Source organism: Proteus sp. G2300, assembly GCF_009915965.1.
Classification (GTDB): Bacteria; Pseudomonadota; Gammaproteobacteria; order Enterobacterales; family Enterobacteriaceae; genus Proteus; species Proteus vulgaris.
This window is the reverse complement of the sequence record NZ_JAABNK010000003.1, coordinates 57,672-173,014: the sequence shown is the minus strand read 5'-3', so window position 1 is coordinate 173,014 and position 115,343 is coordinate 57,672. Positions and strand designations below refer to the sequence as shown.

The following is a 115,343-nucleotide window of genomic DNA, read 5'->3' as shown; positions in this document are numbered from 1 at the left end:
TCACCTTCCATTGAAAAAAGAGAGGTACTTTCATTCATTGGGAAGGTAAGTTGTAAATCAGTACGATAGAAATTACCTTCTAACTGATAAGGGTAAGGCCATGTCGTCTCTGTCCATAAGGCTTCTTTAATGGAGATAGGCACATTATCACAAGCCGCTCGATTTTTGACCTTTTTGCCACTGGCATCAGTATAAGTTAAGTAAGCTGAAAAGGGCACATTCATTTTTTTATCTTTAGAGCTAAATAAACAATAAGATTGGCCTCGGATTGTGGTTCTAGGTCCTTCAACCGCTGCGGTAATTCTATCAGCTTGGCGAAATGCACTGGTGGTAACGATATAGTCAAAAGTTAATGGTGGCTCTTTATCACCGACTTTTCCCTCTCTATGGGGATTATTGACTAATTCTTTAGAAATAATACTAATTCCATAATCACGAGGCTTGATAATTATTGTGTTAGAAGGGGTAAATTCATAAAACCCCGATTGAGGCACTGCCGTATTGGTAAAACTAAAGGTAAATAAATCTTGGCTCTTAGAAAGATCTACGTTGTTTTTAATTAATTTTTTGAAAAAACTTTTTGTGAAATGGACATAAACGCCCCCATTACCAGGGGTGATTAAATAAGAGGCAATTGTTGGTGAAGAGTAATAAAAGGTTCTTGATGTCGGTGTGGCTGAAAGAAGAATATCACTCGCTGTTGGTGTAAATGATAATGTCGCTGTATCTACTTTCATCGCTAGTCTCATGACATTTAAGCTTTCGCCATTTAGCTCATAATCAACCATCTTACAGACAACATTATTGCCTACAATTTCACAAAATTTAGAGCCTAAGCCTAATACGGCATTACCTTCACTATCGACAAAAATCTCTTGTAACGCATTGGTTGATTTCAGTTTTACATGTCCATTTTTGGTGATCGCAAAACTTTGTTCAGTCACTCTGCCGTTTACAGAGCGACATGTTTGGCCTAATGCAGGGTTGTAATCATTCTTGGTATAGCAGAAAAAATAACTAAAATTTTCTGTACTGCCAATAGGTAAGTGTTGCATATATTGATAAAAAGAATCAGAAAATATAGCTCTAGGAATACCTGCTTCACCACCATGCGTGTTCATATATGCACGATACATCCCATCGCTTAAGACTTGTTCAGGTCTTTGTATTCCATCGGATGGGCAATCTCTATATGTTCGCCAGCAACGGTTACCAATAAATGGCATTTTTATAGGTGAGTTTTCTAGCCAAATATCAAAATAATTGTAGAGAGGAACAGCACCTGTATACCCCATGTAGCCTAAGCTAAGTTGATTATTACTGTATTTAGTAAAAACGTTAGCACCACTAAAGCGAGGATCGGTTTTTTGTGGTGTAATAAAATATTCGTTATCAATATTATTTTCAATAAAAACAATATTATTGGTATAGGTTGCTGCATTACAAATGAATGTAGCAAAAAGGGTGAGTATTAATAATAGATAATGTTTAAACATTATATGCTTTCCTTTAATTCCGATTTACCAACGTCGTTTGCGGATCACAAATCACATCACCCACCCATAACACACCTCGTGCAGATGAAAGATCTAATTCAGCCTCACAAATCTGTTTATCATCTTGTTGTAACGAAATGACGGGATAGCGTTTATCAACATCCATTGCAAATTGGCCTTGGTGATCGGTTTGCGTGCGACCGATATGGTTACGTACTTGCGCACTGGCTAACAGTGTGCCATCAGGCGATTTCATTCGACCAAATACAGTGACCATCTGTTTTAACTCAGGTTGATGTACGGCAACGTTACCTGGATAAAGCACCACATTTTTCACACGACCCGAGGCGATATCAAAGCTATCTTCACTGTTTTTATCGTTCAGTAATTCGACTTTATATTCCGCATAAGGTGAAAGTGGAATAAAGTTATTGCTACCCGATAAGACAAAACGTTGACCATTGACGTTAGCCGCTATTTGACCTTCACCATCGATTCCAGTTTTGACAATCACCCCCGAGGTTTCTTGTTTACCACTGGCAGAGAAGTTCATATCACTATAAGCAAAGGAGCCTCGAGCGGTTAACGTAGTATTTAATCGGTCATCGTTAGGACGATTCATGGTTAATGTCCCCGTACTGTATTTCGTGTCGAACATACTGTAACCACTCACAGAGAAATCACTGTCAGTTCCGTCTTTATCATGAAGAAGGGTCGAAACGGATAACCCAGCACTGGTAATTGGGGCATTTTCAAAGTTTTTCGAGGCTGACAGCTCACCACGTAAGTTCCCGTTACTGGAAGACATCCCAGCACTGAGCCAGGTTGCCAGTGGTAATGAGAAGTCTAAGGTAATGTATTTTTCATTTGTGCTGTCTTGATTGTCGTAATGATAACGTTGAATACCCGTACGTAAACTCATACTGCCATAGCGACCCGTGTAGAGAGTTGTCGCGTATTCAAAGTTATTGGCGTTATTTTTATCGCGTAAATCTTTGGTGTAGGAATAGGTAAATGATCCCGCATATTCCCAAAATTGGGTAAAATTGAGTGTGGTGCCAAACGAGTAGTTATCAGAGTCATACATCGGGAAATCGTCTTTGATGTTGCCTTTTTCACGATTGACCCATAGTGATCCAAGGCCTTTAGGCAACGCGTAATTAGCGGTGAAAATATTACGGTTGCTACCCTCTTTAGCAATTAATGCTTGCCAACTGGTGGAGAGTGTGTCGGTTAATTGCAAATGGCTGTTGGTTTCTAAGACGGCAACGTTATCAAAAATATACGCAGAGCCTTGTAGGTTAAGACCTGAAAAAACACCTAAGGTAATGGCGCCCGCGCCTCCGACTAAGACCGTATTATCTCCGCGAGTAGTGCGGTATTCATTGTTGTTGTTTTTAATGCGTTTTTTGTAATCCACATAACCCGAATACAATTCCCAGCGCAGTTGGTTTAAGGTTGCCCCTTTCATATTGAAAGATTTATTGACGGTTTGACGTTGTTTAGAGCGAACTTTACCATCAATGACCACTTCGACATCCACTTCATAAATACCAAAAGGAAGTGGTGCCGTATCAACTTCAAAACTTCCCATTGGGAAATTTTGAATACTTAATAATTTACCGTCACGATACAGACGGACTTCCCCTGCACTGGGTAAGAAAACAGTGATTGGTGTTAATGAAAGCTGTGTATTACTGACTTTGGATGAGGAGTTATTGCCATAGGTGATACCGTAAACTTTACTGCTATTGAGTGCCGACATGGTTGCAATAGATTGTAAATTCCAGGTATTTAATAGACCAAAAGCAAACCGGCGCCCATTAAAATCCCGTTCAAACATGGCGCGATAGAAATCAAACGATTGCTCGGCGGTACCTAATCCATACGCCGTTGCACTCAGGTTTAAGTGGTTTTCTGCAAAACTCCAAATGCTATCAACAGAAAAATAACTGTTAGTGTTATCTTTCTGCTGTTTCACCTTATTGTTATAGACCCCTAAATTATAGGTTGTGACAGAGGAAATATTATTGACCGTTGATTTACCTAACATCTCTGAGCGTGCTTTGATTTGTGTGGCCAGACCCGCTTCATTGACATCTAACGACATAATAAAAGTGCTTAAATCAAAATTAAGCTTGGCATCAGGAGAGAGAATGATGGTGTTATTTTGATCAAAAGGTCTATCTTTCAGATCATTTAATGACTGAACAAGCTGTTCATTGATGGATGCTGTTTGTGTTTCACTTTCATCCAATGTAGGCGTAACGGAGTTAATGGTAATTTTATTGTCTTTTAACACCACCAGCGCATCCGCAATTTTATTACGACTTTGCTCTTCTAAAACCGATTGTTCAGATAGATCGTAACGTAAATAGACAGGGATCGTCATGCCTTCTTCTAATGCGGTAGCGAAGACACTAGGAATAATATAGTTACCTATCTTTAAATTGGCGGGTTGACTAAATGCACTTTCAGATAAAAGGCATAAGGCAATACCCAGAGCGACCCCTGATTTACGCACAATAGATCCTTATGAAATTAAAAATTAATTTACAATAATAAAATCATCGTTATGCCAAATGCCGACGGTAGCTTTTTTACTTTGAACATCGACTTGTTTTAGCTTGACACCAAGACCTGGCATAACGTAGTAGCGTTCACTACAGCGGTTATTTTCGTTTTTTGTGACGGCATCAGGCATACAATCGCCAGTGGCGACAGTGCGAAAGGATGTATTTCCCGTGTTAAACACCACACGCGCTTCTTTATCAAATTGGTAATCGAATCTTTCTTGACGAGGTGCAACTACTAAAATAGTGCTTATCATGGCAGAAGTGGTTGCCGTGGCGGCTTTTGCACTCTGGGTTGATCCTGTTTCTGTCACAGGATCGTCACGCCAGACTAAGCGGTAGTAACGTTCTTGATTATCACTAGGGCCTTTATAGAAAATTTTGAAACTTTCTTTGGTTTTGCCGGGTAAAATTAAGTTTGCAGGTGAAATCAAAATCTCGTTATTGACTAAAGGGAGCACTTTTCCATCATCCAATGGGGATGAAATGCGCTCAATAGATAATCCGACTAAACGAGCCTGATCGACATTATTTTCAATTTCTTTGGCAAGAATAGTTTGGTCGGATAGCAGGGTTTCGGTAATGGCACCGACATGAATGGCTGCTGCGAATTGGCTATAAAAAATCAAAGGACTCAAACAGGCTAATATTATTTTTTTCATCATGGATCCTTGAGGGATGAGCGAGAATTCGCTCGTCCCTTATTATTAAAAGACTATTTTATGGATCACAGCTTATGGTGTTGCAGTGAAGTCGCCTTCCCAAGTTGCAGTGAACTGGACTTTAACGTCGCCATCCCAGTAACCATCTGCTAAATCAGAGAATTTAGCATCAGCACCCGCAAGTTTTCCAGAAGCGATATTGAATGCGAATTGACCTTGACCGCTGACACGATCTTTACCGTTGAAAGCACCCTCTTGAGCTAAGAAATCAAGACCTGCTGTTGTGCCTGTAGCAACGTCAACCATAGGGGTTTCAGTAGTATCAGTTAATGCAGTACCATTCCATTTAACACCTACAGTCAATTCACTATCGTCAGCTGCACGAGTTAATTTGTCAGAGATGATTTTAGACGTCAGTTTAAAGTCAGTTGCCCCTTGTTGACCTTGGATAGTGATATCGAAAGCGCCATCTTGAGTATTAAAGGCTTTAACACCTTCAGCGTAGTTGAAGGTTAATGATTTTAATGGTGTAACTACTAACATACTTTTAGTGTCTTTGTATGCTTTAGCATCCCATGAAGCAACAGCTTGTGCTTTACGAGTATCAGCTTGAGCAAGAGTAGTTGCACCCATAATAGCTACAGCAAGAACTGCCAATGTCAGTTTTTTCATATTGAAATATCCTTTGTTGATTATTTTTCACAGCATAGTGTTTTTAAATAACAGTGCGTTTTTCAACTATATTCAGTTATTTATTTGTTAGTAAAATATTTATTTAAAATAAATTTTAAATATACTCATTTTAAATTAAATATATTTTCCTAATGGGAGGTGTTATTTAATTTTTTAAATTTCTATTTTCTTTGCGTCTTTTAATTAATATGCAAAAAAAACTATAAATCTAAAATCAGAATATTTATTCCTTTTTTGATTAATTGTTTTATTTGCAAAATTGATTTGAGGTCAATTTTACTAATAAAAATATTAATGAGGATAGGATTAATCTCATAGGGTTTTATGCTTAAAAAACAACTCATAAGAGTTTTTTAACTAAATCTGTGTATTTTTACTCTGAATGCGAGTTATTATTGAGTTATTAAATAAAAAGCTTTATGTGTTGATAACTAATTAACATTATAAGAAAAAATGTTTTTATCTTTTTTTTATTTTTTTATTCCGAGAAATTTCAATTTAAAAATATAATTCAATAAAATGGGTCTTTTTGTGATTTGTTTTGGTAGTTTGTATGAGGTATTGCATGATGGAAATAGAAAAATTAAATTTATTCCTGTTAAGTATCTAAAAAAGACTAGCCAATATTGATCTAGAATAATATATATAATAACGCCTATGAATAATTCCTATTTTAATAAAACTAGATTTAATGAAAATACTATTTTTTATCAAATGTCACAATCAAATAATGTAAAATAAAAGTTAAATAATGATTAATAATTTGTGTTTTTATTTAAGTGAGTATGAGTGTAAAGAAGGATTATAAAATAACTATCTAATCAAAGTGACCTATTATAAACGCTCTACACATGAGAGTGTTTATAATTAAGATAGAGCTCTTACTAAGAAAAGCGCGTATTTTTAGAATACAACTTTTTTAGTTATTTCTGATTTTTGGTGAAAATAAGCAGTAATAAGCAGGATGGCATAAAATGTTGCGCCTATCATCCATAGCAAGCCATCCCAATAAACGATGCTGTAATGATAAATAAAGGCAAAGCAGAGTGGGCCAATAATTCCGGAGATGTTGGTTAAGCTTACCAATGTACCTTGTAATTTCCCTTGCGCATTGCCATCAATAGATTTTGATAAATAACCTTGTAAAGCAGGTTGTCCCATACCGCCAGCTGCCAAGCAGATTAATGCAGGTAATATCACCCAAACTTGACTTACCCACGCTAATAATAAACAGCCCATCATATCAATAGATATGCTGAGTATAATGGTGGTTTTTTCGCCCCATTTTTGGGCTAATGTTCCAGCAACAACCGCTTGAAAGAAAATATGTAATACACCCAGGGCTGCCAAAGACATACCGACCGATGTCGTATTCCAATCAAAACGGTATTGTGTAAATAACACCCAAATTGTGGCAGGAATTTGACCGATTAATTGAATGATAAAATAGGCTATCAGCCAAAAATAGAGGCTTTTCTTAATACAGCCTGCGGTTGAATTTGATGCTATTTGAGTGCATGTATTTGTAACGCGTGTTTCTCTTTTTTGTGTTTCATAAAAAAATAGCAATGAGAGGAGCAATAATACCGAGTGTAAAATGGCGACGCATATAAATGGAGTGTGGGCACTTATTTCACCTAATAACCCTCCGAGTATTGGACCAATAATAAGACCAACACCAAAAGCACCACCTAAAAAGCCAAAATAGCGAGTTCGATTTTTAGCAGGAGTAATATCACTCATGGCTGATGCACATACAGCACCTGTTGCACCTGTGATGCCTGCAATAATACGCCCAATGTAGAGCATCCAAAGAGTGGTTGAGAATGCCATTAAAAGGTAATCGAGGGCTGCACCTAAAAGAGAAAACAGCAAAATAGGTTTTCTGCCATATTTGTCAGACAGTCTGCCTAAAATAGGTGCAAAAATAACCTGCATAGTAGCATAGAGCGCTAATAGCACACCGTAATGAGTTGCAAGTGAATTCTCACTGATAAATTCATTTAATAGCGTAGGGAGTACTGGCATGATAAGCCCAATGCCAATGGCATCTAATACGGTGATCAGCAGTATAATAATAATTGATTTATTCATCTAGATCCTAAAAATCTATCGGTGATAGAGTGGGCGTAAAATATCTCTATCAGTGATAGATTGTCAAGGATGTTTTATTTTGAGGTAGATAATGGCAAAGTTAGATAAAGAACAAGTGATTGATAATGCGTTAGTTTTACTTCATGAAGTGGGGATTGAAGGCCTAACGACGCGCAAATTAGCGCAAAAAATAGGGGTAGAGCAACCCACCTTGTATTGGCATGTGAAGAATAAACGTGCGTTGTTAGATGCATTAGCAGAAACGATTTTGCAAAAACATCATCATCATGTTTTGCCATTGCCTAATGAAACATGGCAGGATTTTTTGAGAAATAACGCGAAAAGCTTTCGCCAAGCATTATTAATGTATCGTGATGGTGGCAAAATTCATGCAGGAACTCGCCCGTCTGAAAGCCAATTTGAGACATCAGAACAGCAACTACAATTTTTATGTGATGCCGGATTTAGTTTGTCTCAAGCCGTATATGCGTTGAGTGCTATTGCGCATTTTACATTAGGATCAGTTCTTGAAACTCAAGAGCATCAAGAAAGCCAAAAAGAGCGTGAGAAAACAGAGCCCAATATTGTTCACTATCCGCCATTATTAACTCAAGCCGTTGCCATTATGGATAGTGATAATGGTGATGCTGCATTTTTGTTTGTCCTTGATGTAATGATTTCAGGACTTGAAACGGTGTTACGTAACACTCAATAAATCTAAATCCGCTGACGTCCTTTTTGGCTAATTAATTGCCCTTGTATATCAGCGATACCAATATGCGCTATACAGCCTGCATTAAACGGTAAATAGTCATCTTCGATGCCATCCGAAAAAATAACTCCATTTTCTGGCATCAAAGACTCTAATTGTAACGGTGAGTCAGGCTCAATAGTGCCAAAAGTCAGTGTGACACCTGTTGTTCTGCTAGGAAATGGCTCTCTGACACTAAATTGTAGCTTTCGATCACCCCAGTTAAACCCTTGTAACAGAGGGTGCGAAGCTTTTCCTGTTATTGCCATTGCGCCCGCAAGAATAGATTGAAACCACCCAGTTGATCCTAATCCCGTTGACACAATGATGCCTGATGAGGATTGTGCTTCTTGAGCACCATCCCATTGTAAAATATACTGCGCGGAAGTGTGACTTTTAGGGCCAATAAATAGGTCATTAACTGCTAATAATGATTGACCATCATTGGTTGTCGCTTGCGCGAAAGTGACCGTTTTAAATGGCATTTTTTGATTAATGGTATTAATCACCGTCTCTTTTAATTGCCCTATTTCAAAGGGTAATAATTTACCATCCCATCTTGATGGATCAGGGTTTATTGCAATGATAGGCTGCCCATTGAGATATTTCAGTGTATTAGCTACAAGCCCATCTTGACCAATCACCACCACAATATCGTGGGGTGAAAATTGATAGCTAGGTAATAAATTTCGTTCTAATAGCTGAAAGCGTCCTAGGGATTTTAAAATCAACTCGGCTTCTGTTAATTGTTTTTGATATAGATTGTGTTCGTTGAGGTAATCCTTTACCTCAACATTGTTGTGTTCTAAATAAAACTTGGCTTGTGACCAGGTATTAAAGCGCTCGATTAATTCTTGTAAACGGCTTTTTCTCATCACTAACACAAAGCGAAAATCGTTGTTACGTTGCATTATTTACCGCCTTTTTTCATAAATTGGCTAAATAAATCAGGGGTAATATTCAGTTCGCCGATTTTCCCTGAATTAAGCGCTAAGGTTTCAAATGCCATTGCCATTAATTGTTGTGAGTCCATTTTTGCTAGCGCCATGGCTTTTAAGTTTTCAACGGGCAATTCACGGTAAGCTCGCATGGTCGCTTCAATGGCGTAGGCATCAGCTTCTGATTGTGTTCGCTGATTTTCGGCACTTAATGCGACAAGTTCTTTGCGTTTTGCTTCAGCATTCACTTTGGCTTCAAGGCGTTCTTTTTCAATTTCTGCTTGTTCTCGTAATAATGTACGTTCATTTTCTAAACGTGCTTCTTCAATTTCTTGTCGTTTGCGTTGAACGGATAAGTCAGTTTCTAATTCTGCTTCTTTAATGGTGCGCTCTTGTTCAACTGAGAATTTACGACGCGCATAAATTGCATCATCGGCTTCTTTCAGTAAGGATTCTCTTGCCTCGGCTTCTAGCGCTTTTAAGGTTTCTGGTGATGGGGTAATTGCTGCAATAGAAACATCTAAAATTGCAATGCCTAATGCTTCTAATGATGAGTGTTCAATTAATTGTTCCATCACCAAAGTCACTAATGATTGGCTGAGTAATAATGCTTCTCTGAGGGGAGTACTTTGGATCTTTGCTTGAATTAAGGTTTGTGCAATACGCACAACACGATCACTGAGTTTGAGTGGATCTTCAGAGGCATATGACTTACCGTTTTTACTTAAGTTAAAGTTGAGCACTTCTGCCGCTTTTTCAGGGGTTTTGACCTGAAATGAAATTTGTCCTTGGATGCGTAAACTCTGAAAGTCTGCGGTTTGGAAGTTAAAAATAAATGGCGCTTCTTGTGCGTTTAAAGGTAATGCCGCAATGGAGGTTGTGGCTGAGTTATACCAAAAACTTAAGCCTTTACCTTGTTGGCGGATTTTACCATTAACGGATTTAATGATGAATGTTGATGAGTCAGCTTTAAAATAATTTAAGTTAAACATAGTATTTCCTTTTTTAAGTGTCCTTATGACAATAAGTGCATTGTGTCTTATAGACACTATTCTTGTCAACTGATTTAGTGTCTTTATGACAAAATTTGATTTTTTGCTGTTTAACCTTAAAATAGCCTTATCGTTTTCTAATTAAGCTTCCGCCATGAATGAACAAGATTTTTTAGCCAGTTATAATCGTCGTGATTTCCTATCCCCACTCATCACCGTTGATGCCGTGCTGTTTACTTATCATGAAGAGCAGTTAAAAGTGTTGTTAGTGAAAAGAGGGGAGCATCCTGAAAAAGGAAAATGGGGTTTACCCGGTGGATTTGTCGATGAAGTGCAAGATAAATGTCTTGAAGATACGGTGCTAAGAAAATTAAAAGAGAAAACGGGGGTCATCCCTCCTTATATTGAGCAACTCTGTTCAGTGGGGAACGATCAGCGTGATGCAAGAGGCTGGTCGGTAACAGTCTGTTATACCGCGTTAATGGCACATCAAGCGTGCGAAGCTCATATTGATACTGTGGATTCGGTAATGTGGTGCCCTATTGATGAGGTTACACAACAAAGCTTAGCGTTTGATCATCGAGAGTTAATTACACAAGCGAGAGAGCGTTTAAAGCAAAAATCACTCTATTCAATTGTTCCCGGATTTGCATTACCCGAAGTGTTTACCTTGCCTGAGTTACAGCATGTTCATGAAATTCTGATTGGGAAAGAAATCCAGAAAAAATCCTTTAGACGACGCATCGAACAAGCAGATTTATTGATTGATACAGGAGAAAAACGGGCAGAAAGAGGACGCCCTGCAAGTCTGTATCGACTTAAAGAGGCGTCCGCGGATTATCGGTTTATTCGAAATCTTGAGTTCTAGAAAAGCCAATTGTTTTACAAAGCCAGTTGTTTTACAAAATAGTGAGCGCCATCTCGAATGGCGTCATCTGCCACTTTCATCATACGTGAATAGTGTAAAAAAGCATGTAATGTGCCGGAATACATTTTATATTCACAAGGTAATTGATGCGCTTCTAAGGTTTTAAATAGCGTCACACTATCATCAATAAGTGGGTCGTATTGTGCGCTAGCGATAAAGCAAGGTGGAATATCTTGCGTTAAATCGTTATTAAATAAGCAATAATAAGGTGCGTCACGACTGCCAAGTGCGGTTAAATACGCATTGTCATACTCTTCTAAATCTTGTTGGCGCAACCCATCCCATTCACCACCATAAAGTCGACGGCTGGTAGAATCGCGTAAGCCATATAATCCATACCAAAGCAAAGTGGCACTCACTTTACCGCAGTTAATGTGTTTGTCACGTAACCATAATACTGTGGCAAGCGATAACATCGCACCTGCGGAGTCACCCGCAAAACCAATCTGTTGTGTATTAATATCGTAGTGTTTTGCATGTTGATGATAATACTGACAAACCTGTGCAGATTCATCAATGGCTTGAGGATAATGCGCTTCTGGTGACAGTGAATAGTCAATACCAATAACAGTACAACCAGTATAACTGGCAAGCAGTCGCATAATGCGATCGTGAGTATCTAAATTCCCTAAAATAAAACCGCCACCATGAAGATAATAAAGTGTTGCAGGTGTTTTTTCTTTGGGTTGATAAAGACGTGTTAATACATTCCCATAAGAAGTACTCACCGAAATATCTTGTATGTTAAACATCTCTGGTGCATCAGCATTCCAATAACGCCTATCTTGATTATAAGCAAGACGCATCGATGGATAGCCATCATTTTCTGGCGCAGGTTGCGGATTATCTGCATAAAATTGCATAACTTGTTTCATCTCTGGCGAAATAAGCTCTAGCACATTGATTTTATTTTTAGTTTTCATTCATGCCTCCAATTATCACTGTGGGGTATTGTAAATAATGAGGCTTAATAAACTGAGATCTTGATATCCAATATTGAATGTTAGCGCTGAATGGAAAGGGTGAGATGTGAAACTGTGATCTGACTTGGATTTAAATAAAATGACTAAAATAGGATTAATTGCACAGTTTTTCTTAACTAAATAACTAAATTGAGAATAAAAATAATTATGAGATGTGTTATTTTATTTTTATATTTAATCTTATTTTAGAAAAGAAAAATGAAAATAAAATTAGCTATTTTAAGTTTACTTTGTAGCACTATTTTACTAAATGGATGTGCGACTCAATCAATACAGCCGGATGCTCAATCTAATTTGTTATTGAAACCAAAATTAGCCGATGAACCAGAGAAAATGACTCAAAGTGAAATAAAAGAGTCAAATCTTACGGTTAAAAATTACCCTAAGAATTTATTACGTCCATTACCTAGTTATCCTGTAAAAGCTTGTTCTCAAGGCATTGAAGGTGAATTAAAGGCGAAATTTGATGTTGATGAAAATGGGCATGTACAAAATATTAGGATTTTAGACTCACCTTTAGTGGATGTTTTTGGTTTGTCACTTATTCACGCAATGGAACAATGGCGCTATGAAACAGGAAAACCAGCAAAAGATTTAAATTTGGTTATGGAATTTAAGCTTTGATCTCAATATTAAATTTAACATAATGAAAAAAGAGAATAACCGCGATAAATTAAACGGATTATTCTCTTACTTTATTAATTAGACACTAATTGCACCACAACAAGTCGCCCACCTTCTTCTGTCGATAACACAAATTGCAATCCATCGGTTAATGCAATTTTATCGCCAATCGCTATTTGCTTTTTCTCTGGCAATACCATTAATCCATCAATACGCTCATTAACAAGCCACCATGTTGAGTTGTGATAAACAAAATAGCCTACGCGCTTTTTCTGTTCATCTGTGGTGCGTTCATTAGGCGCAATAAGGCGATTAACATGCCAAGGAAACAGTGATTGATTACTCCAAACCATTAAGCGGTGATCGTCGGGTCTAAAGCTACCGGCTTTACGGGAAGAGTAGAGATTTAAAATCGGCAATTGCCCTTTATATGGGGTATGACAATAAGGACAAACTGGCTGTGTTTTTCCTGAAAAAACATACCATTGCTGTTCACAGTCTTTATTTTGACAAGGCTGAACTAAATCTACCGTTTTGACTAAAGCGGTTTCCCATTCATCTGCGGTAGGGCGTTGCGAAGGATCGTGTAACCCTGTAATAAAAGCTCTTTCAAAAAGAGGTGTTAGGTAAGGCCCCATAATAGTGTATGGGATTTTTTCAGGATCAGCCCAAGGTAGAGATGACGGTTTTACCTGATTCAATTTTACCGCATTGCTACGATCTGTTGGGTGTTCAATAAACAGCGCTTTTTCACCCATAGAGAGTGTTTCATCACGCATTTCATCGTCAAGATCATGAATTTTACCGCCCCGTAAAGGGTGGCGATAAAACAGATACATATAGATCAATACTGCAAGGGCATGTCTATCAGTGGTGATACTTGGCAAAATTCGGTTAGGATCTTCTTTCGGTAAATGGCTGGTTTTTACCACTTCAGGTGCAATAAAATCAGGTGTTCCAACAACATCAGGTGGGTATTTTCCAGGAACCACTAAACCGTCAATATCAATCACACAAGCATGACCTTGCTCAGGATCGATAAGGACGTTTTTATAGCTTAAATCGCTATGGCATAAGCCCGCGGCATGCATTCGGCGGACTGCACGAGAAAGCAATAAACAAACTTTCAAGTAATTTAATAAATTACCTCTTTCTCTAGGATCGAGAAATTTATTTTGGTTGTTGGCGCTTGCAAACCATTTACCTTCTTTTTCACGACCTTTTATGGCAAGAAAGTCATTGTTTTTAGAGCCATATTTAAAGAAAAAGTGGGGTTGATATGTCGGCACTACAATACCAATTTTGCCTTGATGTTCAACAACATCAGTTGGCCAGCAAAAAAGGTTTTTCCAGTATTCACCGCCACTTTGCTCAAAGATATTATGACGATAAGAGCCTGTTATCATATCGATTCTATCTTTGGCTTGTGCGTTTTGTTTTGTCTTATAAAAGGCAACAACATAGGTTCTGTCAGGGGAAAAATAGACATCTTTCATTGAGCCAGAGCCAATAATTTCATTGACGTACTGGACGGTTTTCCCACTTTGTGTTGTACAGGTAATGATATCTGCCATGAAACTCACCTATTTTCTCTTTGATGATCACCAAGCCACAACCAGCGTGCGGTCATCGTGATTGCCTGCTGAAAAGAAATTTAGCCATTCGGCCAGTGTTTTATCAGCGGTTTCCGGTGAAGCTAAACAAGGCGATATTTCATCAATAAGCGTTGCCCATTTATTGGGATCTTGTAAGCCGTTATCTGTTTCAAACTTCGGATCAGACACACCATCTGTCATTAATATCAGATGTGAAATTTCGCTCCATTTACCAATAATAATGCGTCGATTAAATTCAATATCATTCACCGCACTTTCATCAAGAAAACGGGTTTGTCCTGCATATTCACCGCTATCAGGAATACCTAAAACACGGACCTTTCCGGCGGGTCCATAAGCTGCAATTGCACCATCACCCATCCAAAATGCCGCTGCAAATAGCTCATCATCGATACGTAAAGCCACCGTTGCCAACAGTGTAGTGGAAAACGATTTTATGGGCTCATTAATGCGAATGGCTTCATTCTTTAGGTGATTAATCGCAAGCTGTGACGCATTATGAAATAGCTTAGAAAAAAAGTTGCCTACTTGCCTTTTCTCACTCTCATCATCCCATTGGTGAATGGTGTTGAGATAAGGTGCTAATATGGGATTTTTCTCAATGTTCAATTGTTCTTCAAGGTATTCACTGACAACTTTTGTGACAATGCGTGAACCTTCACGAGAGTAGCGAGCACTGCCGGCACCGTCAGCAACAATTAAAATATTCCATTGGCTTTGGTTATCGTGGTGAATGTAAAAATCGTCATCACGGAATGTACCTGCATGTTCATGAGAGCGACCGCGACGGCTGGCACCTGCAATACGAATATCTTCTTCAAGAATAAGTTTGCTATCAATATGTGCTTTAGGATAAGGGCTATCTGCGGGAGGTTCGTTAATTTGCCATAAGCTACGAGGATCTGGATTAATGATTAATAATACATCATTGTGGTAATGCGCTGAATTTACAGACCAGTTTATTGTTAGCGTGAAATTACCACTTTTTATTGGTGTGCCAACTAAGCAACAACTTTTGGCATCAAAGGTTATGCCGAGATCTTCAGGAAAATTCACTGACTTAATTTGTGCAGTATCAAGCGTATCTAATTCAATATTAATCGAAGAATTAAATTCGCTACCTACTTTAGCATTAGAAAGAGTAATTTTGGCCGTAGGGCGGTGAATAATCGGTTTTTCTATTGGCATTGGCGATGAGTGTGTTGGAATTTGCCCTGGTTTTAATGAGCTTTCTTTTGGTAATGATGCTTCGTCAGAGGCTAAATTGTGGGCTGGTGGCAATAACAGAAGAATAGGTTGTGCTTTGTCTTGCGTTGTTATTTTTTCTGCTGTTTTTGCTTTGATTCTATCAATAATAAAATCAATATGTTGAGCGATTTCCGCATCTTCATACAGCGCAATAACCAACTCTTCATGTACCGGAATACGCTGTTGTGTCAGTGTGTCATCAATAATCAGTTTTGTGAGTAGGGCTTTTTTATCCATTAGCCTTTACCTCGTGTGACATCAAAGTCAGATTGATTGCTGTTATCTCCAAAGGTGATGTTGTTATCACACCAAGGGCAAATAACGGTTTCAGGGCCATTTACACAGAGCAATTTGCCACATTGGCAAACGGCAAAAGCAGTCGCATTGCCACAATAAGGGCAACCTGGAGTGCCATGAAGTTCACTGGTATTAACTTGATATGCGGTGGCGCTGAGATCACTCCATGCAAAGTAATCTTCATTTAAGGTGTAGCAACCCGTTAAGTTAAAGCCATTAAGGTTAAGATTAAAATCCAACCCTGAAGCTTTCATGGGAGGACGTTCATATTTCATTAAATAAGGTGAGCGTGTGTGGCTACAACGGCCGACAAAAGTGACACAAGATTCATCATAGGCACGAGCCACATCGTCTTTGGCAAGACGAACAATATGCTCTGTTTGACTTAAAAGTGGTGGTGGCTCTTCGCCAACACTTCGGCTATGAGAAACCACTGACATCGTTATCCATTTAATAAAACGAGTAAAATCGCCTTCTTGTGTTTCGGTAAATAACAGTACATTTTCAGTTAATTGCGACAGCACATGTAAGTCTGCACTTAAGCCTAATCCAATCGCAATTAAGTTAACTTTGTTGGCGTAGTGATCTTTCCAGCGCTTGATCTCTTGTGCGTAATCATCGGTAGGCCTGCCATCTGTTAAAAGGTAAACGACAGGCTTCCAATCGCCTTTTTGCTCAAGCGTGGTTTTTCTTACTTGAGTGTCGATTTGGTGAGAAAGTTCTCGTAATGCACTGCCTAATGAAGTGCCTCCTCCTAATGGAAGTTGAGGTGGGTAAAAAGAGACGACTTCAGTGAGTGGAACAATCGTTTTTGCAACGCCAGCAAAGGCGATAATAGAAATATAAGCAGTTTCAAGGGCGTGTGGATCACGCCTTAGATCGCTAATAATAGTTGTCAGACCGTCATTCATCTTTTTTAGGTTTTCACCAATCATCGATTCTGAACAATCTAAAACAAAGAAAATGGGTAGCCTTCTCATTGTTGTACCTTATCACTTTATTGTGGCTGTTATGTATTGTGATGAATAAACCAAAGCCTGAATAAAATAAAAGCAAAGCCTTTTGAAGCGCTTTGCTTTTGTGGATCACAGTACCAACTGAATTTCAGGAGGTGGTGGCGGTAATGTGTCTTTATCGGTATTAACCCCAGCGCTTGAACTGCCAGAGGCAACACTGGCAGAGACCCATTTAAAGAAGCCAGAGAAGGCATTGGAATCGAGAGTTTCTAAGGCAACCACTTGCGAGGTGAGTTCTTTAAGGTGATCGTGTTTGGCTTTCGGGCCAACAGCACAAGCGATGATCGAACCAAATGAACGTTTTTTCACTTCTTTAATTGCTTCACCATAGGCGTAAGCATCAGAAGGTGTGCCATCGGTCATTAAAAAAACGAGAGGGCGCCAGTCACCTTTTTGGTCACCATCAGAGCGTTTAATATCACGATCAACGCACTTGATTAAGCATTCGAGAGCCGCACCTGTAAAGGTGCCACCAGAGCTAGGGACAGTGATATCCGTGAGCTGAAAATCTTCTAATGCCGTTAATGGAATAAATTCACGCGCTTCATTATCATAAGTGATAATTGAGATATGTACGCTTTCTAATGCGTAGGGATCTTGTCTCAATGCATTTAGCATTGTTTGTATTCCCACATTAACGGCGTGAATAGATTCACCTCTCATTGATCCTGAAGTATCAATTAGTAGGTAAACAGGAAGTCTTCTCATTAGGTAAAGTCCTTTAAGTAAGAAATAAAGCTATCTGAACTTGAAGGCTCACCAATGGCGTTAAGTTTCCAGCCATTCTCTTCTCTGACTAATTCAGCAAACAGCATTGAACGTTGGTTGTTGAAGGCTTCGCCTCCAGATAAATCAAAACGAGCCATTTCTATATTTTTTGCATCAACAGCGCGAATAAAGGCGTTTTGTACTTTACCGAAGTGTTGTTGTAGCTCTCGACCATTGTAAATCTGAACAATAAAGACAATTTTGGTAAATTTAGGGTCGAGGGTATTTAATTTTACGATGATCTGCTCATCATCTCCATCTCCTGCACCTGTACGATTATCTCCTGTTAACCAAATTTGCCCAGATTTATGTTTTAGGCTATTAAAGAAAATGATGTCACCATTAACAAGAGAAGGTTGCCCCCCTTCAATGTTACCCAGATCGTTGACTTTACCGTTTTCACCACATAAGAAAGCGATAACGTCTAAATCATATTCTTCACTTTTTTTACCAAAAAGCCCGCCCAAAAAACCTCGTTTCTCTTCGTTGATATCCCAACCTAAACCGATAGTGACAGAGGAAAGATCATATTCATTTTTCTTTAAACTAACACCTTGTCCTTTTTTTAAACTTACTGACATATTCATTCCTTTTTTATTTAAAGTACAACGTTAACCTCAGGAGGTGGTGGAGGTAATTCATCGAGATCACTAATATCTTTCTTGGTTAAATCGACTTTTTGACTACCAACAGAAACACTGGCTGAAACCCATTTAAAAAATGACTTTATCGTATTAGAATCTGTTGTATCCAGTCGTAATACAATTTCAGTGATATTTTTTAGTATATCCGTTTGTGCGGATTGTCCTGCTGCACACGCAATAACAACACCTGTGCGTGCTGCTCTAAATTTCTCAACGCCTTTCTTCCAATCATCAGTTGGTGTGCCATCAGTCATTACAAAAACTAGCGGACGCCAATCACCTTTGGTTTCGGCTGTTGTTTTTCGTACTTCGTTTTCAATACGATCAGAAACTAATGTCAGCGCTTCACCTAATGCAGTTGTTCCACTTGCCACGAAATCGGGTACGCTAAAATTGATTAAATCCGTGAGTGGAACAATTTGTTGTGCTGTTGAGTTAAAGGTAATGATAGAAATATAGGCGGTTTCTAATGCGTAAGGATCTTGACGTAATGTTGATAAGAGCATTTCAACACCATTTTTTACTGCTTCAATAGGTTCTCCATACATAGAACCCGATGTATCAAGTAAAAGGTAAACTGGCAATCTTCTCATGCATTTATCCTGTTAGTGAGATAGGAATAAGCGATTAATATACTAACTGACTGATGAACGTGTTCAATTGAGATTATGCTTAGTTTAATTAAATTAGGAAAAAAACGCAGTGATGATTGTCCGATATTATTAATCTGAACGAAGATCGCATAAAAAGTAAAATAAAAGAGGAATTAAGTCGTAGTTACTCTTATTTTGAGTGATTATCCAACATTTCTTATTAAGCGTGTTTTTTTATCGACTAATTCTGAACGGAATAGTGCAAAAAGAGTGGTAGATAAGGATTAAGTATAAATACTCTATTTTTATAAATCTAAAACCAAATAAAAATATAAATAAATTCAATTAATTACATTTTTAATTAATGGTAGGAGAAATATATGGTCAAATAAGTATTTAATTCAATAAATATATAAATTATATTATGTTGAATGATTTTTATATTTATTTTTCTTTATTATAAAAACAACTTGATACAGTAGTATCAAGTTGTTTTTTATTATATATGATTAACTCTCTTAATCTTGTTTTTTATTTTTTTCTTTCTCAGCTAGTGTTGATTGAATTAAATTTTCGACATAATGATCAACCAATAATTCAACAGCCTCACTGCGTGTAGAATTATTCAGATAAGATAATCTATCAATTTTGCGTAATGCAGACATTTTTAATGAAAGTGAAACCGATTTTTTCTTATCTTTATCGAGGTAAACTCGGCTTGCCATTCCATTATGGCGGAGATCTTCACTGGCTGATAATGCCTCACGCATACGGCGCAATGCTTTATTATCAAGCTGACCACGTTCGGTCATTTGATAAGCACGGGATGCTTTACTGTACTTTATTTCAGCGCCATAAGAATCTCTTATCTCTTTTAAAACGCGAGTTAACGTTGGCTCTGAGCATTCAAGAGCAGAAATAATCTTAATGGTTGGAACCTTTTTTCCCGAGCTTAAAAGGGTTGCCAGTGTAAAGACTCTGACCTGACGAGTGCTTAATTGCATGCTTAGTTACCACTTATTCTGTCATTCGTGTGTTAAAATATTTAGCTTTAACTTTTATTATTCTTGTTCTTACTTTTTATTTACAAGTATCAAAAGTAATACAAGTATAAATAAAATAAGCGTCCTATTAAATGTAGTATCAAATAATAATTGAAATAAAAAAATTACTTTTTTAAATAAAAAATTGGTTTTGTTTTTTATAAGTTCTAGTCAAAGATAACATATTTTAACTAGAAACTTATAAATCAAAATCAAGATAGGGCATTATTTTATCTTATTGAGCTCATCACCTGCTATAGAGTATTTTATGTTGCATTAAAACGTTGAGCATTATTTTGTTGGTTAGGAATAATGCCATAAATTTTAGCTCTCGTTAAAATACTTAATGCCCATCGGCGATGCGTTGCTGGCTCGCACATCGCACCTTGTGATTTAAATACCGCTTGAGTTGAATTTAAAATACGCAGGGCATCTGAGTGATCGGATTGAGATACCATAAGAGCTTGTTCAATCTTGTGAATTTGTTTTGGATGTATTGCTGTTTTACCCACAAGACCATTGGCGATATCAAGTGCAAGCTCTTTATCCATAATATGGTGATCATCGATATGCTCGCAAACAGGGGCAGTGAGTGCAAATTGACGAGCACCAAATACGGCAACCAGCATTTTTATGACGTAACCCATTGGACCATCATAAAGTGTTAACTGGCGATTACGTCTTAGTGAAATCACATTCATTAAGTCATTACCACCAATACGTAACGCGATAATTCTGTTATGGCAAGGGTGAGACAGGAGGTGGTTTGCAAGTGCTGTCATTTGAATAACATCAAACACTTCTTCTGTTTCAAGTGTTGGCATCATACATAAATGTGTATTTTCAATAATATCCCACCAAACAGGCAGAGAAGCTTGTGTAAATTTAGGTAACACAAGACCGTCAATAGCACTGACATCAAGATGTTCGGTGATCCATTGACCCATTTCTGGATGGCGAGGACGAATAAATAGCAGTGGCCAATGGCTACAATCGTGGTTCTTTTTATGCTTTGCTAATGTATTTAATAATGTAGCCAAATTTTCTAATGCGACGGGAATATCAGCATCACTAACCGCATCTTCTAAACAGATAATTAAAGAGCGTAGCCCTTCAATTTTTTGATCGATAATCGTTGTTGCAATATCGGTTCGAGTTGCAGGCATATAAAGTGTTGCACCTAAATTCCACGGAGATAATCGTTCAATCATTATTTCACCTTTTTAATGATAGTCACTGCACGATATTGACCAAGCGCTTGCCCTGCTTCAATAACAGCAATATTTTTTTCTTGTGCAAGATAAACCAGTAACGCCACATCAGGATCGGTTATTTCTCTCACAAGAACATGCTCGGGTACACGGCGTAAAACAGCACGTGTGGCTTCGGCAATACCGGGTTTTATACGATTGATATTTGAAATATCATATTTTTTTGCAAGTGAACTAACGACGTTTTCGCTCAGCTTTTTTAAGTCTGATTGTTGTTCTTTAAATGTGGCATGTGGAATGTCGTTATCAAGCAAGGAGTCAACGACTTTTCCTACTGTATCAACAAGGTAACGACTGCATTCATAGTGCTTTAAATGTTGGCAATCGACAAAACCATGGAAGCCTTTTTCCGTCCAAATTGAACGTGAAATTAACCCTGAAACGGGCGCCCCCATGATCCCAAAAGGGATAAGCCAATCTTCATCACTAGCACTTAGCCATGCACAACCACAAGGATCAGCAAGGACAACAAGACGTGGTTGTGAAGGATAACCTTCGCGTCCTGCTAATGAGCGAATTAACTCCCCTGTAATCGCGCCTTTTCCCGTCCAACCATCAACAAAAACAACACCTTCTGTACCATGATGTTGTTCAATCCATGAAAGTGCTTCGCTATCAATGCCTCTATCTCGAATAATGCTTATTCCATAGTGATAAGAGGTTTTTCCCATTTTACGCAAGGTTTGTTGCAACATTACACCTAAAGGAACACCTGCACGGACAAGGCTTGTCAGAATTATTGGGGTGTCACCAAAGCGTTCAATAAGGGATTTTGCCAACATAATCACTTCAGTTGCTAAGCGTGTCGCACCGGCTTCTAGCGCTTTTTCAAACAGATCTAGATGCCATGTTGTGGGTTCTGGCTCTTGGCTTAGCATGTCAGAATAGTGGCGTTTACCTGACTGTATCAGCTCTTCTTTTAACTCAACGGGTGTCATTTCAATATTGACGGGTTGAAGTAGAAAATCGACATCACCTGATACATAAGATCCTGAAAACGGTTTATGATCCATCATGTTTATTCTCCAAAAATTTTTGTGTTGATCGCATCAGCGAATTGGCTTTGGCGAGGAAGCCCATACCAACTGCATAATTTCATAAAACGATGATCACTCAGGCTATCGCCTAAACCAATGACAGGAAAAACGCCACGTTCTACTTTTAATTTATTAAGCAAATAGGTGACGGCTTTACCTTTTTCAATAGGTTCAGGTAACCAAGCAATATTGTTACTGTTGCGATGAATATAAAAACCTTCGGTTGAGAATGTTTTTTCTATCTCATCACCTATGGCGTATAGCTCTTCTAGTCGGGTGCTATCGTTATGCTTCATCACTAAATAAATAGGCAAATCATCATATTCATAGTTAATTCGCGCCCAACCATCAATATGTCGTTCGGCCATTAATTGCGTAATTGACTGTTGTAGAGTCAACAAACGCTGTGTATATGGCGCTAAGCTTTGAGTAATATAGTTTTGCCATTGTGTATCAGCCGTACCTTCAGGTGTTAATATCACCGCACCATGTGTGGTGATTGCCCATGAATGAAATGGAATAGTGACTCGGCTGATTTCTTCAGTGCCTCGTGCTGTGACGGGAATGACATCGGCATGTTCTAACATCCAATCAACAAGCATGGCTTGCTCTTGTGTCATAAAACTACGAGGCTTTAAGCTTCTATCAAGCGCACCCGTTCGATACGGTTCAAGTGCTAACTCATCCACCATTTTTCGACGTGTTTGAAATAAGGTGTCGTCCAGATCGGTTAAAATCACAGGCTTAGTCATAACTAATTACCTCAACAATAGGCGCAACTTTATTGAGAGCTTCAATTAATTGGCTATCAATACTTTCGGTTGGCGTTTCACAACATAGTAAAATACGATCAAATTGTTGATGTGCTACGTTATAGACAAAATTAGGAATACCTAAACCATAATTATCAGTAAAAGTAATGGCTGATTGAATGGCAAAATTGGTTGAAATAGGTGAACGGGTTGTAGCGCTATATTTTACAATAGCACCTTGTTTTTCAAGACGTTCAGCCAACAAGAACGGTTCCCAGACAAATTCCCCCGATCCTAAAACCAGAATTTTTTCATCTACGGATGCTTTGATGGCTAAACCCAGATCGTTTGCGGGCGCTGTCATACCTAATCGGCCCCAACTTTGTTTGCCTGTAATGGCAACTTGGCCTGAAGCTGTAATATTGACATTTGGCATAACAGGTAGAGGCGCATTAGGATCAGCATCCCATTGCCATTTTCCTTGCACTAAAGAGAGTGTTTTAATTGGTAATGGGGCGCGCTCAGCAATAGCGTTCCCACTCCAATCTGTCAATGTGACGGTAATAACCTGCTCAATATGTGCTAATCCACCTTCTTCACGTAAAGCCGAAAGTAGATTAATAAAGGTATTACCTGTTGTGGCTTCATCGTCAATTAATACCACTGTTTTAGCGTATTTTACCCATTGGCGCTGTTCTGCTGTTTTTGGTAAATAGAGTAAGTGATCAGTTGCATGGCTGTGATTTTCTTTAAATTCACACAGTAATTCACCGTTATCAATAGGGTGACGTGTTGAGGTTAAATAAATTGCTTGTTGATAATGATTTTTTACTTCATCAAAAACGCCAGCACCTAAACCCACGGCGGTTTCTGCCATACCAATAAACAAAATAGGGCCTTCAAGCGAGTCAGGAAATTGGCGGGCAAGTTTTTGATAGGTTTCACGCATTTTCTTTGGTGAAACAGGGATATGTCGCCCTAATACTTTACTGACAAATAAAAATGCACGCTTAGGATTGCGTCTTTCTGCAATATCAAATAATTCGTCAAGTAACTCAATAGGGCAATTTGGCGTCACACTTAATGTGCCACAAGAAAGAGGGCGACGATAAACGGATGAGTCACTCATACTATTCTTCATTATTAATTATTATCCGTATTTATGATGTTTGTTAACGTTGAATTGAAAACAATAGAATCGGTGATTGAACGTATTTTTGTTGGTACAAAATGGTTATTTTGCGCTTGAGCTTCTTCGATACTCATCAATCTCAATTGGCGTAAAGCAAAAATACCCGCGAGGTTAATACCACAATGCTGGGTGTAACCAATGCCTCCCGAAGGGCGCATATTAATTTCAAGCAATAAGGGGCGACCTTGATGATTATTTCGTGTTTGCACATTCACAAGACCATCTGCTTTCATGGCAGTGGCACACGCTTTGCCTAATTCATAAGCTTCACCTGAAATTTCGAGATGTTGTATTGCACCGTCTTTACGACGAGCGACGGCGGCAATGACATTACCTTGCTCGACAACCAGATCAACAGAGTATTCAGGGCCGGGTAAATAAGGCATGAGTACTAATGGTTCAAAGTGTTCAACCGCTTTTAATGCATCAATATATTGTTGTGGGTTAACCTGGCGGTTTTCTGGGTGATTGAAGAGTGCCATAGGAGAAACGTCACTATCGAAACGCCAAAAACCCATTCCGTAAATGCCTTTTACAGGCTTAATGCATAAAGAGATCTCACCAAAAGGTGGATTTTTTATTTGTTTTTCTAATTCATCGATTGAATCAATGTAAATAGACGGTACAACAGGAAGACCACACTGTTCCATGGTTTGTGCAAAAGCGACTTTATTATCAGCTAATTGAAGTTGTTCAAGCTGTGTCGCACCCGTGGTTAATTTTACCCCTAATGACTCAATTTCTTTGCGGTGTGATTCAAACCATGCGCTATTACGCCCAGTATGAATGACATTGACTTGATGCTGTTTTACAACATCAGCGATAAATTTTAAGCGCAATGTCTCTTCAAGAGGCTCATAAAAAGCGCCATCAGCAAGCGATAAAATCTCATTTCGAGTATGACGATGAGATGCGAGCACACAGATCTCTTGGTGCTGCTGTTTTGCAAAGTCTTTAACACTTTGAATTATATCGCGTTGTGATGATAAGCCTTCCATAAACCAAATTGTATTGTTCATTACGCTATATACCGTGAAATAAAAGTGTAGGGTTCAAGACCTATAATCATGAAGATTTCGAAGAACGGTGTCAATCATAATATGATTTATTTGATTTATGTTTAAATGAGACTAGTTAATCATGTTATTATGATGGCTGATTTGTATTTTTTGCATTTTATTTTTATATAAATATCAATTATATCAATTGGTTGACAAATCTTTAAATTTGATTGATAAAAATAGTCTTGCTCATGTACTTCATCATGATATGATGATTTTCACGATATGGATTTAATCACAAATGGCATTATTGTTTCACTCTACCTCTGAAGGAATTTAATTATGGTTTCATTAAGCAAGAATCAAACAGTTTCTCTCAGTAAACAAGCACCTACACTGAGCCATTTAATGTTTGGTTTGGGCTGGGATCCGATTAAGAAAAAAGGATTATTAGGTGGTCTTTTTGGTGGTGGTGGTTCTATTGATTTAGATGCAAGTTGCGTGTTACTTGACGCAAGTGGTAATCAAATCGATACCATTTGGTTTAGAAAATTAAAATCAAGTTGTCAGTCAGTGGTTCATTCTGGTGATAACTTAACCGGAGACGGTGACGGTGATGATGAAACCATTTTTGTTGATTTAGACCGTTTACCAACCAATGTTGAATACTTAGTCTTTACTGTAAACAGCTTCCGTGGACAAACATTTAATGAAGTTGAAAATGCATTTTGTCGTGTTGTTGATAAAAAAACAAACAAAGAGTTAGTGCGTTATACCTTAACAGAACAAGGTTCTCATACTGGTATCGTGATTGCTTCTATGCAACGCAACCATGGCCAATGGGATTTCACTGCATTTGGTGCGCCTTGTAAAGGTCGTGTTATTAACGACATGATGCCTGATATTGTAGCAACGGTGGTGCGATAATGAATATGACACCAGGTGGGAATTTACCCGTTCCTAATCAAACTCTAATCGTTCGAATTCAATCTGGGGCGCCTGTAGATGTTTCCGCCTTTAGACTGTATGCCTCAGGCAAAGTCAATGGTGATGCCGATATGGTGTTTTATGGGCAAACAGCAAGCGATGATCGCACGGTTATTTATGCAACAGCAGGAAATAGCACTTCTTTTACCGTAGATTTAACGCGTTTACGCCCAGATGTTGAAAAAATTGCGTTTACAGCGACCTGTGAAGGTCAACAAACTATTGCAAACTTGCAACGATTATCAATTCAAGTTGATGCTAATAATGAGGTTGTCGCGAACGGTAATGTTGATATTAATGGTCGTTCGGAAGCAGCATTAATTTTAGGTGAATTGTATCGTCGTAATGGTAGTTGGAAGTTCCGTTTTATCGCTCAAGGATTTAACGGTGGTTTAAAACCATTAGCTGAACATTTTGGTGTTGATATTGCTGACTCTGAACCCGCACCCGCACCGAAACCGGCACCAACGCCAGCGTCAAGTTCGGTGAACTTAAATAAGGTCTCTTTAACCAAAGAGAAACCGGCAATCAGCCTAACGAAGAAAGATGACTTCGGTAAAATTCGGATCAACCTTGATTGGCATCGTGAAAACAAGAGCAGTGGTTCTGGTTTATTAGGTGGGCTGTTTGGAGGAAATAAAGGTATCGACTTAGATATCGGTGCCTTTGTTGAACTTCAGCAAGGCCATAAATCCGTTATTCAGGCATTAGGAAACGGATTTGGTGATTTCAATCATATTCCTTATGTTGAGTTGCAAGGTGATGATCGTACGGGAGATGTCGCTGGTGGTGAATGGATTTTTGTCAATGGGCGTGAATGGAAAAATATTAAGCAAGTGCTGATTTTCGCGTTTATTTATGAAGGTGTGCCAAATTGGAGTAAGACTGATGGCGTGGTCACCATTCATATGCCAGATCAACCCCCTATCGAAACCCGTTTAACTGATGGTAATAATGGCCGTGGTATGTGTGCGATAGCACGGCTAGTTAATGAGAACGGTTCGATAAAAGTTGAACGTCTCAATGAGTTTTTTAAAGGCCACCGTGATATGGATAATGCCTATGGGTGGGGATTTCGCTGGACAGCGGGTTCTAAGTGATCAAGTTGATATAAGGAAAAATAACATGAGTTTTTTTAACAAATTAAAAGAAGGTTTTAATACGGGCCGTTCTGAGTTAGCAAAGCAAGTTGGTCGCTTTAAAAACAAAAAATTTATGCAAGGTACGGTGGCTGTTTGTGCGCGTATCGCCATCGCCAGCGACGGTGTGAGTTCTGAAGAAAAACAGAAGATGCTCGGTTTTTTAAAAGCATCGGATGAACTTAAAGTGTTTGATACCTCTGAGGTGATCGAATTCTTTAATAAGCTAATTACTAGTTTCGAATTCGATACCGAAGTCGGTAAAGGCGAAACGATGAAGTATATTCTGGCAATGAAAGATCAACCAGAAGCTGCACAATTAGCTATTCGTGTCGGTATTGCTGTTGCGAAAAGTGATGGTGATTTTGACAATGATGAAAAAGAAGCGGTGCGTGCTATTGCCATTGCATTAGGCTTTGAGCCCGCAGAATTTGGTTTGTAATTAATTTAATATAGGGAACCGTTCAGGAATTATTATGGTATCCACACATATTGGTTTTCCGACAGAAACTGTCATTGTCTTTGTAGTACTTGCGATTGGCGCTATTTTTGTCGACTTATTCATGCATCGTGCTGATAAGCCGATAACGTTAAAGAATGCCATATTTTGGTCTATATTCTGGGTTGCTATTGCTATGGCATTCGCAGGATTCCTTTATATTCACCATGGTGCAGAAGTTGCGAGCTTATTCGTAACAGGTTATGCGTTAGAAAAAGTGCTTTCTGTTGATAACTTGTTTGTCATGATGGCGATTTTTTCTTGGTTTGCCGTACCAGACCGCTTTCGTCACCGCGTTCTTTATTGGGGTATTATCGGTGCGATTGTATTCCGTGGGATCTTTGTTGCCATTGGTACAGGACTGTTAAGTTTAGGACCATATGTTGAGATAGTATTTGCCTTAATCGTTGCTTGGACGGCAGTTATGATGCTGAAAAGTGGTGATGATAGTGAAGAAATTGAAGACTATTCACAACATCTTGCTTATCGCTTAGTAAAACGATTTTTTCCTATATGGCCAAAAATCACTGGACACGCGTTCTTATTAACACAAAAAGAAGTGGATGTTGAATTAGCGAAACCTGAAAACAAAGATATCACTATCGGCCGTGGTACAAAAGCTGCGTTATATGCAACACCGCTTATGCTGTGTGTAGCAGTCGTGGAGCTTTCTGATGTGATGTTTGCTTTCGACTCGGTTCCCGCTATTATCGCAGTAAGCCGTGAACCCTTAATTGTCTATAGTGCAATGATGTTCGCAATTTTAGGCTTACGTACGCTTTACTTTGTGTTAGAAGCGTTAAAACAGTATCTCGTTTACCTTGAAAAAGCGGTTATTGTGCTGTTGTTCTTTATTGCTGCAAAATTGGGTTTAAATGCAACAGATCATATCTGGCAACATGGATATAGCATTTCCGCGACAACTAGCCTATTTGTTGTGCTGGGGGTTCTTGCTCTGGGTATTATTGCAAGCTTTGTATTTCCAGAGAAAAAAGATGATGAAGGTAAGACAAATTAATAAATATTCTTGAGAAATCAGAATATTAAAAACAAAACTAAAGAGGTTATAAAATGAGCGTTTCTCTTTCTAAAGGTGGTAATGTCTCTCTGAGCAAAGCAGCCCCAACGATGAAAAACGTCCTTGTCGGACTAGGTTGGGATGCCCGTTCTACAGATGGTCAAGATTTTGACTTAGATGCGTCTGTATTTCTGTTAGCTGCAAATGGAAAAGTGCGTAGCGATGCCGATTTCATTTTTTATAACAATTTAAGATCTGCTGATGGCTCAGTTGTGCATACTGGTGATAACCGCACAGGTGAAGGCGATGGTGATGATGAAGCGTTGAAAATCAAATTAGACATGATCCCGAACGATGTCGATAAGGTTATCTTCGTTGTCACTATCCATGATGCTCAAGCTCGTCGTCAGAGCTTTGGCCAAGTCTCAGGTGCATTTATTCGTTTAGTTAATGATGACAACCAAATTGAAGTTGCTCGTTATGACTTAACGGAAGATGCATCAACGGAAACTGCAATGCTATTTGGCGAGTTATATCGTCATGGTACAGAGTGGAAATTCCGTGCAGTAGGCCAAGGTTACGCGGGTGGTTTAGGCTCAGTTTGTGCTCAATACGGTATTAATGCCTCTTGATAGCTGATTTGTAAGATACTAACCACTGGCAATCATAAGAAGTGATTGCTAGTTTATTCAATAAAGTAGGAGCTTTGATATGGCAGTTTCCCTCGTTAAAGGTGGTAATGTTTCTCTGACTAAAGAAGCACCAACAATGTCGGTTGCTATGGTTGGTCTAGGATGGGATGCCCGCGTGACAGATGGCGCAGAATTTGATTTAGATGCGTCAGTATTCATGGTTGGTGAAGATGGAAAAGTACTTTCAGACGCCAGTTTTATCTTCTTTAATAACAAAGTGAGTCAATGTGGAAGCGTTGAACACCAAGGAGATAACCGTACTGGGGAAGGCGATGGTGATGATGAACAAGTCAAAATCACTTTATCAAAAGTCCCTGCTGAAGTGAAAAAACTGGTCTTTGCAGTCACTATTTATGATGCTGAAAATCGTAAACAAAACTTTGGTATGGTAAGCAACAGTTTTATGCGCGTTTATAACAACGACAATAATACTGAGATTGCACGCTTTGATCTTTCTGAAGATGCTTCTACAGAAACGGCAATGATCTTTGGTGAGTTATATCGTCATGGTTCAGAGTGGAAATTCAAAGCTGTTGGCCAAGGTTTTGCCGGTGGATTAGGTGCATTAGCGGCACAGCACGGCGTAAATATCTAAGACTTTATTTAGCCCTCGCATTAGCGGGGGCTTGTTGTTTGTATTGATAAGAGAACAGTCAGCGACTAAGATTCTTTTTTTACGGACACTTTAATTGGTGAGTTTTTAGATTTGCGACGACCGGTATGAAACTGGCGCCAATGAGGTGTTTGAGACGCGAGTAGCAATTCATAATCACCACGAGAGTCCCCCCAAGCTTTCATATGATATTGCGTTAAATCCCCGTAGACACCTTCTAATCGTTTAACTTTTTCACCACAGCGACAGTTATTCCCGATAATTTTGCCCGTCAATTTTCCATCAACAACTTCAAGTGTGGTGCCTATCAATTTAATCCCTAGTCTATCAGCAAAAGGCTGTAGCACCATTGCAGGTGATGCAGAGCAGATAGTGACTTGAGCATTACTTTTGATTTCTTCTGCGACTGCTAATAAGCCAGTAGGGCGCATTAACTTGGTCCAGTAAAGTTGACAAAACTCTTCTGCTTTCTCTTTTAGCCATTGCTCATCGATATTGGTTAAGAAGGTTTTAATAAGCACTTCTTTTAATTCATCACGAGTCAGTTTGCGTCTAAAGCAACGTAATGTAGGCAACACCATTTTAATTAAACGACGTGAGAATTTACGTCTTCCAAAGGCGAATTTTAGAAAAGGAATAAAACTGTCGCGATAGGTTAACGTGCCATCAAAGTCAAACACTGATAACGTTTTTACGGTATTTTTCGCGTTTTCAAATTGGGGTTGCATAGAGGGTAAGGCTCCGTAAATCATCAGAGTTCAAAAAAATATTTCACTTATTATATCATTGTTCTCAAAATGAGATAGTGTGTCTGTGACTTGTTGAAAATAAAGTATTTTTTCTTTTTTTTGATTGTGAATGAGTAAGGCATTATTTATATGGTGAATAAAAAATAAATTTTACCGTCCAATAGGAATACCCATGCTTTTGATAAAAAGCAGGCTTTTTATTATTAATAATATTGGTTGGAATATTTTATAAAGTAAAAATAAATGATTATTTATTTAAAGTAGAGTGATTGATTATTGATAGATTCATTTTTTGAAAATAAAAAACATTAACTTATAAATGCTTGTTTTAATTAAATAAAAAAACATCTTAGTCGATAAGAAAATAAATATTATCGATATATACATATAGGTGTTTTTATTATGAGTATTAAACGAACTGCTAAGATAGGTGCGTCTGTATTGTTCTTGGTTTTTATTATATCTTCTGCATTATCTTCATTCTTTATTTATAAAATGAAAAATAATTTTACTCAAGTGGAAACACTGCTAACACGTTATACGGACGTAATGATGGCGCGCTATGAATTAGCAATTATGCGTTCTAATGTAAATTTCTTGGCGCAAGATACCGCATTGGCAAATGAAAAATATATTGAAATTATTGAGAAAAATAAAAATATAGCCATAAGAGCCAAAAAAACAATGGGCGAGTGGGTAAAAGAGAAAAAAGTCAGTATAGAAGCACAGCAAAGCGTCGATGCTATCGCAAAATTATTTTATAATTTAGTTGATAGATTAATTGTTATATCAAACGATCCTGGGGCAATAAAAGTAAAGGATAAAGAATTTGACCAGGATTTTGAAAAATTAAATACTTTATTTGATAATTACGTTGCTATTAAAGCTAAGAATAGTGCTTCTCTTATTAATAACCAAAAAAATATGGTTGAATTTTCTCTTTACTCAACCATTATTTCATTACTAATTTTAGTGTTTATTTTATGTTTTGTTATTATTTGGGTAAATAAAATATTTATTTCTAATCTTCATTCGCTGTCTGATATTTTAAATAAAGTGGGTAAAGGTGAATTAGTTTTTACTTTACCTAAAATGAGAAAAGATGAGTTTGGTGAGCTATTTTTTCATGTTGGTAATATGCAAAAAGCATTAATCTCTACCATTCTTACGGTAAAAAGAGAAACTTTAGAGATAAAACGAGGTGCTTCGGAAATTGCATCAGGTAATCAAGAACTTTCTTCTCGTACTGAAGAACAAGCGAGCGCACTGCAGCAAACAGCTGCTAGTATGGAAGAAATTAAAACGGCAGTAGCTAATAACACCGAAAACACCCAAGAAGCGAATGTGATTATTAATCAATCCAATGACATCGTTAGAGATGGTGCTAGTGTGATGAAAGAAGCTATCTCGTCGATGAAAAAGATTGAGCAAGGTGCGTTAAAAGTGGGTGAGATTAATGACGTCATCAATAATCTCGCGAGTCAAACAAATATTTTAGCGTTAAATGCTGCAGTAGAGGCTGCAAGAGCAGGAGAACAAGGACGCGGTTTTACCGTAGTTGCTGCAGAGGTGCGAAATTTAGCCTCTAAAAGTGCAGATGCGGCAAAAGAAATAAGTCAGATATTAAAAGCATCTATAGAAGATGTGGCTGAAGGAACTTCGCTTGTTAATAAAACAGGGGAACACATGCAAGAAATTGTCGCTTCAATTGCAAAAGTAAACAATATTATGAAAGGGATAAGTCTTGCTTCAGAAGAGCAACGTGTTGGTATTGAACAAATTGCAGTGGCAATTAATCAGATGGATACCGTTGTACAGCAAAACGCTTCTTTAGTGGATCAAGGTGCATCTTCAACGATGATGTTAGACGAAAAAGCGCAGGTATTGATGGATAATGTGGCAGTGTTTCAAATAGAAGAGCAAGCATTATAATGATAAAAAACCACTCTGAATTAACTATCAGAGTGGTTTTTTATTCTATTCTGGTAAACGGAATAAGGGATTAATAATATTCAATCATAAAGGTCGTCGCACCATTGGCAGAACCTCTGCGGATAAGCGGTTATCAACACGAATATAACGTGCTCACATTGGGATACTGACCGTTCCTGCTTTTTCAGTAACCGGTTGTACAAAGGTAGTTGACATATTAAATTTAACAAAACCCTCGCCTACATCACCAAATGCAAGTTGGCTCCCTACACCTTTATGAGCTAATTCGTAAAATACTTAAAAAATATTAATCTATTCGTGATGTTTGTCATTTTGTGCGAAATACAAAAGAGTTATCTGCATGTCATTTCAATCAGAAGCGTTTTCCAGCCAGAGTAATTAATTAATAACACCAAAATATTATTTCATATTGGTATATCATCTAGATTAAGATGTAAAAATAAGCAGAAAAAACTAATTAACATCATTGATTGAGAATGTAGATAAAGCATTGTGTCGATAATTCTGATTAATAAGTAAATAAAATCTATTTCGTGCCGATAAATGAGTACATTTGTATTATTTAATTGCCGGGGTGGATTATTTCATGAGTATTGAAAGATCAGCTAAAGTAGGTTCCATTATACTGTTAGTCATTTTCTTATTATCATCAGTATTGTCGTCATTTTTTATTTATCGAATGCAAGGAAACTTTGCATCATTGGATTCCTTGAATACTAGATTGAATAATGTTCAAGAAGCGAGATATGAATTAGCCACTATTCGTTCTCACGTCAATTACCTGATGTTATTGAAAACAATGACGAATGAAGATAAGCAAGAAACGATTAAATCACTTGTTGTTGAAGCAAAAGAGTTGGCAACAAAATCAAAAGCAACTATCACGCATTGGGTAGAAGAAAAGAAAATAAGCCCTGATGCGCAACGTAACTCAGAACAACTTTCAGTCTTATTCTATTACCTTCTTGATGAGCTTATTGCACCTATTGATACATTAGCTTATACAGAAACCAATCTATCAAATGACTTTTCTAGACTTTCAGATCTTTTTGATGAATATCTAGTGATCACTAAAGGTGTAAATGATGATATTAAAGCACAACAAGCTTGGATGGTGCAGCTATCGATTTACACAACTATCATTGCGCTTGGCGTGATCCTTGTTCTTCTTTATATTGTCATTCGATGGGTAAATAAAACGTTTATCTTTAATCTGAATACATTATCTGCCATTTTGCAGAAAGTGGGAGAGGGGGATTTAAGTTTTACCTTACCGAAGAAACGAAATGATGAATTTGGAACTTTGTTTTCTAATGTAGGCAATATGCAAACTTCGCTAACATCTACTATTCAACTTGTTAAAGAAGAAGCATTAGAGATCAAAAAGAGCTCAGCAGAGATTGCTTCTGGCAACCAAGATCTCTCTTCTCGCACTGAGGAGCAAGCAAGTGCCCTACAACAAACAGCAGCCAGTATGGAAGAGATAAAAATTGCTGTTGTTAATAATACCGATAATGCGATTTTAGCAAACTCTATTACAGCGGAAACGCGTGATTTAGCGATTGATGGTTCTAATATCATGAATGATGCAATTAGCTCGATGAAAAAGATCGAAGTAGGAACATTAAAAGTTGCTGAAATCAATGATGTGGTTAATAACATTGCAAGCCAAACTAATATTCTTGCATTAAATGCTGCGGTTGAAGCAGCTCGTGCGGGTGAGCAAGGCCGTGGATTTACTGTTGTTGCAACAGAAGTGAGAAATTTAGCGGCAAGAAGTGCTGATGCTGCGCGTGAAATTAACCAAATCATCAGAGAGTCCGTAGCTGATGTGGCGCATGGTCGTGAATTAGTCAATAAAACAGGTGAACATATGCAAGACATCGTTTCTTCTATTACTAAAGTCAGCGATATTATGCAGGGTATTAGTATTGCATCAGAAGAACAAAAAGTGGGCATTGAGCAGATAGCCGTAGCCATTAACCAAATGGATTCTGTTGTGCAGCAAAATGCAGCTTTGGTTGAACAGGGGGCGACTTCGACAATGATTTTAGATGAGAAAGCACAAAATTTAACTGATAAAGTGTCCGTCTTTCAAATTAAAGAACAATACTAATAAATTTAACTAGTCATTAAATATCATATCTAAATCAGGCTCACTCTAAGTGAAAAACAAGAGTGAGCTTTATTATTGAGTGATTATTTAGCATACTTTTTTATTCTTTTTCTATTGTTATCTCATTAATAAAAAACATAGTAGAGAAATAAAACTGCACGTATTACTAATCTTACTTATATAAAAGAAAGTTTTTTATCTGATTAATTTTTAATTACAATAAAATAAATAATAATTTAATTAACTCATTTTAAATTTGAATTAGGATGAAAACGGGTTCTTACCTATAGGTGAGAACCCGAAAGATGAAGCTATGTTAGTCAATATAGAATGTGCAAATATGAGGCATTTATGGTTCAAGTTACTCGATGTTATTAATTACAATTCTGCTACTTCCATAACGGTACTTAGTACTGACCCCCAAGTAAATGAAGATGACGGTAGTACTGCGGATGCCTCTGCTAATTCATTGTTTATATTAGTCATGGATAACCCCATTACAAGGTGAGGTAAATTATCTATCTTTAATGGGTTATAACCTTTATATGGTTCATCAGATGAATGGGTTTCTTCTGGTGAATAATGAGGGTTTGGAATTGTTTCTTCAATAATATCACTACCTATTTTTGTGTAGATAGTAACAAGCTCTATTAATTGATTTGGAATATTTATATATGCAGAATATTCTTGTTCTTCAGTTAATACGGTTCTGAGTATGTCACTGACACGTTCTTTAATTTGATCATGATAATAATAGACGGTTTCAAGTGCAGAATAAAAATTATTTGTTGGTCTTATCTTATAAATATAAGATTTATTTTCGCTTGAGACATTGAGCAAATCTTTTGCAAATTTTTCACTTGATTTAAAACTTGATGTTGTCGGAATAAATGCAGAATCTTTACTTCCTCTTCTCCCTGAAACACCATTTACATGAGCATGAAAATTGATATTATTTCCCCAAGCGACAAATCCTTTTTCAAAAACCTCTTCTGGTGGTCTTGAATCCGCTCGATATACTTTACTGACAGGTCTAGCATATGATAGTTGTATATTAAATAAAATAAATAATATAATTAAAATTATTTTTTTCATTATAACCTCTTGTAGTTTTATAAAAATTTTATCGTGCTATATTATTTTCCTTTTTTATTTAGTTATAATTTCTTTTATTTTAGGATAATTAATGTTTTGATAACCCAATCATATATAAGCTATCCTTACCAGGAATTTTTTTTTCACTCCCAACGCATATGACTATATCTGCTTGTGTCAGAAATGAAACTTTAGCGATATCGTAAAGTGTAGAGGCATTGTACATAATACCATAATGATAGGCGTCACCAGTTTTAGGTGCAAATTTTATATTGGCTGTTAATACTGGTTTTTCCCCATCGTTATAACTATTAGTTACAACCATGAGACTGGAAATTTTGCCATTTTTTACACTTCCATTTAATTTTTTGCAATAGCCGTCAAAATCAATACCGGCATGTGAAAATGATGAAAAGGAAAGAAGACTAATAATAAGTAATTTTTTCATTTATAACCTCTATATATTATTTACCATATTTTTATTTGATTGTTGTTTATTCCATTAATTAAATAGTTGATATTTACTGTTAGGTTTAATCTTTATATCAAAATAATGGAAACGATCTAAATATACATAGGTGGTTTTTTTAAAAAAATGTTTTTTTTTAACATATTATTAATGGAAAAATAATACTTATAGAATGAAAGTATTACTTGAAGATTTATCTGGCTTAAATAAATAAAAAATAATATGTTGTGTTTTTTCTGGGGGAATATTTGGCGTTTAACAGATTTTAGTTTTCTATTAATAAAAGAACAAAGTTTAAAGAGTAGAAAAAAGAATTATATATTAATAATAGAAGTAGTTACATTACGTGGAATTGATGATCCACATTTTACGCGAGAGTATTTATTTTTCAAAGCGTTATAGAATTTTGAAACTAAAACTTCTTGTCTTTTATAAATTAAATATTTCTTATTTTAATTTATGGAGAATAGATTCATCAATTAAGCTCTGTTGCTATTTTGTCGCCACTGATCTATAAAAACAAAAAAGCCACTTTTCCCAAAGTGGCTTAATGTGCTGATTTAACAGCTAAAATTTGGTGGCCCCTACTGGACTTGAACCAGTGACCAATCGATTATGAGTCGACTGCTCTAACCAACTGAGCTAAGGGGCCTTAATGGAGTGTGATTATACGTGCCATTTGACACGAGGTCTAGCCTTTGAATGACTGTATGCGCAATTTATGTTCAATCTAAACAATAAAAAAATAAAATAGAGAATAACTGTGATATCAATAACCTAGTGTTGGAATGGAGAGATAAGCTTAGGCCGATGTGTAATATTATAAATAAAAAGGCTATTTTTTATAAATGTGCGTTGCAGAAAGAGGTTGTTGCAAAGCACTCAATAATAGTCGCTAAAATAGAGATAACTTTAGTGATTAGTGATAAAAAAACGCCAGTGATATCACTGGCGTTTGTTATAACGTTGATTGAGAGTAAGTTAATTACTCGTCAAGGAAGCTACGTAATACTTCAGAACGGCTTGGGTGGCGTAATTTACGCAGTGCCTTTGCTTCAATCTGACGAATACGTTCACGGGTAACATCAAACTGTTTACCTACTTCTTCCAAAGTATGGTCAGTATTCATATCGATACCAAAACGCATACGCAGGACTTTCGCTTCACGTAATGTTAAACCAGCTAATACTTCGTGCGTTGCCGAACGTAAGCTTTCTGATGTTGCAGAATCCAGTGGTAATTCGAGAGTCGTATCCTCAATAAAATCACCTAAATGTGAATCTTCATCGTCACCGATTGGGGTTTCCATGGAGATTGGTTCTTTAGCGATTTTCAGTACCTTACGGATTTTATCTTCAGGCATCAGCATGCGTTCAGCAAGCTCTTCTGGTGAAGGTTCACGTCCCATCTCTTGCAACATTTGACGAGAGATACGGTTCAGTTTATTAATCGTTTCGATCATGTGAACAGGAATACGGATTGTGCGTGCCTGATCAGCGATTGAACGAGTAATTGCTTGGCGGATCCACCATGTTGCGTAAGTTGAGAATTTATAACCACGACGATATTCAAATTTATCAACCGCTTTCATCAGACCGATATTCCCTTCTTGGATCAGGTCAAGGAACTGTAAGCCACGGTTGGTATATTTTTTCGCGATAGAGATAACTAAACGTAAGTTCGCTTCAACCATCTCTTTTTTCGCACGACGTGCTTTTGCTTCACCGATAGACATACGACGGTTAATATCTTTAACTTGTTCGATTGTCAGACCAGTTTCAACTTCAATTTGTTGTAGCTTTTGTAAGCTACGTTGTACTTCTTCTTCAATACCTGCCAGTTTTTCAGACCAAGGTTTATTCATTGCACGAGCGGCAGTGAACCACGTGTCATTGGTTTCGTTACCGGTAAACAGCGTAATGAAGTTTTTCTTAGGCATCTTAACTTGATCAACACAAAGACGCATGATGTGACGTTCTTGAGTTCGTACTCGGTCCATCATGTCACGCATGTTGTTAACCAGATAGTCAAACTGTTTCGGTACTAAACGGAACTGTTTGAAAATTTCAGATAACAATAAGATTTCAAGTTCGGTGTCTTTGTGGTTACGACCTTTAGCCTTGATAGTCTGGCGAGTTTTTTCATATTGTTCACGAAGCTCAGTAAATTTCTGGCGAGCTAACTCAGGATCGATGCTGTTATCATCATCGCTATCGCTGTCATTATCACCATCTTCATCTTCGTCTTCATCTTCGTCTTTAGCATCGTCAACGTCATCGTCACTTTTGCCTAAATTGACCACTTCATTTTCTGCCACTTCTTCGGCATTTGGGTCGATAAACGCAGTAATTAAGTCAGAAAGACGTGCTTCACCAGCTTCAACACGATCGTATTGTTCAAGAAGATAAGTAATTGCTTCTGGATATTCAGCAACAGAGCATTGAACTTGGTTAATACCATCTTCAATACGTTTTGCGATATCAATTTCACCTTCCCGGGTAAGCAATTCAACCGTACCCATTTCGCGCATATACATACGCACAGGATCAGTTGTACGGCCAATCTCAGATTCTACACTAGAAAGTACCTGAGCCGCGGCTTCTGCCGCATCATCATCAGTGTCATTTGAATTTTCTGCCAGCATCAGATCATCGGCGTCAGGTGCTTCTTCCATAACCTGAATGCCCATGTCGTTAATCATCTGGATGATGTCTTCGATTTGATCTGAATCGACGATATCTTCCGGCAGATGGTCATTGACCTCAGCATAGGTCAGGTAGCCTTGCTCCTTACCTTTAGTAACAAGTAGCTTCAGCTGTGACTGCGGGTTTTGCTCCATAAGACGGTATCCACACTTCAAAGTAATTTGGGTTGGTGTCGGTCGGCGATAACTGTTCAGCCAACAATAACTACGGAGGGGCATTTTCATTGTCGATTGCTACGGTCCCCTCAGCGTAGCAAATGTAGGTTTTTAGTACCTACCGATAGCGGCAATTAAGCCGTGTTTTTAATCTTAATTCTGTATTCTGTATTTACTTTTTAACGCGTGCCTGTATTATCAATTGGACTTCTTCGCGTTCATCTTGCGTTAGGCCTTCTGTTCTCTCTTTTGCAATAAGAGCGTTTAAACGTTCGTCCATTGCGGTTAGAAAAAGATGATCTAACGTGTCTGTAAAGGTTTTTTCTGCAATCTCATCTATATCTATATCGTTCCACATTGCCAACTTTTCAAGCTGTTTACCGAATTTATTCTCTCTGTAGAGTTCAATAATCTGCCCTGTATTAAGGCCTGGTTGTGCTTGGCAAACTGAAACAAGTTCAATAAAGAGTGACAAACCTGCAATTTTTTCTGTATTCAATCCCTCAAGAGGGGGTACTAATTTAGAGAATTCTGGGTTTTGTATCAATAGGGCAATTAATATACGCATGGGTGTTGGGCGTAATATTGTCGGTTGATACGATAGTTCGTGATTTACCGATGTTCTACCAAATAAACGATCCATTTGCTCAATGTCGGGATTTCCCGTTAAGCTTCCAAGCTCTCTTAATAAATATAGACGTAAAGTTTCACTTGGGATCTTATCTATTAATGGTCGAGCTAAACTGTATAACTTACCATTGCCTTCTTGAGTACTTAGATCCACTTGCGGAACGAGTGAATCAAACAGGAATTCTGATAATGAATGCGCTTGCTCCATACGTTTTTCAAAGGCGTCTTTACCTTCACGACGTACCAATGAATCTGGATCATCTCCTTCAGGTAAAAACATAAAACGTAAAGAACGGCCATCATTTAAAAAAGGAAGTGCAGTTTCTAATGCACGCCATGCGGCATCACGTCCTGCTCTATCTCCATCATAGCAACAAATAATGTTATCCGTTGTCCTAAAGAGCAACTGAATATGTTCTGCTGTTGTAGAGGTTCCTAATGAGGCAACGGCATAATCAATACCAAACTGCGCTAATGCCACAACATCCATATAGCCTTCAACAACTAATAGCTTTGTAACGTTATTATTAGATTGTTGTGCTTCGTAAAGGCCGTAAAGTTGACGGCCTTTATGGAATATCTCTGTTTCTGGTGAGTTCAAATATTTAGGTAAATCATCGCCTAAAACACGGCCACCAAAGGCAATAACACGACCACGTCTATCTCTAATGGGAAACATGACTCGCTGGCGAAAACGGTCATAAGTACGACCATTATCGTTAGTTATTACCATGCCTGCTTCAAGAAGTAGGGCTTTATTATCGGCATTTTGACCAAATCGCTTTAGGACATTATCCCAGCCACTTGGTACATATCCAATAGAAAAACGACTAATAATATCTTCACTAAGACCACGGTGCGTGAGGTAATTTCTAGCTTCCTGAGCATCGGGCTTATTGAGTGCGCTACTATAATACTGATTCAATTTCTCCATCACTTGATAGAGATTTTGTCTTATATGTCGTTCAATTGGGCTACTGCCAGTCCCTGATTCATAAGGAACTTCTAACCCATGCATTGCTGCTAACTCTTCAATGGTTTCGACAAAATCGAGCCTGTCGTAGTTCATTAAAAAATCAATAGCATTGCCATGCGCACCGCAACCAAAACAGTGATAAAATTGTTTGTCGCTATTTACTGTGAATGAGGGCGTTTTTTCGTTATGAAACGGACAACACGCTGAATGATTTTTGCCTTGTTTTTTTAACGGCACACGAGCGTCGATAAGATCGATGATATCGGTTCGAGCCAGCAAATCATTAATAAATGAACGTGGAATTCGTCCAGCCATAAGCCCTTTTACGCCTGTTGTTGAACGAGAATAAGCCGCGCTCTCATAAGAAAGCACGGCCTTTAACTGCGACTACAGTGTCTGCATATGTTGCGGTATAAGCCGCAAAATATTAATACAGACGAGTACGACGTGCGTTTTCGCGAGCTAATTTTTTAGCGTGACGTTTTACTGCTGATGCTTTAGCGCGTTTACGCTCAGTCGTTGGTTTTTCATAAAACTCACGACGACGAACTTCTGCTAATACGCCTGCTTTTTCACAAGAGCGTTTGAAACGACGAAGAGCAACGTCAAATGGCTCGTTTTCACGTACTTTGATTACCGGCATGTGCCTCTCACCTCAATAGAAATCGGTTTGCGCTGGCATTATTTAAGCCAGCCGACATTTAAAATGGTGCGGAATTTTACTTCAAAGCAGGGCACTTTGTAAAGAGATGCACAAAATTGAAACGCAAACTCTCACTTTTGTGTCTTTTTAGTGAGTACACAAAAAGCGAAAGTCGCTAACCACACATTTAAATCACTTAAAATAGGTGAATAATTATAGACCAGAAAAAGGAATTTGTCACATGCTGGTATGTAAAAGATGTTGCGAAGGCGTATAAAATCACCGAAATAATGGTACAATTGATTTATTACGCGTGTCTGCGAAGAAGAATTTGGAAGCGTTATGCGAGTTTTAGGTATTGAAACATCTTGTGATGAAACCGGTATTGCAATTTATGATGATAAGGCCGGTTTATTAGCGAATCAACTTTATAGTCAAATTAAACTGCACGCTGATTATGGTGGTGTGGTGCCTGAGCTTGCTTCGCGGGATCATATCCGTAAAACAGTGCCTCTTATCCAAGCTGCACTAAAAGAAGCAAATTTAACGGCAAAAGATATTGATGCGGTTGCTTACACAGCAGGCCCAGGTCTTGTTGGCGCATTACTTGTGGGGGCAACTATCGGGCGTTCATTAGCTTTTGCATGGGATGTTCCCGCTATTCCGGTTCATCATATGGAAGGCCATTTATTAGCACCAATGCTTGAAGAAAAAACGCCTGAATTTCCTTTTGTCGCGTTGTTAGTGTCAGGTGGTCACACACAATTAATTAGTGTGACAGGAATAGGTGAATACGCTTTATTAGGTGAGTCTATTGATGATGCCGCTGGAGAAGCTTTTGATAAAACAGCTAAATTACTGGGACTCGATTATCCCGGAGGCCCTGTATTATCGAAAATGGCACAACAAGGCACCGAAGGGCGATTTGTTTTCCCTCGCCCAATGACAGACCGACCTGGTCTTGATTTTAGCTTTTCAGGCTTAAAAACGTTTGCTGCTAATACCATTCGCCAAAATGATGACTCAGACCAAACTCGTGCTGATATTGCTCGTGCTTTTGAAGATGCTGTCGTTGATACTTTGGCGATAAAATGTCGTAGAGCTTTAGAGCAAACCGGCTTTAAGCGTTTAGTGATGGCAGGTGGCGTGAGTGCAAATCGTACATTGCGAGCTAAAATGGAAGCGGTGATGAAGCAATTAGGTGGGGAAGTTTTCTATGCTCGTCCTGAATTGTGTACCGATAATGGCGCCATGATCGCATTAGCAGGCATGATCCGTTTTAAAGGCGGTACTGAAGGCCCTCTAAGTGTGACGGTTAGGCCTCGTTGGCCATTAGCGCAATTGCCTGCACTGGAAAATAAATAGCGTATCAGTATAAAGAAAAGCCACTATTAAGTGGCTTTTTTGTGCAATTTATCTTTAGGTCTGAGTGAGATTAATCTTCTTTTTCTTGCTCTTTAGCTTCTTGAATAATCTCTTTTTCTGTTTTTTCTGTTTTCTTTTTTAACTTATGCCAGATCCGGCTTTCTTGGCCACGCCATAAACGTTGAATATTGTCGTGATGACGGTAAAGTACCAGACATGATAGTAAAGCAACGGGATAAGTGAATTCTGGCTTAAACCACCAAACATAAAAAGGGGCAAGCAATGCGCTGATAATAGCGCCAAGCGATGAATAGCCACTGAGTAATACGGTGAGTAACCAAGTTCCAGCAATAAGGCCACTTAAATCCCAACCAATGGCGGCAATAGCCCCAAAGGCCGTAGCAACCCCTTTTCCGCCTTTAAAGTGGAAGAAAACGGGGTAGATATGACCAAGACAAGCAGCGATGGCAACAATGCCGAGGTAAAAAGGAGGCACATTTAAATAATAGGCGAGCCAAACAGGGATCATCCCTTTTAGGACGTCACAGATAAGAACTGCCGCAGCGGCTGCTTTTCCACCAATACGTAGGACGTTGGTCGCTCCGGGATTGCCAGAGCCAAATTTTCTTGGATCAGGTAATCTTGCCAGTCGGCAAATCAATATCGCGCTGGAGATTGAGCCGCACAAGTAGGCGAAGATGATCATTCCAAGTGCGTTAGCACTCATTTGTATTCTCCAATGTTTATGTAAGTTCGTTAGGCATGTATGGATAATACGCATATTTCATCGGAAGTGGTATCCGATGAGCAGAAAAAATAAGAGATGACGTGATGGATATCGTATTTATTGAGCAATTATCAGTAATAACCACAATCGGTGTTTATGATTGGGAAAAAAACATAAAACAAAAATTAGTGTTCGATATCGAAATGGAATGGGATAACAAACGCGCATCCCAAACCGATGATGTTGCTCATTGTTTAGACTATGCCAGTGTAAGTAATGCAATCATTAATTATGTTGAGACACGATGTTTTGAGCTGGTTGAACGTGTTGCAGAAGAAGTGGCGCAGCTCTTGATAACTCAATTTTCTGTGCCTAGAGTAAAAATTAAATTAGCTAAACCTGGTGCAGTAGCTCAAGCGACAAGTGTGGGGGTAATTATTAAGCGTAAGGCTTAATTATTCGTTATCCTGATTAAGTCGCGATTTCCATTCTATAATCGCGACTTCTCGTTGTTTTGTTAACGCCTCTCGTATTGCACTGCCTTTTAATCCACTTTCAATTATTGGTTTTATATCTACGCTATTGGCTATTGCAAAAGCTTGGCAAAGAAACGTGCGCTGAGGATAAACGAGATTTTCTAATCCTTTGCGTCCTCTTGCATCAGCTTCACTCACCATCGCTAATTGCTCAACCCGTTCAGGTTTTCGCCATGCATCAATGGCATCAAATAAGCGGATTATTTTAGAAGGGCGCATTCTATCAATACGATGGATATGATCGTGAAATTTTGCTGTTAAGCGAGCCAGATCACGAATATGGTTTGGAATACGATAGCGTTGGCATAATGCTTCAACTAAAGGTACACCTGCTGGACCATGTCCATGATGATGAGGCCATTTTTCAGGTGGTGTTAATCCTTTTCCCAAATCATGACATAAAGCACTAAAGCGTACAGCAATATCATTTGTTAATTGGCTAGCGATATTAAGTACCATCATAGCGTGAAGGCCGGTATCAATTTCAGGATGCCATTTTTCAGGGGCAGGAATACCAAACAGGGCATCAATTTCAGGGAAAAGAATTTTTAAAGCACCACATTGGCGTAAAACTTCGAAGTAAACCTGAGGTGCAGGACTCTCAAGGGCCTTTTCAGTCTCTTTCCAAACGCGTTCTGCCGTTAATGCATTTAGTTCGCCACTTTGCGCCATTACTTTCATTAACTGCAGCGTTTCTGGTGCTACGCTAAAATCTAAAGGCGCAAATCGAGCCGCAAATCGTGCAACACGTAGAACTCTTAAGGGATCTTCTGAAAATGCGTCAGAGACATGGCGAAGTAATCTTGCATTGATGTCATCTATGCCGTGATAAGGGTCGACATATTCGCTATCGGCAGAATAAGCAATAGCGTTAATGGTGAGATCTCGACGGGCTAAATCATCTTCTAAGGTAACATCTGGTGCCGCGTAGCAGGTAAATCCCGTGTAGCCAGAGCCTGATTTTCTCTCCGTGCGCGCAAGGGCATATTCTTCGTGTGTATCAGGATGAAGAAAAACGGGAAAATCTTTCCCAACTTGTTGATAGCCTTGTTGTAACAGCTCTTCAGGTGTTGCGCCGACAACGACCCAATCTCTGTCTTTTACTGGCATCTGTAATAATTGGTCACGTACAGCGCCACCAACCAGATATATTTTCACGGGATCATGATTCCTTTTGGCTGAATGTTAGTTCATCCAACGATCGTTGCGTTTACGGCGACGAGGAATGATATGCGGAAGGATCAGACCAAAAATAAGACCTGCACCGGCAACACCTCCACCATACATAAACCACTGTAAGATGATGTCGCGTTGTCTGTCATCTAACTGTTGATTAGCAAAATCAAGTTTTTTCTCAGCAACAGCAAGTTTTGTTCTCATCTGCTCATTTTCTTTTTTCAATCCGTTGATAATGTCATCGCTGTTTGAAACTTTATTTTGCATATCTATAGTACGTTGATTCCAGCTTTGATCGATATTCGCCAGTTTATCGCGCAGTGTTTGGATCTCTTTTTCCATAGCAGGAATACGAGTACGCATGCTTGGTTGGGTACTCAGTTGGTTTTCTGGCAACCAAACAGTACGATCTTTATCGTCTTTAATTTGTACATAACCCGTTGCCGCATTACGAGAAAGTACAGTCACTGTTGAACCTGAATTTAAAGAGCCAACAATTCGATACTGATTTCCTGGTCCACTATGCACATAAGTGGATAATTCATCGGAAACATAGCGAGTTTCTGCGTGTGAGCTCAGAGAGATACCTAAGCCAAGTAAGGAAATAAAAAGTAAGGGTAATTTTCGCATTATGTTTTCAACTTTTTTATCTATACAAGAGAATATTTTTACTGATACTAAAGAGTAAAGTTTGCGTAAGCAAATAGTAAACCAGAATGAGAACAGTCTTAACTGGTAGAATATAGGGATAATCTGCCTTTTATTCATTATTGTTATTAGGCTATCACTTGCTAAATGAAAATGCGTCAAATATTTTACTAATCAATTGATTTACTTAAGGGAAATAGAATGAGCCAATTAGAAACTGAACTCAAAATGAGTGCCATACCTGCCGCTATTCCTCATATTATTCAGCGCATTCTGACTTTACCACATCAGCATTCTGCTCCTAAAAAGCTGACTAATCTTTACTTTGAGACTGCTGATAATCAAATTCGTCGTTGGGATATGGGATTACGTATTCGTGGTGTTGATGAAAGTTATGAGATGACGATTAAAACAGCAGGCAACGTCGTTGCTGGGTTACATCAACGTCCAGAATATAACGTTGAATTAGCACAACCTAAATTAGAATTAGCGCGTTTCCCTACTGAAATTTGGCCAGAAAAGACTGATATTGCTTTATTGGAATCTCGACTTAATGTGCTATTTCATACGGATTTTTATCGTGAAATCTGGCTTGTCGAGTACCAAAATAGCCAAATTGAGGTGGTTTTAGATAAAGGCACGATCCGTACCGAACAATATGAATTACCTATTGAAGAGTTTGAGCTAGAACTTAAAAAAGGCAATGTGTCAGATGTTATTGCATTAGCGACGTATTTAGGTGAAAAAGGCGGATTACGCCTTGCCTCCCGCAGTAAAGCTGCGAGAGGCTATTATCTAGCAAAAGATAAACCATCGTTATCGTTGAGTGTAGTAAACCTTTCTCCCAGTGATACAACAGCTCAACAACTCACTAAATGGCTAAGTGCAATACAGGCATTGGAAGAGGCCATTTTTGCTAATCCAATTCCACCAACAATTACTATGCCAGCAATGTTAGCGTTATTTTCTGACTGGTGTAAAAAACAGGCTGATTTGCCTGCTTCTATGCAACATTCACTCAATGCCATTTCGCCGTTAACATTTACAACTGCAACCGACTATTATCATGTTTTATGGTTGAACTTTAAGTTATCTTCTACGGCATGGTTATTGTCTATTGCTTAATTTCCTGACAACGTGAGAGTCTATTTATGTCTGTTATCAGTGTATTTCAATCATTGTGGGATAAAGCACAGTGTGGGTTTTCTGCTCAATTAAATGCGTTAGCGCCTTTTAGTGAATCAGAGCAACAGTTTTTTGCTTTTAGCCCGTTTGCAACAGAGCATTTACGCGTTAATCCTCAATGGTTGACTGATATCAGGAAAAATCCCCCCTCGGGTGTTGAATGGCAGAATTATGAAACTCAATTAACAGCTATGTTAGCCAATATTGATAATGAAGATGCTGTTATGCGGATATTGCGTCAATTTCGTCATCAACAATTAATACGAATAGCATGGTTACAATTTTTCCAATTAGTCGATATACCTTGTGCGCTAAAACACTTAAGCGTACTGGCTGAAACACTCATTTGTGTTGCAAGAGATACGCTTTATCAGCAATGTTGCCAACAATGGGGAACGCCTTGTGATAGTGAAGGTAAACCTCAACCATTGCTGATTTTAGGCATGGGGAAATTAGGCGGATTTGAACTTAACTTTTCTTCCGATATCGACTTAATTTTTGCTTATCCTGAAAATGGATTTACACAAGGTGGACGTCGAGAACTTGATAATGCCCAGTTTTTTACACGATTAGGCCAAAAGTTGATTAAAGTACTGGATCAACACACTATTGATGGCTTCGTCTATCGTGTTGATATGCGATTGCGTCCATTTGGAGAAAGTGGGCCTTTGGTAATGAGTTTTGCAGCGCTTGAAGATTATTACCAAGAGCAAGGGCGAGACTGGGAGCGCTATGCAATGATCAAAGCGCGCGTATTAGGGGCAGAAAAGAAAGCGTATTGCCAAGTTTTACGTCAAATGCTACGTCCTTTTGTTTATCGTCGCTATATTGATTTCAGTGTTATTCAATCGCTACGAAATATGAAATCCATGATAAGTCGTGAAGTACGTCGCCGTGGCATGATTGATAACATCAAACTCGGTGCAGGTGGAATTCGTGAAATCGAATTTATTACACAAGTTTTTCAGTTAATTCGCGGTGGCAGAGAGCCTGATTTACAGAGTAACTCACTATTAACAGTATTAAAGGCGATCACAACGCTTGAATTATTAACAGAAAAAGAAACCGCGCAATTAGCTGAAAGCTATCTCTTTCTTCGTCGATTAGAAAACTTATTACAATCCATTGACGATCAGCAAACGCAAACCTTACCAGATAGTGAAGAGGATAAAGCACGACTCACTTTTGCCATGGGATATGATAACTGGGAAATGCTTTATCAAGAAATTAACCACAAAATGCAAGCCGTTTCTGTTATTTTCACGCAATTAATTGGTGAAGAAGATGAAAATGAAGAAGAAGATACTTCTGAGTTTAAACGTCTTTGGTTACTTGGACGTTTGCCTGAAACTTCGACATTATTTCATCAATCACTCACCGTTGAGTCACTGAATGCGATTAATCAGACATTACAGATATTTCGCCAAGATATTGGTAAGCGAACGATAGGACCAAGAGGGCGAGATGTTCTTGATACATTAATGCCAAAATTATTGGCTAAGATTTGCCAGCAATCTCCAGCGTTAGTCATGTTACAACGAGTCACCCCGTTACTATTGAGCATTGTCAGTCGCACAACCTATTTAGAGTTGATGCAAGAGTCTGATGAAGTTCTCACTCATGTCATACGATTATGTGCAGCATCTCCAATGATTGCGGAACAGTTGGCACTTCATCCTTTACTGTTAGATGAATTGCTTGATCCTAACTCCCTCTACCAGCCACTACCTTTAGATGCGTATCGTGATGAGTTACGTCAATATTTATTACGTGTGCCAGAAGAAGATGAAGAGCAACGACTAGAAGCACTACGCCAATTTAAACAAGCGCAATTGTTGCGTATTGCAGCGGAAGATATTACAGGGGTATTACCTGTGATGAAAGTCAGCGATCACCTGACGTATCTAGCGGAAGCCATCATTCATGCTGTTGTTCATCAAGCTTGGTCGTATATGGTGAAACGCTATGGTGAGCCTGAACATTTAGCCAATCGTGATGGGCTGGGATTTGCCGTTATTGGGTATGGTAAATTAGGGGGATGGGAATTAGGGTATAGCTCTGATTTGGACTTGGTGTTTTTATTAGATTGTCCAATGAATATCGTGACAACGGGGGCAAAAAAGATTGATGCTCGTCAGTTTTACCTGCGCCTAGCTCAACGCATTATCCATTTATTTAGTACGCGAACTTCCTCTGGCGTATTGTATGAAGTCGATGCGCGTTTACGTCCATCTGGTGAATCAGGAATGCTAGTAAGTACGATCCAAGCTTTCGATGAATATCAGAAAAATGAAGCATGGACATGGGAACATCAAGCCTTAATTCGTGCAAGAATGATTTATGGGGATGACCAATTACAACAGATGTTTTCTCGTATTCGCCACGAAACATTGTGTCTTTCACGTGATGCCAATGTATTACAACATGAAGTCCGCGAAATGCGCCAAAAAATGGTGAAACATCTTGCACCAACACAAGCTGACAAGTTTGATTTAAAAAACTCATCAGGCGGTATTACAGATATTGAATTTATCGCACAATATTTGGTATTGCGTTTTTCTCATCAATATCCCGCATTAACACGGTGGTCTGATAATGTGCGTATTTTTGAGTTAATGGCAAAATACCAAGTCATGGATGAGGACGAAGCGCAAGCTTTAACACATGCTTATGTCACATTGCGTAATGAATTGCACCATCTTGCGCTACAAGCGTTACCTGCGATTGTGGATAATCATTGTTTTATTGTAGAGCGAGAACAGGTATTAAAAAGTAAACAAAAGTGGCTTGGTGAGCAAGAATAAGGGAGGGATAGCTGGAACGCTTATGAGTATCTCTTTTTGCTTAACAAGTTATGGTATTATTTCGGCTTATTTTAAAAATAAATGTGGAGTATGGGATGAAAGTAACGCTGCCGGATTTTAATAAGGCCAATGTACTGGTTGTCGGTGACGTCATGTTAGACCGCTATTGGTATGGCCCTACGAGCCGTATTTCACCAGAAGCCCCAGTACCAGTGGTCAAAGTGGATACCACTGAAGAGCGCCCGGGTGGTGCAGCAAACGTGGCAATGAATATTGCTTCACTCGGTGCTAATTCACGTTTAGTGGGGTTAACGGGAATTGATGAAGCCGCAAAAGCATTGAGTAATACATTAAATCAGGTCAATGTACGCTGTGATTTTGTCTCTGTTGCAACCCACCCAACTATTACAAAATTACGTGTACTTTCACGTAATCAACAATTAATCCGTCTTGATTTTGAAGAAGGGTTTAGCAATGTTGATCCTCAACCTATCTTTGAACGTATTCAACAAGCGTTACCTTCTATTGGCGCACTGATTTTATCAGATTACGCAAAAGGTGCGCTTTCCCATGTTCAAGAAATGATCCAACTTGCAAAGAAAGCCGGTGTTCCGGTATTAATCGACCCTAAAGGGTGTGATTTTGAGCGTTATCGTGGTGCAACGTTATTAACACCGAATATGTCAGAATTTGAACAAGTTGTCGGCGTTTGCAAAAACGATGATGAGCTGGTGGAAAAAGGTACGCAATTAGTTCGAGATTTAGAACTTGATGCTTTACTGATCACTCGTTCTGAACGTGGAATGAGTCTTATTCGTGCTAATGAAGCGCCGTTACATTTACCAACACAAGCTCAAGAAGTTTATGACGTTACTGGAGCGGGTGACACAGTTATTGGTGTATTAGCAACCTCTTTGGCCGCAGGCAAACCTTTAAGTGAAGCTTGTTTCCTAGCGAATGCTGCCGCTGGTGTTGTTGTTGGCAAATTAGGAACATCGACGGTCTCACCTATTGAACTGGAAAATGCCATTCGTGGTCGTGCCGATAACGGTTTTGGTATTATGGAAGAAGAGCAATTAAAACAAGCGGTTGAATTAGCACGCCAGCGCGGTGAGCGCATTGTGATGACTAATGGATGTTTTGATATTCTTCACGCAGGCCATGTTAGTTATTTAGCAAATGCACGTAAATTAGGTGATCGCCTTATTGTCGCTGTAAATAGTGATGCATCGACTAAACGATTAAAAGGTGAAACACGTCCTGTTAACCCATTAGAACAGCGTATGACAGTGCTCGGGGCCTTAGGTGCAGTAGACTGGGTTGTTGCGTTTGAGGAAGATACACCACAGCGCTTAATTGCCTCTGTTTTACCAGATATTTTAGTCAAGGGTGGGGATTATAAACCAGAAGATATCGCGGGTAGTAAAGAAGTTTGGGCTGCAGGCGGTGAAGTAAAAGTGCTAAATTTTGAGGACGGCATTTCTACAACGAACATTATTAATGCGATTAAAAAGAAGTAATGGCATAAATTAACGACGAAAAGCACTCTTTAGAGTGCTTTTTTTATAATAAAGGCTCCAATTATTATAAATTTTTAATGATACTTTTATTAATGATTATTGTTCTCTTTTTAAATGATACTCAACAATATAATCTTGAGTGTTTCTATACATAATTGAATAATTAATATAATCGCCCTGAGTGCTATATGATAATGTGCTGAGTCTTAATATTGGAATGTTAGTTTCTATTTTTAATAATTGACAAATATTGTTATCAGGCATAATAGGGTGAAAAGTTTCATAACTTCCTGATATTTTTATTTGGCAAATATTTTCAATAAAATCAAATTTAGAACCTTCTAAATGGGTTAAGGTTAAATTGCGAAAATATTTAACAGGCATGTAACTGTCTTCAACAATAAGCGGCTTATTATCGACGTAACGTATTCGCCTTGAATAAAAAATACGTTCATTTGAGTTGATGCGTAATTTACTGGCTATAGATAAAGGGCAGGGAATAACACGAAATTCTATGACTTCACTTTTTACATTGTGACCAGTATTTGCCATTAGTTCGACAAAGCCTTTTAGGCTAGCATTTTCATGATGAACATCTTTCTCTTTAATATAAGTGCCAGAACCATGTTTTCGTTCTAATAACCCTGCGGTCACTAATAAATCCACCGCTTTACGTATTGTCATTCTCGATACGTTGTATTGTTGTGCTAATGATTTTTCTGCTGGTAAAGGGTCACCAATTTGGTATCCAGCCGAATTTATTTGAATTCTTAGGCTTTTTGCAACGTCTTTATAGATCACTTTTATACTTCTTTTTATTCTTAAAATAGGCTCTCTCTATTTAATCTACCTGAATCTAATCTTTTGATATATAGCATAATCATTTATAGCTCTAAAATGTGAACGCTATCAAAAAATAAAAAGTGATCTGCTTTTTGACTAAAAATGAGATCACTTTGCTTGAAAGATTAGTATGAATCAGATCACGAATAACTCATTTTAGGTGAGAGAATAAAGAGAAAAGAACCTAATCTGAGTTTACAGAAGAAAAATGAATTAAATAGCATGTCGTTTCAGTAGCAGTAAATAAGAGGATATTTTTATGCTCAGTCAAATACAACGATTTGGTGGAGCCATGTTTACCCCTGTCCTGCTATTTCCATTTGCAGGTATTGTTGTAGGCATTGCCATTTTATTACAGAATCCATTATTTATTAGTGAAGATTTATTAAGACCCGATAGTTTATTTGCCCAAATTGTTCATATTATTGAAGAGGGGGGATGGACGGTTTTTCGTAATATGCCTCTTATTTTTGCAATTGGCTTACCAATCGGTTTAGCTAAAACTGCACAAGCAAGAGCTTGCCTTGCTGTAATGGTGAGTTTTCTCACTTGGAATTATTTTATTAATGCAATGGGAATCGTTTGGGGAAGTTATTTCGGCGTAGATTTTACAAATGAAATCGGCGGAAATAGTGGCTTAACAATGATAGCTGGAATTAAAACATTAGATACCAGTATTATTGGGGCGATTATTATTGCGGGTATAGTTACAGGTATTCATAATCGTTATTTTGATAAACAGCTTCCTGTCTTTTTAGGTATATTTCAAGGAACTTCGTATGTTGTATTAATTAGTTTCTTTGTTATGTTACCGTTAGCGTGGATAACATTATTTTTCTGGCCAAAAGTGCAAATTGGTATTCAATCTTTGCAAGTATTTATGGTTGAATCCGGCTCTTTAGGTGTTTGGATATATACCTTTCTTGAACGTATTTTAATTCCTACTGGCTTACATCACTTTATTTATGGTCCATTTATTTTTGGTCCCGCAGTCACTGAACATGGAATTCAAGTTGATTGGGCTCAGAACATGCAATATTTCAGTCAAAGCACTCAATCTTTAAAAGAACTTTTCCCAGAAGGTGGCTTTGCACTGCATGGTAATAGCAAAGTATTTGGTTCTATTGGTATAGCGCTTGCTCTTTACTTTACTGCGGCTCCTAAAAATAGAGCGAAAATTGCCGGTTTACTTATTCCTTCAGCATTAACGGCGGTATTTGTGGGAATAACAGAACCTTTAGAGTTTACGTTCTTATTTATCTCACCGTTATTATTTGCCATTCATGCCGTACTTGCAGCCACTCTTGCGACAACACTTTATCATTTTGGGGTTGTCGGAAATATGGGCGGAGGGATCATCGATAATTTCCTTCCTATGAATTGGATCCCCATGTTTCATAACCATTACGGAATGATTATAACGCAGATAGTCATAGGTCTTATTTTTACCATGATTTGGTTTGTGGTGTTTAGAACATTAATTATCAAACTTAATTTAAAAACACCAGGTCGTGAAGAGGATGATGAAGAGATCAAGCTCTATAGCAAACAAGATTATAAAAATAAAAAGTCACAGGTTTCAGATAGTTCAAAAACAGCAAAAGAAGACCGCAAACTGGCACTGCCTAAAGGTATTCTTGAAGGCTTAGGGGGCGGTGCAAATATCAAATCGTTAAATAACTGTGCAACACGTTTACGTATTGAAGTGATTGATAACGAAGTAATTGAAACAGATGCCTATTTTAAAGGGCTCGGTGTACATGGTGTGGTGCGTAAAGGTCATGCATTGCAAATCATTATCGGGCTACATGTTTCTCAAGTGAGAGACAAAATTGAACAACTGATGAAAGAAGATACACAAAAAATCACCTTGTCGGAGGCTATATAATGAAGAAGTTCTCAGTCGTAATTGCAGGTGGCGGTAGTACATTTACACCCGGTATTATTTTGATGCTACTAGAAAATTTAAAACGTTTTCCTTTAAGAGCCATCAAATTTTATGACAATGATGCCGAGCGGCAAGAAACCATTGCTAAAGCTTGTGAAATTATTCTTACTGAAAAAGCACCTGAAATTGAGTTTTGCTATACCACAGATCCTAAAATAGCTTTTACGGATGTTGATTTTGTTATGGCTCATATTCGTGTTGGTAAATACCCAATGCGCGAAAAAGATGAAAAAATACCTTTACGTCATGGCGTGTTAGGGCAAGAAACCTGTGGGCCTGGTGGTATTGCTTATGGTATGCGTTCTATTGGTGGCGTATTAGAATTGGTTGAGTATATGGAAAAATATTCACCAAACGCATGGATGTTAAACTATTCTAATCCAGCAGCCATTGTCGCGGAAGCGACTCGCCGCTTAAAACCGAATGCAAAAATCTTGAATATTTGTGATATGCCAATTGGTATTGAATCTCGTATGGCACAAATTGCAGGATTAAAATCACGCAAAGAGATGCGTGTCCGTTATTACGGTTTAAATCACTTTGGTTGGTGGACACAGGTTGAAGATTTACAAGGTAATGATTTACTGCCAGTTATTCGTAAACATGTTGCGGAACATGGGTATATTCCCAAAGTGGCAGGTGAGCCAGTTGAAGCGAGTTGGAATGATACATTCGGGAAAGCAAAAGATGTGTGGGCACTAGATCCATCAACGATGCCAAATACTTACTTGAAGTATTATTTGTTCCCTGATTATGTCGTTGCGCATTCTGATCCTCATCATACGCGTGCGAATGAAGTGATGGAACACAGAGAAAAGAATGTTTTCAATGCTTGTCGAGCCATTACAGCAGCAGGTAAATCATCAGCAGGCCATCTTGAGATAGATGAACACGCTTCTTACATTGTCGATCTTGCAACTGCGATCGCATTTAATACTCAAGAAAGAATGTTATTGATCGTTCCTAATAACGGATCGATTATTAACTTTGATCCTGAAGCAATGGTTGAGATCCCTTGTATTGTAGGAAGTCATGGACCAGAACCTTTAGTCATGGGAAAAATACCATTATTCCAAAAAGGGATGATGAGCCAGCAAGTTGCGGTTGAAAAATTAGTGGTAGAAGCGTGGATCGAAAAATCCTATTTGAAACTTTGGCAGGCCATTACGATGTCTAAAACAGTACCGAGTGCGACTGTCGCAAAAGCGATTTTAGATGATTTAATTGAAGCGAATAAAGATTATTGGCCAGAGTTAAAATAACGAGTAATTAATTACGAGTACATAAAAATAACCCTGTGTCTTAGTAAGATACAGGGTTTGGCTTTATTAATAAAGAAAAAACTAATAAAGTGAACAGGTTAGGCTTTATTTTCTGTTTGATTTTCTACTTTAATTTCAACTTCTTCAACTTGGAGAACTTCAGTTTGAGGTTTTGTAAGCAGACTCGCTTCTAGCTCATTTAAACGTTGTTCTAAACGATTAAGTTTTTCACGAGTACGTAATAAAACTTGAGTCTGTACATCAAACTCTTCGCGATTAACTAAATCCAACTTGTTTAATTGAGATTGCAGAACAGTGCGGATTTTTTTATCAATATCATCACCAAAATCTTTGATGCCTTGTGGCAGAACGTTTTGGATTTGGCGCGCTACTTGTTCAAGTTTTTTCGGGTCCAACATAGGAAATCCTCACAAATAAAATAGAAAGCTAGGGCTAAGTGTAATATGAGGGCTGAGGGAATAAAACCAGATATCAGGATTATTGTTACTTTTTTAGTATAAATAGTTAAATAATCGTATGTCATAAATTGATTATGTGATTAAACAAGTATTGTCGTGGATTGATGATTGCCTCTTATAATTTTAAAGCGTATAGTTTCCTCGTTAATCTCAGGGCGGGGTGAAAGTCCCCACCGGCGGTAGATACTTGAATATTCAAGTAAAGCCCGCGAGCGCTTTGTATTGCCATTGTAATACAAAGGTCAGCAGATCCAGTGTGATCCTGGAGCCGACAGTTAAAGTCTGGATGGGAGAGAATAAAATAGCATCAGTAGGATCATTGTATCCATTCCTGTTGTTTCTGCTTATTATTTTTATTAAGCAGAGATCCACTCCTAAGACTGCCCTGGTTCTGGTAACTTTCATTAATTATTGAGGTTTTTTTACCATGAATCAGACGCTACTTTCCGAATTCGGTAATCCATTTGAGCGTGTTGAACTTGCTCTTAAAGCCCTTCGTGCTGGTAAAGGCGTGATGGTGCTCGATGACGAGAACCGCGAAAATGAAGGCGATATGGTTTTTGTCGCAGAAACAATGACTACAGAACAAATGGCGATGTCTATTCGTCATGGTAGTGGCATTGTATGCTTATGTATTACAGAAGAACGTCGTCAACAACTTGATTTGCCTATGATGGTGGAAAATAACACCAGCCATTTCCATACGGCATTTACAGTAACGATTGAAGCGGCGCAAGGTGTAACAACAGGGGTTTCGGCATCAGACCGTTTAACTACGGTACGAGCAGCCGCTGCTGATAATGCAAAACCAAGTGATTTAAATCGTCCTGGTCATGTATTTCCATTACGTGCGCAACCGGGTGGTGTGTTAACACGGGGTGGACACACTGAAGCATCGATTGATTTAGCAACATTAGCTGGTTTTAAACCTGTTGCTGTGTTGTGCGAGCTGACGAACGATGATGGCACAATGGCAAGAGCACCTGAAGTGATTACTTTTGCTAAAAAGCACAATATGCCTGTGCTAACTATTGAAGATTTAGTGGCTTATCGTCTTCGTGAGGAGAAAAAAGCTGGCTGAAATTAACATGTTATAACTGACACTGAAAACACACACACTTATTCAAGCCACTTAAAAAAACTTAAGTGGCTTTTTCATATTTTTTGAATAACTATTTCATACTTCTTTGACTATATTTCAAGTAGGAAGGCGCTATGCTAACGCCATAAGATCACAAGCCATAAGAGGTGATTATGGACACAAAAATGATGCCAGCGCTGTTTATTGGGCACGGTAGCCCAATGAATGTATTAGAAGACAATACATATACTCGCCTCTGGTCAAAATTAGGGGAAACGCTTCCTCAACCTAAAGCGATTTTAGTCATTTCAGCCCATTGGTATACCGATGGAACTTACGTAACAGCAATGTCGCAACCAAAGACAATTCATGATTTTTATGGGTTTCCAGCTGAGTTATACGCAATAGAATACCCGGCACGAGGCTCGATAGGTTTAGCTGCATTGATAGAAGATCTGATTGATCCGATTAAATTAAAACTCGATATGGACCAATGGGGATTAGATCATGGAAGTTGGGGAATACTCGAAAAAATGTATCCCAACGCGAATATTCCTGTTGTTCAATTAAGTATTGATGCACACCAATCAGCGCAATGGCACTATGAGTTAGGGCAAAAGCTGGTTGAATTACGCAAAGAAGGTGTTTTGGTTATTGGTAGCGGTAATATCGTTCACAATTTAAGAATGATGGATTGGCAAAATAGCAATGCAACGCCTTATCCTTGGGCATTAGCCTTTAATGAGGCAATCGAAAACAGCTTACGAAGCGATAAAGTACCAGAAGTACTATTTACGATTTTATCAACAGAAGAAGGGCGATTGGCACATCCTACTCCCGATCATTTTTTACCTGCGTTGTATCTATTAGGTTTAAAACAAACGGGTGAAAAGGTAACAGTGCTGAATAATGATATTGTGAATAAATCACTAAGTATGATGACGTTTCAAATTGGATAAAATCACCCAATAAAACCTATTGATATAAGCAAAAGGCTAAATTCCTTTTATGGAATTTGGCCTTTTTTATTGATAACGAAACCTATTTTGAATAAAAAACACCTTACCGCTTATAAGCAATAAGGTGCTCAACATGATTTTAAGATTTCTATTAATCTAAAATAATATGTGGATAGAAGCGTGAGAGATCTTGCGTGATAAGCTCTTTATCTTCTCTAATGCAAATACCCGCAGATTGATCATTAACCAGCCAGCTACCAATTAAGGTATAGCTATCGCCAAATTTCGGCAGTGGGTGGAAATCTTGGACAATAAAGCCTTCTTCACCGTAGGGACCATCTGCGACAGCAATATCTTTACCATTTTCAACAATACGAATATTTGCACCTTCGCGTGAAAACAATGGCTTGATAACATAGCGTGATAATGACTCAGGCGCTTTGCCATCATAAAAATAAGCAGGTAGAAGATTAGGGTGTTTAGGGAACATTTCCCACAGCATTGGCAGTAATGCTTTATTGGAAATAATACTCTTCCAAGATGGTTCTAACCAACGAATACCTGCATCAGCTAATTTAGTTGAGAAGTCTTCGCGGAACATAAATTCCCATGGGTAAAGTTTAAACATATTGCTGATGATTTGATCTTGTAGATCGGTTAACTCACCACGTTCGCCTAAACCCAGATCTTCAATAAAGACAAAGTCAGTCGTGACTTGAGCTTCTTCAGCACAATCTTGTAAATATTGAACGGTACCGCGATCTTCGTCAGTGTCTTTGCAACAAGACATATGCAGATAACGCATTCCATATTGATCACGTAGCTCAGCAAAGCGATCAATTAACTTTTCTTGAATACTATTAAATTGATCAGCATTCTGCGGTAAACGGCCTGCGTTAACTTGATCTTCAAGCCAGATCCATTGAAAAAAAGCAGATTCATACAGTGAGGTTGGAGTATCTGCATTATTTTCTAACAGTTTTGCTGGACTTCTACCGTCATAGGCTAAATCAAGACGTGAATAGAGTGAAGGTTGAGATGATTTCCAAGAGTCACGCACAAAATCCCAACAGTGACGCGGGATTTGAAAACGTGTTAATAACTCTTCACTATTGGCGACTTTATCCGCGACTTGTAGGCACATCTGATGAAGCTCTTCCGTGGTTTCTTCTAACGTTTCCACCTCTTCCATTGAGAATTGATAATAAGCATCTTCAGACCAATAAGGTTCGCCATACATGGTATGAAAGTTAAAACCAAATTCAGTCGCCTTTTCACGCCAATCCGGGCGTTCAATAATATTTTCACGTTTCATGGCGTTAATTAACCACCTGAACGGTAAGAAGATGAGCCGGTTGAGCTACGGTTATTATTTGTTGCATTGGTACGTTGAGCTGCTGCTTGTCGTGATACGGTATTACCAAAGCCACCACGCGTAATGGTTGAAGTTGTTGAAGGTTTTGGGGTCATAGCTGTTTTGGGGACGTTCATCTGACGGCCACCCACAGCAGGACCATAGTTACGGCCTGTCGCATCCACAAATTTACCATTTGCAGGGCTTGTTGGATTACGTGAACTAAATAAAGGTTGCGCTGGTGCGCCACCGCCCATAAGGCGTCCCATCATATAGCCTGCCATTAATGGCATAAAGAAGCTACCACCTGAGTTAGCTTGTGCCATTTGCGAGCTATCTGGATTTAAATTATTTGCATTTTCAGTACTAACAGGTTGCCCATCAATTGAGGCTGTCTGCGTACATTGTGCATCACCAAACTCAGCGACACAGTCTTCTAATGTTGCGTATTTAGGTGCTGTACGCTGTGCTTCTTGCAATGCTGTACGATAAGAGTCTTCACACTGCGCTGCTTGTGAAGGATTGGCTTGAGCACATTCTTGTGCATTCATATACAGTGAAACTGTTTCATCACTCTCTTCACATCCTGAAAGCGCGAATACAGCAGTGATGGCGATTGCAACAGGCGCCAGACGATAAGGACGAAATGCTTTACGGAAAGCATCACGATTAATCGATTTGGTACGTTTCATTGGCATATTGATAAGATCCATAAAAGGTAAAACGTTCAAAATAAAAGCTAGGATAGGATAAATAGTCTAGAAAATAAATAAGAAACGCCTAATCATCAGGGATAACCAGAAATTTGTGATCTTTATAAGGTTAAGTGTTATGGAATTAGGTAAATCTTCTCTTTTTAACTTAATTGTGATTAAGGTATTGGGTAATACAAGAAGATAAATATTGTCGACAATTCAAATTAATACATAACTCAACATCTTATTGTAAAAATACAACATAAAAAAAACCGCTTATCAGTTTATCGCTGAAAGCGGTTTTTTAATATGACTAATTGATTAATTTAAAGCTTAAGGTCTCACGTTTAGCGTAGGATTTGTTAACGGGCGAATAATGCTATCTGGTGAAGTTGAAACTTCTTCCCCTAGTGCATTATTGAGCTGAATTAAGTCATTTTCGTTTAATGTGCCACGTGCATATTCAATATTTAATTGGTTAATTAAATAGTCATAACGTGCGTTTGATAATTTCTGTTTTGCATCGTAAAGCGTGGTAGTGGCATTTAACACATCAACGATAGTACGAGTTCCCACTTGGTAGCCAGCTTCGGTTGCATCTAATGAACTTTGCGCAGAAACAACGACTTGTTGATACGCTTTGATGCTACTGATTGATGCAGAAATATTGTTATAAGAAGAACGCGCAATTTGAACGATAGAACGGTAAACAGATTCTAATTGTTCACTTGCACTGGTAAATCCATATTGTGCTTGTTCAACTTGTGAGCTTGTTCTGCCACCGGTATATAGCGGAATGCTAACAGACAAACCAATACTATTTTGACCGCTGTAACTATTGCGACTATTACCTGCCGTTGCTGGAGGTAATGCGCTACCGTGACTATGGCTATTTGATACACCTGTTGATGCATTTAAATCGACAGTTGGTAAGTGGCCAGCTTGGGCTAATCGAATATTTTCGCGTGCTAAATCTTGGCCCAAACGTGCACTTAATAAACTTAAGTTACGTTCTTCCGCATCTTTTAGTAGTTTATCAATAGAGTCTGGTGATGTTGTTGAAAAACGACTGATGTTTAGAGATGCAAGATTTATGTAATAGATGCCACTGACTTGGCGTAGTTTTTCTAATGCATTATCTAATTGATTTCGGCCAGCGACCTCTTGTGCCAGTACGCTATCGTAATTTGCACGCGCATTTTGTACGTCAGTAATAGCCACTAACCCTACGTTAAAACGTTGTGTTGTTTGATCTAACTGGCGGTAGACTTGTTCTTTTTGCGCTTCGATAAATGATAATGAATCGATAGCACGCAAAACATCAAAATAAGCAGTAGCTGTATCTAAAATCAGTTTTTGCTGACTAGTTTGATAAGTGACATCGCTCATGCCCGCTGTTTTTTCTTGCAGGTTTAATTGGCGCCATAACGACATGTTAAACACGCTTTGAGTCAGCGTTAAGCTTGCCCCGATAGAATTAGATTCGGTATCTCTTGCATCACGGTAGCCACTTTTATAATCAGCAGATGCACCTAATCCTAACTGTGGTAATAATGAGCCACGAGCTTCATTAATTTTTTCAAAAGCTTGATTTCGTTCCGCTAATGACTTACGTAACTCAGGGTTACTGTCCTTTGCTTTTTGATAAACTTGAAGCAGATCCTCAGCCTGGCTTGCAGAGCTGAATCCTGCCAAACTCATCGTGATCAAAAGAGAGAGCAGTTTTTTCATTTTAATTCCTTGTTGCAACAGTTTCGCTGAGTTGCCTCTGTTAATCTTGATTGGGGATAATTCTAGCAGATTGTTTCCCTAAGTAGGGGTAGCCATTTGTGCCATATCCTTTTATTTTAGATTAACTTTACATGAATTGTTGGCAAATTTCTTTAAATCTGTATTAAACGTAAGCGATAAAAAAGACTCTTAAATATAACTTAAGGAACATTGTATGAAGAAAAGGGAAAATATACCATTTTTATACGGTCAGAATGCGGTGAAATTGTTAGGTAAACGAGATTTATACAAAAGCTTTTTCCGTATGACTGAATATCGCTTTAAGCATCGTTTGTTTGAAGGAGGGTGGAGTGAAGAAGTCAAACGTGAAGTATTTGAGCGAGGCAATGCGGGTGTTTTGTTAGCTTATGATCCTAAACGTGATGAAGTCGTATTAATTGAGCAAATTCGTATTCCTGCGTATGAAACTAGCGAGACACCTTGGTTACTTGAAGTGGTTGCAGGTATGGTTGAACAAGGCGAAAGCCCAGAAGATGTTGTTAGACGTGAAGCCCTAGAAGAAGCTGGTGTTGAAGTGGGGCGGTGTGAGCCCATTATCAGTTACCTCTCTAGCCCTGGAGGCACCAGTGAAAGAATGTATGTTTATGTAGGCGAAGTTGATGCAACTACCGCAAAAGGCATTCATGGATTAGCTTGTGAGAATGAAGATATTCGCGTTCATGTTGTCAGCAGAGAACAAGCTTATCTTTGGGTTGAAGAAGGCACTATTGACAATGCTGCATCCGTTATTGCGATTCAATGGTTACAACTTCATCATGTCGCGTTAAGGACGCGTTGGTTAGCCATTTAATGCATTAATCAATCATTAAGGGGTGTTTTTAATAATATTATCAAGTAGAGTAATTATCTCTAAGTATACGATATCAAATGAATTAAATTGTAAAATGAAGTGAAAAAAACGTGATTGAAAGCGAGAATATTTCTCACTAATCTTTTGAAATGTGTATTAGTTGGCAGATCTTTACTACGAAAATACGTTAACATAACGGCTAATGAGAGTGAAACAAGGAAACCTTTTGGAAAGCCAGTTTGAATTATCGGTGAAACACAAAAACACCGTAAGAATATTACAAATCACAGACACCCACCTCTTCGCTAATGTGGAAGATACTCTGCTGGGCATTAATACCTATCGTAGTTATCATGCTGTATTAAATGCAATTAGAGAACAGGGCCTTGAGGTTGACTTGATTGTTGCGACAGGTGATTTAGTCCAAGATCAAACCTTTGATGCTTATCAGCATTTTGCTGATGGCATTGCGACGCTAACACCGCCTTGTGTTTGGTTGCCAGGTAATCATGACTATCAGCCTGCGATGATTGATGCATTAAATCAAGCAGGTATTTTGTCGGCAAAACAAGTGTTGATTGGTGATAGTTGGCAAATGCTATTATTAGATAGCCAAATTCAAGGGGTTCCTCATGGGGAGTTATCGGATTGTCAGCTAGATTGGCTAACACGCTGTCTTGAAAGCCAAAAACACAGAGATACAATTATTTTGTTGCATCATCATCCTATGCCTTCTGGGTGTACATGGCTAGATCAACACAGTTTAAGAAACTCTCAAGAATTGGCGGAACGTTTAAAAGGTCACACTCAGGTGAAAATGATGCTTTGTGGTCATATTCATCAAGAAATGGATGAAATGTGGAATGGTATTCGTATGCTGGCAACACCGTCCACTTGTATCCAGTTTCGACCTCATTGTACGAATTTTACATTAGATACTGTTTCTCCAGGTTGGCGCTATTTAGAAATGTCGCTCTCATCGGATGAAAAAGGGAAAGTTGAGACGCAGGTCTATCGGTTAGCAGGTACTGAATTTTGCCCTGATCTTGATGCGGATGGCTATTAAGTTATGCCTCGTATTCTCTATTTACATGGCTTTAATAGCTCACCCAAATCGGCTAAAGCTCAAGCTTTTCGGCAATGGTTAGAAGTAGCACATCCTGAAATTGAACTATTAATACCTCAATTGCCGCCTTATCCCAAAGAAGCGGCTCAACTCATTGAAACACTAGTCAAAGAGAGTGTAGATGATAAGCTTGGGTTAATTGGTTCATCATTAGGTGGCTATTTATCTATTTGGTTATCTCAGCGTTTTAATTTACCTGCGGTTGTTATTAATCCCGCTATTCGTCCTTTTGAATTATTACAAAACTTCTTAGGTGAAAACGAAAATCCCTATACACATCAAAGGTATAGATTAGAACTTCATCATATGGATGAGTTACTTGCTTTGCGTATTCCTGCAATTACATCACCCGAACTTATTTGGTTGCTTCAACAAACTGGAGATGAAATACTTGATTATCGTCAAGCTGTCTCATATCTTGGCGCGTGTAGGCAAACCGTAGAATCGAATGGAAATCACGCATTTGTGGGTTTTGAACGTTTTTTTCCGAAAATTATTCAATTTTTAAAGATAATTTAGCCTTTCGGTCAATTAACCTGTAAAACGTAGGTTGATGCATTTACCCGAAAATTAATATCATATTGCCGCAAACACCTGTTATTATAAACAGCATTTTCTAACAGCGAACCGCAGATTAAAACAATGACTCAATCAAGTTATAACGCAAAGGATATTGAGGTTCTTAATGGTCTAGAACCAGTACGTCGCCGTCCTGGTATGTACACGGATACGACTCGGCCGAACCATTTGGCACAGGAAGTGATAGATAATAGCGTGGACGAGGCGCTTGCGGGACACGCGTCGAAGGTCGATGTCATTTTATATGAAGATCAATCTATCGAAGTTATCGATAATGGGCGAGGAATGCCTGTCGATATCCATCCTGAACTTAACGTCTCTGCTATCGAGTTGATCCTTGCTCACCTCCACGCCGGAGGAAAATTCTCTAATAAAAACTATCAATTTTCCGGTGGGTTACATGGTGTAGGGATCTCGGTTGTTAACGCACTTTCTAAGCGTATTGAAGTGACTGTTCGTCGGGATGGTAAGATTTATCAAATAGCCTTTGAAAATGGCGATAAAGTCGAAGAGTTGCACGAGATTGGCACCTGTGCAAAACGAGATACAGGAACGAGTGTACATTTTTGGCCTGATGGCTCTTACTTTGATGTTCCCCGTTTTTCGTCTAAAAGCTTATCTCATGTACTAAAAGCAAAAGCCGTATTATGCCCCGGAGTTAATGTCTCTTTTGTTGATAAAGTGAATAAAACACAAGAAAATTGGTGCTATGCTGATGGTTTAACCGATTATTTAAGTGAAGCTGTTGCTGAATTTATTCGCCTTCCTGAAGAGCCTTTTACTGGAAAATTTGAAGGGGATAATGAGGCTGTTGAATGGTCTATGTTATGGCTACCAGAAGGTGGCGATTTACTCACTGAAAGTTATGTTAACTTAATCCCGACTGTTCAGGGGGGGACACACGTTAATGGTTTACGCCAAGGTGTGTTAGATGCAATGCGTGAATTCTGTGAATTCCGTAATTTACTCCCAAGAGGCATTAAATTAACTGCTGACGATACATGGGAGCGTTGCGCTTATGTATTATCAGTCAAAATGCAAGATCCTCAATTTGCAGGGCAAACCAAAGAGCGACTCTCTTCAAGACAAACCAGTGCATTTGTTGCAAGTGCTGTAAAAAATGCTTTTAGCTTATGGTTAAATCAGAATGTTCAAGTTGGTGAATTACTCGCTGACATGGCCATTAGTAGTGCTCAGCGTCGTATGCGAGCGGCAAAAAAAGTGGTGAGAAAAAAACTCACCTCTGGACCTGCACTACCCGGAAAATTAGCAGATTGTACATCTCAAGATTTACGGTATACCGAACTCTTTTTAGTTGAAGGGGACTCTGCGGGAGGTTCTGCTAAGCAAGCGCGAGATCGTGAGTACCAAGCGATTATGCCACTGCGAGGTAAAATTCTAAATACATGGGAAGTCTCTTCTGATGAAGTGCTTGCTTCACAAGAGGTACATGATATTTCTGTAGCCATTGGCATGGATCCTGATAGTGATGATTTAAGCCAATTACGTTACGGTAAAGTGTGTATTCTTGCGGATGCGGACTCCGATGGTTTGCATATTGCAACACTATTATGTGCGTTATTTGTGCGTCATTTTCCTGCACTTGTTAAGGAAGGGCATGTTTATATGGCAATGCCACCACTTTATCGTATCGATTTAGGTAAAGAAGTTCATTATGCCCTTGATGAATCAGAGAAAAATGCCATTTTACAACGATTAAGTCGTAAAAAAGGAAAACCTAACGTACAGCGCTTTAAAGGATTGGGGGAGATGAACCCACTTCAATTGCGTGAGACAACGCTTGATCCTAATACGCGTCGTTTAGTGCAATTGGTGATTGATGATGAAAATTATCAAGAAACCTTAGGCATGATGGATATGTTGTTAGCGAAAAAACGCTCTGAAGATCGCCGAAATTGGTTACAAGAAAAAGGCGATGAAGTTGACATCGAAGTGTAATGGATACCACAAGAGTCTGAGGAAAATATTGAATGAGTGAATTGACTCATGATGGTGTAGAGCGTCAACCGCTCCACTTATTTACAGAGAATGCCTATCTCAACTATTCCATGTACGTCATTATGGATCGTGCATTACCTTTTATTGGAGATGGGCTAAAACCCGTGCAACGTCGTATTGTTTATGCGATGTCTGAGCTCGGTTTAAATAATAGTGCCAAATTTAAAAAATCAGCTCGTACTGTTGGTGACGTGCTAGGTAAATATCACCCACATGGTGATAGCGCATGTTATGAAGCAATGGTACTTATGGCTCAGCCTTTCTCTTATCGTTATCCGTTGATTGACGGGCAAGGTAACTGGGGGGCACCGGATGATCCAAAATCTTTCGCAGCCATGCGTTATACCGAATCACGCCTTTCTAAATATTCACAAACTTTATTGAGTGAATTAGGACACGGAACGGTAGATTGGATCCCTAACTTTGACGGCACAATGCAAGAGCCGAAAATGTTGCCAGCACGTTTACCCAATATCGTTCTTAACGGTACGACAGGTATTGCTGTTGGGATGGCAACAGATATTCCGCCGCATAATGCGCGCGAAATTGGGCAAGCCTTAGTGATGCTTTTAGATAATCCTGATGCAGGATTATCTGATGTAATGCAACATGTTCAAGGCCCTGACTATCCGACTGAAGCGGAAATTATTACGGCTCAAGACGATATCAAAAAGATTTATAAAACAGGGCGTGGCTCTGTCAGAATGCGAGCTATTTGGCAAAAAGAAGAAGGATGCGCGGTTATCACTGCGTTACCTCATCAAGTCTCTGGTGCCAAAGTGCTTGAGCAAATCGCATCACTGATGCGAGCAAAAAAATTACCTTTAGTTGAAGATTTACGTGATGAATCTGATCACGAAAATCCGACAAGACTTGTTATTGTACCTCGTAGTAATCGTGTTGATTTAGAACAAGTCATGTACTACTTGTTTGTGAATACTGATTTAGAAAAGAGTTATCGCGTTAACCTGAATATGATTGGGTTAGATAACCGACCGGCAGTAAAAGGATTACTGACTATTTTAAACGAATGGTTAGTTTATCGTCGCCAAACAGTCACAAATCGTCTGAATCATCGTTTAGAAAAAGTGTTACGTCGCTTAGAAATTCTTAAAGGCTTATTAATTGCTTATCTCAATATTGATGAAGTCATTGAGATTATTCGTCATGAAGATGAGCCAAAAGTAGAATTGATGCGTCGCTTCGAGCTATCTGATATTCAAGCAGAGGCTATTTTAGAGTTACGTTTGCGTCATTTAGCAAAACTTGAAGAGATGAAATTAAAAGGCGAAAGTGATGAACTTGAAAAAGAACGCGATAGTATCGAGAAATTACTAAGTTCACCACGTCGTTTAAATACGTTACTGAAAAAAGAGATTGAAGCAGACGCAAAAGAATTTGGTGATGATCGTCGTTCGCCAATTCGCCCTCAAGAAGAGGCGAAAGTAGTGAATGAACAAGATATGTTGCCATCAGAGCCAGTGACTATTGTGCTTTCTGAAATGGGGTGGGTACGTAACGCTAAAGGTCATGATATTGATCCTAGAGGTATGAGTTATCGTGCTGGGGATAGTTATCATAGTGCTGTACGTGGTATGAGTAATCAACCTGTTCTATTCCTTGATTCTACAGGAAGAAGCTACACGTTAAGTCCGAATGATATGCCTTCTGGGCGAAGTCAAGGCGAGCCATTAACAGGCAAATTAACCTTCCCACCAGAGGCTAGCGTGAAATACATGTTAGCTGGCAGTGCAGGGCAGGAATATTTACTGGCAACAAAAGAAGGCTACGGTTCTGTTCTCTCTTATGATGAGATGGAAACAAAAAATAAAACAGGTAAAGGGTTGCTGACCGTTTCGCAAGAAACAGAATTACTTGAGCCATTCTTAGTTGATCCACAGAAAAAGAATAACCGGTATTGGCTTATTATCATCACGGATAAAACACGTATTTTAGCCATTTCAGCAGAACAACTGAATGAAATGAACAAAAAAGGACGTGGGACTCGTTTAGTTGCGTTAGGCAAAGAGCAAGGTGATGTGGTTGAGCAAACACTGTTAGTACCTAAAGATGAAGCATTAATCTTTACTGTTGATGGTCAACAGGAAGTGCTTAAAGCAGAAGAAATCAACTATTTTAGCGGTAATGCGGGTGATGAACCTATTCCGTTAAAACATCTACATCCTGAAGCTGTTACAGTCATTATGTCTGAAAAAGGGCTTATTCGTTGCCAAAAAGGCCATAATATTGATGCTAAATCTGCTGGTTTTAAAGCTGGTGATGATTATTTTGATGCTGTAGAAGGCATGAGTAATCAACCTGTACACTTAATTGATACCTCAGGGCAAAGCTATACTGTTGATGTTGATGCCTTGCCTTCTGGTCGTAGCAAAGGTGATGCGTTAACTGAACGATTAAAAGTTCAGAAAGGTGCACAGCTACGTCATATTGTAATGGGCGAAAGTACTGATAAGATCTTAATGGCATCGGATGCGGGTTATGGTTTTATTTGTCAGATTGATGATTTAACTTCTAAAAATAAAGCAGGAAAATCACTACTGACTTTACCTGAAAATGCACTACCATTACCGCCACAACGCTTGAATGATGATCTTAGTGATCTCATTATGATCATTACTAAAGGCGGTAGGATGCTGATTTTTGAGGCTTCAGAATTACCGACGATGGTCAAAGGAAAAGGAAATCAGATGGTTTCAATTCCAGCTTCACAAGCTGCAAGTGGTGAGGATAATGTCGCTTGGTTACGTGTATTACCTGAAAATGCGTCAGTAACACTGCACTTTGGTAAACGTAAGCTGACTATGTCGATGGCTGAACTTGCTGGCTTCAAAGCAAAACGAGGGCGCCGAGGTACTTCTTTACCTCGTGGAGCTCAAGTTATTGATCATATTGATATTGAGTCGAATTAAATTTAATACTTAATAATATTGAGTGGGTCGGTTGACCCACTTCTATTTAGGACTTAGGACGCTAAAATTTATGTTAGCCATTATTCGAGGCATCATTGTCATTCTTTACACGATCCTAGTGGTGACTTTTGGAATGATTTATTGCATGTTTTCACCAAGAAATCCTAAACATGTTATGACATATGGTCGCCTATTCGGCAAATTGTCACATGTATTTGGCATTAAATTGGTTGAACGATTTCCAAAAGAAGCAAAAAGTTATGGCCCAAGTATTTATATTGGAAACCATCAAAATAATTTTGATATGGTGACAATGTCGAATGCGGTACAACCTAATACGGTAACAGTGGGGAAAAAAAGCTTAATTTTTATTCCTTTCTTTGGTCAGTTGTATTGGATCACCGGTAATATTTTGATTGATAGAGCAAATCGCTCTAAAGCTCATGGCACAATTTCACAAGTTGCCGATCAAATTAAAGCGAAGAAAATTTCAGTGTGGATGTTCCCTGAAGGAACGCGTAGCCGTGGTCGCGGATTATTACCGTTTAAGACAGGGGCTTTTCATGCAGCCATTCAAGCTGGCGTCCCTATTATCCCGGTTTGTGTCTCGACAACCCAAGGTAAAATAAAACTTAATCGCTGGAACAACGGCTACGTGATTGTTGAAATGTTGCCTCCGATTGATGTTTCAAAATACACTAAAGATCAAGTACGAGAATTAGCTGAAGATTGTCGCCAAATAATGAAAGCGAAAATTGAAGAGTTAGATAAAGAAGTTGAAGAAATGAATAAACGTGATTTCCCTGGTAAATTAAATTAACGCTTCTTATCTTTCTCTATTCTATGAATATAAGCCTGAAGACAGGCTTATATTGTTTCTAATTGATGAAAATACACTCTGTTATCAACTATTTTTAGGATTTATGTCACATCCGCGCTATTATGCTCCCATAATTTCATTTAAGTCCTTTTGTCTTTAAATCACAGCAGCTTTTTTCCTGTCCGTTTTTTTTAATTGTGTGATAGGAATATTTGTATTTTGTTGCGGAGAAAGTATGTCATTTAGTCGTCGCCAGTTTATTCAGGCTTCAGGCTTAGCGGTATGTCTGGGCTCAATATCTTCTTCTGTTCGTGCTGAATCAGTTAATGATAAAAAATTGCCAATACCGCCATTGCTCGAATCTCGCCATGGTCAGCCACTTTTTTTGACTTTGCAAAACGTGCATTGGGCGTTTAATGGTACGCAAAAAGTGCAGGTTTGGGGCATTAATGGCTCAACTCCAGGACCAACAATCAAAGTTAAAAGTGGCGATGATATAAAACTTATTTATAGTAACCGTCTTAATGAAGCTGTATCCATGACGGTAAGTGGTTTATTAGTTCCCGGCACACAAGTCGGAGGCGCAGCCAGATTAATGTCGCCAGGCGCTTATTGGTCGCCGGTATTACCTATTCGACAAAAAGCTGCAACGTGTTGGTATCACGCCAATACTCCCTTTAAAATGGCGCCTCACGTTTATAACGGGCTGGTGGGAATGTGGATTGTGGAAGATGACGAAAGTCGCTCCCTACCTTTACCCAAAGATTATGGTGTGAATGATTTTCCGCTGATAATTCAAGATAAACGAATTGATAATTTTGGTACACCGCAATATGACAAAGAAGCCGCAAGTGACGGTTTTTATGGTGATACGTTGCTAGTGAATGGGCGTGAAGATCCTTATATTGAAGTTTCTAGAGGTTGGATACGTTTACGTTTAGTGAATGCATCTAATGCTCGTCGTTATGAATTAACTGCAAATGATGGTCGATCACTTTACCTTATCGCCTCGGATCAAGGTTTATTAACATCTCCGGTTGAATTGAAATCCGTACCAATGGCTCCGGGTGAGCGGCGTGAAATATTGATTGATATGTCTGAAGGGGGCGAAGTCATCATTACAGCAGGGCAAAGTGCTGGTTTTATGGATAGACTTCGTGGTATTTTTGAACCTTCTGATTTACTACGTAATGCCAATGTACTCACTATTAAGCCGACCGGATTAATGTCATTAGTGACAGACAAGGCACCTGCGCAATTAGCAGTAGATGACACACAAATCACCACCTCTATTCAGCCTAGAACTATTCAACTGCATAACAGTCCTCCGGGAATAAATAATGCTCGTTGGGAGCTTTCAAGAATTGATTTAGTTGGCAAGCAGAATGGGTGGGAACGTTGGCTTGTCACCGTACCAACACCGCAACCTTTCCATATTGAAGGTGCCCGTTTTAAAGTAATTAACCATAATGGTCAGAAACCTGTACCTGCGGATTTTGGTTGGAAAGATACGGTTTGGATTGAAAGTCAGAGTGAGTTACTAGTGGAGTTAAAACAGCCTTCTTATTCCCACTTTCCTTTCTTGTATTACAGCCAGTTACTAGAAAATGCAGATAAAGGAATGGTAGGACAAATGGAAATCACGCCTGTAGAATAACAGCTTAGCAATAGCGCTAAATTAAATTAAAAGAAAAACAGTATTTTTAAAATAAAAGACTGTTTTTTTTATATCTAAATAATGCAGATTATATTTTTTCGACTAAAGTTAAATAGAGAATAATATTCTTATGTTTAATTTGTTAATTAATTTGGTGTGATTGTTTTTTTATCTACATTCTCTTTATTAAATTGATTTAAATATTGATATTAATAGAAATAATGTTGATTAAAATTAGTTTTAACTTTTTGTAATATAATGTATTGCGATCTAAATCTGTTTAATCTATCTGTTAATTTGTGATTGACTAGTCAATCTATCTATTTTTCTGGCATAAAATCATATTTTTGAGATGCCCTTCAAGTAATTATTTCTCTAGAAACAAGAGAATCTTTGCGTCTTTTGTTTTTGATCCTTAATAAACGTTATTAATTTTAATATAACTGAAGGTACAGAATGAACAAAGAAATAGCTTTAAGTCATCATCACAAAATGAATAAAAAAAATAGAATAAATAAAAATATATTTCAACTCTCCCTTGTTGCATCCGCGTTACTTTTTTCTGGATATTCCATTGCATATTCAGAAGCTGGACAATTAGGTGATACAAAAAGTTGGGAAAGCCAAGAATATCAAAAAGACTGGGGCTTGGCGGCTATGAATGCCTCTCATGCTTATGCACTTGGTTTTCATGGGCAAGGTGCCAAAATCGGTGTAATGGACTCTGGTGCATTATTATCACATCCCGAATTGAATGATGCTCGGTTTCATGCTGTGAAAGCCAAAGGCCAATATGGTTCAACTGGCATGCGTTATCCTCAGGAAATGGGGGGGCATTATGAAAAAGGTCAGGTCTTTGATGTTGATGGAGGTTGGATCAAAGGTGTGAATGATACACACGGAACACATGTTACAGGCACCGTAGGCGCAAGCCGTGACGGTAATGGTATGCATGGGGTTGCATGGGGTGCTGATGTTTATTTAGGAAATACAGGCGCAACAGATAGTAATAACTATGGGCCTTACCAAGATTACACCTATTTCTATACGGGCTGGAAAGCCATGGTCGATGCAGGGGCTCAGGTAATTAATAATAGCTGGGGAACCAACCCTCGTATTATTAATCAAGATAAAACGTTGGGCCCAGATGGTGGTAATACAACCGTTCATATGCCAGTAGATACGACTGCGCAAACGGAATATGAATATTTCTACTTTAAAAAAGTCTATGGCGATAAACCTTCCTTTGTTGATGCGGCTTATGACGCAGTAAAAGGCACTAACGTTGTACAAGTCTTTACAACCGGTAACCGTGACTTTGCTCAACCTTATTATCGCCCTCTTTATCCTTACTTTAATCCTGAAGCAGAAAAACATTGGATTGCGGTTGCGGGACTGAAACAGAATGCGGACAAATCGGGTTATGAATTAGAAAAAATCTTCAATGAAGCGGGTAATGCGAAATGGTGGACGGTTGTTGCACCAGGTCGTTACATTTATTCGTCAATTGTTGATGAAGAGGGAAATGCAGGTTGGGATACCTTTAGTGGTACATCAATGGCAGCGCCCCACGTGACAGGTGCTATGGGCGTATTGATGTCACGTTACGAGTCGATGAATGCGATGCAAATACGTGATGTGATGTTTACAACAGCCAATCACCGTAATCCAGATGGCTCTTTATATGATAGCTGGACGGCAGCAGAAGGGACGCCAGATATACGTTATGGTTGGGGTACACCGGATTTAGATAAAGGGATGTATGGTCCAGGCCAATTCTTAGGTAAATTTGAATATAACCTAAGCATGACTCCACTTGATGTTTGGACAAATGATATTTCACAGACCGCATTAGATTTACGTGAACAAGAAGATCTTGCATGGTTTAAGGAATATACAGATAAAGGCATTGCAGCTGGCGGGGATTACAATCTAGGTACGGATTTTGTTATCAACGATGGTAACCCAGATCCAACTTCCCATATTATTAGCAAAGAAGATGCTGAAAAATGGCGTAAAGAGTATTACCAAAAACGTGCTGATGCTATTCAGGCTAAAATTAACGCGGGTTTATATGATGGTTCTCTCGTTAAAAAAGGTGAAGGTACATTAGTGATGACTGGCGATAATACTTATCGCGGTGGTACAACAGTTGAGCAAGGGACTTTATATGGCTTTACGGAATCATTTGGTACAGAAGCAGTTAATGTTAATGGTGGCAAATTAAGTGTGATTGATCGTTACAACGATACCTTTACACAACAAGGCCAATTAGCATCAAACGAAAGCCACAAAGCCAATATTAATATCAACGATAAAGGCACGTACTTAGTGACTGTTGGGCATGATGTTAATGTCGGAGATATGGCCTTAAATAAAGGGGCAAGTTTAGATATTGGTGCTGATAGTGAAGGTCAATTAAAAGATATCTACCTTAATAACACTGTCGCGACAGGCACCGTTAATGCTGACAATTTAGTTGATAATCGCACTAAAACGAAAATGTTAGCGAATAACGAAGTGACTTCGAATAATGATTATGCGTTATTTGATAAAAATATTTCCGTAAAAGACAACACAATTACAGGTACATTAAGTAAGAAAGAAAATACCTCTTTAGCCACATTTGCGAATAATGAAAATGGGCGATCTATTGCTAATACGTTAGATAACACAGGCAGTGGCGATTTATTCAATGCTGTATTACCAATGAATGAAAAAGATCTGAATAAGACTTATGGATCATTGGGCAGTGATATGTACCTTAATGCTAACAGTGCAAGTGTAGTGAATGTGTTAGGTTTAACACGCACTGTGAAAGATCAAGCAATGGGGATTGGGCAAGGCCGTTATGCTAAATTGGATAATAGTAATGCACGTATTTGGATGACGGGTATTGGACAATGGGGCAATGCTGATTATGGTCATAGTAATATCGATGTTGATTTTTATGTCGGTTTATTAGGTGCAGAAATAGATGTGACCGAAAATACCAAAGCAGGCCTCTTCTTTGGTGCAGGTTCAACCAAATATAAAGGGAATGAACACGGTAAAATAGATAGCAACGATATCCATATTGGTGCTTATGGTGTGTCTAATCTACTTGATGTGGCTTCATTAAATTATGGTTTTACACATACTCACCAAGATAGAGATGCTAAAAGAACACTTTGGGTAGGACAAAATGCAGGTTATAACTCTACAAGTTATGATGCAAAAATTACTCAAATTTTCTTAGAAGGTGCTTATACTCAATTTAATACTAATCAGTACTCTATTGAGCCATATGCAGGATTCAGTTGGTTACGTGTATCAACCGATGATATCAATGAAAATGTTGGTAATATGAAATTTACCACTAAGACTGATTCACAAGATATTCAAGTAGGTACTATTGGTTTACGTGGTGGATATCCATTTATGGCTGGTAACGTTAATATGGCATTAAAAGGCGATATTTCTGCAAGTCATTTATTTGGTGATAACCGCCCTGAATCACGCCTCTTCTTATCTCATTCCGGAGATACAACTTTACGTGGTGGCAAACTGGATAATCTGTTTGGTGTTGGTGTAGGTGTTGATGCGCAATTAAGTAAATCAACGACTTTCGGGCTTTCTTACCAAGGCCAATATAATAGTGATGTAAGTTCAAGTGGTATTAATGCAACACTAAAAGTTAATTTCTAATTTTATTTAGGTTGTTTTCTATAAAAGGCCCTTAGTGATAAGGGTCTTTTTTTGTATGAAAAAGTAGGAAAATAAAGGATTGTTTGACTATGAAATAAGGAGTCATTATGAATGTGAAGTCTATTAGTTTTCAAGCTAACTCGATAAAAAATATCGATGTAATTCAAAAAGAAAAATATAAAATAAAAAATGAAATTAATAGTGTGTTAAACAGTTTTAGTTGTTTTTATGTAGGAATGGAAAATAAAAGCTTTTCATCTAAGATATCTTTTTTTATAAAGAAAATATTTAATTTAAAAACTGATTTAACTTTTTTGTTAGATAAACATCAACATGTTAAGGTAAATGATTTATTCACTCTTTTTGCTGGAGGTGAAAAGATAAAATATAAGAATTGTAGATTAATAAACTCTGATTTTATTAGTTTTAAGAGAGCATCATTAGATTCGTTTTTTTTAAGTTTAAATACGGCAATAAAAAATGATTGTCATGATAATGCTAAAAAACTAATACAAAATTATCTCTATGAAAAATCTAAAACGAAAGGAGACTTTATTACTATAATGAGCATCTCTCTGGATGTGATTAATAATTATCAAAGAGAAAAATTTGAACAGTTGAGTAGACATAGTTCAGAATGCGCTAGTATGCTAAATTATATTAACTTTAATTATAGGCAGTATATTGATACTGCAATAGATTATGCTTGTAAGGAGCTTGATGGAAAAAAATATAATAAAATAGATAATTCAATAATGTATTTAGTTAATACAATGCATGATATTTACTCGATGGAGATGGAGAAAAATTTTATTATCAATATAACTAAGTGTTTTATTGATAAAGCAGTCAAGTATAATGTTGGAAATTATAATAATAGTAGTTTTAGAAAATATATATTAAACCTGTTAACAAATAAATTGAAAAATAATGAATGCGTCAATAAATTTATAGATAATATGCTTAATTCGGGATTATTAGAATACGATAATATTGTTAAAGAGGAAGAAAAAACAGCAGGGGATGAATGTTTTATATCTGAGTATAATAGAAAGATGAAAAATTTATTTAGTAAGAATAAAAACAGTGATGAAATGAAAAATAATATTGCCAATATTATTAGAGATAATTATGAGGTAATTTTAAATAAAATGAAAAACAATTCTAATTATCTTGAGAATGAAAGGGTTTTATTGGATGTTATTGATTATTTAAAGAGTGATAATGATTGGAGTTTCAATTTTGTATAAATAGGTTATTCCTCTTTAATAAATATTATTAAAGAGGATTTTTTATTTAACTCAATGCCACTTTAATGCCTAATCCAATCAGTACCACACCCAGTACTTTATCAATGCTTTTTTGGACTCTGTTAAGCACTTTTCTTACTGGTGCGCTTTGAATTAATAAAACCAATAATGGCCAGTAAACGACGGCTAATCCCCAAATAATAAAGGCATACCACAACTTTTCGCCGATGCTGGAATCAACACTTAATACTTGAGTGAAAACGGCAAGAAAGAACAAGGTTGCTTTAGGATTAAGCAAATTACAGAGAAAACCTTGCATAAAGGCTTTCTTAAAACTGACTTGTGAATGTTTATCAGTTTTTTCATTAATCGAATGATTAGATTTTGAGAGTAAGCTCTGAAAACCAATCCATAGTAAGTAGATGGCACCTGCATATTTCAAAATAGAAAAGAGCCAAGGTGTTGTTGTAATCAGAACAGCAATACCTGCAACACAATATGACATATGTACAAGCAATGCCGCCACAATGCCCATTGCTGTCATCATTGCTGCAGATCGTTGATAACGTGCCGCATTTTTTACAACGAGAAAAAAGTCAGGACCTGGTGAGATCATGCCAAGTAAAGCTATTGTAAAAACGACTAAAGAAGTTTCAAGCATAATAGCGCCTTGTATATAACAATATTATAATGATTGAATCTTATATGATTAAGTTAACACTTCGAGTATAAAGCAATTATTTATTATCAAGGAAGCATAATTTGTATCGACTCAGGTTTTAGCTTTACGTATAGTGTGAGCAGTTTTTTTCCCATCTTTACCCGTAGGTGTGTAAATGAATATTAGTTTAATCGCAGCATTAGCGATGGATCGCATTATTGGTATGGAAAAGGCAATGCCTTGGACATTACCAGGTGACCTCGCATGGTTTAAAAAGAATACGTTAAATAAACCCGTTATTATGGGCCGGGTGACTTATGAATCTATTGGACGTCCTCTACCAAATCGTCTTAATATTGTTTTAAGTAGCCAACCAGGAACAGATAGTGACGTTGTTTGGGTTAAGTCTGTAGACGAAGCTTTACAAGCTGCTGAAAATTATGATGAAATTATGGTAATCGGTGGTGGTAAAGTGTATGAGCAATTTTTACCTATGGCTAATACACTTTATCTAACACACATCGATGCTGAAGTAATTGGTGATACAACATTCCCTGATTATGAGCCTGATGAATGGGATTCTACCTTTATGGAATATCATGAAGCAGATGAAAACAATTCTCATAACTACTGCTTCGAAATATTAAAAAGAAGAAAATAACAAGAATTAAATAAAAAGGGAGATTAAATATCTCCCTTTTTATTATTCCTATCTTATTAATATAAGAATTATAAGAAATAAGATTTATTATTCTAACTAAGAATTTTATTTATAAAAAAACATTATTTAAAGGTAATCATTATTTATATTTTAATAAACTCATTTTATAAGGATAATATATGAGATATTAATCAATATAGAGATTTTTTATTCTTAATATTGTAATTTTTCCTACTTATTTATTGTCGAAAAAAAATAATTTATTGATTAATAAGGTTTTATTCTTGTCTTTTTTTGTGTTGTTCGTTTTTGTATGAAAAATGTTCTCTTTAGTATCAAAAAAAGTAAATTAGGTAAAAAGAAATAAAGCAGAATGGCAAAGCGCAAAAATAGAGCATTTATTTCTTGCGCTTGAAATGAAGATAATGAAAAGGGTTACTTAGGTGCAGATAGACTAGCTTGAGTGAAATATTGTTTATCTTCCCAGCGCAAGCAAGTGAGGTTTCCTCCCCAGCAACACCCTGTATCGAGAGCATATACATTATCAGGGGTGCCTTTTCCTTCAAGAGAGGCCCAATGGCCAAAAATAATGCTATAACCTTCAGGAAGCTGACTCGGTAAATCAAACCAAGGTTTTAATGGTGCAGGGGCTTCTAATGGTTTGTCTTTACAAATCATATCCAACTGACCATTAGGAAAACAGTAGCGCATTCGAGTGAATGCATTGGTACTAAAGCGTAGTCGTGCTAAACCTGTGAGTTCTGATGACCAATTATTGGGGAGATCGCCATACATTGAGTTAATGAATAAAGGATAACTATCACTGCTTAAAATGGCTTCCACTTCACGGGCACACATCTTAGCGGTTTCTAAATCCCACTGCGGTGTGATCCCAGCATGCGCCATAATCATTTTCTTTTCTTCATCGACTTGTAGTATTGGTTGGCGTCTTAACCAATTAATTAATTCATCGGCATCTGGGGCACTGAGTAATTCATTAAGTTTATCTCTTGGTTTATTTCGACTTATTTTTGCAAATACACCTAGAAGATGAAGATCATGATTACCTAAAACAAGCTTTAAAGACGAGCCTAAGCTTTTTACAAAACGTAGCACTTCAAGTGAATGAGGGCCTCGAGCAACAAGATCACCCGTTAACCACAATGTGTCTTTTGTAGGATCAAAACTCACTTTATCCAGAAGGTGGCGCAGTTCATAGTAACACCCGTGAATATCACCAATTAAATAAGTTGCCATAATTAATTTATCAATGTTGGAAGTGCAAGGCGGAAAACAGGGATCTCGATTTGAAATAATCGCCCGTCAGTATCAATCATTTCATAATGGCCTTCCATTGTTCCCATCGGTGTTTCAAGAACAGCACCACTGGTATAACGGTAGTGAGTACCTGGTTCAATTAATGGTTGCTCACCGACAACACCTTCACCTCGAACCTCCGTCGTATTACCTAGTGCATTAGTAATTAACCAGTAACGGCGCAGGAGGCGAATTGCACATTTATTCAAATTATGAATTGATACAGTATAAGCAAATACATAGCGTTCATCTTCGGGAGATGATTGGCTTTCAATGTAAACACTTTGTACTTGTATCGCCACTTTTGATGAGGTGAACATAATGCCTCCTGTCTCTGGCTTTATCTTATGCTTGTGTCTCTTGCTTTTGCGATAACCAGTTTGCTACTTTACAATATTGCTCAACAGAAATATTTTCTGCGCGAGCAGTCGGGTCGATACCTAGTGCCACCATATCTTCCGCTGTTAGCAATCCACCTAAACTGTTACGTAATGTTTTTCGACGTTGGTTGAAGGCTTGTGAAGTAATACGGCTTAGCATCGCAATATCCGTAACTGGATAAGGTTTTTCTTTATAAGGGATCAAGCGAACAACCGCTGAATCAACTTTGGGGGCCGGTTTAAATGAAGTTGGTGGAACTTCAAGTACAGGAATGATTTGGCAATAATATTGCGCCATTACACTTAAGCGACCGTAAGTTTTGCTACCATGACCTGCAACAAGGCGATTAACTACTTCTTTTTGCAACATAAAGGTCATATCAGAAATTGCGTCGGCAAAACTGAAAAGATGGAACATAAGTGGTGTCGAAATATTATAAGGCAAGTTACCAAAGACACGCAGAGGCTGCTGACGTTCTTTTGCTAATTGTGCAAAATCAATCGTCATTGCATCTTGCTGAATGATGGTCAGCTTGTCTTTTAATGTAGGATGAACTTCTAAACGAGCAGCTAAATCACGGTCGATTTCAACGACTGTCATTTTATCCATTCTGGCGCCAACGGGTTCTGTGATAGCACCTAAACCGGGGCCAATTTCAACAATAGCCTCGCCGGGTTGTGGATAAATAGATTCAACAATACTTTCAATAATATAGCTGTCTGTTAAAAAGTTCTGCCCGAAGCGTTTACGGGCAAAGTGCCCCTGATGGACTCTATTATTCATTACAATTTTGTATCATATTAATGGCTAAATTTAATGCGGTGCAAAAACTGCCAGCATCTGCGCTTTTCGTACCTGCAAGCTCAAGGGCGGTGCCATGATCAACAGAAGTACGGATAAAAGGAAGGCCAAGAGTGATATTCACGGCACGACCAAAACCTTCATATTTTAGCACAGGTAATCCCTGATCGTGATACATCGCTAATACAGCATCAGCATGTGTTAAATATTTAGGCTGAAAAAGGGTATCAGCAGGATAAGGCCCATGGAGACAAATACCTTGCTGACGTAATTGTGTTAACGCAGGCTCAATAATGTCAATTTCCTCACGTCCCATATGACCGCTTTCTCCTGCATGAGGATTAAGACCACAAACGTAAATTTGAGGTTCTGCTATACCAAATTTTGTTTTTAAATCGTGGTTTAAAATGGTGATAATTTCATGCAGTAGCTCACCTGTAATTGCATCCGCCACATCACGTAAAGGCAAATGTGTCGTTGCAAGTGCGACTCTTAAAGTATCTGTTGCCAGCATCATGACAACACGTTCGCAGTGGCTCCGATCAGCAAAAAATTCGGTGTGTCCTGTAAAATGCACACCTGCATCATTGATAATACCTTTATGAACCGGTCCCGTCACGAGTGCTGAAAATTCACCGTTTAGGCAACCATCACAAGCACGAGCTAATGTGTCTACAACGTATAATCCATTGCGCGTATCTAATGTACTTGGAATGACATTAGAGTGAAGTGCGATAGGGAGTACACAAATTTGACTAGGTGTGTGTGCTTGAGGTGGCTTGTCTGGATTGTATTCAACTAATGAAAGAGGCAGATTTAATAATTCTGCTCTTGTTTTAAGTAACTGAGGATCAGCACAAACAACCCAAGGTAAATCCCAACTCATTTGTGCTAATGAGATAATCAGATCAGGACCAACCCCGGCTGGTTCGCCGGGGGTGATAACAAGTGGTTTTATTTGCTTAGTTTGCATTATTCTCGTTCATTATTTTCACATAAGCCCCTACACGTAGCTCTTGCATCCAATTTTGCACTTCTTCATTAAACTTACGATTGAAGAGTAAACGGTATGCTTGTTCTTTATTTGCAGCATCAGTTTTATCAACACTACGCGTGTCTTCTAATTCAATTAAATGCCAGCCAAAGTTTGAGCGAACAGGTTGGCTTAATTCATTTTTATTTAAGCGCATTAACGCATCACGGAATGCGGGATCGTAAACATCAGGCATTGACCATCCTAACTCACCGCCACGTAGTGCTGAACCTGGATCTTCAGAGTACTCTTTTGCTGCATCAGCAAAGCTTATTTTTCCACTACGAATATCGGCAGAGATCTGCTGTAGTTTGGCATAGGCTTGCTCATCATTCATGATTGGAGAGCTTTTTAGCAGAATATGACGACTTTTAACTTCGGTAACAGAGAGTGTATTTGATGCGCCTCGAATATCGTTTACCTTGATAATGTGTAAACCGACACCAGAGTGTAGAGGTCCTACGATTTGACCTTTTTGTGCATTTGCTAATTCTTTAGCAAATAGTGTTGGTAATTCATCAATAGATGCCCAACCCATATTACCGCCATTTAATGCTTGTGGATCAGCAGAATAAGTTGCAGCTAACTTACCAAAATCAGCACCATTTTTTAGTTGATTCATAATCCGAGCGATCACTTGCTTCGCTTTTTCTATTTCTGAGGGCGCTGGATTTTCAGATAATGGAATTAAGATATGGCTCAGATTCAGGTCAATACTTTGGCTTGCTTGATCTTCAATTTGCTTAGCAAGAGAATCAACTTCTTGAGGCAAGATAGTAATACGGCGACGAACTTCATTGTTGCGTACTTCTGCTAGCATCATTTCTTTACGAATATCTTGGCGATAATCGTTGTAAGAAATACCATCAGCAGCGAGACGCTTTTTCAGTTGATCAAGTGAAATTTTATTTTCAGCAGCAATACCTTGAATAGTAGATTCCACTGCTGCATCAGGAATATCAATTTGCATTTGTTGTGCCATTTGCAAAATGATGTTATCCATTACCAAACGCTCTAGAATTTGTTGGCGAAGAACTTGCTCATCAGGCATTTCCTGTCCGGCATTTTTTGCGTTCATTTTGACAGTCTGTAGCATTCTATTGACGTCACTTTCTAGAACGACACCGTTATTGACGATAGCCGATACACGGTTTAATTCTTGTGCAGCAAACGTTGTTGAGCTGGTAGCTGCACCGACCGTGATCATTAAGCCGATAAACAGCGTTTTCCAATTTTTCATAAGTTTCCCATTATGTATTTTCCGCATCTTATTGCGGGTTGACATATTTATTCAGCCAATTCCGTAGTCTGATTAAATCAGAATGCTCTTTGATAAGGTAAGATACCGCGTTCAAGCATTTTCTGGCTACCCAAACTATGATTGTTACTTAGGCCTCTGAGTTCCACATTGATAGACCATTTATTATCAATATCGCTGTGGTCAACTTTCCAGCCAACAATTTTTCGTTCATAACCTACATTTACCGCCCAACAACAGGTGTTATATTGTAAACCAACCATCTGGCTAACAGGTTCGGACTCTTTAGTATCAAAGTAATAGGCACCCACAAGGCCCCAACGTTCTGCTAATGGCCAACTGCCTACAACACCCACTTGTGAAATACCTTTTTGGTATTCAGGTAGAGGGTTCATTTTTCCATCATAAGGGCGAACACGTGTTGCTTGGATATAATCACGATCAACATAACGATAGCTCAACTGTAGTAGATGATCACTATCGGCGCGATATTCCATAATTGCATCACCCATCGATACGCTACCTAAACGACGGTCATATTGTAAACCACCACGCATACCCACGGTATCAGTGATCCGCCAGTAGGCATCACCAGCCCATACCATTGAACCTGTTTCATCTTTGCTATTGATGATTTCGTTTGATGAACCTGTTTTCGGACGTTCAAAGAAGTAGATTTGACCCACAGAAACGTTAAAACGTTCAACTAATTCGCTATCATAAAAACGCGAAGTTATACCGGTTGTTAATTGGTTTGCAGACGCAATACGGTCTAAGCCACCATACATTCTGTCGCGGAAAAGTCCGCCATAGTTTGACTGTAATAACGCGGAGTCAAAGTTATTGATATTAGACTGATCTTTATAAGGAACATAAAGATATTGCACTCGTGGCTCAAGGGTTTGAGTAATATCTTTGGTTTGATATTGACGCTCAAAGACCACTTTCATATCAGATTTAAACTGTGGCAATACACGATTAACACTGTCATCTAATTTTTGATTATTGGGTTTGGCTTTATAACCATCTGGAATGTCTTGATCATAATGAGTTGCCATGATTTTCAACTCATTATTAAAGCTTGCCCATCCTGTAGAGGCTGGGAGTGAAATTGTTGGCTCAATATGGAAACGATTCGCTTCGGGGGTATTCTCCCCCACACTAGTAAAACGCACAAATTGAGCGTAAGTCCGAAAATCAAATGGTCCTACATCATTCTTATAATAATTGAGATCAAGCTGTGGCTCTGCACGATAAGCTCTTGCATCTTTATTATCAGAGAAGATTTGGAACTGCTTAGTGGTTAAGGTCGCATTCCAATTTTGTTGTGCATAACCTGTACTAAATTTCTGAGTAGCATAACCATCAGTGGTATTACCATATTGTGAGGTAAAGTCAGTGAAATACTTATTGTCACTGACTTTGGTGTAATCGATATTAAATCGCCACACATTGTTCATCACACCACTATGACCCCAATAGAATAACCAACGTGTAGCGGTATCACGAGGAAGATAGCCAGCTTTATTTTCTGCTTTATCTTTATTGTATTGGCTATCGTGATTAATCCAATCTACAGCGATGGTACCGCGCCCCGGCGTTGTTAAATAACGAAATTCGTTATCTAATTTTAAACCACGACGGCTGATATAGTTGGTTGTAATAGTGGCATCATAATTAGGAGCGATATTCCAATAGTAAGGGAGTTGGAAATCAAAACCTGAACTACGGGAATAGCTCCCGTTTGGTATTAAGAAACCAGAACGACGTTTATCACCGATAGGCAATTGAAGGTAAGGGCTGTAGAAAATAGGGACATTAGCGACGCGAAAGCGTGCATTCCAAATTTCAGCAACTTGTTCTTCACGGTCTAAAATAACCTCAGAACCGACAACGCTCCAGCTATCATCGCCAGGTAAACATGAGGTGAACATCCCTTTATCCATAATGGTATAGCGGTTCTCGCCACGCATTTGCATCTTATCGGCGTAACCACGGCCTTGGCGACCAACCATCTGGTAATCACCTTGTTCAATATCCGTATCTTTATTATTAAGATTAGACCAAGCACGAGGGCCTTTTAAGATGATTTGAGGATCATCATAAGAGACATTGCCCGTAGCTGTCACCATTCTTAATGGTGTTTCTCCCTCAGTTTGTGTCAGTTCAACACTGTCTGCACTTAAGGTTTGGTTCCCCTGTTTAATATCAACATCACCTTTATATTTGATCATGCGAGGATATTCACCTTGCATATCATTTGCAGTGATAGTGACGGGCAAGCTATTAGGATCGCCTTGTACTAATGGTTTGTTATAAACGGGAACTCCCAGTAAACATTGGGAGGCAAGGTCAGCATAGGCGGGCTGACCGTATATTGTGGCCCAAACTAAGGTGGCCAGCAGTGTGGGATAACTTTTTTTCATAAGTATTTATGTGCTTCCGTCATCAGTGGCTTCATGCTGATAAACAGCCAGAAACTAACGCAGGGAGTTATGCGACACCAGCCCAACGTTCTGAACATTGTTCTAACGGTAACCGAAAAACAGGCATAAGCCTCATTTTTTCGATGTTTCTGTGTTGAAATAGGGTTATAGCCTTATTAGAAACAAAAAAACACCGCGCTGATGCGGTATTTCGTGCTGTATAACAACGCTAAAGTTATTCGTTTGGTCACTCATTTTACTTTAACACAATTTAAACGAAAACAGCATTACCTCAGTCCAAAGAGAAACAGTAAATCTCTTCATTTTAAGAAAAAGTCTATTTAGACGTCGCTTGGTGTTAGGTGTGTAAGCAAATGAATAGTATGATAATGCAAAATTGCAGGCAGAGCATTGAAGATTTGAGGAGTCTATGCGCTATTGGGGAAAATTATTAGGCCTTATCATCGGGAGTTTTGCGGGGGTAGGCTTCTGGGGCATTGTTATTGGTGTTTTTCTTGGGCATCTCTATGACATGCAACGAGGTAAATTAGGAAGTGGTGGGCGCTATACACGTGATAGACAAGCGTTTTTCTTTGCTGCAACCTTTCAAGTTTTAGGACACCTGACAAAATCAAAAGGGCGAGTCACTCAAACAGATATTTCGCTTGCAACTGAATTGATGGATCGGATGAATTTGCATGGAGTTGGACGTCAAGCTGCTCAACAAGCTTTCAGAGAAGGTAAATCACCCGATTTTCCCTTAAGAGCGACTTTACAACGTGTTCGACAAATTTGTGCGGGGCGTAGAGACTTGCTTCAGATGTTTCTGGAAATTCAGTTACAAGCTGCTTTTGCCGATGGTCAATTGCATCCGAATGAAAGAAAAATGCTGTTTATCATTATTGATGAGTTGGGTTTTTCGCGGGCACATTTTGAACATATATTAGCAATGATGCAGGCTGGCCAAAATTTTCATTATCAAAATAGGCAGGGCTATCAGCCTCAACCTCAAGGCCCAACACTCTCTGACGCATGTAAGGTACTTGGTGTTAATGAGAGCGATGATGTTAAAACCATAAAAAGAGCTTATAGAAAATTAATGGGAGAACATCATCCAGATAAACTTGTTGCAAAAGGTTTACCACCGGAAATGATGGAAATTGCAAAACAAAAAGCACAGTCTATACAAGTTGCTTATGATTTGATTAAGAAAGAAAAAGGATTTCGTTAACATCTTGTAAATAAAGATGAGAAAAGAGAGAATTATTTCGTGATAGAGATAACTTAGGTTGAGTTGAGTTTATTATTTATCACGGTAAAATATAAGTGAAATTAATTATTTCATTCTCTCTTCTCTTAAAAAAGGAACTATATCCATGTCAAACGTCCGTGTTCTTGTTGGGGTTATGGGATTAGCGCTTTGCCTGCTCCTTGCTTCATTGAGTTCAGTGACTGTTTTAGTGTCATAAGACATTAAAAATCGGCAAGGCATTCAAAATGTATCGGGGATCGAAAAGCAGGATGCGTAATAAATAATTCCTGAGCATGTAACTGCAGGCGAGGTGCCATCGCTTTTGCCTGCGGATATGCATAAAAGCGATCCCCTAAAATAGGATGCCCCAACGCTAACATGTGTACCCGCAATTGATGTGAACGCCCCGTAATTGGCGAGAGTTTTACTCTTGTTGCATTCTCTTCATACTCCAGTACTTCATAAAAAGTTTGTGCTGCTTTCCCTGTTTCATGACAGACTTTTTGTTTTGGTCGATTGGGCCAATCACAAATCAAAGGTAAATCAACTAATCCTTCTTCTTTTTCGAGGTGTCCCCATACGCGAGCAATATAGGTTTTTTTCGGTTCACGCTCACGAAACTGACGTTTTAGTTCACGTTCTGCCTCTTTGTTTAACGCAACAACAATGACCCCACTGGTTGCCATATCTAAACGATGCACACATTCGGCATTAGGAAACTCTGTCTTAATGCGCGACATAATACTGTCGTTATGCTCTGGTGCTTTACCTGGTACTGACAGTAATCCGCTGGGTTTATTGACAGCAATAATATGCTCATCTTGATATAAAACATGTAACCAAGGATCGGTTGGCGGGTTATACACTTCCATCATAGTGGATATCTCATCAAAACAACGGGGAGTAAAATACCCCCCGCTTTAACATTGATTATTGGTGGGTAACAACAATTAAACGAATTGAATCTAAACGCCAGTTTGCTTCATCTAAATGATTAAGAATATGGGTGCGTTCATTTTCAATTGCTTCAACTTCATCATCACGAATGTTCGGGTTTACAGCGCGTAAAGCCTCTAGGCGTGATAATTCATGTGTTAATACGCGATCAGCTTCTTCTTTCGCTTTTTGAATAAGCCCTTTCGCTTCGACTTCCATTAACGGTTCAGAGGCTTTGAGTACATGGTGTACTTCGCTTTGTACCGCATTGACCAGTTTGCTAGAAGTATGGCGGTTAACCGCATTTAATTGGCGGTTAAAACTTTCAAACTCAACTTGAGAGGCTAAGTTATTACCTTTTAGATCAAGTAATAAGCGCACTGGTGTTGCCGGTAAGAAACGACTTAAATGCAGATGTTTAGGCGCTTGAGCTTCTACGACATAAATCAGTTCAACTAACAGTGTTCCCACTGGCAATGCTTTATTTTTTAATAAAGACACTGCACAGCTACCAGTATCGCCGGACAGGATCAAATCTAGACCATTACGGATAATGGGGTGTTCCCAGCTAATAAATTGGGTATCTTCACGAGATAGCGCTTGCTCTCTATCAAATGTGATAGTGCAACCATCTTGTGGTAATCCTGGGAAATCAGGGACTAACATATGGTCAGATGGTGTTAAAATAATTAAGCTATCACTGCGATCTTCTTGATTAATACCGACGATATCAAATAAGTTCAGTGCAAAATTCACTAATTCAGGATCGTTATCTTGTGCTGCAATTTCACCCGCTAATTCAACGCCCACTTCGCCACCATTAGAGTGCATTTCTAATAGGCGGTCACGGCCTTGCTCAAGTTTAAGTTTCATTTCATCATGCTGTTGACGACATGTAGCAATAAACTCGTCAAAGTCAGCTAATTCATTAGGTTGAGCAAGATAATTAACTAATGCATTATATTTACTGTCGTAAATAGTACGGCCAGTAGGGCAAGTATGTTCAAAGGCGTCTAATCCTTCGTGATACCAACGCAACAAGACTGATTGAGCTGTGCCTTCAAGATAAGGAACACTGATATCGATGTCACGATTTTGACCAATACGATCAAGACGACCAATACGTTGTTCTAATAAATCAGGGTTAAATGGTAGATCAAACATAACCAGTTGGTTCGCAAACTGGAAGTTACGTCCTTCAGAGCCGATTTCAGAACATAATAGAACTTGTGCACCTTCTTCTTCAGATGCGAAATAAGCTGCAGCACGATCGCGTTCAAGTAAAGACATTCCTTCATGGAATACGGCAGCTCGAATAGCTTCACGCTCGCGTAAAACTTGCTCTAATTGCAAGGCTGTTGCCGCCTGAGCACAAATAACTAGTACTTTTTCATTACGATTTGCAGTTAAGAAGTTGAGCAACCATTCAACACGAGGGTCAAAGTTCCACCATGTTGCGTTTTCACCTTCGAATTCTTGGTAAATACGTTCAGGATAGAGCATCTCTTTAGCACGAACTTCGAGACTCTTTTTCGCAGCCATAATTTCAGCAACTTTAATCGCTGTTTGATATTGTGTTGGCAGAGGCATTTTAATCGCATGAAGTAAGCGATTAGGGAAACCTTTAACACCAGAGCGAGTATTACGGAATAACAGACGGCCCGTTCCGTGTCTGTCCATTAACATATGAATAAGCTCTTGGCGTGATTTAGTGCGTTCTTCGCCTTGTGTATTTGCCGCTTTTAGTAATGGCTCAACATCTTGCTCACTAATCATTTCGCTAATGATATTTTGTTGTTCAGTATTTAAATCATCTTCTGAGAGTAAAATAGTAACGGCGTCGGCAACAGGGCGATATTTTTGTTGCTCATTAATAAATTCGTTGTAGTCATGGAAACGACTTGGATCAAGCAGACGTAAACGGGCGAAGTGACTCTCTTGACCTAACTGTTCTGGGGTTGCGGTTAATAGCAATACAGAAGGAATAGATTCGGCTAATTCTTCGATTACTTGGTATTCACGACTTGGAGCATCTTCGCTCCACACAAGGTGATGCGCCTCATCGACAACCAGCATATCCCATGTTGCTTCAACGAGGTGTTCAAAACGTTGTTTGTTTTTACGCACAAAATCTAAAGAGCAGATAATCATCTGTTCAGTTTCAAATGGGTTATCGCTATCTAATAAGGATTCGCTATAACGGCTATCATCAAATAGTGAAAAACGCAGATTGAAACGGCGTAACATTTCAACTAACCATTGATGTTGTAAGCTTTCAGGCACGATAATTAACACACGTTCTGCACGACCATCCATTAGTTGCTGGTGGATAATCATCCCTGCCTCAATAGTTTTACCCAGGCCCACTTCATCCGCTAATAAAACGCGAGGATTATGGCGCTTACCGACTTCATTGGCGATATAAAGCTGATGAGGAATAAGGCTTGCGCGAATACCACGTAAACCGCTTTGCGCTTGCTTAAACTGTTCGCTTAAGAATTTACGTGCGCGGTAGCGCAATGCAAAGCGATCCATACGATCTATTTGGCCTGCAAAGAGGCGATCTTGCGGTTTATTAAAAGTGAGTTTGTTATCTAAGAACACTTCACGTAATTGTGCTGGTTCTTCGGTGTCTAGACGGACACCATGGTAGATAAGAAGGCCATTATCTTCTACAACGTTATCGATGGCGAGTTTCCAACCTTCGTGACTGGTGACAGTGTCTCCTGCATTGAACATCACCCGTGTTATTGGTGCATCATGACGGGAGTAAAGGCGGTTTTCGCCACAGGCAGGAAAAAGTAAGGTGACCATGCGGGCATCAACGGCCACAACAGTACCCAGTCCAAGCTCGCTTTCTGTATCGCTAATCCAACGTTGACCAAGAGTAAAAGGCATATATATAAACTCAGCTCTCAAATATATAATTTAGGAATTATTAATGAATGCAGTATTGCGGTGTTGTCATTAAAATTTGTGGGATAAAAAGTGTCTGTTCTCTAAAAAAGAAAAGTTAATTATCACCAAAGGGGCGTTATGTTAATAGATGCAAAGCAAACCGTCACCTGCAAAATGACACATCTTAAAATGAGAGTGTCATTTGTCCATTTAACAAGGTTGAGAAATCATCTTGTATAAAAGGCAGGATAGCATCTGCAATCGGCATTAACTGCTTATTGATATAGTGTTCGTAATCAGGTGCAGCGGTCATGTGCTCTAATGGTTCAGGTCCCAGGAGAGTAATTATATAACTAATCCAACCGCCTTGCTGATATTGTTGAGGTCTATTTTTGGATAAATTATATTCATCAGCTTTACGCGCTGCTTTGACATGAGGAGGGACGTGTTGCTGATATTCTGATAATTTTCGACGTAACCGTTTACGATAGACTAATCTATCATCATATTTTCCCGCAAGCGTATCTGCGACATAATCACGAATAAACTGCTGGTACGGTTGTTGATGAAAAATCCGCGTATAAAGTTCTTGTTGAAATTTTTGGGCGAGGGGAGTCCAATCTGTTCTAACGGTTTCTAATCCTTTAAATATCATTTTATCATTGCTTAACCCCGCATAACGTTTTTTACTTCCCGTTTCCATACCTCGAACGGTTGGCATTAAAAAACGACGATAATGTGTTTCATATTCAAGCTCTAATTTGCAATCAAGTTGGTAAGTTTCAAAAAGGTGTGTTTTCCACCATTGGTTAACGTCTTGTACTAGCTGATGCCCAATTTGTTGTGCTTGTTGTTCAGTGTGTGGCGATTTAAGCCAAACAAAAGTAGAGTCTGTATCACCATAAATAACTTGATAGCCTTTAGCTTCAATTAACTCCCGAGTTTTTTTCATAATTTCATGACCGCGTAAGGTAATTGAAGAAGCTAAACGAGGATCAAAAAAACGACATCCCACCGAGCCTAAAACACCATAGAAAGCATTCATAATAATTTTGAGAGCTTGAGAAAGTGGGGCATTTTTATGTAACTTTGCGTTATCTCTTTCGTGCCAAATTTGCGACACAATAGCAGGTAAACAGTGTTGCTCCCGTGAAAACCACGCTTGGCGAAACCCGGGGATAGCCCGTTTTTCATCGGGTTGATGTGTTCCTTCAATCATTCCTACTGGATCAATTAAAAAGGTACGAATAATGGAGGGGTAAAGGCTTTTGTAATCAAGTACAACAACTGAATCATATAAACCGGGAGCAGAGTCCATAACAAAGCCTCCAGGGCTATGCTCTTCTGGTTTTTCACCTTGATTAGGCGCGACATATCCAATGCGATGCATAGAAGGGAGGTAAAGGTGTGTAAACGCGGCCACAGAGCCACCACTTCTATCAACAGAAAGCCCCGTGACACAAGCTCTTTCTAATAAGAATGCCATAAGAGATGTGGCATCAAAGATACGGTTAACTAAGACACAATCTTGCCAGTTATAGTAGGCTAATGCGGGCTTATCTTCTTTAAAACGGCGATTAATTTCATCCATTCTGGCATAAGGTGTGTCAATGGCTTTACCTTCACCCAACAGTGTTTGCGCGACTGATTCTAGGCTGAATGAGGGAAAATTCCATGTGGCCATTTTCAGTGCCTCAATACCATCAATAATTAAACGGCCTTGTGCAGAGGCAAAAAAATGTCCTTTTTTAAATCCATGCTCTCGCCACTCTAGTGGGCTGTTTTGACGGCCAAGTAACAGGCTTGCACCATAGCGTTGAGCATGGGTATGTAAAATACGTAAATCGAATTGAATTAAATTCCAGCCAATAATAGCATCGGGATCGTAATGCTGTATCCACTCATTAAGTTTGTCAATTAAACGTAATCGACTACTGACATAACATAATCGATAATCTTTGAATTGCTGGCTTTCATGCCCTATAGGTAAATCATCGGTCAGCATAAATACGACATTATCGCCACAACCCGCAAGGCCAATAGAGTAAAGTTCACCATATTCACTGGTTTCAATATCTAAAGATACCGTTCGCAGTGTAGGACGATAATCTGGTGCAGGTTTTAATGTCACGGTATTGTTTTGTTGGTAACGAAACCAAATTGGTGCGGTGATAAAACGCTCCATCATGTAACGTTCATGAGGGCGTATATCGGCTTCATAAAGGCGAATCTGGTGCTCTTTAAGTTGTTGTTCAAGTTGAGCGAGTTGTCGGTATTGTTTGCAGTAGACACCAAAAACAGGCTGTCTTTCAAAGTCTTTTAAATCAAGAGGACGAATTTCAATATCAGGATTTTTATTAATGAGAGAACGTAAAATGGTTTCATGTTGGCGAGCAACAAAACCAATAGCGTGTTGTATAGGAACAGTGACTTTACGAGGACCATTATCCGTTGCAAGCCAATAGGAGACGACAATACCTTTTGGGGTGTCGCTCCAATGGCGGGTAAGAATAAAGCCTTGTTCGGTATGACCCATCATGAACACCTAATAAACACAAAAAATTCGCTAAAGATGCATTTATTATAGTCAAATAGTGGTTTTTTATACAGTTAATTTAAGTCAGGTTTAATTGAAGGGAATGCCTAAAATAAGTGATTGATCCACTTCACCATTTATCAAAGACAGTGTATTCCCATCATACACAATTGTTCCGTTATCAATCACAATCGCTCTTGATGCAATCTTAACAGCATCTTCTAAGCTATGTGACACCATCAGTAAGGTCAGGTTTTTTTCATCACAAAGTTGTTCTAGTAAGGCCAGCATTTCAATACGCAAAGCAGGATCGAGTGCAGAAAAAGGCTCATCGAGCAATAAGATAGGTTGTTCTCGTACAAGGCAACGTGCAATGGCAACACGTTGACGCTGACCGCCTGATAATTGTGAAGGTAAACGGTCAAGATAGTCATTTAAAGAAACTTGCTTGGCTCGGTTTTCTAACAGGTTTTTTTGTGTATCTGAGAGTTTTAAACCGGGATCTAACCCCAAGCCAATGTTTTGCCTAACGGTCAAATGAGGGAATAAATTATTATCTTGAAATAACATGGAAATAGGGCGTTTGGCGGGGACGGTTTTAGTGTGTTCGCGACCATTAAGAAAAAGGGTTCCTTTTTCAGAAGGCAAAAAACCAGCAATTAAACTGAGTAAGGTGCTTTTCCCTGCGCCACTGGGGCCTAATATGGCGATGCGTTCACCTGCGTTTACGGTTAAGTTAAACATAAGGTGTTGATGTTCATAGGTATAAGCCAGGTGCTCTAATTTAATCATGAGATTTTCCTGCCAATCGTTCTATTAGGCTAAAAAGAGAGAAGCAAAGTAGTAATAAGATCATGGCTGTGACAGCACCATCTTGTGTGTGATAAGCCCCAATTTGCTGATAAAGATAGAAGGGTAATGTTCTAAATGTTTCATTACCAAATAGAGCAACAATCCCAAAATCACCAATAGAAATAACACAAGCAAAAGCAAGCGCTTGTGAAATCGGTTTTTTTAATGCCCGTAACTCTATCCAACGTAGTCGATTGAGACCCTGAATATTAAGTGATTGGCATAAAAGACCATAACGTGAAGCAATATCATTCATTGGATTTTCGAGCACTTTTAAGGCATACGGAATGGCAATTAATGCGTTGGTTAAAATGACTAATACATACGGTGATTCAGGGAGGCCAGTTGTATTGTTTAATAACAAGAAAAAGCCGGTTGCTAACACAATGCCGGGCATCGCCAGAATGATCAAACCACTCATTTCCATGGCTTGCCCTGCTTTTTTAAAATGGCGTAGGCGAAGCTCTCGGCTACTCCATAGCAACATCATCGTTAGTACAACGCAGACAATACCTGCACCGACGGCAATAATGAGAGACGTTGTAAAGGCTTGCCAAAGTATGGGTTGTTGTATGACTCGTATTAATTCGCTGTTAAGACCATCAGTTACTACCGCTAAAATGGGGGGCACTAAAAAGAGGATTGCGAGCGTAATAATTAGAGTATCTGTGATTTTGCTAAAGAGAGGGTCGTATGGATCACGCCAATGTTGTTTGTGGCTATTCCCGACAAAGAGTGAGCCTTTTAACTTTTGGCTAATCAGCACTAAACCTAAACAGCAAAAAAGCTGAATAAGGGCTAAAAGAGCTGCTCTATGTAAGTCGTAGTCATAACTTAATGCTTGATAAATCGCGAGTTCAACCGTTGTTGCCGCAGGGCCACCACCTAATGCCAGTACCGTGGCAAAGCTTGCAAAACAGAGCATAAAAATTAGTGATGCAGTGGGGAGTATTTGTCGCCATAAATAGGGAAACTCAAGAAAGCGGAAACGTTGCCAGCCATTCATACCTAATTGTGAGGCTAATTGGCGTTGCTCTGGTGAGATACTTTCGAGTGCTTGCAATAGCATTCGGGTTGCTAATGGCATATTAAAAAATATGTGTGCCAATAAAATGCCTTGTAAACCATAAGGGGTAAATTGGTAATGAATCCCTAACCACTCACAAATTTGAGCAATCCACCCCACTCTGCCATAAACTGTTAAAATCCCAAAAAGTGCCACTAAAACGGGTAATACAAGGCTCATGGCACATAAACGTAAGAAGAGGGTTCTTCCTCTAAATTGACGTCGATAAAGTGCTTTTGCGAGCCAAATGGCGGGTAATATTGAAAACAGGGCAGATAAAAAGGCTTGCCAGAAAGTAAAACGGACAACATGCCATAAATAATCATCAGCAAAAATAGAGGACAGCTCGTCACTTGGCGCATTAAACCACAGTGCGCCAAATGACAACAATGCCACAATAAGCAGTAAACCCGAAGCACATAGCCCCGGGATAAGCCATCTTCCCATTAGCGACTAACCGCTGATTGCCAGTTACGAGTCCAGGTTTGGCGCTCTTTTGCAACAATTTCAGCATCAAATTGTAGTGATTTTTCTGGTTTAGGCATCGCAGAGTAGACTTCAGGTAATGGCATATCTATTACGGGATACATCCAATTGGTGGTAGGGATAGTTTCTTGGAAAGCTGGGGTTAGCATAAATTGCATAAATTGCTGAGCTAACTCAGGTTGTTTGCTTGATTTGAGTTTTGCTGCAACTTCTACTTGTAAATAATGCCCGTCAGAGAAAATAGCAGCTGCATAGTTATCTTTTTTATCCGCTAAAATGTGATAACCCGGAGATGAGGTATAACTGAGTACAAAATCACCTTCCCCTTTTAAGAATAGGCCATAAGATTCACTCCAACCTTTTGTCACTGTAAGGGTTTTCTCGGACAGTTTCTTCCATTGTGTCGCGGTATTTTCAGGATAAAGGGATTGCATCCATAACATTAAACCTAAGCCTGGTGTACTAGTGCGAGGATCTTGATACAGTATTTTCCATTTTTCTTGACTGTTTAGCAGTTCAGCCATGCTTTTGGGCGGGTTAGCAATGCGGTTTTTATCATAAATAAACGCAAAGTAACCGTAGTCATAAGGCACAAAGGTATCGTCAGTCCATTTTTCAGGTAAGGCGAGTTTCGATGTATCGATATTACTAGGTGCAAAAAGCCCCGTTTCTTTGGCTGCGTGGATCAGATTGTTATCTAACCCTAAAATAATATCGGCCTTACTTTTATTACCTTCCATACGTAAGCGATTAAGCAAAGAAACACCATCAGAAAGTGCGACAAGCTTTAATTCACAATCACATTGCTGTTCAAATGCTTTTTTAATAGCAGGTCCTGGGCCCCAATCTGCGGTAAATGAATCATAAGTATATATCGTGAGTGTCGGTTTTTGGGGGGCAGCTTGCGCTGAAAAAGAGCTTATTATACCCAGTGCACCCAGTAAGAAAGTAAAGCGAAGTGATGTAGTTAACACATTTAATTCCTCAGTAAAAAGTCAGGTAGGATCTGAGGAGTGAGGATGGCAAATCAATAAATATTGCAACATCCTGACTCAAATCCCTACGCCAGTATTATCTGGATCAGGTTCCACGGGTTTTTCTCAGCCTAAAAAGGCACCCCGTTGAGACTTTCCCATTGTAGATAAATCCACGCGTTGTGCAAAGTCTGTTGATAGAGGTTTACCGTCTGTGAGTAGTATGAAACAATGAGTTATCTTTCAAATTTGGTTATTGAGGTAGTCTAGTGATCGATGATGATGGCTACCGCCCGAATGTAGGGATTGTAATTTGTAATCGGCAAGGGCAAGTGCTTTGGGCTCGTCGCTATGGGCAACATTCATGGCAGTTTCCTCAAGGAGGAATTAACCCTGGAGAATCGCCAGAGCAGGCAATGTACCGAGAGTTGTTCGAAGAAGTTGGGTTAAGTCGCAAGGATGTTAAAATTCTTGCTTCCACGCGTAACTGGTTACGTTACAAGTTACCTAAGCGTTTGGTGCGTTGGGACACAAAACCTGTTTGTATTGGACAAAAACAGCGTTGGTTCCTTTTGCAGTTAACAAGTAATGATAAGGACATTAACGTTCAACAAAGCAAAACGCCAGAATTTGATGGTTGGCGTTGGGTGAGCTATTGGTATCCCGTTCGACAAGTCGTCTCTTTTAAACGTGATGTCTATCGTCGTGTAATGAAAGAGTTCGCACCAGTAGTCATGCCATTGCAAGAACAAGTGTCTTTACCTCGTCCATCGTATGGATATCGGCGTAAAAGGTATTAGATAACACTATGCTGACACGTTTGCGAGAAATTGTAGAAAAAGTGGCTATGGCAGCCGGGCTTCCAGAAGCACTTGAACTCTTAGTCAAGGAAACGTGTCAGGCAATGCACACGGATGTGTGTTCTATTTATCTTGCCGATAAGCAACGTCGTTGTTTTTATCTAATGGCCACAAAAGGGCTTAAAAAACCCAGAGGGCGGGCTGTTAGCCTTTCATTTGATGAAGGTGTTGTTGGTGAAGTTGGACGCCTTTCTGAGCTTATTAATCTCGCAGATATTCGTGAGCATCCTAGTTTTAAATATCTCCCTCAAGTTAAAGAAGATGACCTCCGCGCTTTCCTTGGAGTGCCCATTGTTTATCGTCGCCAACTCCTAGGTATTTTAGTGGTTCAACAAAAAGAGCGTCGCTTATTTAACGAAAGCGAAGAGTCTTTTATGGTGACGCTGGCAACACAGCTTGGTGCCACATTGTCACAAGTACAAACTAAAGGGCTTTTTGGACAATATCGTCAAAGTCGTATTAAAGCTCTTTCGGTATCCACTGGCGTAGTCATGGCCTATGGTTGGCAAGAAGTCTCTCAACCTATCCTTGAAAATGTCTTTAAAGCCAGTGCCCTTGATATAAAAGCAGAATTAAATCGACTTACAGTGGCTTTAGAAGAGGCTACTGCTGAATGTCGCCGTTTTAGTAAACGTTTTATGGCGAATGCTCAAAAAGAGAGTGCTGCCATTTTTGATCTCTACTCGCATTTACTCAACGATCCCCAGCTTAAACACAAAATGACAGCGATTATCACTCAAGGATATGTTGCGGAGTGGGCTGTAAAAGTGGTTGTTGAGAAAGTTTCGGCACAGTTTTCTAGTTTGAAAGATGGCTATATGCGAGAAAGAGCCTCTGATCTTAAAGCATTAGGACGGCGTTTATTATTTCATTTAGATGATGAAGTAAGCTCAACTAATATTTGGCCTGAGCGCTTTATTTTAGTGGCAGATGAACTGAGTGCGAGTTTATTGGCAGAATTACCCGAACAACAACTCGCAGGTGTTATTGTGCGAGATGGTGCGACACACTCACATTCTGCCATTCTTGTTAGAGCAATGGGGATCCCCGCGATTATGGGGGCGGATATCCAACCTGAGCTTTTACATAATCGAATGCTTATTCTTGATGGTTATCGTGGTGAGATTTTTATTGAACCAGAGCCTTTTATTACTCAAGAGTACAAACAAATTATTGATGAAGAGAGTGTATTAAGTCAGATTGCAGAAGATCAGCTAGAACAGCAGGCAGTTTTAAAAAATGGTGAAGCGGTTAGCGTTCAATTGAACGCGGGTTTGAATATTAAATATGAGCAACGTATTAGTCTCGGAATAGACGGTGTTGGCTTATATCGAACAGAAATTCCATTTATGTTACAAAGCGGTTTTCCATCAGAAGATGAACAAAAAAATCGCTATCGTGAAATACTCTCTTTCTTCCCCGATAAACCCGTTGTGTTACGAGCTTTAGATATTGGCGCAGATAAACAACTTCCTTACATGCCCATTAATGAGGAAAACCCTTGCTTAGGTTGGCGAGGAATAAGAATATTACTCGATCAACCTGAAATTTTCCTTATTCAGCTCCGTGCTATGCTAAAAGCAAACCTCGAATTTAAAAATTTGAAAATATTGTTGCCGATGGTGACAAGTATTGATGAAATTGACGAAGCGAGAACATTGTTATTACGCGCATGTGATGAAGTGAGTCGAGAATTAAAATGTGAATGTGCTTTGCCACCGTTAGGTATTATGCTTGAAGTCCCTTCGTTGGTGTTTATGCTGTCACAATTAGTTCATCGGGTTGATTTTATCTCTATTGGAACAAACGATTTAACTCAATATTTGCTTGCTGTCGATCGTAATAATACCCATGTTGCATCACTCTATGATAATTTGCATCCTGCGTTATTACGTTCACTGAGTTTGATTGCGACACAATGCCAATATTACCAGTTACCCATCAGTGTTTGTGGTGAAATGGCAGGAACACCTATCGGGGCATTGCTGTTAATAGGGCTTGGTTTTAGGCAGTTAAGCATGAGTGGACGTAGTTTACCTAGGGTAAAATACTTATTACGCCATCTTGATCCTGTGGTGTTACAGCCTTTTATGCAACAAGTGTTGCAAGCTGAAACAGCAACAGAAATCAAAAAATTGTCTTCTGAATTTATGGAAAGGCAGGGATTAGGTGGATTAATTCGCGGAGGCATCTGACATGCCTTTGTATAAGCCTTTTCTGTGTTAGTGATAAAGAGCAAACACAGAAATTATTAATTAAGTGAAGTAGGGAATAATGAGTATAAGCTACCTTAAATTTCCAGAGATTGATCCCGTTATGTTTTCTATCGGGCCGGTGTCATTACACTGGTACGGTATGATGTATTTAGTTGGATTTGTTTTTGCCTTATGGCTTGCAAACCGACGAGCGGCAAAACCGAATAGTGGTTGGAATAAAAATGAAGTTGAAACATTACTTTATGTCGGTTTTGTGGGGGTGTTTATCGGAGGGCGCTTAGGTTATGTTTTATTCTATAATCTGCCTGTCTTTTTAAATGATCCTCTTTACCTCTTTAAAGTTTGGGATGGCGGTATGTCGTTCCATGGTGGCTTAATTGGGGTAATTTGTGCCATGATTTGGTTTGCAAAACGCACTCAACGTAGATTTTTTCAAGTGGCTGATTTTGTTGCGCCTTTAATTCCATTTGGTTTAGGTTTAGGCCGAATTGGTAACTTTATTAATGGCGAATTATGGGGACGCGTCACATTAGATACGCCTTGGGCCTTCTTATTTCCAAACTCTCGTTCAGAAGATCTTCAGCTTGTTGCTCAAGATCCATCAACGCTATTGCCTATTATTCAAGAGTATGGGGTTTTACCTCGCCACCCATCACAGCTCTATGAAATGCTGTTAGAAGGTGTGGTGCTATTTATTATCCTTAATATTTTTGTACGCAAAAATCGCCCTGTAGGCAGTGTATCGGGTCTATTCCTGATAGGTTATGGTGCATTCCGTATTATTGTTGAATTCTTCCGTCAACCTGATGCGCAATTAGGGTTATTTAGTGGTGTGAGTATGGGGCAATTACTTTCAATTCCAATGATTTTGTTGGGTATTATTTTTATGGTATGGGCTTATCGTCAAGATAAAAGAGCACCACAAAACTCAACATCTGCTCACAAATAGTGTGAGATGAATTTTTTATTATTAGCTAATTAATGAGAGAGACAACATGAAGCAGTATCTGGCATTGTGTCAACGCATTATCGATGAAGGACAATGGATTGATAATAAACGGACAGGAACCCGTTGTTTAACGGTGATTAATGCCGATCTGGAATATGATGTTGCGAATAACCAATTTCCGCTGATAACGACACGAAAAAGTTTTTATAAAGCCGCAATAGCAGAACTGTTAGGGTATTTGCGTGGCTATGATAATGCTGCACAATTTCGTGAAATTGGTTGTAATACATGGAATGCCAATGCGAATGAAAATAGTGCATGGTTAAATAACCCTTATCGCAAAGGTGAAGACGATATGGGGCGTGTTTATGGCGTTCAAGGACGCCAATGGCAACGTCCTGATGGTTCTCATTTTGATCAACTGCGTAAAGTGGTAGATAACTTGGCTAAAGGTATTGATGATCGTGGTGAAATCATCACGTTTTACAATCCGGGTGAAACTGAACTAGGGTGTTTACGTCCTTGTATGCATACGCATACTTTTTCACTTGTCGGTGATACGCTTTATTTAACCTCTTATCAGCGCAGCTGTGATGTGCCATTAGGTTTAAATTTTAACCAAATTCAGTGCTTTGTTTTATTAGCGCTAGTGGCTCAAATCACAGGACATAAACCAGGTAAGGCATTTCATAAGATAATCAACGCACATATCTATGAAAATCAATTACCTCTAATGCGCGATGTACAGTTAAAAAGGGAGCCATTACCGTTACCAACGTTGCATATCAATCCCAAAATCAAAACATTGGAAGATATCGAAACGTGGGTAACAACGGATGATTTTACTGTTGAAGGCTATCAATGTCATGAAGCGATAAAATACCCATTTACAGTATAATTCCTCCTATTGCTTTTAAAGCCCTTGTTTAGTCATAAGCAAGGGCTTTTTATTTTAAAATTAAAGTGTTGTCACTATTTATTAATTATAAATACGTTTATTTTGTATTTTCTCTGAAAATATTATTATTGCGTAGCTGTTCGAGAAAAACGTTTATCTTTGTTTACCTTTAAGCTTGTCATCTGCATGCTCATCGCAGGCTAAAAGGAGAAACAAATGAACAACAACAGGGAAATAAGCCTAAATAAAGCGCTTCAGAAAGAAAGTGAGCAAGGTGTTAGCTTACTTGAAATACTTATCGTGATGTTGATAGTGTCTATTTTAAGTTATCTATCAATCTCTTCTTATCAACATGTTATCAAACAACGCCATTTAATACAGAATGTGCGAGAAACCATCGCTTTTCTTTCTTATCAGCGACAGCAAGCGTTACTGTTTAATGTCAAAATTAAAATAGTATTTTGGCTATCGCCTCATAATAAAATAATGGCGACACCTCTTCATTATTTGCCTGTGCAACAAGAAATTTTCTCTTTAGCTCCAGGCATTCAACTTAAGCAATCAACAATCTCAAATGTTACGTTTGGTGGAATTCGTCAAACGTTAAGACCCATGAGTTTTGTACTTCAAAGTGAAGAGGGGGAAGTAAAAATTATTATTTCATCGTTAGGACGGATAAGAGCATGTAGTCAGAAAATAAAGGTATTTGCATCATGTTAAAGCGCTCTGTATTTTCTTTTTCATCAGGAATGATGTTGATGGAATGCCTCTTCGCTATCGCGATAAGTGGCATATTATTCCTTTGTATTAGTCGAGCTTATCCTCAAATAATGAATACATTGTTCTATTCCTATCAACAATATCAATTAGATGTTTTTTTAAGAGAACGATTATTGGTACTTGAAACGCAGTTAAGGCGTACAGGATATTGTTATGGTGACTGTGTTAATGGGTTGAAGTCAAATCAGTTGCAGGTATCACCTCTAAAGTTAGGGCAATATCCTCATCAAGAAAAAAATTCCTGCATTATTTTTGCTTACGACATCAACAGTAATGGTCGATGGGAGCCACCTTCGTCAAAAGAGAGTGATTATTTTGGGTATCGCCTTAAAAAGGGTCAATTAGAGCAATTAAGAGGCGTAAAAGATTGTGATTCTTCAGGCTGGCAACAATTTTTCGAAAATAATGAGATTGAGGTAACAGAGTTTATCTTACAGCCCTATACAAAAATTTATTCTGTGAAAGCAAATCCGTATTTTTATCTTTCTGTTTCTTTAAAATTTCATTTAAAACAAAAGCCTGAAATAAAATCACATTATCAAAATACCATCCGTTTAAGGAATGTGACTGCACTATGAATATTTATTTCACTCACAGGAGCAATGAACAGGGCTTAGCGGGTATATTTGTCGTGATAGGTTTTATTGGCATGAGTTTATCTATGCTTGGAAATTTTTCTTACCATTACAGGCAATCTGAACAAATAGTGATGCAAGAGTTACAAGCAAGACAGGCCTTTTTATTTGCTGAATCTGCACTGAAATGGGGAATAACACAGGATTGGGATCTTTCATCAATACAATTAAACAAATGGCAATGCCGTCATTTTTATGCCGATCCCAAAATAAAGAGCTGCTTATTTTTAATCTCTACAGATAAGGCTTTACTTCAAGGACAAGCAGAAAGCTTATTAGGTTATAAAATATATCATTATCAATGGGTTAGTTTTAAAAAGGAAAAAAATAAAGTGATTGTTACTGAACCAAATGGGTGGTTAGATTATTGCCCATTTGTGCATAAGGAGTGTGTATCATAAAAAAAGGTCAAAATAGATCAGAAAAGGGGTCCATCTTACTTAATACAATGTTTGTATTACTATTTTTTAATATTAGTTTTGTCGCTATTATAGGGTATAGTCAATCATTAAAAGCTGATTTTCAGCGGTTAATTCAATTACAGCAAACAGGGCAAGGGATTTTTGTTTTATTTGAAATATTGCCTGATAAATCACCTTATTATTTTGCTTATAACCAGAAAATAATGACACGTTCTCTTTCATATTCTGAAGGTTGTCAGCAAATAGAAGGTTATGTTGGTAATAATGTTTTACCTGCGATAAGCCTATACTACTGGTCATGCAATCCATAAGATGAGGGTCTGATGTTTCATATATATCATTCAAATCAGTTGTCATTATTAAAGTCACTTATGGTGCACTTTATGCAGACCAGGCCACTCTCTTCTCCCTTTGAACAAGAAGTGATCTTAGTACAAAGCCCTGGAATGTCCCAGTGGTTGCAAATTCAGCTTGCTGAAAGTTTAGGAATTGCAGCAAATATTCGCTATCCATTACCTGCAACATTTATTTGGGAAATGTTTACGCGAGTACTATCAGGTATACCTAAAGAAAGTGCTTTTTCTAAAGATGCCATGACATGGAAATTAATGGCATTACTACCTGAATATTTAGTCCATGAAGCATTTAAGCCACTACTTCATTATCTTGATGATGATGAAGATAAACGTAAATTACACCAATTAGCGGGACGTGTTGCTGACTTATTTGACCAATATTTAGTGTATCGGTCAGATTGGTTGGCCGCATGGGAAAACGATGAATTGATAGAAGGGTTGAGTGAAAATCAGCACTGGCAAAAAATATTGTGGGTAGCATTACAGCAATACACCAAAGATCTCAATCAGCCTCAATGGCATCGTTCTAATCTTTATCAACAATTTATTTCGACATTAAATGGTGCAAAAGAAGGAGAACTTCAGCACTGTTTTCCACCTCGTATCTTTATTTGTGGAATTTCTGCATTACCTCAAGTCTATTTGCAGGCACTGCAAGCAATTGGGCGTCATACAGAGATCTATTTACTTTTTACAAACCCTTGCCGTTACTATTGGGGAGATATTCAAGATCCTAAATTTCTTGCTCGTCTTAATAGTCGAAAACCTCGTCATTATCAGCAATTACATGAATCGCCTTGGTTTAAAGATGAAAAAAATGCCTCTTTATTATTTAATGAAGAGGGAGAGCAAAATATCGGTAATCCGCTATTAGCCTCATGGGGAAAGCTGGGTAAAGATAACCTCTATTTTCTTTCTGAGCTTGAATATACTGATGTGTTGGATGCTTTTGTTGATATTCCAAGAGATTGCTTACTTCATCAATTACAAGCAGATATCCTTGATTTAGACGATTTTTCACAATTAGGCACAACTCTTAAAACTTATGAATGTAGTGAGAAAAAACGTGTTATTTCGCCTGATGATCACTCTCTGACCTTTCATGCAAGTCATAGCCCACAACGTGAAGTGGAAGTATTGCAAGATCAATTATTGCATTTGCTAGAGCAAGATCCTGAATTACTACCACGAGATATTATTGTGATGGTTGCAGATATAGATAGTTATACGCCTTATATTCAGGCTGTTTTTGGTAATGCACCTGCTGAACGCTATCTTCCTTTTGCGATTTCTGATAGAAAAGCACGTCAAGCACACCCTGTATTACAAGCCTTTATTACACTATTAGAACTTCCTCAAAGTCGTTTTACCGCAGAACAAGTATTAGCTTTACTTGAAGTGCCTGCATTAGCAGGACATTTTTCTATTTTTGAAAGTGAATTAAAATTACTACGCCGATGGGTCGATGAATCAGGTATACGTTGGGGATTGGATGATGAAAACGTAGCTTCATTTTTACTCCCTATCACTGGTAAAAATACCTGGGAATTTGGTTTATTGCGTATGTTGCTTGGTTACGCAATGGAAAGCGAAAATGGCCCTTGGAAAGGTGTACTTCCTTATGATGAATCCAGCGGTCTAGTTGCAGAACTTGCAGGGCATCTTGCTGATTTTCTTTACACATTAAGTGAATGGCGTACACGTTTAAGTGAAACACGTTCCTTAGAAGCGTGGTTAGAAATTGGACAACAATTGGTTGATGCCTTTTTTGAAGCTGATGGAGAGACCGAGTTAGTTTTAGCGTTGATAACACAACAGTGGCAAAAAGTGATTGAGAACGGATTAAAAGCACGATATCAAAATGAAATTCCATTAGTGCTTATTCGCGATGAATTAACAGTACGGTTTGATGATGAAAAGATTAGCCAGCGTTTTTTGGCAGGAAGCTTGAACTTTTGTACGTTAATGCCTATGCGCTCAATTCCTTTTAAAGCAGTGTGTTTATTAGGAATGAACGATGGTGTTTATCCTCGTAATATACAGCCGTTAGGTTTTGATTTAATGGCAGAAAAGCGCCGTCGTGGTGACAGAAAACGCCGTGATGATGACCGTTATTTATTCCTTGAGGCGCTTAGTTCGGCCGAAAAATACCTTTATATCAGCTACATCGGTAAATCAATCCGTGACGATCGTGAGTGTAACCCGTCCGTCTTAATCAAAGAGCTACAAGATTATATTGGCCAAAATTTCCGCCTACCTGATGATGGAAAACTTAATGTTGATGACAGTGCAACTCGCATTAACCAGCATTTATTAACACAGCATAGCAGGGTTCCTTTTGCTCAAGAAAACTTCCACATTGAGGCATCTTCTCGTTCTTATGCCTCAGAATGGTTACCAGCAGCCCGTGGACAAGGGGCTGCTCATCAAGGTTTTACGGAATCACTAGATGATGATGCATCAATAGATAAAGTCTCCGTTGATGCACTTTCTCGTTTTTATCGCCATCCTATCCGCGCTTTCTTCCAACAAAGATTAAAAACCAACTTTGTTATTGAAGAAACAGAATTGCCCGAAGAAGAGCCTTTTGTGATAAATGCACTTCAACGTTATTTATTAAATCAATGGCTATTGAAAGCTTTGATTGATCAAACGTCAACGGAATCGTTATTTGAGCGTATTAAAGCAGCAGGGCAACTTCCAGCAAGTGCATTTGGTCAAATTTATTGGGAACAACAAATAGAAGAGCTACTTCCTTTAGCGGAAAAGGTGAGAAGTGAACGATTAGCTACGCATTCTGTCACACTAGAGCAACGCTTTAGTGCGATGCCGTTGATTGGACGTTTAAATGAAGTGCAAGCAGATGGCTTACTACGTTGGCGACCTGCGAGCTTAACGGCTAATGACTTATTGCAACTGTGGATCGAACATCTGGTTTATTGTTTGAAAGAGGGGACTGGCGAAAGTCGGTTTTATGGCAGAAAAGAGACGCAATGGTGTTTATTACCGGTTGAGCCTGAATTTGCCTATTCAACTTTAGATAATTTAATTCACGATTATAAACAAGGGCTAAATAGCCCATTAGCATTGTTTGCAAAAAGTGGCTGGGCTTGGCTACAAGCTTGCTATGATAAAAAAACACAAGAATTTTTACTGGATGATGAAGAGACTCTCGCAAAAGCGGAGTTAGTGCTGCTACAACATTTAACGGATAGCTATAATCGAGATGGTGAAATGAGCGATATGTATGTTCAGCGTGCTTTTTCTCAATTAGACGAGCATTTTTTACAAACAGTAAAAAAGACGGCATTAACGATATTTAAACCAATAATTCCATTTTTAAAAAAATAAGGGAGCTCATATCAGATGAGAAAATACTTATCGCAACTATGGATCATGTTGCTATTGATGCTAGTGAGTATCAACAGCTTTGCTGCTGATCCTCTTTGGCAAGTATTGCCAGATAGTATTGAAAAAAGTGAAAGTGATCCACGGCAATATCAAGCGATTAAATTGCCTAATGATATGACTGTATTACTGGTTTCTGACGAAAAAGCAGTTAAATCATTAACGGCAGTTGCGTTACCTGTTGGCGCATTAGAAGATCCTGATAGTCAGCAAGGGCTGGCGCACTATTTGGAACATATGGTGCTAATGGGATCGGTGAAATATCCTCAATCTGGCAGTATGTCAGAGTTCTTACAAAAGAATGGGGGATCTCATAATGCGAGTACTACAACGTATCGTACTGCTTTTTATTTAGAAGTGGAAAATAGTGCCATTAATGAAGCCGTTGATCGTCTTGCTGATGCCTTAGCTGAACCTTTACTTGATCCTAAAAATGCAGATCGCGAACGTAATGCGGTTAATGCTGAATTAACCATGGCGCGTGCACGTGATGGTATGCGTTTTTGGCAGGTTAGAGCAGAAACCTTAAACCCAGCACATCCAAGTTCTCGTTTTATGGGCGGAAATTTAGAAACGCTGAGTGACAAGCCAAATAGTAAACTTCAAGATGAATTAATTAAATTCTATCAAACGCACTATTCTGGCAACTTAATGAATGGGGTGATTTATAGTAATAAATCACTTGATGAATTATCTAAATTAGCCGCAGAAACCTTTGCTCGTATTCCAAATAAAAAAGCAGATATCCCTGTAACCACGGTGCCTGCGATGACGGATAAAGAAAAAGGGTTAATGATCCATCTGGTGCCCGCTTTACCACAAAAAACCTTACAAATTGAATTTAATATTGATAATAATGTTGCCGAATTTCGCAGTAAATCTGATGCGTATATTGGTTATTTAATCAGTAATCGTAGTTCAGGAACACTTGCAACATGGTTACAAGATCAAGGTTTAGCTGAAAGTATCAGCGCATTTTCAGAGCCTTATATCGATCGTAATCAAGGCTCATTTACAATTTATGTTGCGCTAACAGATAAAGGTTTAGCGCAAAAAGATAAAGTCATTGCAGCTATTTTCTCATACCTTCGATTAATAGAGTCGCAAGGTATTAGTCAGCGTTATTTTAATGAAATTGCGAATGTTTTAGATCTCTCATTCCGTTATGGTTCGATTGTTAGAGATATGAATTATATAGAAAGCATTTCAGATATGATGTTGCGTTATCCAATCAAAAATATCTTGAATGCAGATTATATTGCCGATAATTATGAGCCTTCAGCAATTCTTTCTCGTCTAGAATCACTTACGCCAGAGAAAGCGCGTATTTGGGTGATAAGTCCTAATGAACCGTCTAACAAGCAAGCCTATTTTGTTAATGCACCTTATCAAGTTGATAAAATCACAGCTAAACAATTAGAAACATGGCAGATATTGTCGGATGATATTTCATTATCTTTACCAACACTTAATCCCTATATCCCCAATAATCTGTCGTTGATTGATGCAGATAGTAAAATCACCAAACCACAATTATTGTGGCAAGATAAAAGTGCTCGCTTGTTCTATATGCCATCACACTATTTTTCTGATGAGCCAAAAGCCAGTGTGACATTAAGTTTGGTAAATAAGAAATCAGACATTACGGTTAAACAGCAAGTTACACAAGCTCTAACAGATTATCTCGCGGGCTTAGCGCTCAGTGAATTATCTTACCAGGCCTCTGTTGCAGGTATGAACATCTCATCCTCATCAGGACAAGGTATTGATTTTTCAATGAATGGTTATACTCAACATTTACCTGAGTTAGTGAATGCGACATTAAAAAGCTATATGAGTTTTGAATCGACTCAAGAAGAGCTAGATCAGGCTAAATCTTGGTATCGCGAACAACTTGAAGTTACTCATAACCTAAAAGCATTTGAAGCAGCAATGTTGCCCGCTCGCCAATTAAATACGATCCCGTATTATGAAGAAGCTGACAAACTCAAAGCATTAGAGTCAATTACACTGCAAGATATTATTGATAATCGTCGTGAAGTGATTAAAAACGCCGCACTTCAAGCGTTGATTGTTGGTAATTTAACGCCAGAGCAAAGCCGTGATATTGTGAAATCTGCGCATGAGTTATTAGGTAATCAAGGGACAGAATACTGGATTGGTGAAACATTAGTTTTCAATAAATTTGATGCAGTTGAATTTCAAAATAAATCGAACAGTACGGATAATGCCTTAGGCGAGCTTTATATTCCTACAGGGTATAGTCGCCTTGAAGGTCAGGCTATTTCTTCTGTATTAGCTTCGGTTATTAAGCCTTGGTTTTATGATCAATTAAGAACAGAAGAACAACTCGGTTATGCTGTATTTGCTTATCAAGGCACAATGGGTGAACAGTCTGGCTTAGGTTTCTTATTGCAAAGTAATGCTAAACCGCCAGTTTACTTAAATGAACGTTATAACGCATTTTATCAGCAAGCCTACGAACGTTTGAAAAAAATGAGTGAGGCTGATTTTAATCAGTATAAGCAAGCAATTATTACTGAAGTTAAACAACCACCTCAAACTTTCTATGAAGAAGTCTCTCTTTATCGAAATGATTTCCATCGTAATAATTTAAAATATGATGGACGAGAGAAATTCTTAGCTGAGCTTAATAAAGTGACGTTAAAACAAGCTATTGAGTTTTATGAAAAAGCAGTAATAAAACCAAATGGTTTTGTGTTTGTTTCTCAAATAATTGGCAAAGATGGTAAAGATGCTGATTATGCGCAAAATAAAAAATGGAAACGTTATACAACCGTCAGTGAATTACAAAAAACGTTACCAATTGAGGAAATTAAAGAGTGAGTGAAGTGATACAGGCACAGCCATTAAATCCTTATACACTTCCTTTATATCAAAGGCGCCTTATTGAGGCTTCTGCAGGTACAGGTAAGACCTATACCATCGGACTACTGTATTTGCGATTACTTCTTGGCTTAGGGGGAGATTCTGCGTTTTATCGTCCTCTCAGCGTTGAAGAGATTTTGGTTGTGACATTTACAGATGCGGCCACTGATGAATTACGTGCACGTATTCGTAAAAATATCCATGAACTAAGGCTTGCCTGTATCCGCCATGATGTTGATAGTGGTGACAAAACATACCAAGAGTTACTCAAACAAATTCCGAATAAAGAGTTAGCCGCGCAGTGGTTATTAGAAGCTGAGCGTCAAATGGATGAAGCAGCTATTTACACTATTCATGGATTTTGCCAGCGTATGCTGGCAAACAATGCATTTGAGTCAGGTGTATTGTTTGAACAAGTTTTGATCCAAGATGAATATGAGCTGAAAAAACGTGTTTGTGCTGATTTTTGGCGTCGCCACTGTTATCCCCTTTCTTATGATGTTGCTAATGCGGTTAGCCAGATTTGGTCTGGTCCAGAGCAACTGCTTTATGAAATACAACCTTATTTACAAGGTGAAATGCCAGAAATTGAAGGTGTGGCATTAGACAGTGAAAATGAATCAGTAAAAGAGCGTCATCAGGCTGTTATTGAAGCCATTAACAAGGTGAAAGCGCGCTGGAATGAACATCATCATGAAGTTGAAGCGTGGATAACGGCCTCAGGCGTGGATAAACGAAGTTATAGTAGCCGTTTTTTACCTAAATGGATTGAAGAAATCACGCTGTGGGCAGCAACATTTGAAACGAAAAGCTATCAACTACCTGATTGCTTGGTTCGTTTTTCTCAAGAAACCTTAAATGAAAAAGCCACCAAAGGCCCAGCTCCAGAACATATTCTTTTTGTTGAAATTGAGCATTTAACAAAACAAAGCTTAACACTGCGTGATGTTATTTTAGTAAACGCTATTCCTGAAATACGCCAAGGTATTGAAAATGAAAAAATGCGTCGGGGTGAAATGGGGTTTGATGATCTCTTAACACGTTTAGACAGAGCATTAAAACGCGAAGGTGCAGACGCGTTATCGCAGGCTATACGTGAGCGTTATCCCGTTGCAATGATTGATGAGTTTCAAGATACCGATCCTCAACAATACCGTATTTTTGATGCTATTTATGGTGAGCATGAAAACAGTGGATTACTTTTTATCGGTGATCCTAAACAGGCAATTTATGCTTTCCGTGGTGCTGATATTTTTACTTATATTCAAGCACGAAAACAAACAACACACCATTACACTTTAAACACTAACTGGCGCTCTGCTCCAGGGATGGTGAATGCAGTTAATAAACTTTTTATGCGCTCCAGTGCTCCGTTTTTATTTGAGCATATTCCTTTTATTGAGGTGAGTTCTGCTGAAAAAAACCAAGACATGGCTTTTATTTATCATGGTAAATCGATCTCACCTTTTAACTTTTGGCTTGCTGAAGGTGAAAGTCTATCAGCGGGAAATTATGAGCAAATGATGGCAACGCAATGTGCAGCTCAAATTCGTGATTGGTTATCAGCAGGCGATCAACAGCAAGCATGGCTCCTAGAGCAAGGTGAAAAAAAATCACTGACATCGGCCGATATCATGGTGCTGGTTCGTAGTCGTAGAGAAGCATTACTTATTCGTGATGCACTAAATTTACTCTCTATACAATCTGTATTTTTATCAAACCGTGAAAGTGTATTTGAAACGAATGAAGCTAAAGATTTGCTTTGGTTACTGCAAGCAGTTGTAACGCCAGAGAAAGAGCGCGTTTTACGAGCCTCTTTAGCTAGTCGGTTATTTGGTTTTAGTGCAAGAGAAATTGATAGCTTAAATCATGATGAGCAGCGCTGGAATAGTTATGTAGAGCAATTTGCTGATTATTATGTTTTATGGCAAAAACGTGGCGTTTTACCGATGTTGCGTAAAATTATGATGGATCATCATATTGCCGAGGATCTACTTGCCAGTATCGAGGGGGAACGAAGGCTCACTGATATTATGCATCTTGGTGAATTATTACAAGAAACCTCATTACAACTTGATAGTGAACATGCGCTTATACGTTGGTTAGCACAACAAATTTCTCATCCTGATGCACAATCAGAAAGTCAACAAATGCGCTTGGAAAGTGATCGAAATCTTGTGCGAATTTGTACTATTCATAAATCCAAAGGTCTTGAATATCCTATTGTTTGCCTGCCTTTTGCTTGTAATTATCAAGAGCAAAAAGGGGCGCTTTATCATGACAGAGAAAAATTTTACGCTAAGTTAGATATTTTTAGTCGACCGGAAAGCATGCGTTTAGCGGATGAAGAGCGTTTAGCTGAAGATTTACGCCTACTTTATGTGGCATTAACACGTTCTAAATTTTGTTGCTATGTCGGTGTTGCACCGTTGGTGAAAGGGAATAAACGTAAATCGGGGAACACCGATCTCCATAAAAATGCTTTAGGGTATTTATTACAGCAAGGTGAAGAAGGAAATAGTGAATTATTACATCAATCCATCCATGCATTACTCGATGAAAATATTAGTGTGAGCACGCTTAATGGTGTTTCAGCACATCGTTACCAACCTCAGTTAGTCAGTGACGAAAAATTAGAGGCTGCGGTATTTAAACGTAAAATTCATGATAATTGGCGCATAACCAGCTATTCAGGATTAACGTATCAACATTCAAATCGCGGATATCATTTTGATGTTGGCGATATTGAGGATTTGGTGCAGTCTATTGCACCAGGACTGGATACTGATGCCAAAGGTGAGAAACAACGAGAAGAAGTTGGAGCCCATTCGATTCATCATTTCCCTCGAGGTGCAGTTGCAGGAACATTCTTACATGGTTTGCTTGAAGTTTTGGATTTTTCTCAACCCATTGATGAACAATGGATGCAAGAGCAATTAATGGCTCAAGGCTTTGATGAAAAGTGGGCACCATTATTAGTAACCTGGATGGAAACCCTGTTTCATACCCCTCTTAATGCTGATGGGTTATGCCTTGCTGATATCCCTAATACACAACAACTTGATGAATTGCAATTCTATTTACCGATTGAACAAGCAGTCTCATCATCTCAGTTGACTCAATTAATAAGTCAGTTTGATCCCTTATCAAAGCGTTGTGCACCTTTACAATTTCAGCAAGTAGAAGGCATGTTAAAAGGCTTTATTGACTTAGTTTTTTGTTGGGAAGGGAAATATTATGTGGTGGATTATAAATCGAATTGGCTAGGTGAATCGAGTGAGGACTATACTCAAGAAGCGATGGTTAATGCAATGATAGATCACCGTTACGATTTGCAGTACCAACTCTATACGTTAGCGTTACATCGTTTTTTACAGCAACGTATTCCAGATTATGATTACAAAAAACATTTTGGGGGAATTTATTACCTTTTTTTACGTGGTATAGATAAAGCACACCCTGGAAATGGAGTTTATGCCTATTTACCTGATGAAGCGTTTGTTTTAGCGCTAGATGCACTATTTACAGGAAAAAGTATGAAAAGTAGTACTTCTGATGTAGTCGATGAGAAATCAAAATGATCAAACTATTAGAACAAGCGATTACACAAAATGTATTACGCCCGTTAGATCTTCGATTTGCACAAATGCTGGTGGAAGATGAAAATCCGATTTTACTGTTTATATTTGCCTATTTAAGTGCTCAAACAGGGGCGGGGCATGTTTGTTTACCATTAAATATTATCAAAGAAAATCAATTGTTTGATGGTAGACAAGAAGAGCTTTCCCGTGAAATTTGGCAAAGAATGGGGGAGCCTTCGACTCATCAAATAATAGAAGCGTTAATGCATAGTCATTGTGTGACACAAGGTGACGATAATTCTCCGTCACCTATCATTTTAGATAATGGGCTTCTCTATCTACAAAGAATGTGGAGCTACGAAGAAAAAGTGGCTCAATTTTTTAGGCGAGAACACCCCATTGTCGATAATGATGAAAAGGCATTAATTGTAGCCCTCAATCAGCTTTTTCCAACAGTAAAAGAAAATCAAGAAACCAATTGGCAGAAAGTAGCTGCCAGTGTTGCTATAACGAGTCCTATCGCTATTATTTCAGGAGGGCCAGGAACAGGGAAAACCACAACCGTGGCTAAAATTTTAGCTGCTTTTGTGATGCTTACTTCAAATGAGAAACCCATTATTCAACTAGCCGCACCAACTGGAAAAGCAGCAGCTCGATTAACAGAATCTTTAGGTAAAGCACTTGCACAACTTGCTTTAAGCGAAGAAGAAAATAAATGGATGCCAAAACAGGCACAAACTATTCATCGTTTGTTAGGGGCTCAGCCCGAAAGTCAACAAGTGCGTTACCATAAAGATAACCCATTACAGCTTGATATCTTAGTTATTGATGAAGCATCAATGGTTGATTTACCTATGATGGCTCGCTTAATTGATGCACTTCCAACGCAATGCCATGTTATTTTTTTGGGTGATAAAGATCAGTTAGCTTCTGTTGAAGCTGGGGCTGTGTTAGGGGATATTTGTCGTTTTGCGGATGATGGTTTAAGCCAAAAGCGATTTGAAAAAATTGATTATTTAACACAAGGTGAGTTATCAAAATCAGCAAATGCAATTTCTGTTTCTAACACACCGGTTTCAGTTGTCAGTGATTCGCTTTGCTTATTACGAAAAAGTTATCGATTTGGCTCCAGTTCAGGCATTGGCCAACTTGCTTTTGCTGTAAACCAAGGACAGACCAAAACAGCCCTAACACTGTTAAAGAAAGCAAAAATTACACCTCAACAAATTGAAATGGCACTAGATACTCAAGATGTGAGTTTTATTCCATTAGAGAGTGATGAAAACTATTTACTGATGATACAAGATGCGGCACAAGCCTATCGTCAGTATCTCTCATTGATAGCAGAAAAAGCCTCTCCTGATGCTATTCTTAACGCATTTAACCAATATCGTTTATTGTGCGCATTAAGAGAAGGGCCTTTTGGTGTCAGCGGATTAAACGAGCGAATTGAAATGCTATTGCATCGCCAACGATTAATTCGTCGCCCCACAAATAGCTATCAGAGTGACTATATTGGGCGCCCAATTATGATCCAGCGAAATGACAGTACTCTTGGGCTGTTTAATGGTGATATCGGCATTATGCTCAATAATGATGAAGGCGAAATGAAAGCCTTTTTCCAATTACCAGATGGTACCTTGAAAGCTATTCAACCTAGCCGATTACCTCAACACGAAACGGCGTATGTCATGACAGTACATAAATCGCAGGGGTCTGAATTTACACACACCGCATTGGTATTACCTGAAAAATTTTCGCCCGTAGTCAGCCGTGAATTGTTGTACACTGCTTTAACGCGCGCTAAACAAAAGCTTTCTCTTTACGCTTGCGAGTATATGGTGAAAATGGCTATTCAAACACGTATTCAGCGTCGAAGTGGGTTAGTCGATAAATTACGTTATTAATATTTACCTAATAAGATAAAAA

General features: G+C 38.6%; 91 protein-coding genes, 1 tRNA gene, 1 pseudogene and 2 riboswitches (1 of these 95 only partly in view). Of the genes and pseudogenes, 44 read left to right on the top strand and 49 right to left on the bottom strand.

Going from position 1 to position 115,343, the window contains the following annotated elements; all coding sequences use genetic code 11:
- From GWI97_RS01090 to tet(H-J), 5 genes are all read right to left on the bottom strand, one after another.
- On the bottom strand, positions 1 to 1,496 hold the 5' portion of the coding sequence (locus GWI97_RS01090) for a hypothetical protein (protein WP_036934243.1). Its footprint begins 76 nt before the window's first position; only the first 1,496 of its 1,572 coding nucleotides appear in the window; it begins with the start codon at positions 1,494 to 1,496; the stop codon falls past the left edge of the window.
- Positions 1,497 to 1,509: 13 nt separating this feature from the next.
- Positions 1,510 to 4,020 carry a CS1-pili formation C-terminal domain-containing protein gene (locus tag GWI97_RS01085; protein WP_036934241.1) on the bottom strand — a complete coding sequence of 837 codons (2,511 nt, stop codon included), beginning with the start codon at positions 4,018 to 4,020 and terminating at the stop codon, positions 1,510 to 1,512.
- 24 nt (positions 4,021 to 4,044) lie between these two features.
- Positions 4,045 to 4,731 carry a hypothetical protein gene (locus GWI97_RS01080; protein ID WP_036934238.1) on the bottom strand — a complete coding sequence of 229 codons (687 nt, stop codon included), beginning with the start codon at positions 4,729 to 4,731 and terminating at the stop codon, positions 4,045 to 4,047.
- Between the two features lie 72 nt (positions 4,732 to 4,803).
- A complete protein-coding gene (gene ecpA / locus GWI97_RS01075; RefSeq protein ID WP_161751805.1) occupies positions 4,804 to 5,403 on the bottom strand; it encodes a common pilus major fimbrillin subunit EcpA in 600 nt (199 codons plus the stop codon).
- Positions 5,404 to 6,327: 924 nt separating this feature from the next.
- Complete coding sequence (gene tet(H-J) / locus GWI97_RS01070; protein ID WP_087803391.1) at positions 6,328 to 7,518, bottom strand: Tet(H)/Tet(J) family tetracycline efflux MFS transporter; 1,191 nt, start codon at positions 7,516 to 7,518, stop codon at positions 6,328 to 6,330.
- Positions 7,519 to 7,609: 91 nt separating this feature from the next.
- On the opposite strand from tet(H-J), the gene tetR(H) reads away from it, so the two are divergent.
- Positions 7,610 to 8,233 (top strand): tetracycline resistance transcriptional repressor TetR(H), encoded by a 624-nt coding sequence (gene tetR(H), locus GWI97_RS01065; protein ID WP_087803393.1) that lies wholly within the window; start codon positions 7,610 to 7,612, stop codon positions 8,231 to 8,233.
- A gap of 2 nt (positions 8,234 to 8,235) precedes the next feature.
- On the opposite strand, the gene GWI97_RS01060 is transcribed toward tetR(H), so the two are convergent.
- The gene (locus tag GWI97_RS01060) at positions 8,236 to 9,180 is read right to left on the bottom strand and encodes a sugar kinase (protein WP_036934228.1); all 945 of its coding nucleotides are present in this window, start codon (positions 9,178 to 9,180) and stop codon (positions 8,236 to 8,238) included.
- On the bottom strand, positions 9,180 to 10,199 hold the full coding sequence (locus GWI97_RS01055) for an SPFH domain-containing protein (protein ID WP_036934226.1): 1,020 nt from the start codon (positions 10,197 to 10,199) through the stop codon (positions 9,180 to 9,182). Before GWI97_RS01055 ends, GWI97_RS01060 begins: the two co-directional genes overlap by 1 nt.
- A gap of 154 nt (positions 10,200 to 10,353) precedes the next feature.
- Here GWI97_RS01055 and GWI97_RS01050 point away from each other — a divergent pair, with 154 nt between their 5' ends.
- The gene (locus GWI97_RS01050) at positions 10,354 to 11,067 is read left to right on the top strand and encodes an NUDIX hydrolase (protein ID WP_036934225.1); all 714 of its coding nucleotides are present in this window, start codon (positions 10,354 to 10,356) and stop codon (positions 11,065 to 11,067) included.
- Between the two features lie 14 nt (positions 11,068 to 11,081).
- Here the strand turns inward: GWI97_RS01050 and aes are convergent, their stop codons facing one another.
- Positions 11,082 to 12,050 (bottom strand): acetyl esterase, encoded by a 969-nt coding sequence (aes, locus tag GWI97_RS01045; RefSeq protein ID WP_036934223.1) that lies wholly within the window; start codon positions 12,048 to 12,050, stop codon positions 11,082 to 11,084.
- Positions 12,051 to 12,308: 258 nt separating this feature from the next.
- On the opposite strand from aes, the gene GWI97_RS01040 reads away from it, so the two are divergent.
- The gene (locus tag GWI97_RS01040; RefSeq protein ID WP_052038427.1) at positions 12,309 to 12,734 is read left to right on the top strand and encodes a TonB family protein; all 426 of its coding nucleotides are present in this window, start codon (positions 12,309 to 12,311) and stop codon (positions 12,732 to 12,734) included.
- Between the two features lie 74 nt (positions 12,735 to 12,808).
- Here GWI97_RS01040 and GWI97_RS01035 read toward each other — a convergent pair whose 3' ends face one another.
- The 12 genes from GWI97_RS01035 to GWI97_RS00980 all read right to left on the bottom strand — a co-directional run bounded on the left by GWI97_RS01035 (position 12,809) and on the right by GWI97_RS00980 (position 25,230).
- Positions 12,809 to 14,308: a helix-hairpin-helix domain-containing protein gene (locus GWI97_RS01035; RefSeq protein WP_036934221.1), complete on the bottom strand. Its 1,500-nt coding sequence runs from the start codon at positions 14,306 to 14,308 to the stop codon at positions 12,809 to 12,811.
- Positions 14,309 to 14,335: 27 nt separating this feature from the next.
- Positions 14,336 to 15,835, bottom strand: coding sequence for a PP2C family serine/threonine-protein phosphatase (locus GWI97_RS01030; protein ID WP_087803395.1), 1,500 nt, complete (start codon positions 15,833 to 15,835; stop codon positions 14,336 to 14,338).
- Positions 15,835 to 16,875 carry a TerY-C metal binding domain-containing protein gene (locus GWI97_RS01025; RefSeq protein WP_036934218.1) on the bottom strand — a complete coding sequence of 347 codons (1,041 nt, stop codon included), beginning with the start codon at positions 16,873 to 16,875 and terminating at the stop codon, positions 15,835 to 15,837. Before GWI97_RS01025 ends, GWI97_RS01030 begins: the two co-directional genes overlap by 1 nt.
- Positions 16,876 to 16,980: 105 nt before the next feature.
- Positions 16,981 to 17,619 (bottom strand): vWA domain-containing protein, encoded by a 639-nt coding sequence (locus GWI97_RS01020; RefSeq protein WP_036934216.1) that lies wholly within the window; start codon positions 17,617 to 17,619, stop codon positions 16,981 to 16,983.
- Positions 17,619 to 18,260 carry a TerD family protein gene (locus GWI97_RS01015; RefSeq protein ID WP_087803397.1) on the bottom strand — a complete coding sequence of 214 codons (642 nt, stop codon included), beginning with the start codon at positions 18,258 to 18,260 and terminating at the stop codon, positions 17,619 to 17,621. The genes GWI97_RS01020 and GWI97_RS01015 overlap by 1 nt, the downstream gene beginning before the upstream one ends.
- A gap of 17 nt (positions 18,261 to 18,277) precedes the next feature.
- Positions 18,278 to 18,916 carry a vWA domain-containing protein gene (locus tag GWI97_RS01010; RefSeq protein ID WP_087803399.1) on the bottom strand — a complete coding sequence of 213 codons (639 nt, stop codon included), beginning with the start codon at positions 18,914 to 18,916 and terminating at the stop codon, positions 18,278 to 18,280.
- Positions 18,917 to 19,434: 518 nt separating this feature from the next.
- Complete coding sequence (locus GWI97_RS01005) at positions 19,435 to 19,920, bottom strand: hypothetical protein (RefSeq protein ID WP_036934213.1); 486 nt, start codon at positions 19,918 to 19,920, stop codon at positions 19,435 to 19,437.
- A gap of 305 nt (positions 19,921 to 20,225) precedes the next feature.
- Entirely contained in the window at positions 20,226 to 21,170 is a 945-nt protein-coding gene (locus GWI97_RS01000) for an HpcH/HpaI aldolase/citrate lyase family protein (protein ID WP_036934212.1), read from the bottom strand.
- A complete protein-coding gene (locus GWI97_RS00995) occupies positions 21,170 to 22,246 on the bottom strand; it encodes a cysteine protease StiP family protein (protein ID WP_036934211.1) in 1,077 nt (358 codons plus the stop codon). The genes GWI97_RS01000 and GWI97_RS00995 overlap by 1 nt, the downstream gene beginning before the upstream one ends.
- Positions 22,247 to 22,248: 2 nt before the next feature.
- Positions 22,249 to 23,019, bottom strand: coding sequence for a hypothetical protein (locus GWI97_RS00990; RefSeq protein ID WP_036934210.1), 771 nt, complete (start codon positions 23,017 to 23,019; stop codon positions 22,249 to 22,251).
- Positions 23,012 to 24,148, bottom strand: a complete 1,137-nt coding sequence (locus tag GWI97_RS00985) for a phosphoribosyltransferase domain-containing protein (protein ID WP_036934209.1) — start codon at positions 24,146 to 24,148, stop codon at positions 23,012 to 23,014. The genes GWI97_RS00990 and GWI97_RS00985 overlap by 8 nt, the downstream gene beginning before the upstream one ends.
- A 14-nt stretch (positions 24,149 to 24,162) precedes the next feature.
- Complete coding sequence (locus GWI97_RS00980; protein WP_036934208.1) at positions 24,163 to 25,230, bottom strand: ATP-grasp domain-containing protein; 1,068 nt, start codon at positions 25,228 to 25,230, stop codon at positions 24,163 to 24,165.
- Positions 25,231 to 25,554: 324 nt separating this feature from the next.
- Between GWI97_RS00980 and GWI97_RS00975 the strand changes: the two genes are divergently transcribed.
- From GWI97_RS00975 to GWI97_RS00950, 6 genes are all read left to right on the top strand, one after another.
- Complete coding sequence (locus tag GWI97_RS00975) at positions 25,555 to 26,139, top strand: TerD family protein (RefSeq protein ID WP_036934205.1); 585 nt, start codon at positions 25,555 to 25,557, stop codon at positions 26,137 to 26,139.
- On the top strand, positions 26,139 to 27,299 hold the full coding sequence (locus GWI97_RS00970; RefSeq protein ID WP_036934204.1) for a TerD family protein: 1,161 nt from the start codon (positions 26,139 to 26,141) through the stop codon (positions 27,297 to 27,299). Before GWI97_RS00975 ends, GWI97_RS00970 begins: the two co-directional genes overlap by 1 nt.
- A 25-nt stretch (positions 27,300 to 27,324) precedes the next feature.
- Positions 27,325 to 27,780 (top strand): tellurite resistance TerB family protein, encoded by a 456-nt coding sequence (locus GWI97_RS00965; protein ID WP_036934202.1) that lies wholly within the window; start codon positions 27,325 to 27,327, stop codon positions 27,778 to 27,780.
- 34 nt (positions 27,781 to 27,814) lie between these two features.
- Positions 27,815 to 28,855: a TerC/Alx family metal homeostasis membrane protein gene (locus GWI97_RS00960; protein WP_036934200.1), complete on the top strand. Its 1,041-nt coding sequence runs from the start codon at positions 27,815 to 27,817 to the stop codon at positions 28,853 to 28,855.
- A gap of 53 nt (positions 28,856 to 28,908) precedes the next feature.
- A complete protein-coding gene (locus GWI97_RS00955) occupies positions 28,909 to 29,487 on the top strand; it encodes a TerD family protein (RefSeq protein WP_006536043.1) in 579 nt (192 codons plus the stop codon).
- Positions 29,488 to 29,566: 79 nt separating this feature from the next.
- The gene (locus GWI97_RS00950) at positions 29,567 to 30,142 is read left to right on the top strand and encodes a TerD family protein (RefSeq protein WP_036934197.1); all 576 of its coding nucleotides are present in this window, start codon (positions 29,567 to 29,569) and stop codon (positions 30,140 to 30,142) included.
- Between the two features lie 65 nt (positions 30,143 to 30,207).
- On the opposite strand, the gene GWI97_RS00945 is transcribed toward GWI97_RS00950, so the two are convergent.
- Positions 30,208 to 30,888 (bottom strand): HAD family hydrolase, encoded by a 681-nt coding sequence (locus tag GWI97_RS00945; protein ID WP_036934195.1) that lies wholly within the window; start codon positions 30,886 to 30,888, stop codon positions 30,208 to 30,210.
- A 423-nt stretch (positions 30,889 to 31,311) separates the two neighbouring features.
- On the opposite strand from GWI97_RS00945, the gene GWI97_RS00940 reads away from it, so the two are divergent.
- Together GWI97_RS00940 and GWI97_RS00935 are read left to right on the top strand one after the other, a co-directional pair.
- Positions 31,312 to 32,841: a methyl-accepting chemotaxis protein gene (locus GWI97_RS00940; protein WP_087803401.1), complete on the top strand. Its 1,530-nt coding sequence runs from the start codon at positions 31,312 to 31,314 to the stop codon at positions 32,839 to 32,841.
- A gap of 607 nt (positions 32,842 to 33,448) precedes the next feature.
- Positions 33,449 to 34,978 carry a methyl-accepting chemotaxis protein gene (locus tag GWI97_RS00935; RefSeq protein WP_087803403.1) on the top strand — a complete coding sequence of 510 codons (1,530 nt, stop codon included), beginning with the start codon at positions 33,449 to 33,451 and terminating at the stop codon, positions 34,976 to 34,978.
- Between the two features lie 378 nt (positions 34,979 to 35,356).
- Here GWI97_RS00935 and GWI97_RS00930 read toward each other — a convergent pair whose 3' ends face one another.
- The 6 genes from GWI97_RS00930 to rpsU form a co-directional block, all read right to left on the bottom strand.
- The gene (locus GWI97_RS00930; RefSeq protein WP_036934188.1) at positions 35,357 to 36,073 is read right to left on the bottom strand and encodes a scabin-related ADP-ribosyltransferase; all 717 of its coding nucleotides are present in this window, start codon (positions 36,071 to 36,073) and stop codon (positions 35,357 to 35,359) included.
- Positions 36,074 to 36,161: 88 nt separating this feature from the next.
- The gene (locus tag GWI97_RS00925) at positions 36,162 to 36,521 is read right to left on the bottom strand and encodes a hypothetical protein (protein WP_036934186.1); all 360 of its coding nucleotides are present in this window, start codon (positions 36,519 to 36,521) and stop codon (positions 36,162 to 36,164) included.
- 596 nt (positions 36,522 to 37,117) lie between these two features.
- Positions 37,118 to 37,194: transfer RNA gene (locus GWI97_RS00920), tRNA-Ile, on the bottom strand.
- 333 nt (positions 37,195 to 37,527) lie between these two features.
- On the bottom strand, positions 37,528 to 39,381 hold the full coding sequence (gene rpoD, locus GWI97_RS00915; protein ID WP_036934184.1) for an RNA polymerase sigma factor RpoD: 1,854 nt from the start codon (positions 39,379 to 39,381) through the stop codon (positions 37,528 to 37,530).
- A gap of 193 nt (positions 39,382 to 39,574) precedes the next feature.
- Positions 39,575 to 41,323 (bottom strand): DNA primase, encoded by a 1,749-nt coding sequence (gene dnaG, locus GWI97_RS00910; protein ID WP_036934182.1) that lies wholly within the window; start codon positions 41,321 to 41,323, stop codon positions 39,575 to 39,577.
- A 112-nt stretch (positions 41,324 to 41,435) separates the two neighbouring features.
- The gene (gene rpsU, locus GWI97_RS00905; RefSeq protein WP_001144069.1) at positions 41,436 to 41,651 is read right to left on the bottom strand and encodes a 30S ribosomal protein S21; all 216 of its coding nucleotides are present in this window, start codon (positions 41,649 to 41,651) and stop codon (positions 41,436 to 41,438) included.
- Positions 41,652 to 41,993: 342 nt separating this feature from the next.
- Here rpsU and tsaD point away from each other — a divergent pair, with 342 nt between their 5' ends.
- Entirely contained in the window at positions 41,994 to 43,016 is a 1,023-nt protein-coding gene (gene tsaD, locus GWI97_RS00900) for a tRNA (adenosine(37)-N6)-threonylcarbamoyltransferase complex transferase subunit TsaD (protein WP_036934179.1), read from the top strand.
- 70 nt (positions 43,017 to 43,086) lie between these two features.
- Here tsaD and plsY read toward each other — a convergent pair whose 3' ends face one another.
- Positions 43,087 to 43,743 carry a glycerol-3-phosphate 1-O-acyltransferase PlsY gene (gene plsY, locus GWI97_RS00895; protein WP_023582777.1) on the bottom strand — a complete coding sequence of 219 codons (657 nt, stop codon included), beginning with the start codon at positions 43,741 to 43,743 and terminating at the stop codon, positions 43,087 to 43,089.
- A 104-nt stretch (positions 43,744 to 43,847) separates the two neighbouring features.
- Here plsY and folB point away from each other — a divergent pair, with 104 nt between their 5' ends.
- Positions 43,848 to 44,198, top strand: a complete 351-nt coding sequence (folB, locus tag GWI97_RS00890; RefSeq protein ID WP_161751809.1) for a bifunctional dihydroneopterin aldolase/7,8-dihydroneopterin epimerase — start codon at positions 43,848 to 43,850, stop codon at positions 44,196 to 44,198.
- Here the strand turns inward: folB and GWI97_RS00885 are convergent, their stop codons facing one another.
- A complete protein-coding gene (locus tag GWI97_RS00885; RefSeq protein WP_036934175.1) occupies positions 44,199 to 45,437 on the bottom strand; it encodes a multifunctional CCA addition/repair protein in 1,239 nt (412 codons plus the stop codon).
- Between the two features lie 27 nt (positions 45,438 to 45,464).
- A complete protein-coding gene (locus tag GWI97_RS00880) occupies positions 45,465 to 46,085 on the bottom strand; it encodes a TIGR04211 family SH3 domain-containing protein (protein WP_036934173.1) in 621 nt (206 codons plus the stop codon).
- 219 nt (positions 46,086 to 46,304) lie between these two features.
- Between GWI97_RS00880 and GWI97_RS00875 the strand changes: the two genes are divergently transcribed.
- The 3 genes from GWI97_RS00875 (at position 46,305) to hldE (ending at position 51,612) form a co-directional block, all read left to right on the top strand.
- Entirely contained in the window at positions 46,305 to 47,228 is a 924-nt protein-coding gene (locus GWI97_RS00875) for a CYTH domain-containing protein (protein ID WP_103005093.1), read from the top strand.
- Between the two features lie 26 nt (positions 47,229 to 47,254).
- Positions 47,255 to 50,092, top strand: a complete 2,838-nt coding sequence (gene glnE, locus GWI97_RS00870) for a bifunctional [glutamate--ammonia ligase]-adenylyl-L-tyrosine phosphorylase/[glutamate--ammonia-ligase] adenylyltransferase (protein ID WP_161751804.1) — start codon at positions 47,255 to 47,257, stop codon at positions 50,090 to 50,092.
- 95 nt (positions 50,093 to 50,187) lie between these two features.
- Entirely contained in the window at positions 50,188 to 51,612 is a 1,425-nt protein-coding gene (hldE, locus tag GWI97_RS00865) for a bifunctional D-glycero-beta-D-manno-heptose-7-phosphate kinase/D-glycero-beta-D-manno-heptose 1-phosphate adenylyltransferase HldE (RefSeq protein ID WP_036934165.1), read from the top strand.
- A gap of 96 nt (positions 51,613 to 51,708) precedes the next feature.
- On the opposite strand, the gene GWI97_RS00860 is transcribed toward hldE, so the two are convergent.
- A complete protein-coding gene (locus GWI97_RS00860) occupies positions 51,709 to 52,413 on the bottom strand; it encodes a GntR family transcriptional regulator (RefSeq protein ID WP_115370690.1) in 705 nt (234 codons plus the stop codon).
- 301 nt (positions 52,414 to 52,714) lie between these two features.
- Between GWI97_RS00860 and GWI97_RS00855 the strand changes: the two genes are divergently transcribed.
- Together GWI97_RS00855 and GWI97_RS00850 are read left to right on the top strand one after the other, a co-directional pair.
- The gene (locus GWI97_RS00855) at positions 52,715 to 54,343 is read left to right on the top strand and encodes an alpha-glucoside-specific PTS transporter subunit IIBC (RefSeq protein ID WP_087803488.1); all 1,629 of its coding nucleotides are present in this window, start codon (positions 52,715 to 52,717) and stop codon (positions 54,341 to 54,343) included.
- Positions 54,343 to 55,665, top strand: coding sequence for a 6-phospho-alpha-glucosidase (locus tag GWI97_RS00850; RefSeq protein ID WP_036934159.1), 1,323 nt, complete (start codon positions 54,343 to 54,345; stop codon positions 55,663 to 55,665). Before GWI97_RS00855 ends, GWI97_RS00850 begins: the two co-directional genes overlap by 1 nt.
- A gap of 98 nt (positions 55,666 to 55,763) precedes the next feature.
- Here GWI97_RS00850 and ubiK read toward each other — a convergent pair whose 3' ends face one another.
- Positions 55,764 to 56,084 (bottom strand): ubiquinone biosynthesis accessory factor UbiK, encoded by a 321-nt coding sequence (gene ubiK, locus GWI97_RS00845; protein ID WP_036934157.1) that lies wholly within the window; start codon positions 56,082 to 56,084, stop codon positions 55,764 to 55,766.
- A gap of 202 nt (positions 56,085 to 56,286) precedes the next feature.
- Positions 56,287 to 56,446, top strand: a riboswitch (FMN riboswitch).
- Positions 56,447 to 56,571: 125 nt separating this feature from the next.
- On the opposite strand from ubiK, the gene ribB reads away from it, so the two are divergent.
- The gene (ribB, locus tag GWI97_RS00840; protein WP_036934155.1) at positions 56,572 to 57,225 is read left to right on the top strand and encodes a 3,4-dihydroxy-2-butanone-4-phosphate synthase; all 654 of its coding nucleotides are present in this window, start codon (positions 56,572 to 56,574) and stop codon (positions 57,223 to 57,225) included.
- Between the two features lie 173 nt (positions 57,226 to 57,398).
- The gene (ygiD, locus tag GWI97_RS00835; RefSeq protein WP_036934153.1) at positions 57,399 to 58,184 is read left to right on the top strand and encodes a 4,5-DOPA dioxygenase extradiol; all 786 of its coding nucleotides are present in this window, start codon (positions 57,399 to 57,401) and stop codon (positions 58,182 to 58,184) included.
- Positions 58,185 to 58,335: 151 nt separating this feature from the next.
- On the opposite strand, the gene GWI97_RS00830 is transcribed toward ygiD, so the two are convergent.
- The 3 genes from GWI97_RS00830 to tolC all read right to left on the bottom strand — a co-directional run bounded on the left by GWI97_RS00830 (position 58,336) and on the right by tolC (position 61,964).
- Positions 58,336 to 59,499, bottom strand: coding sequence for a glutathionylspermidine synthase family protein (locus GWI97_RS00830; RefSeq protein ID WP_036934151.1), 1,164 nt, complete (start codon positions 59,497 to 59,499; stop codon positions 58,336 to 58,338).
- Positions 59,500 to 59,507: 8 nt separating this feature from the next.
- The gene (locus GWI97_RS00825; protein WP_036934149.1) at positions 59,508 to 60,236 is read right to left on the bottom strand and encodes a DUF1190 family protein; all 729 of its coding nucleotides are present in this window, start codon (positions 60,234 to 60,236) and stop codon (positions 59,508 to 59,510) included.
- Positions 60,237 to 60,566: 330 nt separating this feature from the next.
- Positions 60,567 to 61,964: an outer membrane channel protein TolC gene (gene tolC / locus GWI97_RS00820; RefSeq protein ID WP_103005091.1), complete on the bottom strand. Its 1,398-nt coding sequence runs from the start codon at positions 61,962 to 61,964 to the stop codon at positions 60,567 to 60,569.
- Between the two features lie 214 nt (positions 61,965 to 62,178).
- Here tolC and nudF point away from each other — a divergent pair, with 214 nt between their 5' ends.
- The 10 genes and pseudogenes from nudF to GWI97_RS00775 all read left to right on the top strand — a co-directional run bounded on the left by nudF (position 62,179) and on the right by GWI97_RS00775 (position 76,882).
- The gene (nudF, locus tag GWI97_RS00815) at positions 62,179 to 62,814 is read left to right on the top strand and encodes an ADP-ribose diphosphatase (protein WP_161751803.1); all 636 of its coding nucleotides are present in this window, start codon (positions 62,179 to 62,181) and stop codon (positions 62,812 to 62,814) included.
- 226 nt (positions 62,815 to 63,040) lie between these two features.
- Positions 63,041 to 63,880: a 3',5'-cyclic-AMP phosphodiesterase gene (gene cpdA / locus GWI97_RS00810; RefSeq protein WP_036934143.1), complete on the top strand. Its 840-nt coding sequence runs from the start codon at positions 63,041 to 63,043 to the stop codon at positions 63,878 to 63,880.
- A 3-nt stretch (positions 63,881 to 63,883) separates the two neighbouring features.
- Positions 63,884 to 64,459, top strand: coding sequence for an esterase YqiA (gene yqiA, locus GWI97_RS00805; RefSeq protein WP_087803494.1), 576 nt, complete (start codon positions 63,884 to 63,886; stop codon positions 64,457 to 64,459).
- Positions 64,460 to 64,582: 123 nt separating this feature from the next.
- Complete coding sequence (parE, locus tag GWI97_RS00800) at positions 64,583 to 66,478, top strand: DNA topoisomerase IV subunit B (protein ID WP_036934139.1); 1,896 nt, start codon at positions 64,583 to 64,585, stop codon at positions 66,476 to 66,478.
- 32 nt (positions 66,479 to 66,510) lie between these two features.
- Positions 66,511 to 68,691 (top strand): annotated as a pseudogene (gene parC, locus GWI97_RS00795) (DNA topoisomerase IV subunit A); the annotation flags it as partial.
- Between the two features lie 51 nt (positions 68,692 to 68,742).
- Complete coding sequence (locus GWI97_RS18565) at positions 68,743 to 69,468, top strand: DNA gyrase C-terminal beta-propeller domain-containing protein (RefSeq protein WP_373364697.1); 726 nt, start codon at positions 68,743 to 68,745, stop codon at positions 69,466 to 69,468.
- A 70-nt stretch (positions 69,469 to 69,538) separates the two neighbouring features.
- Positions 69,539 to 70,288: a 1-acylglycerol-3-phosphate O-acyltransferase gene (locus GWI97_RS00790; protein ID WP_036934135.1), complete on the top strand. Its 750-nt coding sequence runs from the start codon at positions 69,539 to 69,541 to the stop codon at positions 70,286 to 70,288.
- 235 nt (positions 70,289 to 70,523) lie between these two features.
- Complete coding sequence (gene ftsP / locus GWI97_RS00785; protein ID WP_036934133.1) at positions 70,524 to 71,945, top strand: cell division protein FtsP; 1,422 nt, start codon at positions 70,524 to 70,526, stop codon at positions 71,943 to 71,945.
- 456 nt (positions 71,946 to 72,401) lie between these two features.
- Entirely contained in the window at positions 72,402 to 75,632 is a 3,231-nt protein-coding gene (gene pta, locus GWI97_RS00780; RefSeq protein ID WP_087803496.1) for an autotransporter Pta, read from the top strand.
- Between the two features lie 107 nt (positions 75,633 to 75,739).
- The gene (locus GWI97_RS00775; RefSeq protein ID WP_161709989.1) at positions 75,740 to 76,882 is read left to right on the top strand and encodes a hypothetical protein; all 1,143 of its coding nucleotides are present in this window, start codon (positions 75,740 to 75,742) and stop codon (positions 76,880 to 76,882) included.
- A gap of 46 nt (positions 76,883 to 76,928) precedes the next feature.
- Here GWI97_RS00775 and GWI97_RS00770 read toward each other — a convergent pair whose 3' ends face one another.
- Positions 76,929 to 77,543, bottom strand: a complete 615-nt coding sequence (locus tag GWI97_RS00770; protein WP_036934129.1) for a LysE family translocator — start codon at positions 77,541 to 77,543, stop codon at positions 76,929 to 76,931.
- A gap of 175 nt (positions 77,544 to 77,718) precedes the next feature.
- Here GWI97_RS00770 and folA point away from each other — a divergent pair, with 175 nt between their 5' ends.
- A complete protein-coding gene (gene folA / locus GWI97_RS00765) occupies positions 77,719 to 78,204 on the top strand; it encodes a type 3 dihydrofolate reductase (RefSeq protein WP_036934126.1) in 486 nt (161 codons plus the stop codon).
- Between the two features lie 435 nt (positions 78,205 to 78,639).
- Here folA and apaH read toward each other — a convergent pair whose 3' ends face one another.
- Genes apaH through lptD form a run of 6 tightly spaced genes read right to left on the bottom strand, consistent with a single transcriptional unit; the run spans position 78,640 to position 85,420 of the window.
- A complete protein-coding gene (gene apaH / locus GWI97_RS00760; RefSeq protein WP_036934124.1) occupies positions 78,640 to 79,461 on the bottom strand; it encodes a bis(5'-nucleosyl)-tetraphosphatase (symmetrical) ApaH in 822 nt (273 codons plus the stop codon).
- A 2-nt stretch (positions 79,462 to 79,463) separates the two neighbouring features.
- The gene (apaG, locus tag GWI97_RS00755; protein WP_036934121.1) at positions 79,464 to 79,841 is read right to left on the bottom strand and encodes a Co2+/Mg2+ efflux protein ApaG; all 378 of its coding nucleotides are present in this window, start codon (positions 79,839 to 79,841) and stop codon (positions 79,464 to 79,466) included.
- A 25-nt stretch (positions 79,842 to 79,866) separates the two neighbouring features.
- Positions 79,867 to 80,685, bottom strand: a complete 819-nt coding sequence (gene rsmA / locus GWI97_RS00750) for a 16S rRNA (adenine(1518)-N(6)/adenine(1519)-N(6))-dimethyltransferase RsmA (protein WP_036934119.1) — start codon at positions 80,683 to 80,685, stop codon at positions 79,867 to 79,869.
- Positions 80,678 to 81,676, bottom strand: coding sequence for a 4-hydroxythreonine-4-phosphate dehydrogenase PdxA (pdxA, locus tag GWI97_RS00745; RefSeq protein ID WP_036934116.1), 999 nt, complete (start codon positions 81,674 to 81,676; stop codon positions 80,678 to 80,680). The genes rsmA and pdxA overlap by 8 nt, the downstream gene beginning before the upstream one ends.
- A complete protein-coding gene (gene surA, locus GWI97_RS00740; protein WP_072024191.1) occupies positions 81,666 to 83,003 on the bottom strand; it encodes a peptidylprolyl isomerase SurA in 1,338 nt (445 codons plus the stop codon). The genes pdxA and surA overlap by 11 nt, the downstream gene beginning before the upstream one ends.
- Positions 83,004 to 83,053: 50 nt before the next feature.
- Positions 83,054 to 85,420 (bottom strand): LPS assembly protein LptD, encoded by a 2,367-nt coding sequence (gene lptD / locus GWI97_RS00735; protein ID WP_036934110.1) that lies wholly within the window; start codon positions 85,418 to 85,420, stop codon positions 83,054 to 83,056.
- Positions 85,421 to 85,428: 8 nt separating this feature from the next.
- On the opposite strand from lptD, the gene GWI97_RS00730 reads away from it, so the two are divergent.
- Positions 85,429 to 85,578, top strand: coding sequence for a hypothetical protein (locus GWI97_RS00730; RefSeq protein ID WP_161749761.1), 150 nt, complete (start codon positions 85,429 to 85,431; stop codon positions 85,576 to 85,578).
- Positions 85,579 to 85,850: 272 nt separating this feature from the next.
- Positions 85,851 to 86,651 (top strand): co-chaperone DjlA, encoded by an 801-nt coding sequence (gene djlA, locus GWI97_RS00725; RefSeq protein ID WP_036934107.1) that lies wholly within the window; start codon positions 85,851 to 85,853, stop codon positions 86,649 to 86,651.
- A gap of 242 nt (positions 86,652 to 86,893) precedes the next feature.
- Here the strand turns inward: djlA and rluA are convergent, their stop codons facing one another.
- The 6 genes from rluA to thiB form a co-directional block, all read right to left on the bottom strand.
- Positions 86,894 to 87,547, bottom strand: a complete 654-nt coding sequence (rluA, locus tag GWI97_RS00720; protein WP_036934106.1) for a bifunctional tRNA pseudouridine(32) synthase/23S rRNA pseudouridine(746) synthase RluA — start codon at positions 87,545 to 87,547, stop codon at positions 86,894 to 86,896.
- 55 nt (positions 87,548 to 87,602) lie between these two features.
- Complete coding sequence (gene rapA / locus GWI97_RS00715) at positions 87,603 to 90,506, bottom strand: RNA polymerase-associated protein RapA (protein WP_036934104.1); 2,904 nt, start codon at positions 90,504 to 90,506, stop codon at positions 87,603 to 87,605.
- A gap of 184 nt (positions 90,507 to 90,690) precedes the next feature.
- A complete protein-coding gene (locus tag GWI97_RS00710) occupies positions 90,691 to 93,042 on the bottom strand; it encodes a DNA polymerase II (RefSeq protein ID WP_373369226.1) in 2,352 nt (783 codons plus the stop codon).
- Positions 93,043 to 93,132: 90 nt separating this feature from the next.
- Complete coding sequence (gene thiQ / locus GWI97_RS00705; protein ID WP_036934101.1) at positions 93,133 to 93,834, bottom strand: thiamine ABC transporter ATP-binding protein ThiQ; 702 nt, start codon at positions 93,832 to 93,834, stop codon at positions 93,133 to 93,135.
- The gene (gene thiP, locus GWI97_RS00700; RefSeq protein ID WP_036934099.1) at positions 93,827 to 95,407 is read right to left on the bottom strand and encodes a thiamine/thiamine pyrophosphate ABC transporter permease ThiP; all 1,581 of its coding nucleotides are present in this window, start codon (positions 95,405 to 95,407) and stop codon (positions 93,827 to 93,829) included. Before thiP ends, thiQ begins: the two co-directional genes overlap by 8 nt.
- Entirely contained in the window at positions 95,407 to 96,420 is a 1,014-nt protein-coding gene (gene thiB / locus GWI97_RS00695; protein ID WP_036934097.1) for a thiamine ABC transporter substrate binding subunit, read from the bottom strand. Before thiB ends, thiP begins: the two co-directional genes overlap by 1 nt.
- A gap of 65 nt (positions 96,421 to 96,485) precedes the next feature.
- Positions 96,486 to 96,577, bottom strand: a riboswitch (TPP riboswitch).
- Positions 96,578 to 96,689: 112 nt separating this feature from the next.
- Here thiB and rppH point away from each other — a divergent pair.
- From rppH to GWI97_RS00660, 7 genes are all read left to right on the top strand, one after another.
- Complete coding sequence (rppH, locus tag GWI97_RS00690) at positions 96,690 to 97,220, top strand: RNA pyrophosphohydrolase (protein WP_036934096.1); 531 nt, start codon at positions 96,690 to 96,692, stop codon at positions 97,218 to 97,220.
- Positions 97,221 to 97,228: 8 nt separating this feature from the next.
- Positions 97,229 to 99,475: a phosphoenolpyruvate--protein phosphotransferase gene (ptsP, locus tag GWI97_RS00685; protein ID WP_036934094.1), complete on the top strand. Its 2,247-nt coding sequence runs from the start codon at positions 97,229 to 97,231 to the stop codon at positions 99,473 to 99,475.
- A gap of 79 nt (positions 99,476 to 99,554) precedes the next feature.
- On the top strand, positions 99,555 to 100,445 hold the full coding sequence (gene lgt, locus GWI97_RS00680; RefSeq protein WP_087803500.1) for a prolipoprotein diacylglyceryl transferase: 891 nt from the start codon (positions 99,555 to 99,557) through the stop codon (positions 100,443 to 100,445).
- Between the two features lie 46 nt (positions 100,446 to 100,491).
- Positions 100,492 to 101,343: a thymidylate synthase gene (locus tag GWI97_RS00675; RefSeq protein WP_087803502.1), complete on the top strand. Its 852-nt coding sequence runs from the start codon at positions 100,492 to 100,494 to the stop codon at positions 101,341 to 101,343.
- Between the two features lie 216 nt (positions 101,344 to 101,559).
- Positions 101,560 to 102,063 (top strand): prepilin-type N-terminal cleavage/methylation domain-containing protein, encoded by a 504-nt coding sequence (locus GWI97_RS00670; protein ID WP_052038425.1) that lies wholly within the window; start codon positions 101,560 to 101,562, stop codon positions 102,061 to 102,063.
- Positions 102,057 to 102,701 carry a prepilin peptidase-dependent protein gene (locus tag GWI97_RS00665; RefSeq protein ID WP_036934090.1) on the top strand — a complete coding sequence of 215 codons (645 nt, stop codon included), beginning with the start codon at positions 102,057 to 102,059 and terminating at the stop codon, positions 102,699 to 102,701. Before GWI97_RS00670 ends, GWI97_RS00665 begins: the two co-directional genes overlap by 7 nt.
- Positions 102,698 to 103,159 (top strand): DUF2509 family protein, encoded by a 462-nt coding sequence (locus GWI97_RS00660; RefSeq protein WP_036934088.1) that lies wholly within the window; start codon positions 102,698 to 102,700, stop codon positions 103,157 to 103,159. Before GWI97_RS00665 ends, GWI97_RS00660 begins: the two co-directional genes overlap by 4 nt.
- 87 nt (positions 103,160 to 103,246) lie before the next feature.
- Here the strand turns inward: GWI97_RS00660 and GWI97_RS00655 are convergent, their stop codons facing one another.
- Complete coding sequence (locus tag GWI97_RS00655; protein ID WP_163826587.1) at positions 103,247 to 103,537, bottom strand: hypothetical protein; 291 nt, start codon at positions 103,535 to 103,537, stop codon at positions 103,247 to 103,249.
- Here GWI97_RS00655 and recC point away from each other — a divergent pair.
- Genes recC through recD form a run of 4 tightly spaced genes read left to right on the top strand, consistent with a single transcriptional unit; the run spans position 103,504 to position 115,321 of the window.
- A complete protein-coding gene (recC, locus tag GWI97_RS00650) occupies positions 103,504 to 106,887 on the top strand; it encodes an exodeoxyribonuclease V subunit gamma (RefSeq protein ID WP_036934087.1) in 3,384 nt (1,127 codons plus the stop codon). The two genes, GWI97_RS00655 and recC, sit on opposite strands and share 34 nt — an antisense overlap.
- Positions 106,888 to 106,902: 15 nt before the next feature.
- A complete protein-coding gene (gene ptrA / locus GWI97_RS00645) occupies positions 106,903 to 109,791 on the top strand; it encodes a pitrilysin (RefSeq protein ID WP_087803506.1) in 2,889 nt (962 codons plus the stop codon).
- Positions 109,788 to 113,414: an exodeoxyribonuclease V subunit beta gene (gene recB / locus GWI97_RS00640; protein WP_161681039.1), complete on the top strand. Its 3,627-nt coding sequence runs from the start codon at positions 109,788 to 109,790 to the stop codon at positions 113,412 to 113,414. Before ptrA ends, recB begins: the two co-directional genes overlap by 4 nt.
- Positions 113,411 to 115,321 (top strand): exodeoxyribonuclease V subunit alpha, encoded by a 1,911-nt coding sequence (gene recD, locus GWI97_RS00635; protein WP_036934082.1) that lies wholly within the window; start codon positions 113,411 to 113,413, stop codon positions 115,319 to 115,321. Before recB ends, recD begins: the two co-directional genes overlap by 4 nt.
- Positions 115,322 to 115,343 lie beyond the last annotated feature (22 nt).

Bases quoted from the DNA above. Each gene is read 5' to 3' on its own strand.
- GWI97_RS00730 (WP_161749761.1), top strand. From the start codon at position 85,429: ATGTGCTTCCGTCATCAGTGGCTTCATGCTGATAAACAGCCAGAAACT.
- GWI97_RS00670 (WP_052038425.1), top strand. From the start codon at position 101,560: ATGAACAACAACAGGGAAATAAGCCTAAATAAAGCGCTTCAGAAAGAA.
- GWI97_RS01000 (WP_036934212.1), bottom strand. From the start codon at position 21,170: ATGATTGAACGATTATCTCCGTGGAATTTAGGTGCAACACTTTATATG.
- GWI97_RS00955 (WP_006536043.1), top strand. From the start codon at position 28,909: ATGAGCGTTTCTCTTTCTAAAGGTGGTAATGTCTCTCTGAGCAAAGCA.
- lgt (WP_087803500.1), top strand. From the start codon at position 99,555: ATGAGTATAAGCTACCTTAAATTTCCAGAGATTGATCCCGTTATGTTT.
- GWI97_RS00830 (WP_036934151.1), bottom strand. From the start codon at position 59,499: ATGAAACGTGAAAATATTATTGAACGCCCGGATTGGCGTGAAAAGGCG.
- ubiK (WP_036934157.1), bottom strand. From the start codon at position 56,084: ATGTTGGACCCGAAAAAACTTGAACAAGTAGCGCGCCAAATCCAAAAC.
- folB (WP_161751809.1), top strand. From the start codon at position 43,848: ATGGATATCGTATTTATTGAGCAATTATCAGTAATAACCACAATCGGT.
- ptsP (WP_036934094.1), top strand. From the start codon at position 97,229: ATGCTGACACGTTTGCGAGAAATTGTAGAAAAAGTGGCTATGGCAGCC.
- thiQ (WP_036934101.1), bottom strand. From the start codon at position 93,834: ATGATTAAATTAGAGCACCTGGCTTATACCTATGAACATCAACACCTT.
- apaG (WP_036934121.1), bottom strand. From the start codon at position 79,841: ATGTTCACCTCATCAAAAGTGGCGATACAAGTACAAAGTGTTTACATT.
- ribB (WP_036934155.1), top strand. From the start codon at position 56,572: ATGAATCAGACGCTACTTTCCGAATTCGGTAATCCATTTGAGCGTGTT.
- GWI97_RS00775 (WP_161709989.1), top strand. From the start codon at position 75,740: ATGAATGTGAAGTCTATTAGTTTTCAAGCTAACTCGATAAAAAATATC.
- ygiD (WP_036934153.1), top strand. From the start codon at position 57,399: ATGGACACAAAAATGATGCCAGCGCTGTTTATTGGGCACGGTAGCCCA.
- GWI97_RS00665 (WP_036934090.1), top strand. From the start codon at position 102,057: ATGTTAAAGCGCTCTGTATTTTCTTTTTCATCAGGAATGATGTTGATG.
- GWI97_RS00930 (WP_036934188.1), bottom strand. From the start codon at position 36,073: ATGAAAAAAATAATTTTAATTATATTATTTATTTTATTTAATATACAA.
- pta (WP_087803496.1), top strand. From the start codon at position 72,402: ATGAACAAAGAAATAGCTTTAAGTCATCATCACAAAATGAATAAAAAA.
- GWI97_RS00875 (WP_103005093.1), top strand. From the start codon at position 46,305: ATGAGCCAATTAGAAACTGAACTCAAAATGAGTGCCATACCTGCCGCT.
- rsmA (WP_036934119.1), bottom strand. From the start codon at position 80,685: ATGAATAATAGAGTCCATCAGGGGCACTTTGCCCGTAAACGCTTCGGG.
- ptrA (WP_087803506.1), top strand. From the start codon at position 106,903: ATGAGAAAATACTTATCGCAACTATGGATCATGTTGCTATTGATGCTA.
- GWI97_RS00970 (WP_036934204.1), top strand. From the start codon at position 26,139: ATGAATATGACACCAGGTGGGAATTTACCCGTTCCTAATCAAACTCTA.
- ecpA (WP_161751805.1), bottom strand. From the start codon at position 5,403: ATGAAAAAACTGACATTGGCAGTTCTTGCTGTAGCTATTATGGGTGCA.
- GWI97_RS00985 (WP_036934209.1), bottom strand. From the start codon at position 24,148: ATGAGTGACTCATCCGTTTATCGTCGCCCTCTTTCTTGTGGCACATTA.
- rpsU (WP_001144069.1), bottom strand. From the start codon at position 41,651: ATGCCGGTAATCAAAGTACGTGAAAACGAGCCATTTGACGTTGCTCTT.
- GWI97_RS00790 (WP_036934135.1), top strand. From the start codon at position 69,539: ATGTTAGCCATTATTCGAGGCATCATTGTCATTCTTTACACGATCCTA.
- GWI97_RS00990 (WP_036934210.1), bottom strand. From the start codon at position 23,019: ATGACTAAGCCTGTGATTTTAACCGATCTGGACGACACCTTATTTCAA.
- hldE (WP_036934165.1), top strand. From the start codon at position 50,188: ATGAAAGTAACGCTGCCGGATTTTAATAAGGCCAATGTACTGGTTGTC.
- GWI97_RS00975 (WP_036934205.1), top strand. From the start codon at position 25,555: ATGGTTTCATTAAGCAAGAATCAAACAGTTTCTCTCAGTAAACAAGCA.
- GWI97_RS00770 (WP_036934129.1), bottom strand. From the start codon at position 77,543: ATGCTTGAAACTTCTTTAGTCGTTTTTACAATAGCTTTACTTGGCATG.
- GWI97_RS01010 (WP_087803399.1), bottom strand. From the start codon at position 18,916: ATGAGAAGATTGCCAGTTTACCTTTTACTTGATACATCGGGTTCTATG.
- GWI97_RS00965 (WP_036934202.1), top strand. From the start codon at position 27,325: ATGAGTTTTTTTAACAAATTAAAAGAAGGTTTTAATACGGGCCGTTCT.
- GWI97_RS00880 (WP_036934173.1), bottom strand. From the start codon at position 46,085: ATGCGAAAATTACCCTTACTTTTTATTTCCTTACTTGGCTTAGGTATC.
- GWI97_RS00925 (WP_036934186.1), bottom strand. From the start codon at position 36,521: ATGAAAAAATTACTTATTATTAGTCTTCTTTCCTTTTCATCATTTTCA.
- GWI97_RS00935 (WP_087803403.1), top strand. From the start codon at position 33,449: ATGAGTATTGAAAGATCAGCTAAAGTAGGTTCCATTATACTGTTAGTC.
- GWI97_RS00940 (WP_087803401.1), top strand. From the start codon at position 31,312: ATGAGTATTAAACGAACTGCTAAGATAGGTGCGTCTGTATTGTTCTTG.
- GWI97_RS01005 (WP_036934213.1), bottom strand. From the start codon at position 19,920: ATGCAATTAAGCACTCGTCAGGTCAGAGTCTTTACACTGGCAACCCTT.
- pdxA (WP_036934116.1), bottom strand. From the start codon at position 81,676: ATGCAAACTAAGCAAATAAAACCACTTGTTATCACCCCCGGCGAACCA.
- GWI97_RS01015 (WP_087803397.1), bottom strand. From the start codon at position 18,260: ATGTCAGTAAGTTTAAAAAAAGGACAAGGTGTTAGTTTAAAGAAAAAT.
- recD (WP_036934082.1), top strand. From the start codon at position 113,411: ATGATCAAACTATTAGAACAAGCGATTACACAAAATGTATTACGCCCG.
- GWI97_RS00995 (WP_036934211.1), bottom strand. From the start codon at position 22,246: ATGATGGATCATAAACCGTTTTCAGGATCTTATGTATCAGGTGATGTC.
- djlA (WP_036934107.1), top strand. From the start codon at position 85,851: ATGCGCTATTGGGGAAAATTATTAGGCCTTATCATCGGGAGTTTTGCG.
- parE (WP_036934139.1), top strand. From the start codon at position 64,583: ATGACTCAATCAAGTTATAACGCAAAGGATATTGAGGTTCTTAATGGT.
- GWI97_RS00675 (WP_087803502.1), top strand. From the start codon at position 100,492: ATGAAGCAGTATCTGGCATTGTGTCAACGCATTATCGATGAAGGACAA.
- yqiA (WP_087803494.1), top strand. From the start codon at position 63,884: ATGCCTCGTATTCTCTATTTACATGGCTTTAATAGCTCACCCAAATCG.
- tsaD (WP_036934179.1), top strand. From the start codon at position 41,994: ATGCGAGTTTTAGGTATTGAAACATCTTGTGATGAAACCGGTATTGCA.
- GWI97_RS00950 (WP_036934197.1), top strand. From the start codon at position 29,567: ATGGCAGTTTCCCTCGTTAAAGGTGGTAATGTTTCTCTGACTAAAGAA.
- rpoD (WP_036934184.1), bottom strand. From the start codon at position 39,381: ATGGAGCAAAACCCGCAGTCACAGCTGAAGCTACTTGTTACTAAAGGT.
- GWI97_RS01080 (WP_036934238.1), bottom strand. From the start codon at position 4,731: ATGAAAAAAATAATATTAGCCTGTTTGAGTCCTTTGATTTTTTATAGC.
- GWI97_RS00710 (WP_373369226.1), bottom strand. From the start codon at position 93,042: ATGGGTCATACCGAACAAGGCTTTATTCTTACCCGCCATTGGAGCGAC.
- GWI97_RS00945 (WP_036934195.1), bottom strand. From the start codon at position 30,888: ATGCAACCCCAATTTGAAAACGCGAAAAATACCGTAAAAACGTTATCA.
- GWI97_RS18565 (WP_373364697.1), top strand. From the start codon at position 68,743: ATGTCTGAAAAAGGGCTTATTCGTTGCCAAAAAGGCCATAATATTGAT.
- rapA (WP_036934104.1), bottom strand. From the start codon at position 90,506: ATGCCTTTTACTCTTGGTCAACGTTGGATTAGCGATACAGAAAGCGAG.
- glnE (WP_161751804.1), top strand. From the start codon at position 47,255: ATGTCTGTTATCAGTGTATTTCAATCATTGTGGGATAAAGCACAGTGT.
- dnaG (WP_036934182.1), bottom strand. From the start codon at position 41,323: ATGGCTGGACGAATTCCACGTTCATTTATTAATGATTTGCTGGCTCGA.
- GWI97_RS01060 (WP_036934228.1), bottom strand. From the start codon at position 9,180: ATGCAACGTAACAACGATTTTCGCTTTGTGTTAGTGATGAGAAAAAGC.
- tolC (WP_103005091.1), bottom strand. From the start codon at position 61,964: ATGAAAAAACTGCTCTCTCTTTTGATCACGATGAGTTTGGCAGGATTC.
- GWI97_RS01050 (WP_036934225.1), top strand. From the start codon at position 10,354: ATGAATGAACAAGATTTTTTAGCCAGTTATAATCGTCGTGATTTCCTA.
- recC (WP_036934087.1), top strand. From the start codon at position 103,504: ATGTTTCATATATATCATTCAAATCAGTTGTCATTATTAAAGTCACTT.
- rluA (WP_036934106.1), bottom strand. From the start codon at position 87,547: ATGATGGAAGTGTATAACCCGCCAACCGATCCTTGGTTACATGTTTTA.
- surA (WP_072024191.1), bottom strand. From the start codon at position 83,003: ATGCGGAAAATACATAATGGGAAACTTATGAAAAATTGGAAAACGCTG.
- thiP (WP_036934099.1), bottom strand. From the start codon at position 95,407: ATGGGAAGATGGCTTATCCCGGGGCTATGTGCTTCGGGTTTACTGCTT.
- GWI97_RS01025 (WP_036934218.1), bottom strand. From the start codon at position 16,875: ATGAGAAGGCTACCCATTTTCTTTGTTTTAGATTGTTCAGAATCGATG.
- plsY (WP_023582777.1), bottom strand. From the start codon at position 43,743: ATGAGTGCTAACGCACTTGGAATGATCATCTTCGCCTACTTGTGCGGC.
- GWI97_RS00825 (WP_036934149.1), bottom strand. From the start codon at position 60,236: ATGCCAATGAAACGTACCAAATCGATTAATCGTGATGCTTTCCGTAAA.
- aes (WP_036934223.1), bottom strand. From the start codon at position 12,050: ATGAAAACTAAAAATAAAATCAATGTGCTAGAGCTTATTTCGCCAGAG.
- GWI97_RS00960 (WP_036934200.1), top strand. From the start codon at position 27,815: ATGGTATCCACACATATTGGTTTTCCGACAGAAACTGTCATTGTCTTT.
- apaH (WP_036934124.1), bottom strand. From the start codon at position 79,461: ATGGCAACTTATTTAATTGGTGATATTCACGGGTGTTACTATGAACTG.
- GWI97_RS01035 (WP_036934221.1), bottom strand. From the start codon at position 14,308: ATGGCAGATATCATTACCTGTACAACACAAAGTGGGAAAACCGTCCAG.
- GWI97_RS01040 (WP_052038427.1), top strand. From the start codon at position 12,309: ATGAAAATAAAATTAGCTATTTTAAGTTTACTTTGTAGCACTATTTTA.
- GWI97_RS00655 (WP_163826587.1), bottom strand. From the start codon at position 103,537: ATGACAACTGATTTGAATGATATATATGAAACATCAGACCCTCATCTT.
- GWI97_RS01055 (WP_036934226.1), bottom strand. From the start codon at position 10,199: ATGTTTAACTTAAATTATTTTAAAGCTGACTCATCAACATTCATCATT.
- folA (WP_036934126.1), top strand. From the start codon at position 77,719: ATGAATATTAGTTTAATCGCAGCATTAGCGATGGATCGCATTATTGGT.
- lptD (WP_036934110.1), bottom strand. From the start codon at position 85,420: ATGAAAAAAAGTTATCCCACACTGCTGGCCACCTTAGTTTGGGCCACA.
- GWI97_RS00855 (WP_087803488.1), top strand. From the start codon at position 52,715: ATGCTCAGTCAAATACAACGATTTGGTGGAGCCATGTTTACCCCTGTC.
- ftsP (WP_036934133.1), top strand. From the start codon at position 70,524: ATGTCATTTAGTCGTCGCCAGTTTATTCAGGCTTCAGGCTTAGCGGTA.
- GWI97_RS01020 (WP_036934216.1), bottom strand. From the start codon at position 17,619: ATGAGAAGACTTCCTGTTTACCTACTAATTGATACTTCAGGATCAATG.
- nudF (WP_161751803.1), top strand. From the start codon at position 62,179: ATGAAGAAAAGGGAAAATATACCATTTTTATACGGTCAGAATGCGGTG.
- GWI97_RS01030 (WP_087803395.1), bottom strand. From the start codon at position 15,835: ATGGATAAAAAAGCCCTACTCACAAAACTGATTATTGATGACACACTG.
- GWI97_RS00980 (WP_036934208.1), bottom strand. From the start codon at position 25,230: ATGAACAATACAATTTGGTTTATGGAAGGCTTATCATCACAACGCGAT.
- GWI97_RS00660 (WP_036934088.1), top strand. From the start codon at position 102,698: ATGAATATTTATTTCACTCACAGGAGCAATGAACAGGGCTTAGCGGGT.
- GWI97_RS00850 (WP_036934159.1), top strand. From the start codon at position 54,343: ATGAAGAAGTTCTCAGTCGTAATTGCAGGTGGCGGTAGTACATTTACA.